The sequence below is a fragment of the Streptomyces sp. NPDC043870 genome, assembly GCF_056435785.1.
This window is the reverse complement of record NZ_JBWKDT010000010.1, coordinates 858-113,690: the sequence shown is the minus strand read 5'-3', so window position 1 is coordinate 113,690 and position 112,833 is coordinate 858. Positions and strand designations below refer to the sequence as shown.

The 112,833-nt window shown below is 70.4% G+C and carries 110 protein-coding genes, 5 tRNA genes and 1 pseudogene (1 of these 116 cut by a window edge); 43 read left to right on the top strand and 73 right to left on the bottom strand.

Going from position 1 to position 112,833, the window contains the following annotated elements; translation table 11 throughout:
* A protein-coding gene (locus AC0699_RS15690; protein WP_478660140.1) for an ABC transporter substrate-binding protein crosses the window boundary here: on the bottom strand, positions 1-575 show its 5' portion. The gene continues 673 nt to the left of window position 1, outside the view; 575 of the gene's 1,248 nt are visible here — the first part of the coding sequence; the start codon lies at positions 573-575; its stop codon lies beyond the left edge, outside the window.
* Between the two features lie 74 nt (positions 576-649).
* Positions 650-2,167, bottom strand: a complete 1,518-nt coding sequence (locus AC0699_RS15685) for a gamma-aminobutyraldehyde dehydrogenase (RefSeq protein ID WP_478660138.1) — start codon at positions 2,165-2,167, stop codon at positions 650-652.
* A gap of 176 nt (positions 2,168-2,343) precedes the next feature.
* Between AC0699_RS15685 and AC0699_RS15680 the strand changes: the two genes are divergently transcribed.
* The gene (locus tag AC0699_RS15680) at positions 2,344-2,919 is read left to right on the top strand and encodes an NADAR family protein (RefSeq protein ID WP_478660136.1); all 576 of its coding nucleotides are present in this window, start codon (positions 2,344-2,346) and stop codon (positions 2,917-2,919) included.
* 63 nt (positions 2,920-2,982) lie between these two features.
* Here AC0699_RS15680 and AC0699_RS15675 read toward each other — a convergent pair whose 3' ends face one another.
* Positions 2,983-3,714, bottom strand: coding sequence for a DUF4190 domain-containing protein (locus AC0699_RS15675; protein ID WP_478660134.1), 732 nt, complete (start codon positions 3,712-3,714; stop codon positions 2,983-2,985).
* Positions 3,715-3,779: 65 nt separating this feature from the next.
* Here AC0699_RS15675 and AC0699_RS15670 point away from each other — a divergent pair, with 65 nt between their 5' ends.
* From AC0699_RS15670 to AC0699_RS15645, 6 genes are all read left to right on the top strand, one after another.
* A complete protein-coding gene (locus AC0699_RS15670) occupies positions 3,780-4,847 on the top strand; it encodes an adenosine deaminase (RefSeq protein ID WP_478660132.1) in 1,068 nt (355 codons plus the stop codon).
* 10 nt (positions 4,848-4,857) lie between these two features.
* Complete coding sequence (locus AC0699_RS15665; protein WP_478660130.1) at positions 4,858-5,565, top strand: glycerophosphodiester phosphodiesterase; 708 nt, start codon at positions 4,858-4,860, stop codon at positions 5,563-5,565.
* Complete coding sequence (locus tag AC0699_RS15660; RefSeq protein ID WP_478660128.1) at positions 5,562-6,362, top strand: SAM-dependent methyltransferase; 801 nt, start codon at positions 5,562-5,564, stop codon at positions 6,360-6,362. The genes AC0699_RS15665 and AC0699_RS15660 overlap by 4 nt, the downstream gene beginning before the upstream one ends.
* Positions 6,362-7,549, top strand: a complete 1,188-nt coding sequence (locus tag AC0699_RS15655) for a sensor histidine kinase (protein WP_478660126.1) — start codon at positions 6,362-6,364, stop codon at positions 7,547-7,549. Before AC0699_RS15660 ends, AC0699_RS15655 begins: the two co-directional genes overlap by 1 nt.
* The gene (locus tag AC0699_RS15650; RefSeq protein WP_478660124.1) at positions 7,546-8,262 is read left to right on the top strand and encodes a response regulator transcription factor; all 717 of its coding nucleotides are present in this window, start codon (positions 7,546-7,548) and stop codon (positions 8,260-8,262) included. Before AC0699_RS15655 ends, AC0699_RS15650 begins: the two co-directional genes overlap by 4 nt.
* A gap of 96 nt (positions 8,263-8,358) precedes the next feature.
* Positions 8,359-9,639, top strand: a complete 1,281-nt coding sequence (locus tag AC0699_RS15645; RefSeq protein ID WP_478660122.1) for a serine hydrolase domain-containing protein — start codon at positions 8,359-8,361, stop codon at positions 9,637-9,639.
* On the opposite strand, the gene AC0699_RS15640 is transcribed toward AC0699_RS15645, so the two are convergent.
* From AC0699_RS15640 to AC0699_RS15630, 3 genes are read right to left on the bottom strand one after another with little or no spacing between them, the layout of a single operon-like run.
* Positions 9,640-10,188 (bottom strand): hypothetical protein, encoded by a 549-nt coding sequence (locus tag AC0699_RS15640; RefSeq protein ID WP_478660120.1) that lies wholly within the window; start codon positions 10,186-10,188, stop codon positions 9,640-9,642. It abuts the gene before it with no gap.
* A 30-nt stretch (positions 10,189-10,218) separates the two neighbouring features.
* On the bottom strand, positions 10,219-10,359 hold the full coding sequence (locus tag AC0699_RS15635) for a hypothetical protein (protein ID WP_478660118.1): 141 nt from the start codon (positions 10,357-10,359) through the stop codon (positions 10,219-10,221).
* A gap of 50 nt (positions 10,360-10,409) precedes the next feature.
* On the bottom strand, positions 10,410-11,582 hold the full coding sequence (locus tag AC0699_RS15630) for a polyamine ABC transporter substrate-binding protein (protein ID WP_478660307.1): 1,173 nt from the start codon (positions 11,580-11,582) through the stop codon (positions 10,410-10,412).
* 186 nt (positions 11,583-11,768) lie between these two features.
* On the opposite strand from AC0699_RS15630, the gene AC0699_RS15625 reads away from it, so the two are divergent.
* Together AC0699_RS15625 and AC0699_RS15620 are read left to right on the top strand one after the other, a co-directional pair.
* Positions 11,769-12,131: a DUF1304 domain-containing protein gene (locus AC0699_RS15625; RefSeq protein WP_478660116.1), complete on the top strand. Its 363-nt coding sequence runs from the start codon at positions 11,769-11,771 to the stop codon at positions 12,129-12,131.
* Positions 12,128-12,685, top strand: a complete 558-nt coding sequence (locus AC0699_RS15620) for a TetR/AcrR family transcriptional regulator (protein WP_478660114.1) — start codon at positions 12,128-12,130, stop codon at positions 12,683-12,685. The genes AC0699_RS15625 and AC0699_RS15620 overlap by 4 nt, the downstream gene beginning before the upstream one ends.
* Before the next feature lie 312 nt (positions 12,686-12,997).
* Here the strand turns inward: AC0699_RS15620 and AC0699_RS15615 are convergent, their stop codons facing one another.
* Entirely contained in the window at positions 12,998-14,437 is a 1,440-nt protein-coding gene (locus AC0699_RS15615) for a gamma-aminobutyraldehyde dehydrogenase (RefSeq protein ID WP_478660112.1), read from the bottom strand.
* Between the two features lie 192 nt (positions 14,438-14,629).
* On the opposite strand from AC0699_RS15615, the gene AC0699_RS15610 reads away from it, so the two are divergent.
* The 6 genes from AC0699_RS15610 (at position 14,630) to AC0699_RS15585 (ending at position 20,943) form a co-directional block, all read left to right on the top strand.
* Positions 14,630-15,121 carry an Lrp/AsnC family transcriptional regulator gene (locus AC0699_RS15610; protein ID WP_385412296.1) on the top strand — a complete coding sequence of 164 codons (492 nt, stop codon included), beginning with the start codon at positions 14,630-14,632 and terminating at the stop codon, positions 15,119-15,121.
* Positions 15,106-16,494 (top strand): aspartate aminotransferase family protein, encoded by a 1,389-nt coding sequence (locus tag AC0699_RS15605; protein ID WP_478660110.1) that lies wholly within the window; start codon positions 15,106-15,108, stop codon positions 16,492-16,494. The genes AC0699_RS15610 and AC0699_RS15605 overlap by 16 nt, the downstream gene beginning before the upstream one ends.
* Positions 16,495-16,730: 236 nt before the next feature.
* A complete protein-coding gene (locus AC0699_RS15600) occupies positions 16,731-17,459 on the top strand; it encodes an ABC transporter ATP-binding protein (protein WP_478660108.1) in 729 nt (242 codons plus the stop codon).
* A complete protein-coding gene (locus AC0699_RS15595; RefSeq protein WP_478660106.1) occupies positions 17,441-18,586 on the top strand; it encodes a hypothetical protein in 1,146 nt (381 codons plus the stop codon). Before AC0699_RS15600 ends, AC0699_RS15595 begins: the two co-directional genes overlap by 19 nt.
* A gap of 43 nt (positions 18,587-18,629) precedes the next feature.
* The gene (locus AC0699_RS15590) at positions 18,630-19,781 is read left to right on the top strand and encodes an LOG family protein (protein WP_478660104.1); all 1,152 of its coding nucleotides are present in this window, start codon (positions 18,630-18,632) and stop codon (positions 19,779-19,781) included.
* 229 nt (positions 19,782-20,010) lie between these two features.
* Positions 20,011-20,943 carry a DMT family protein gene (locus AC0699_RS15585; protein ID WP_478660102.1) on the top strand — a complete coding sequence of 311 codons (933 nt, stop codon included), beginning with the start codon at positions 20,011-20,013 and terminating at the stop codon, positions 20,941-20,943.
* Between the two features lie 113 nt (positions 20,944-21,056).
* Here AC0699_RS15585 and AC0699_RS15580 read toward each other — a convergent pair whose 3' ends face one another.
* The 4 genes from AC0699_RS15580 to rlmN all read right to left on the bottom strand — a co-directional run bounded on the left by AC0699_RS15580 (position 21,057) and on the right by rlmN (position 26,319).
* Complete coding sequence (locus AC0699_RS15580; RefSeq protein WP_478660100.1) at positions 21,057-22,094, bottom strand: ABC transporter ATP-binding protein; 1,038 nt, start codon at positions 22,092-22,094, stop codon at positions 21,057-21,059.
* Positions 22,094-23,710, bottom strand: a complete 1,617-nt coding sequence (locus tag AC0699_RS15575; RefSeq protein WP_478660098.1) for an ABC transporter permease — start codon at positions 23,708-23,710, stop codon at positions 22,094-22,096. The genes AC0699_RS15580 and AC0699_RS15575 overlap by 1 nt, the downstream gene beginning before the upstream one ends.
* 92 nt (positions 23,711-23,802) lie before the next feature.
* Positions 23,803-24,903 carry a thiamine ABC transporter substrate-binding protein gene (locus AC0699_RS15570; protein WP_478660096.1) on the bottom strand — a complete coding sequence of 367 codons (1,101 nt, stop codon included), beginning with the start codon at positions 24,901-24,903 and terminating at the stop codon, positions 23,803-23,805.
* 309 nt (positions 24,904-25,212) lie between these two features.
* Positions 25,213-26,319 carry a dual-specificity RNA methyltransferase RlmN gene (rlmN, locus tag AC0699_RS15565; protein WP_453659102.1) on the bottom strand — a complete coding sequence of 369 codons (1,107 nt, stop codon included), beginning with the start codon at positions 26,317-26,319 and terminating at the stop codon, positions 25,213-25,215.
* 130 nt (positions 26,320-26,449) lie between these two features.
* Between rlmN and AC0699_RS15560 the strand changes: the two genes are divergently transcribed.
* Together AC0699_RS15560 and AC0699_RS15555 are read left to right on the top strand one after the other, a co-directional pair.
* Positions 26,450-26,791, top strand: coding sequence for a DUF6233 domain-containing protein (locus tag AC0699_RS15560; RefSeq protein ID WP_478660094.1), 342 nt, complete (start codon positions 26,450-26,452; stop codon positions 26,789-26,791).
* Between the two features lie 26 nt (positions 26,792-26,817).
* Entirely contained in the window at positions 26,818-27,030 is a 213-nt protein-coding gene (locus tag AC0699_RS15555) for a hypothetical protein (RefSeq protein ID WP_478660092.1), read from the top strand.
* Positions 27,031-27,211: 181 nt separating this feature from the next.
* Here the strand turns inward: AC0699_RS15555 and AC0699_RS15550 are convergent, their stop codons facing one another.
* From AC0699_RS15550 to rpsB, 5 genes are all read right to left on the bottom strand, one after another.
* On the bottom strand, positions 27,212-28,318 hold the full coding sequence (locus AC0699_RS15550; RefSeq protein WP_478660090.1) for a phosphatidate cytidylyltransferase: 1,107 nt from the start codon (positions 28,316-28,318) through the stop codon (positions 27,212-27,214).
* Positions 28,318-28,875, bottom strand: coding sequence for a ribosome recycling factor (frr, locus tag AC0699_RS15545; RefSeq protein ID WP_478660088.1), 558 nt, complete (start codon positions 28,873-28,875; stop codon positions 28,318-28,320). Before frr ends, AC0699_RS15550 begins: the two co-directional genes overlap by 1 nt.
* A gap of 154 nt (positions 28,876-29,029) precedes the next feature.
* Positions 29,030-29,812, bottom strand: a complete 783-nt coding sequence (gene pyrH, locus AC0699_RS15540) for a UMP kinase (RefSeq protein WP_478660086.1) — start codon at positions 29,810-29,812, stop codon at positions 29,030-29,032.
* Between the two features lie 158 nt (positions 29,813-29,970).
* On the bottom strand, positions 29,971-30,807 hold the full coding sequence (gene tsf / locus AC0699_RS15535; RefSeq protein ID WP_469770368.1) for a translation elongation factor Ts: 837 nt from the start codon (positions 30,805-30,807) through the stop codon (positions 29,971-29,973).
* A 96-nt stretch (positions 30,808-30,903) separates the two neighbouring features.
* Positions 30,904-31,770, bottom strand: a complete 867-nt coding sequence (gene rpsB / locus AC0699_RS15530) for a 30S ribosomal protein S2 (protein WP_469770369.1) — start codon at positions 31,768-31,770, stop codon at positions 30,904-30,906.
* A 217-nt stretch (positions 31,771-31,987) separates the two neighbouring features.
* Here rpsB and AC0699_RS15525 point away from each other — a divergent pair.
* A pseudogene (locus AC0699_RS15525) lies at positions 31,988-32,416 on the top strand (peptidoglycan DD-metalloendopeptidase family protein); the annotation flags it as partial.
* Between the two features lie 463 nt (positions 32,417-32,879).
* Here the strand turns inward: AC0699_RS15525 and AC0699_RS15520 are convergent.
* The 18 genes from AC0699_RS15520 to proS form a co-directional block, all read right to left on the bottom strand.
* A complete protein-coding gene (locus tag AC0699_RS15520) occupies positions 32,880-33,440 on the bottom strand; it encodes a TetR/AcrR family transcriptional regulator (RefSeq protein ID WP_478660305.1) in 561 nt (186 codons plus the stop codon).
* 92 nt (positions 33,441-33,532) lie between these two features.
* Entirely contained in the window at positions 33,533-34,369 is an 837-nt protein-coding gene (gene whiG, locus AC0699_RS15515; protein WP_453659109.1) for an RNA polymerase sigma factor WhiG, read from the bottom strand.
* A 254-nt stretch (positions 34,370-34,623) separates the two neighbouring features.
* A complete protein-coding gene (gene dprA, locus AC0699_RS15510) occupies positions 34,624-35,790 on the bottom strand; it encodes a DNA-processing protein DprA (RefSeq protein WP_478660083.1) in 1,167 nt (388 codons plus the stop codon).
* A gap of 16 nt (positions 35,791-35,806) precedes the next feature.
* On the bottom strand, positions 35,807-37,429 hold the full coding sequence (locus tag AC0699_RS15505; RefSeq protein WP_478660081.1) for a YifB family Mg chelatase-like AAA ATPase: 1,623 nt from the start codon (positions 37,427-37,429) through the stop codon (positions 35,807-35,809).
* Positions 37,429-37,809, bottom strand: coding sequence for a YraN family protein (locus tag AC0699_RS15500; RefSeq protein ID WP_478660079.1), 381 nt, complete (start codon positions 37,807-37,809; stop codon positions 37,429-37,431). The genes AC0699_RS15505 and AC0699_RS15500 overlap by 1 nt, the downstream gene beginning before the upstream one ends.
* A gap of 193 nt (positions 37,810-38,002) precedes the next feature.
* Positions 38,003-38,311, bottom strand: coding sequence for a DUF2469 domain-containing protein (locus AC0699_RS15495; protein WP_003965949.1), 309 nt, complete (start codon positions 38,309-38,311; stop codon positions 38,003-38,005).
* A gap of 55 nt (positions 38,312-38,366) precedes the next feature.
* Entirely contained in the window at positions 38,367-38,858 is a 492-nt protein-coding gene (locus AC0699_RS15490; RefSeq protein ID WP_453659118.1) for an NUDIX hydrolase, read from the bottom strand.
* Positions 38,851-39,603 carry a signal peptidase I gene (gene lepB, locus AC0699_RS15485; protein ID WP_478660077.1) on the bottom strand — a complete coding sequence of 251 codons (753 nt, stop codon included), beginning with the start codon at positions 39,601-39,603 and terminating at the stop codon, positions 38,851-38,853. Before lepB (AC0699_RS15485) ends, AC0699_RS15490 begins: the two co-directional genes overlap by 8 nt.
* A 50-nt stretch (positions 39,604-39,653) precedes the next feature.
* On the bottom strand, positions 39,654-40,538 hold the full coding sequence (gene lepB / locus AC0699_RS15480; RefSeq protein ID WP_469770425.1) for a signal peptidase I: 885 nt from the start codon (positions 40,536-40,538) through the stop codon (positions 39,654-39,656).
* Positions 40,429-41,514, bottom strand: a complete 1,086-nt coding sequence (lepB, locus tag AC0699_RS15475) for a signal peptidase I (protein ID WP_478660075.1) — start codon at positions 41,512-41,514, stop codon at positions 40,429-40,431. Before lepB (AC0699_RS15475) ends, lepB (AC0699_RS15480) begins: the two co-directional genes overlap by 110 nt.
* Positions 41,507-42,274: a signal peptidase I gene (gene lepB / locus AC0699_RS15470; protein WP_478660073.1), complete on the bottom strand. Its 768-nt coding sequence runs from the start codon at positions 42,272-42,274 to the stop codon at positions 41,507-41,509. The genes lepB (AC0699_RS15475) and lepB (AC0699_RS15470) overlap by 8 nt, the downstream gene beginning before the upstream one ends.
* A gap of 72 nt (positions 42,275-42,346) precedes the next feature.
* Positions 42,347-42,697, bottom strand: coding sequence for a 50S ribosomal protein L19 (gene rplS, locus AC0699_RS15465; protein ID WP_453659122.1), 351 nt, complete (start codon positions 42,695-42,697; stop codon positions 42,347-42,349).
* Positions 42,698-42,826: 129 nt separating this feature from the next.
* On the bottom strand, positions 42,827-43,648 hold the full coding sequence (gene trmD / locus AC0699_RS15460; protein ID WP_453659123.1) for a tRNA (guanosine(37)-N1)-methyltransferase TrmD: 822 nt from the start codon (positions 43,646-43,648) through the stop codon (positions 42,827-42,829).
* Positions 43,648-44,196: a ribosome maturation factor RimM gene (rimM, locus tag AC0699_RS15455; RefSeq protein WP_469770377.1), complete on the bottom strand. Its 549-nt coding sequence runs from the start codon at positions 44,194-44,196 to the stop codon at positions 43,648-43,650. The genes trmD and rimM overlap by 1 nt, the downstream gene beginning before the upstream one ends.
* Positions 44,197-44,272: 76 nt before the next feature.
* Entirely contained in the window at positions 44,273-44,512 is a 240-nt protein-coding gene (locus AC0699_RS15450; RefSeq protein WP_453659125.1) for an RNA-binding protein, read from the bottom strand.
* Between the two features lie 2 nt (positions 44,513-44,514).
* Positions 44,515-44,964 carry a 30S ribosomal protein S16 gene (rpsP, locus tag AC0699_RS15445; protein WP_469770378.1) on the bottom strand — a complete coding sequence of 150 codons (450 nt, stop codon included), beginning with the start codon at positions 44,962-44,964 and terminating at the stop codon, positions 44,515-44,517.
* A gap of 214 nt (positions 44,965-45,178) precedes the next feature.
* A complete protein-coding gene (locus tag AC0699_RS15440; RefSeq protein WP_453659127.1) occupies positions 45,179-45,808 on the bottom strand; it encodes a hypothetical protein in 630 nt (209 codons plus the stop codon).
* 245 nt (positions 45,809-46,053) lie between these two features.
* Positions 46,054-47,469 (bottom strand): proline--tRNA ligase, encoded by a 1,416-nt coding sequence (proS, locus tag AC0699_RS15435; protein WP_478660070.1) that lies wholly within the window; start codon positions 47,467-47,469, stop codon positions 46,054-46,056.
* Between the two features lie 211 nt (positions 47,470-47,680).
* Here proS and AC0699_RS15430 point away from each other — a divergent pair, with 211 nt between their 5' ends.
* Positions 47,681-48,541 carry a methyltransferase domain-containing protein gene (locus AC0699_RS15430; protein ID WP_478660069.1) on the top strand — a complete coding sequence of 287 codons (861 nt, stop codon included), beginning with the start codon at positions 47,681-47,683 and terminating at the stop codon, positions 48,539-48,541.
* 192 nt (positions 48,542-48,733) lie between these two features.
* Here AC0699_RS15430 and ftsH read toward each other — a convergent pair whose 3' ends face one another.
* The 6 genes from ftsH to nsdA form a co-directional block, all read right to left on the bottom strand.
* Complete coding sequence (ftsH, locus tag AC0699_RS15425) at positions 48,734-50,650, bottom strand: ATP-dependent zinc metalloprotease FtsH (protein ID WP_478660067.1); 1,917 nt, start codon at positions 50,648-50,650, stop codon at positions 48,734-48,736.
* A gap of 156 nt (positions 50,651-50,806) precedes the next feature.
* A complete protein-coding gene (gene ffh / locus AC0699_RS15420; protein ID WP_478660065.1) occupies positions 50,807-52,357 on the bottom strand; it encodes a signal recognition particle protein in 1,551 nt (516 codons plus the stop codon).
* Between the two features lie 110 nt (positions 52,358-52,467).
* Complete coding sequence (locus AC0699_RS15415) at positions 52,468-54,921, bottom strand: [protein-PII] uridylyltransferase (protein WP_478660063.1); 2,454 nt, start codon at positions 54,919-54,921, stop codon at positions 52,468-52,470.
* Positions 54,922-54,935: 14 nt separating this feature from the next.
* Complete coding sequence (locus tag AC0699_RS15410) at positions 54,936-55,274, bottom strand: P-II family nitrogen regulator (RefSeq protein ID WP_242330074.1); 339 nt, start codon at positions 55,272-55,274, stop codon at positions 54,936-54,938.
* Complete coding sequence (locus tag AC0699_RS15405; protein WP_478660061.1) at positions 55,271-56,626, bottom strand: ammonium transporter; 1,356 nt, start codon at positions 56,624-56,626, stop codon at positions 55,271-55,273. The genes AC0699_RS15410 and AC0699_RS15405 overlap by 4 nt, the downstream gene beginning before the upstream one ends.
* A gap of 355 nt (positions 56,627-56,981) precedes the next feature.
* Positions 56,982-58,457 carry a transcriptional repressor NsdA gene (nsdA, locus tag AC0699_RS15400; protein ID WP_478660059.1) on the bottom strand — a complete coding sequence of 492 codons (1,476 nt, stop codon included), beginning with the start codon at positions 58,455-58,457 and terminating at the stop codon, positions 56,982-56,984.
* A 428-nt stretch (positions 58,458-58,885) separates the two neighbouring features.
* Between nsdA and AC0699_RS15395 the strand changes: the two genes are divergently transcribed.
* Positions 58,886-59,551: a bifunctional DNA primase/polymerase gene (locus tag AC0699_RS15395; protein ID WP_478660057.1), complete on the top strand. Its 666-nt coding sequence runs from the start codon at positions 58,886-58,888 to the stop codon at positions 59,549-59,551.
* Between the two features lie 223 nt (positions 59,552-59,774).
* Here AC0699_RS15395 and ftsY read toward each other — a convergent pair whose 3' ends face one another.
* Positions 59,775-60,998: a signal recognition particle-docking protein FtsY gene (gene ftsY, locus AC0699_RS15390; RefSeq protein ID WP_478660055.1), complete on the bottom strand. Its 1,224-nt coding sequence runs from the start codon at positions 60,996-60,998 to the stop codon at positions 59,775-59,777.
* A gap of 261 nt (positions 60,999-61,259) precedes the next feature.
* On the opposite strand from ftsY, the gene AC0699_RS15385 reads away from it, so the two are divergent.
* Positions 61,260-61,547 carry a hypothetical protein gene (locus tag AC0699_RS15385; protein WP_478660053.1) on the top strand — a complete coding sequence of 96 codons (288 nt, stop codon included), beginning with the start codon at positions 61,260-61,262 and terminating at the stop codon, positions 61,545-61,547.
* Between the two features lie 59 nt (positions 61,548-61,606).
* Complete coding sequence (locus AC0699_RS15380) at positions 61,607-62,578, top strand: LLM class flavin-dependent oxidoreductase (protein ID WP_478660051.1); 972 nt, start codon at positions 61,607-61,609, stop codon at positions 62,576-62,578.
* A 40-nt stretch (positions 62,579-62,618) separates the two neighbouring features.
* Here AC0699_RS15380 and AC0699_RS15375 read toward each other — a convergent pair whose 3' ends face one another.
* From AC0699_RS15375 to AC0699_RS15360, 4 genes are all read right to left on the bottom strand, one after another.
* Positions 62,619-64,043, bottom strand: a complete 1,425-nt coding sequence (locus AC0699_RS15375; RefSeq protein WP_478660049.1) for a sugar porter family MFS transporter — start codon at positions 64,041-64,043, stop codon at positions 62,619-62,621.
* Positions 64,044-64,313: 270 nt separating this feature from the next.
* Positions 64,314-67,973 (bottom strand): chromosome segregation protein SMC, encoded by a 3,660-nt coding sequence (gene smc / locus AC0699_RS15370; RefSeq protein ID WP_478660047.1) that lies wholly within the window; start codon positions 67,971-67,973, stop codon positions 64,314-64,316.
* Positions 67,974-68,147: 174 nt separating this feature from the next.
* A complete protein-coding gene (locus AC0699_RS15365; protein WP_453665914.1) occupies positions 68,148-68,366 on the bottom strand; it encodes a hypothetical protein in 219 nt (72 codons plus the stop codon).
* A gap of 379 nt (positions 68,367-68,745) precedes the next feature.
* On the bottom strand, positions 68,746-69,027 hold the full coding sequence (locus tag AC0699_RS15360) for an acylphosphatase (protein ID WP_453665913.1): 282 nt from the start codon (positions 69,025-69,027) through the stop codon (positions 68,746-68,748).
* A 142-nt stretch (positions 69,028-69,169) separates the two neighbouring features.
* Here AC0699_RS15360 and AC0699_RS15355 point away from each other — a divergent pair, with 142 nt between their 5' ends.
* Together AC0699_RS15355 and AC0699_RS15350 are read left to right on the top strand one after the other, a co-directional pair.
* Positions 69,170-70,012, top strand: coding sequence for a CAP domain-containing protein (locus AC0699_RS15355; protein ID WP_478660045.1), 843 nt, complete (start codon positions 69,170-69,172; stop codon positions 70,010-70,012).
* A gap of 98 nt (positions 70,013-70,110) precedes the next feature.
* Positions 70,111-70,509 carry a winged helix-turn-helix transcriptional regulator gene (locus AC0699_RS15350; RefSeq protein ID WP_478660043.1) on the top strand — a complete coding sequence of 133 codons (399 nt, stop codon included), beginning with the start codon at positions 70,111-70,113 and terminating at the stop codon, positions 70,507-70,509.
* On the opposite strand, the gene mutM is transcribed toward AC0699_RS15350, so the two are convergent.
* The 9 genes from mutM to AC0699_RS15305 all read right to left on the bottom strand — a co-directional run bounded on the left by mutM (position 70,461) and on the right by AC0699_RS15305 (position 79,936).
* The gene (mutM, locus tag AC0699_RS15345) at positions 70,461-71,342 is read right to left on the bottom strand and encodes a bifunctional DNA-formamidopyrimidine glycosylase/DNA-(apurinic or apyrimidinic site) lyase (RefSeq protein WP_478660041.1); all 882 of its coding nucleotides are present in this window, start codon (positions 71,340-71,342) and stop codon (positions 70,461-70,463) included. The genes AC0699_RS15350 and mutM overlap by 49 nt on opposite strands.
* A gap of 190 nt (positions 71,343-71,532) precedes the next feature.
* Positions 71,533-72,324 carry a ribonuclease III gene (gene rnc, locus AC0699_RS15340; RefSeq protein WP_478660039.1) on the bottom strand — a complete coding sequence of 264 codons (792 nt, stop codon included), beginning with the start codon at positions 72,322-72,324 and terminating at the stop codon, positions 71,533-71,535.
* A 19-nt stretch (positions 72,325-72,343) separates the two neighbouring features.
* The gene (gene rpmF, locus AC0699_RS15335) at positions 72,344-72,517 is read right to left on the bottom strand and encodes a 50S ribosomal protein L32 (protein WP_026165248.1); all 174 of its coding nucleotides are present in this window, start codon (positions 72,515-72,517) and stop codon (positions 72,344-72,346) included.
* Between the two features lie 2 nt (positions 72,518-72,519).
* The gene (locus AC0699_RS15330; protein WP_469770396.1) at positions 72,520-73,140 is read right to left on the bottom strand and encodes a YceD family protein; all 621 of its coding nucleotides are present in this window, start codon (positions 73,138-73,140) and stop codon (positions 72,520-72,522) included.
* A gap of 148 nt (positions 73,141-73,288) precedes the next feature.
* A complete protein-coding gene (locus AC0699_RS15325; RefSeq protein WP_478660302.1) occupies positions 73,289-74,443 on the bottom strand; it encodes an ATP synthase F0 subunit B in 1,155 nt (384 codons plus the stop codon).
* 166 nt (positions 74,444-74,609) lie between these two features.
* On the bottom strand, positions 74,610-75,089 hold the full coding sequence (gene coaD, locus AC0699_RS15320; protein WP_478660300.1) for a pantetheine-phosphate adenylyltransferase: 480 nt from the start codon (positions 75,087-75,089) through the stop codon (positions 74,610-74,612).
* Between the two features lie 26 nt (positions 75,090-75,115).
* Positions 75,116-75,700: a 16S rRNA (guanine(966)-N(2))-methyltransferase RsmD gene (rsmD, locus tag AC0699_RS15315; protein WP_478660037.1), complete on the bottom strand. Its 585-nt coding sequence runs from the start codon at positions 75,698-75,700 to the stop codon at positions 75,116-75,118.
* An 85-nt stretch (positions 75,701-75,785) separates the two neighbouring features.
* A complete protein-coding gene (recG, locus tag AC0699_RS15310; RefSeq protein WP_478660035.1) occupies positions 75,786-77,978 on the bottom strand; it encodes an ATP-dependent DNA helicase RecG in 2,193 nt (730 codons plus the stop codon).
* Between the two features lie 359 nt (positions 77,979-78,337).
* Complete coding sequence (locus AC0699_RS15305) at positions 78,338-79,936, bottom strand: DAK2 domain-containing protein (RefSeq protein WP_478660033.1); 1,599 nt, start codon at positions 79,934-79,936, stop codon at positions 78,338-78,340.
* A gap of 259 nt (positions 79,937-80,195) precedes the next feature.
* On the opposite strand from AC0699_RS15305, the gene rpmB reads away from it, so the two are divergent.
* Positions 80,196-80,381 (top strand): 50S ribosomal protein L28, encoded by a 186-nt coding sequence (gene rpmB / locus AC0699_RS15300; RefSeq protein WP_003957616.1) that lies wholly within the window; start codon positions 80,196-80,198, stop codon positions 80,379-80,381.
* Between the two features lie 222 nt (positions 80,382-80,603).
* Here rpmB and thiD read toward each other — a convergent pair whose 3' ends face one another.
* Both thiD and AC0699_RS15290 read right to left on the bottom strand, forming a co-directional pair.
* Positions 80,604-81,404, bottom strand: coding sequence for a bifunctional hydroxymethylpyrimidine kinase/phosphomethylpyrimidine kinase (thiD, locus tag AC0699_RS15295; protein WP_478660031.1), 801 nt, complete (start codon positions 81,402-81,404; stop codon positions 80,604-80,606).
* Positions 81,401-82,363 (bottom strand): thiamine-phosphate kinase, encoded by a 963-nt coding sequence (locus AC0699_RS15290; protein WP_453663561.1) that lies wholly within the window; start codon positions 82,361-82,363, stop codon positions 81,401-81,403. The genes thiD and AC0699_RS15290 overlap by 4 nt, the downstream gene beginning before the upstream one ends.
* A gap of 245 nt (positions 82,364-82,608) precedes the next feature.
* Here AC0699_RS15290 and AC0699_RS15285 point away from each other — a divergent pair, with 245 nt between their 5' ends.
* Together AC0699_RS15285 and AC0699_RS15280 are read left to right on the top strand one after the other, a co-directional pair.
* The gene (locus AC0699_RS15285; protein WP_017947604.1) at positions 82,609-82,842 is read left to right on the top strand and encodes an Lrp/AsnC family transcriptional regulator; all 234 of its coding nucleotides are present in this window, start codon (positions 82,609-82,611) and stop codon (positions 82,840-82,842) included.
* A gap of 23 nt (positions 82,843-82,865) precedes the next feature.
* The gene (locus AC0699_RS15280; RefSeq protein ID WP_478660298.1) at positions 82,866-83,366 is read left to right on the top strand and encodes a DUF3515 domain-containing protein; all 501 of its coding nucleotides are present in this window, start codon (positions 82,866-82,868) and stop codon (positions 83,364-83,366) included.
* A 47-nt stretch (positions 83,367-83,413) separates the two neighbouring features.
* Here the strand turns inward: AC0699_RS15280 and AC0699_RS15275 are convergent, their stop codons facing one another.
* The 3 genes from AC0699_RS15275 to AC0699_RS15265 form a co-directional block, all read right to left on the bottom strand.
* A complete protein-coding gene (locus tag AC0699_RS15275) occupies positions 83,414-84,586 on the bottom strand; it encodes a D-alanine--D-alanine ligase family protein (protein ID WP_478660029.1) in 1,173 nt (390 codons plus the stop codon).
* A gap of 220 nt (positions 84,587-84,806) precedes the next feature.
* Positions 84,807-85,817, bottom strand: a complete 1,011-nt coding sequence (locus AC0699_RS15270; protein ID WP_478660027.1) for an NAD(P)H-dependent glycerol-3-phosphate dehydrogenase — start codon at positions 85,815-85,817, stop codon at positions 84,807-84,809.
* On the bottom strand, positions 85,814-86,566 hold the full coding sequence (locus AC0699_RS15265) for a lysophospholipid acyltransferase family protein (protein ID WP_478660025.1): 753 nt from the start codon (positions 86,564-86,566) through the stop codon (positions 85,814-85,816). The genes AC0699_RS15270 and AC0699_RS15265 overlap by 4 nt, the downstream gene beginning before the upstream one ends.
* A 147-nt stretch (positions 86,567-86,713) precedes the next feature.
* Between AC0699_RS15265 and cofC the strand changes: the two genes are divergently transcribed.
* Positions 86,714-87,367 carry a 2-phospho-L-lactate guanylyltransferase gene (gene cofC / locus AC0699_RS15260; RefSeq protein WP_478660023.1) on the top strand — a complete coding sequence of 218 codons (654 nt, stop codon included), beginning with the start codon at positions 86,714-86,716 and terminating at the stop codon, positions 87,365-87,367.
* A 311-nt stretch (positions 87,368-87,678) separates the two neighbouring features.
* Positions 87,679-87,882, top strand: coding sequence for a hypothetical protein (locus AC0699_RS15255; RefSeq protein ID WP_351223464.1), 204 nt, complete (start codon positions 87,679-87,681; stop codon positions 87,880-87,882).
* Between the two features lie 155 nt (positions 87,883-88,037).
* Here the strand turns inward: AC0699_RS15255 and AC0699_RS15250 are convergent, their stop codons facing one another.
* From AC0699_RS15250 to leuC, 4 genes are all read right to left on the bottom strand, one after another.
* A complete protein-coding gene (locus AC0699_RS15250) occupies positions 88,038-88,670 on the bottom strand; it encodes an HU family DNA-binding protein (RefSeq protein ID WP_478660020.1) in 633 nt (210 codons plus the stop codon).
* Between the two features lie 171 nt (positions 88,671-88,841).
* Positions 88,842-89,069: an SCO5555 family protein gene (locus AC0699_RS15245; protein WP_478660018.1), complete on the bottom strand. Its 228-nt coding sequence runs from the start codon at positions 89,067-89,069 to the stop codon at positions 88,842-88,844.
* A 104-nt stretch (positions 89,070-89,173) separates the two neighbouring features.
* Positions 89,174-89,767: a 3-isopropylmalate dehydratase small subunit gene (gene leuD, locus AC0699_RS15240; protein ID WP_478660016.1), complete on the bottom strand. Its 594-nt coding sequence runs from the start codon at positions 89,765-89,767 to the stop codon at positions 89,174-89,176.
* A gap of 5 nt (positions 89,768-89,772) precedes the next feature.
* Positions 89,773-91,206, bottom strand: a complete 1,434-nt coding sequence (leuC, locus tag AC0699_RS15235; RefSeq protein ID WP_478660013.1) for a 3-isopropylmalate dehydratase large subunit — start codon at positions 91,204-91,206, stop codon at positions 89,773-89,775.
* Positions 91,207-91,393: 187 nt separating this feature from the next.
* Here leuC and ndgR point away from each other — a divergent pair, with 187 nt between their 5' ends.
* Complete coding sequence (gene ndgR / locus AC0699_RS15230; RefSeq protein ID WP_469770411.1) at positions 91,394-92,110, top strand: IclR family transcriptional regulator NdgR; 717 nt, start codon at positions 91,394-91,396, stop codon at positions 92,108-92,110.
* 188 nt (positions 92,111-92,298) lie between these two features.
* Here the strand turns inward: ndgR and AC0699_RS15225 are convergent, their stop codons facing one another.
* Positions 92,299-92,784 (bottom strand): DUF4188 domain-containing protein, encoded by a 486-nt coding sequence (locus AC0699_RS15225; RefSeq protein ID WP_478660010.1) that lies wholly within the window; start codon positions 92,782-92,784, stop codon positions 92,299-92,301.
* 85 nt (positions 92,785-92,869) lie between these two features.
* Between AC0699_RS15225 and AC0699_RS15220 the strand changes: the two genes are divergently transcribed.
* On the top strand, positions 92,870-93,508 hold the full coding sequence (locus tag AC0699_RS15220) for a MerR family transcriptional regulator (protein ID WP_478660008.1): 639 nt from the start codon (positions 92,870-92,872) through the stop codon (positions 93,506-93,508).
* 65 nt (positions 93,509-93,573) lie between these two features.
* On the opposite strand, the gene AC0699_RS15215 is transcribed toward AC0699_RS15220, so the two are convergent.
* The 9 genes from AC0699_RS15215 to AC0699_RS15175 form a co-directional block, all read right to left on the bottom strand.
* Positions 93,574-93,646, bottom strand: a tRNA-Glu gene (locus tag AC0699_RS15215).
* 27 nt (positions 93,647-93,673) lie between these two features.
* Positions 93,674-93,745, bottom strand: a tRNA-Gln gene (locus AC0699_RS15210).
* 16 nt (positions 93,746-93,761) lie between these two features.
* A tRNA-Glu gene (locus tag AC0699_RS15205) sits at positions 93,762-93,834 on the bottom strand.
* A gap of 61 nt (positions 93,835-93,895) precedes the next feature.
* A tRNA-Glu gene (locus tag AC0699_RS15200) sits at positions 93,896-93,968 on the bottom strand.
* Positions 93,969-93,989: 21 nt separating this feature from the next.
* Positions 93,990-94,061 (bottom strand) — tRNA-Gln (locus tag AC0699_RS15195).
* Between the two features lie 91 nt (positions 94,062-94,152).
* The gene (locus AC0699_RS15190; protein ID WP_478660006.1) at positions 94,153-94,875 is read right to left on the bottom strand and encodes an HAD family hydrolase; all 723 of its coding nucleotides are present in this window, start codon (positions 94,873-94,875) and stop codon (positions 94,153-94,155) included.
* A gap of 291 nt (positions 94,876-95,166) precedes the next feature.
* Positions 95,167-96,639, bottom strand: a complete 1,473-nt coding sequence (gene gltX, locus AC0699_RS15185; RefSeq protein ID WP_478660004.1) for a glutamate--tRNA ligase — start codon at positions 96,637-96,639, stop codon at positions 95,167-95,169.
* A complete protein-coding gene (locus tag AC0699_RS15180; protein WP_478660002.1) occupies positions 96,632-97,429 on the bottom strand; it encodes a fumarylacetoacetate hydrolase family protein in 798 nt (265 codons plus the stop codon). The genes gltX and AC0699_RS15180 overlap by 8 nt, the downstream gene beginning before the upstream one ends.
* Before the next feature lie 81 nt (positions 97,430-97,510).
* The gene (locus tag AC0699_RS15175) at positions 97,511-97,687 is read right to left on the bottom strand and encodes a hypothetical protein (RefSeq protein WP_478660000.1); all 177 of its coding nucleotides are present in this window, start codon (positions 97,685-97,687) and stop codon (positions 97,511-97,513) included.
* A gap of 539 nt (positions 97,688-98,226) precedes the next feature.
* Here AC0699_RS15175 and AC0699_RS15170 point away from each other — a divergent pair.
* The 12 genes from AC0699_RS15170 to AC0699_RS15115 all read left to right on the top strand — a co-directional run bounded on the left by AC0699_RS15170 (position 98,227) and on the right by AC0699_RS15115 (position 112,710).
* Positions 98,227-101,838, top strand: coding sequence for a sensor histidine kinase (locus AC0699_RS15170; RefSeq protein WP_478659998.1), 3,612 nt, complete (start codon positions 98,227-98,229; stop codon positions 101,836-101,838).
* 9 nt (positions 101,839-101,847) lie between these two features.
* The gene (locus AC0699_RS15165; protein WP_266384487.1) at positions 101,848-102,261 is read left to right on the top strand and encodes a roadblock/LC7 domain-containing protein; all 414 of its coding nucleotides are present in this window, start codon (positions 101,848-101,850) and stop codon (positions 102,259-102,261) included.
* Positions 102,262-102,419: 158 nt separating this feature from the next.
* Complete coding sequence (locus tag AC0699_RS15160) at positions 102,420-102,827, top strand: DUF742 domain-containing protein (protein WP_469770419.1); 408 nt, start codon at positions 102,420-102,422, stop codon at positions 102,825-102,827.
* The gene (locus tag AC0699_RS15155) at positions 102,808-103,389 is read left to right on the top strand and encodes a GTP-binding protein (protein WP_478659996.1); all 582 of its coding nucleotides are present in this window, start codon (positions 102,808-102,810) and stop codon (positions 103,387-103,389) included. Before AC0699_RS15160 ends, AC0699_RS15155 begins: the two co-directional genes overlap by 20 nt.
* Before the next feature lie 338 nt (positions 103,390-103,727).
* Positions 103,728-107,063 carry a sensor histidine kinase gene (locus AC0699_RS15150; protein ID WP_478659994.1) on the top strand — a complete coding sequence of 1,112 codons (3,336 nt, stop codon included), beginning with the start codon at positions 103,728-103,730 and terminating at the stop codon, positions 107,061-107,063.
* Positions 107,064-107,073: 10 nt separating this feature from the next.
* Complete coding sequence (locus tag AC0699_RS15145; RefSeq protein ID WP_026057603.1) at positions 107,074-107,487, top strand: roadblock/LC7 domain-containing protein; 414 nt, start codon at positions 107,074-107,076, stop codon at positions 107,485-107,487.
* 99 nt (positions 107,488-107,586) lie between these two features.
* Complete coding sequence (locus AC0699_RS15140; protein WP_478659992.1) at positions 107,587-108,156, top strand: DUF742 domain-containing protein; 570 nt, start codon at positions 107,587-107,589, stop codon at positions 108,154-108,156.
* Positions 108,137-108,718 (top strand): GTP-binding protein, encoded by a 582-nt coding sequence (locus AC0699_RS15135; protein WP_026165101.1) that lies wholly within the window; start codon positions 108,137-108,139, stop codon positions 108,716-108,718. The genes AC0699_RS15140 and AC0699_RS15135 overlap by 20 nt, the downstream gene beginning before the upstream one ends.
* A gap of 145 nt (positions 108,719-108,863) precedes the next feature.
* On the top strand, positions 108,864-109,430 hold the full coding sequence (locus AC0699_RS15130; RefSeq protein ID WP_478659989.1) for a TetR/AcrR family transcriptional regulator: 567 nt from the start codon (positions 108,864-108,866) through the stop codon (positions 109,428-109,430).
* A gap of 96 nt (positions 109,431-109,526) precedes the next feature.
* The gene (locus tag AC0699_RS15125) at positions 109,527-110,906 is read left to right on the top strand and encodes an MFS transporter (RefSeq protein ID WP_478659987.1); all 1,380 of its coding nucleotides are present in this window, start codon (positions 109,527-109,529) and stop codon (positions 110,904-110,906) included.
* Complete coding sequence (locus AC0699_RS15120) at positions 110,903-112,294, top strand: carotenoid oxygenase family protein (protein WP_478659985.1); 1,392 nt, start codon at positions 110,903-110,905, stop codon at positions 112,292-112,294. The genes AC0699_RS15125 and AC0699_RS15120 overlap by 4 nt, the downstream gene beginning before the upstream one ends.
* A complete protein-coding gene (locus AC0699_RS15115) occupies positions 112,291-112,710 on the top strand; it encodes an SRPBCC family protein (protein WP_478659983.1) in 420 nt (139 codons plus the stop codon). Before AC0699_RS15120 ends, AC0699_RS15115 begins: the two co-directional genes overlap by 4 nt.
* The last annotated feature ends 123 nt before the right edge of the window (positions 112,711-112,833 follow it).

Below are 112,833 nucleotides of genomic sequence, written 5' to 3'. Positions count from 1 at the left end.
CCGGTCCAGGGGTACGAGTAGGCCCGGCCCGGGTCCCAGTCGGGAGTGCGGAACTGCGGGGACAGGTTGGCGAACGCGTGCGGCAGGTTCGACGGGTCGAGCTTCTGCGCCCAGCCGAGCCGGATGATCCGGGCGGCCAGCCAGTCGGTGACGCAGATCAGGTCACGGCCGGTGTCCTGGCCGGCCGCGAGCTGCGGCTTGATCTTTCCGAAGAACTCGACGTTGTCGTTGATGTCCTCGGTGTACTTGACCGTGATCCCGGTGCGCTTGGTGAACGCCTCCAGAGTGGGACGGCTCTTCTCGTCCTCACTGATGTCCATGTACTCGGTCCAGTTGGAGAAGGCTATGCGCTTCTCCTTGGCCGAGTGGTCGTCGGAGGCCGCCGCGTCGCCCTGCCGCTTGGCGGGCGGGATGCCGCAGGCGCTCAGCATCCCGGCACCGCCGATGGTGAGTGCACCGATGCCTGACGCACGCAGCAGCGAGCGGCGGGAGAGGGCACCCCTGCCGTTCGTCATGCTGCGCTGCACGGCGGCCAGTTGGGCCGCGGAGAGGCGGTCGGACTGGTACTGCTCCATGCGCTGTTCCCTCTCGGGTGGGTCTGGCCGCTGGTCGGGCGGCTGCGTTGGCACGCGGCGGTGGCCGCTTGTGGTTACGGTCGGTCCCCGAAGATCGTGCGGTGCCAGTCCTTCCTGACCACCGCGGTGTTGTCGTACATCACATGCTTGACCTGCGTGTACTCCTCGAATGAATACGCCGACATGTCCTTTCCGAACCCGCTGGCCTGGTAGCCGCCGTGGGGCATCTCGCTGATGATCGGAATGTGGTCGTTGACCCAGACACAGCCCGCCTTGATCTCGCGGGTGGCACGGCCCGCGCGGTACACGTCACGGCTCCAGGCGGAGGCGGCGAGACCGTACGGGGTGTCGTTGGCCAGCGCGATGCCCTCGTCGTCGGAGTCGAAGGGCAGCACCACCAGGACGGGACCGAAGATCTCGGACTGGACGACCTCGCTGTCCTGGGCGGCTCCGGCGATCAGGGTCGGCAGGTAGTACGCGCCCTTCTCCAGGTCCCCGCCGGGGGCCTGGCCGCCGGTGACGACGGTGGCGTACGAACGGGCCCGGTCGACGAACCCGGCGACGCGGTCGCGCTGCGCGTGCGAGACGAGCGGGCCGAGGTCGGTGGACGGGTCGAACGGGTCGCCGAGCCGTACGGTCGCCATCAGGTCGGCGACCCCGGCGACGAAGGCGTCGTACAGCGGTCGCTGGACATAGGCGCGGGTGGCGGCGGTGCAGTCCTGGCCGCTGTTGATCAGGGCGCCGGCGACCGCGCCGTGCACGGCGGCTTCGAGATCGGCGTCGTCGAAGACGACGAAGGGCGCCTTGCCGCCGAGCTCCAGGTGGAGCCGCTTGACGGTGGAGGTGGCGATCTCGGCGACGCGCTTGCCGACCGGGGTGGAACCCGTGAAGGACGTCATGGCCACGTCCGGGTGCCCGACCAGGTGCTCGCCCGCGCCCTTGCCGGCGCCGGTGACGATGTTGACGACACCTTCGGGGATCCCGGCCTCGGCCGCTGCCTGGGCGAACATCAGGGAGGTCAGCGGGGTGATCTCGGCGGGCTTGAGGACGATGGTGTTGCCCGCGGCGATGGCCGGGAGGACCTTCCAGGCGGCCATCTGGAGCGGATAGTTCCAGGGCGCGATGGAGCCGACGACACCGATCGGCTCGCGGCGTACGTACGAGGTGTGGTCGCCGCTGTACTCGCCCGCGGACTGGCCCTGCAGATGGCGTGCGGCACCGGCGAAGAACGCGGTGTTGTCGATGGTGCCGGGCACGTCGAACTCGCGGGTCAGCTTGATCGGCTTGCCGCACTGCAGCGACTCGGCCCGCGCGAAGTCCTCGGCCTGTTCGGCGAGCACGGACGCGAAGCGGTTGAGGGCGTCGGAGCGCTCCCCGGGGGTGGCGCCCGCCCAGCCGGGGAACGCGTCGCGCGCGGCTGCGACGGCGGCGTCGACGTCGGCGGTTCCGGCCAGCTCGTAGTCGAGGACCTGCTCTCCGGTGGCGGGGTCCACGACTGTGTGGTTATGTCCCGATGTACCGGGCCGTAGCTGCCCGCCGATGTACTGCGCGCCGTCCTTGAAACGGTCCTGTGCCTGGAAGCGGTTGCCCATTGAAGCTCTCCGTTGTTCCAGCTCGAATTGAGTGCTGATCCTGACAGAATGAAGTTTGGCCAACAAGTGATTCCGTAGTTTCCTTTTGATTACGCGACGGAATCGGTCGACCATGTGTCGGGCCTGGGTGGTCATCCCCGTACGGAGTGTCAGTGGCGGGTGGGAAACTCGCGTGCATGGGGATGATCGACGCATCGGCCGAGGCCCTGATCGAGCAGGTCAGGAGCGGCAGGCAGGTCAAGTATCTGCACTTTTGGGGGCACACTCCGCGACGGGACGGCGGCGTGGGGGCCGGCTGTCTGAGCCAGTGGTGGCCTGCGCCGTTCACCGTCGACGGCATCGAGTACGCGACGGCCGAGCACTGGATGATGGCCGCGAAGGCGCGCCTCTTCGATGACGCGGAGGCGGAGCGCAAGGCCGTCGAGGCGCCGAATCCGGCGCTCGCGAAGAAGGCGGGCCGTCTGGTGCGCGGCTTCAGCGACGCGATATGGGAGCGCGAGCGGTTCTCGATCGTCGTCGAGGGCAGCGTGCACAAGTTCGCCCAGCATGCGGACCTGCGCGCGTTCCTGCTGGCCACGGGCGACCGGGTGCTGGTGGAGGCGAGCCCGGTGGACAGGATCTGGGGCATCGGCCTGGCCGCGGACGACGAGCGGGCCGACGACCCCTCGCGGTGGCGCGGGCTGAACCTGCTGGGGTTCGCGCTGATGCAGGCGCGCGAGCGGCTGCGGGAGCGGGGAGAGCGGGGGGATTGAGGGGACGCGGTGGCCGGGCGGGCGGCCGGGCGGCGCGGGGGGCCGCCCGGATGGCGCGTCCGGTCAGCGCGAAGCCGCGGCGACGACCAGCGTCGTCGCCCAGGGGTCCTCGTCGGACTCCAGGGAGGAAGAGTCGTTGGCGATCAGCCAGATCATCAGACCGAGGAACGCGGCACTGATCACGATGCCGACCCCGCCGAGGATGATGCCGGCCAGTGCCATTCCGCCGTTGGTCGCCTCACCTCGCTTGACGCGGCCACGGCCGATGAAGCCGAAGATCAGCGCGAGGATGCCGAGGACGACCCCGAGGCCGTACAGACAGAATCCGGCGACGGCGACGATGCCCAGCACCATCGCGGTGATGCCCATGCCGTTCGCCGGGCCCTGCACCCAGCCGCCCTGGCCGTAGCCGGGGTAGCCCGAATACCCGGGGTAGCCGGGGTAGCCGTACCCGGGCGCGCCGGGCTGTGCGACGCCCGGAGCGGCGGCGGCCGGGTAGCCGTACGGGCCGGGCGCGGTCTGCGCGGGTCCGCCGGGGGCTATCGGGGGCGGTGGTACGGCCCCGGTGCCCGCGTCACCTCCGGTGCCGGCACCGGCGTCGGGGACGGCGAACGGTCCCGCGGACGGCATCGATGTCACCGTCGGCTGGTCGTGGGCGGCCGGCCGCGGCGGCTGCGCGCCCCGCGTCGCCTTGCCGAGATCCACTTTGTCCTGCGGCGCCCCCCGGTGCTCCGGCGGAGCCCATGGGTCCCTCGGCTCGTACCCGCCCGGCGGCTGGTCGCTCTGGTCTGACATGGGCCTCCCCTTCGTGGACTCGTCATGGTACGGGCCCGCGTCGCGCGCGATCCGGCCCGCCTACGATGATCCCTGACCGGCAGGGCACAGGACACATGGAGGACCCGATGACCGATCTGCACCCCTTCATCGCGGGGCTGCCCAAGGCGGAGCTGCATGTCCACCATGTCGGATCCGCCTCCCCGCGCATCGTGTCCGAACTGGCCGCCCGGCACCCGGACTCCAAGGTCCCCACCGACCCCGACGCCCTCGCCGACTACTTCACCTTCACCGACTTCGCGCACTTCATCGAGGTCTATCTCTCGGTGGTGGACCTGGTCCGCACCCCCGAGGACGTCCGGCTGCTGACCTTCGAGGTCGCGCGGGACATGGCCCGGCAGAACATCCGGTACGCCGAGCTGACCATCACGCCGTTCAGCTCGACCCGCCGGGGCATCCCCGAGCGGGGCTTCATGGAGGCCATCGAGGACGCCCGCAAGGCGGCCGAGTCCGAGCTCGGCGTGATCCTGCGCTGGTGCTTCGACATCCCCGGTGAGGCCGGCCTCGACGCGGCCGAGGAGACGGCGCGACTCGCGGTCGATCTGCACCCGGAGGGCCTGGTCTCGTTCGGCCTCGGCGGCCCCGAGGTCGGCGTCCCCCGGCCGCAGTTCAAGCCGTACTTCGACCGGGCCATCGCCGCCGGGCTGCGGTCCGTGCCGCACGCCGGTGAGACCACCGGGCCCGGAACCATCTGGGACGCGCTGAACGACCTGCGGGCCGAGCGCATCGGCCACGGCACCAGCGCCCCGCAGGACCCGAAGCTGCTGGCGCACCTCGCCGAGCACCGCATCCCGCTGGAGGTCTGCCCCACCTCCAACATCGCCACCCGGGCCGTGGCGAACCTCGACGAGCACCCCGTCAAGGAGATGGTCGCCGCCGGCGTACTGGTGACCATCAACAGCGACGACCCGCCGATGTTCGGCACCGACCTCAACAACGAGTACGCGGTGGCCGCCCGGCTGCTGGAGCTCGACGAGCGGGGCGTCGCGGCACTCGCGAAGAACGCCGTGGAGGCGTCCTTCCTCGACCCGGCCGGAAAGGCGCGGATCGCCACGGAGATCGACACGTACACCGAGCAGTGGCTGGCGAAGTGAGGACGGCCTCGTGCGCACTGTCACCCTCGTAGGCCATCGCGGCGACCCGTACGTCGCCCGTGAGAACACGCTTCCGTCGCTGCACACGGCGATCGAGCGGGGCGCGGACGCCATCGAGGTGGATGTCCGGCTGACCCGCGACGGGGTTCCCGTACTGCTGCACGACGAGACGCTCAAGCGGCTCTGGGGCCACGACCGTCCGCTGGCCCGGCTCACCCATGAGCAGCTCACCGAGCTGACGTCCGGCGGCGTGCCGACACTGCGGGAGGCGCTGATCGCGGTGGGCGGCCACCGGCTGATGCTCGATCTGCCCGGCGCCGACGAGAAGGCGGTACGCGCGATCGTCGGCACGGTCCGTGAATGCGACGCGGGCGAGCGGGTCTACTACACCGGCGGTCCGGTCGGGATGTTCGCCGTCCGCGATGCCGACCCCGGCGCGGAGATCGCCCTGACCTGGACGACGCTCGCCCCGCCCCGCCCGGTGCTGCTCGGCGCGCTGCGGCCGCGCTGGCTCAACTACCGCTTCGGGCTGGTGAGCCAGGACCTCGCGGACCGCGTCCATGCGGACGGGTATCTGCTCTCTGTCTGGACCGCCGACACGCGTGGCACGATGCGCCGACTGGTGGGGCGCGGTGTCGACTCGATCACCACGAACCGCGTGGACGTCCTCGCCCGGGTACTCAGCAGATCCCGCACAGGGAAAGGACGCATGACGTGACCGACGCCGAGGACACCGGCCAGGACCGGATCCGCACCGACATCGCCCACAACGCCCGGGTGTGGAACTACTGGCTGGGCGGCAAGGACAACTACCTGGTGGACCGTCAGGTCGGCGACCAGGTGACCGGCATGTTCCCGAGCATCGGTCAGGTCGCCCGCGCCGACCGGGCGTTCCTGGGACGGGTCGTCACGCATCTCGCCGGTGAGGCGGGGATGCGCCAGTTCCTCGACATCGGTACCGGCCTGCCGACCGTCGACAACACGCATGAGGTCGCCCAGCGCATCGCCCCCGAGTCGCGGATCGTGTACGTCGACAACGACCCGATCGTGCTGTCGCACGCCCGCGCCCTGCTGACCAGCACCCCCGAGGGCCGCACCGCGTACATCGACGCGGACGCCCATCGTCCCGAGGACATCCTGCGCGCCGTCGAACCGACGCTCGACCTGACGCGTCCGGTGGCGGTGATGATGCTGGGGATCCTGAACTTCATCCTGGACACGGACAAGGCCACCTCGATCGTCCGCTGCATCATGGACGCCGTACCGTCCGGCAGCCATCTCGTGCTCACCCACCCCACGCTGGAACTGGGCGGTGAGGGCAACGCCGAGGCGATGGCGTTCTGGAACGAGAACGCGACACCGCCGATCACCGCCCGCAGCCGTGCCGAGGTCGCGGGCTTCCTCGACGGCCTGGATCTCCTGGAGCCGGGCATCGTGTCCTGTGCGCGCTGGCGCGACGGGGGCGCGACGACGGTGGAGGTGGCGCAGTTCGGCGCGGTGGGCCGCAAGCGCTGATGCGGATACGGGGGACCGGCCGGCTGGGACAGTTGCGGGACGTCAACCCGTGGTTCGTGGATCTCGGCGTCGCGCTGCTCGTGCAGGCGGCGATGACGATGCCGTTCGTGGTGCCGCGCCCCGCCGGTCAGGCGCCCGCGACCTGGGCGGCCTACGGACTCACCACCCTGACCGTGGTGCCGCTGGTCTGGCGGCGCCGTGCCCCGGTCACGGTGCTGCTCGCGATCCTCGTGGCCGGTGCGCTGTACGAGCTCGCGATCTGGGGGCCCGGCCAGCCCCTCCCGTACACCGGCCTGGTCATCGTCTACACGATCGCCGCGGTCTCACCACCCCGCACCCGGCTGGGTGTGCTCCTGCTGCTGCCGGCCGTCGTGTCGGTGTCCGTGTGGCTCAACACCGGCTCGGCCCGGGAGCTGTTCTTCTGCCTCTTCGTGCTCGGAGCGGCGTATGTCTTCGGGAGGCTCACCGACACCCGGCAGGCCTACACCGCGGCGGTCGAGGACCGTGCCGCGCAACTGGAGCGGGCGAACCGGATCGAGGCCGAGCAGGCAGCGGCCCGCGAACGGGCCCGGATCGCCCGGGAGATGCACGACATCTTGTCGCACGCGGTGAGCCTGATGATCGTCCAGGCGGAGGCGGGCCCGGTAGCGGTGCGCACGGCTCCGGAGCGTGCGGAGGCCGCCTTCGAGGCGATCTCCGAGACCGGCCGGGACGCGATGGCCCAGCTGCGCCGGATGCTCGGGGTGCTGCGCGAGGGCGATCTCGGTCCGGACGACTCCCCGCGCGAGCCGCAGCCCTCGCTGACGGCGCTGCCGGGCCTGGTCGAGCGCGTGCGGCACAGCGGCCTCGACGTCGCTTACGAGACGACGGGCGAGGTCCGCCCGCTGCCCGCCGACACCGAGGCCACGGCCCACCGTGTGGTGCAGGAGGCACTGACGAACGTGGTCAAGCACGCGGAGGCCACCTCGGTCCGTGTGCGGCTGGTCTACGGGAGGGACCTGCTGGCGATCACGGTCACCGACGACGGGCGGGGTCCCGGAACGTCCACCGGACACGGGCTCATCGGCATCCGCGAACGGGCGGCGGCCCATGGCGGCACGGCGCTCACCGGGCCGGGCCCCGACGGCCGGGGCTTCGAGGTCGGCGTCACACTCCCCGTAGGATCCCGGGCGGAGGTGGGGAGTTGACGATCCGCGTGGTGGTGGCCGATGACCAGGAGCTGGTCCGCAGCGGTTTCGCGATGATCCTGGACGTACAGCCGGACATCGAGGTCGTCGCCGAGGCAGGGGACGGGACGGCGGCCGTCGACGCGGTACGCCGCCTCTCCCCCGACGTGGCGCTGCTCGACATCCGGATGCCCGGCATGGACGGGATCGCGGCCTGCCGCACCATCAGCGCCGAGTCCGCGTGCCGCACGGTCATGCTGACGACCTTCGACTCCGACGAGTACGTGTACGAGGCGCTGCACGCGGGCGCGAGCGGCTTTCTGCTCAAGGACGTCAGACGGGACGATCTGGTGCACGCGGTACGGGTGGTGGCGCGGGGCGACTCGCTGCTCGCGCCGTCGGTGGCGCGCCGGCTGATCGAGGAGTACACGAAGCACACCACCCGGCGCACGGCCGCGCCGCCCGGCGGACGGCTGGACGTCCTCACCGCGCGGGAGCGCGAGACGCTGCTCCTGCTGGGGCGTGGCCGGTCGAACGCGGAGATCGCGGCGGCGCTCGTCGTCAGCGAGCACACCGTCAAGACGCATGTGGGCAATGTGCTGGCCAAGTTGGGGCTGCGCGACCGGATCCAGGCGGTCATCTGCGCGTACGAGACCGGGCTGATCTCCGCCGGGGATCCCCCGCCGGAGGGAGTGCCTGCGTCCGTCTCCTCCCCCGCGGCGGCGAGAGACTGACCGGCGAGGACCGCTCTCACCGGCGATCCGCTCGAAGAGCCTGGTCAACAGGATGGGAGCAGTCAAGAACGACGGCTCACACCACGGGAGTTGACCATGAACAGCCGTACCCGCACGCTGCTGGCCGCCGCACTCGTCCTCGGTGTCGCCGCGGGCCCGGCCGTCGTACCGGCCGCGGCCCAGTCCCCCGCGTCCATGAGCACGGACCCCGGCACAGACGCCGGCACGGGCCCCGGCACGGACGCCGGCACCCGCTCTGGCAGGGACTCCGGCACGGGCGACAGCGGAAAGCCCGACGAGGCCGCCCTCGAAGCCGCGGTCGCCGGGCTGCCGACCGCGGACGCGACCGCCGCGCTCGTACGGGTCGGGGGCACCGGCGGCAGTTGGCACGGCAGCTCCGGTGTCCACGACCTCAAGTCCGGCCGCCCGGCCGACCCGGACGCCCGTTTCCGGGCCGGCTCGGTGACGAAGGTCTTCACGGCCGCGGCGGTGCTGCGGCTCGCGGCGGAGGGCAGAGTGGACCTGGACCGGACGGCCCGCTCGTACCTCCCGGACCTGATCCCGGTGACGTACGGGAAGGTCACCGTCCGGCAGTTGCTCAACCACACGCACGGCATCCCCGCCCCGGACCTGCCCGGCACGACCGTCGAGGAGTGGTACGCGCACCGCTTCGACGTGCACGACCCGCGGGCGATGGTGCGCTCCGCGACCGGCAAGAAGCCGGAGTTCACACCGGGCACGAAGCAGCACTACCTGAACATCGGCTACACGGTCGCCGGGCTGCTGATCGAGCGCGTGACGGGCGAGCGGTACGAGGACGAGATCGCCCGCCACATCCTGAAGCCGCTCGGACTGCGCGGCACGTACTTCCCCGGCACCGACCCGCGCATCCGCGGCCCGCACAATCACGGCTACCAGACGATGAGGCTGGACGACGGCACGACCGGGCTGCGCGATGCGACGGTGTGGGGTGTGACGGACGGCTGGGCGGCCGGGGACATCATCTCCACGACCGTGGATCTGGAGCGGTTCACCAAGGCCCTGTTCCGGGGGCAGGTCGTGCGCGGTTTGCTGCTGGAGGAGATGTTCACGCTGCCCGGGAAGGATGTGGTCGACATCAGGACCGGTGCCCCCGCCGCGTACTCCGTCGGGCTGTCCATGACGAAGCTGGGCGGGCGTGAGGTGTGGGGCAAGTCGGGCGGCCGCTGGGGCTGCAACGCGGCCGTGGCGGCCACCCGTGATCTGTCACGCACACTCGTCTACAGCGTCAACTCCACGGACGCGAAGGGCCAGGACATGAACAGGGTGGCGCTGAATGTCGCCGTCGCCGCGTTCGGGATGCCCTCCGACCAGGGTCTGTCCGCCGGACACCCCTGACTAGGGAGACGCCACGGGCTCCGGGGCCGGCGAAGGCGAAGGCGACGGCGTGGTCAGCCCCTCCAGCCGCTTGATCATGCGGTGTACGACGAGGAGCGGGACGACTCCGAAGACGCCGAAGGACATGTCGATGGCCGTCCACCAGAGGGGGATGCCCCGGATCGGGCCGCAGATCAACGCGAGCGGGATGATCCCGGCGCAGGCGATCATGCCGAACTCGATGACCCAGATGTTGCGTACGGGATCGCGGTACGGGCCGTAGAAGGCGACGGCGATGACGAGGTGCGCGAAGGCCAGCCAGTCGGTGCCGTACAGGAGGAAGGGGTACCGCTCATCGGCGACGTCCGCGCCGGCCCGTACCCGCTCGATCCACTCCGGCAGGGCGGGGAAGGTGTCCGCGACCGGGGAGGCCCAGGACGTCAGCGCGTCGTGGACGAGGCGCAGCTCGGTGACGAGGGGGAAGGCCGTCAGTCCGCTCAGGACGAGGCAGACGATGAAGACGGCCAACCACACGCGTATGCGGCGCAAAAGCGCTCTTCGCTCGCTCATGCCCGCAGCGTACGCCCATCATGAACACGTTCAAAAACCCGGGGCGCCGGTGACCTTGCGGGCCACGGCGTGCGAGACGACGGTGGCGCCCGTGGCCGGCGCCAGGAAGAGCGCGGGCCGTCCGCCGGTGCGCTCGCCCGCGACGGCGGCGGTACCGACGATCGCGGCCATGGGCGGTCACCGGCTCGGTCCCGGTCGCGGTCTTCATGATCACGAATCTGCTACAGGCCGACGATTCCGTTCCACCGCTGGGCGAAGTCCCTGCGCTCCTCGGACGTGATGTCCCGCGCGATCGCCAGACGCCTGCGCATCGCGGCGTCGGGGAAGATCAGCGGATCCTCGGCGAGCGCGGCGAGTTCCTCGTCGTCGGAGCCGGCGAGGACGTCGCGCGCGGCGGGCACCGGGCAGACGTAGTTGACCCAGGCGGCGAGCTCGGCGGCGACCTCGGGCTCGTAGTAGTAGTCGATCAGCGCCTCGGCGTTGCGCTTGTGCTGGGCGAGGTTGGGGATCATCAGCGACTCGGCCCAGAGTTCGGCGCCCTCCTCCGGGACCACGAACTCGATGTCGGGGTTGTCCGCCTGGAGCTGGATGACGTCGCCCGAGTAGGCCTGGCAGGCGAGGACGTCCCCCGTGGAGAGGTCCTTGATGTAGTCGTTGCCGGTGAAGCGGCGGATGTGTTTCTGCCGCACCAGCCCCTCGACCTGGTCGCACACGGTGTGGAAGTCGTCGGCCGTCCAGCGGGTGATGTCCACGCCGTTGCCCTGCATGAGGAGGGCGAAGGACTCGTCGAGCCCGGAGAGGAGGGTGACCTTTCCCCGCAGGTCCGCGGCCCAGAGGTCCTCGATATGCCGGATTTCGCGACCGAGCTTCCTGCGGTTGTACGCGATGCCGGTGATCCCGGACTGCCAGGGCACGCTGTGCCGCCTGCCCTCGTCGAAGGCGGGTGAACGCAGCTGCGGGTCCAGGTACTTGGCGACGTTCGGCTGCCGGTCGCGGTCCATCTCCTGGACCCAGCCGAGGCGTACGAACCGGGCGGCCATCCAGTCGCTGACGACGATGAGATCCCGGCCGGTCTCCTGATGGTTCATCAGGGCAGGGCTCACCTTGCCGAAGAACTCGTCGTTGTCGTTGATCTCCTCGGTGTAGCGGACGGAGATCCCGGTGCGTTCGGCGAAGGCATCGAGGGTGGGCCGTCTGGAGGTGTCCTCGTCGTCGGTGTCGATATAGAGGGGCCAGTTGGCGAAGTCGACGGTCCTGTCGCGGCCCGAGAGGTCACGTGCCGCGCGGTCGCCGGGCTCGACATAGGCCGCGGGGACTCCGCAGCCGGCGAGCGCGAAGCCCGCGGCCCCGGCTCCGGCGGCGCCGAGGGCGCGCAGCGCCGAGCGGCGGGACATGTGGCGGGATGTGCGGGGCGTCGGGGCGTTCCTCGGCTTCGCTGACACGTCGGCAGGATGCCGGGCGGTCGGTACGAGGGGCAATGGACGGTGCGTCGAGCGGGAGGCCCGGGCCCTGACACCTTGTCGATCATGGACATCTGTCTATACTTCATGGACACCTGCCCATGAAATGATTGGTACCCCATGAACGCGACGGCGAACGTCCTGGTCGGCCTGGTGGCCGCGCTGCACGTCTACATCCTGGTGCTGGAGATGTTCCTCTGGGAGCGGGCTCCGGGGCGGGGACTGTCCGGGTTCGACGCCCAGATGGCTCGGGCGACGGCTCCGCTGGCCGCCAACCAGGGTCTGTACAACGGCTTTCTCGCGGCCGGCCTGATCTGGGGCCTGATCGCCGCGGACCCCACGGGCCACCAGGTCCAGGTCTTCTTCCTCGCCTGTGTGGTGATCGCCGGGCTGTACGGGGGCGCCACCGCGAACCGGCGCATCTTCGTGGCCCAGGCCCTGCCCGGTGCGCTGGCGCTGGCCGCGGTGCTGGTGGCGGGATGAGCGGCGATCCCCGGGCCGAGCGCACCCGGGACCGGCTGCGGCGCGCCCTGCTGGAGGAGTGCGCCGAGCGGCCGCTGGCCGAGGTCAGCGTGGCGGGCCTGGTCCGCCGGGCGGGCCTCGGCCGCGCCACGTTCTACCTGCACTACCCGGACCTGGACGCGCTCGCGGTGGACGCCTGCGCCGAGATCGTCCGGGACGCGGTGGAGGCGCTGCACGCGTGGCGCGGGGTGCCCGATCCGGCGGCCCCGCCGGCCGCTCTGACGTCCTTCTTCACCGGGATCGTCCCCCACGCCCCGCTCTACCGCACCCTGCTCCGGGAGGGTGGCGGCGGCCCGCTCGGGGACCTGCTCCACCGCGAACTCCGCGCCCGCAGCCACCGCGAACGCGAGCTGGCGGGCGCCCCGGCTCCCGATCTGATCGCCTCGGCGGTGGCGTCGACCTTCACGGGCGTGCTGGCCGACTGGCTCCACGACCGCATCCCCGCGCCTCCGGAGGCGATGGCGGCCCACGTCTGGCGCCTCCTGTTCGCGCTGCACATGACGCCGTTGCCGTAAACGCCGGCAGGGTGCCGGACCGTGGCGCCTGCGGCGGTCCTCTCCCCGCCCCTCCCCTCCCCGCCCCTTCACCGGGGGCTGCGCCCCCGAACCCCCCGTACGATCTGCGGCCGTGTCCCCGAACGCCGGACGGGCCGGAGTTCCGGGGCAGGGCCCCGAAGCCGCCTACCGGCGTGTGCGGCGCGGGGTTCGGGAGCGGCACCGCCGGAACGGGCCCGGCACGGAGCCCGGTTCGGCAACGCCGAAGGGCGGGCCCCAGGGCCCGCCCTTCAACTTCCGCTTCAACTTCCGCTTCCGCTTCCGCCGGAGGCGTTACGCGTCCAGGGACGTCATCACGTGCTTGATGCGCGTGTAGTCGTCGAAGCCGTACCCCGAAAGGTCCTTGCCGTAGCCCGACTTCTTGAAGCCGCCGTGCGGCATCTCCGCCACCAGCGGGATGTGGGTGTTGATCCACACACAGCCGAAGTCCAGCGACTTGGACATCCGCATCGCGCGCGCGTGGTCCTTCGTCCACACCGAGGACGCCAGCGCGTACTCCACGCCGTTCGCCCACTCGAGCGCCTGCGCCTCGTCGCGGAACGACTGGACCGTGATGACCGGGCCGAAGACCTCGTTCTGGATGATCTCGTCGTCCTGCTTGAGACCGGACACGACCGTCGGGGCGTAGAAGTAGCCCTTGTCACCGACCCGGTGACCGCCCGCCTCCACCTTCGCGTGCGCCGGCAGCCGGTCGATGAAGCCGGAAACCTGCTTCAGCTGGTTGGCGTTGTTCAGCGGGCCGTACAGGACGTCCTCGTCGTCCGGCCGGCCGGTCTTCGTGTCCGCCGCGGCCTTCGCCAGCGCGCTCACGAACTCGTCGTGGATGGACTCGTGCACGAGCACCCGCGTCGCCGCCGTACAGTCCTGGCCGGCGTTGAAGAAGCCCGCGACCGAGATGTCCTCGACGGCCTTCGCGATGTCGGTGTCCTCGAAGACGACGACCGGCGCCTTGCCGCCCAGCTCCAGGTGGACGCGCTTGACGTCCTTGGCCGCCGACTCGGCGACCTGGATGCCGGCCCGTACCGAACCGGTGATGGACGCCATCGCCGGGGTCGGGTGCTCGACCATCGCGCGGCCCGTGTCACGGTCACCGCAGAGGACGTTGAAGACGCCCTTGGGCACGATGGCACCGATGATCTCAGCCATCAGCACCGTGGACGCCGGGGTGGTGTCCGAAGGCTTCAGGACGACCGTGTTGCCCGCCGCCAGCGCCGGCGCGAACTTCCACACCGCCATCATCATCGGGTAGTTCCACGGCGCGACCTGCGCGCAGACGCCGACCGGCTCACGGCGGATGATGGAAGTCATGCCCTCCATGTACTCGCCGGCCGAACGGCCTTCGAGCATCCGGGCCGCACCCGCGAAGAAGCGGATCTGGTCGATCATGGGCGGGATCTCTTCGGTCCGGGTGAGCTCCAGCGGCTTGCCGGTGTTCTCCGACTCGGCCGCGATCAGCTCCTCCGCACGCTCCTCGAAGGCGTCCGCGATCTTAAGCAGCACCTTCTGGCGCTCCGCGGGCGTGGTGTCCCGCCAGGCCGGGAAGGCCGCCGCGGCGGCGGCCATGGCGGCGTCGACGTCGGCCTGACCGGAGAGCGGCGAGGTCGCGTACACCTCTCCCGTGGCCGGATTGACCACCTCGATGGTCCGCCCGTCCGCGGCGTCCCGGAACTCTCCGTCGATGTAATTGCGCAGACGACGCAGTTCGGTGGTCACAACCACCCCTCCTGTCAGATGTCCGATGGGTGAGACACCCCACCCTACGTCGCCCAGGCTAGCCCGACGAGTGACGCTTTCGACAGGTCCGACGCTCCTCAACTTCGAAATCGGTGAGATTCCGATCCCAGAACAACGAATTTCATCGCGGATGGGTTGCGGGATCGACGAGTCCGGTGCAGAGTGATGCTCGTGGCCAGTCGAAGCACAGACTCCAGGACCGGGAGCGGGTCGTCCCCGACGATCGATGCCGTCTCCCTGGCGATCATCGAGCAGTTGCAGGAGGACGGGCGCCGACCGTACGCCGCGATAGGCAAGGCCGTAGGCCTCTCCGAAGCGGCGGTCCGGCAGCGCGTCCAGAAACTGCTCGACCAAGGCGTGATGCAGATCGTCGCCGTCACCGACCCGCTCACCGTGGGCCTGCGACGCCAGGCGATGGTCGGGATCAACGTCGAGGGCGACCTGGACCCGGTGGCCGACGCGCTGACCGCCATGCCCGAGTGCGAGTACGTCGTCATGACGGCGGGCTCGTTCGACCTGATGGTGGAGATCGTCTGCGAGGACGACGACCACCTGCTTGAAGTGATCAACCGGCGCATCCGCACCCTTCCCGGCGTGCGCTCCACCGAGAGCTTCGTCTACCTCAAGCTCAAGAAGCAGACCTACATGTGGGGAACCCGATAGCCGTGAGTCAGGACCACAGCGACCTCTCAAAGTCCGCCTACGACCACCTGTGGATGCACTTCACCCGCATGTCGTCGTACGAGAACTCGCCCGTTCCCACCATCGTGCGTGGTGAGGGCACCTACATCTACGACGACAAGGGCAAGCGCTACCTCGACGGCCTCGCCGGCCTGTTCGTGGTCCAGGCGGGCCACGGCCGCAAGGAGCTGGCCGAGGTCGCCTCCAAGCAGGCGCAGGAGCTCGCGTTCTTCCCCGTATGGTCGTACGCCCACCCGAAGGCCGTCGAGCTGGCGGAGCGGCTCGCCAACGAAGCCCCTGGCGACCTGAACAAGGTCTTCTTCACCACCGGTGGCGGCGAGGCGGTCGAGACCGCCTGGAAGCTCGCCAAGCAGTACTTCAAGCTCGTGGGCAAGCCGACCAAGTACAAGGTCATCTCTCGTGCGGTCGCCTACCACGGCACCCCGCAGGGCGCCCTGTCCATCACCGGCCTGCCGGGCCTGAAGGCCCCGTTCGAGCCGCTGGTGCCCGGTGCGCACAAGGTGCCGAACACCAACATCTACCGCGCCCCGCTGCACGGCGACGACCCGGAGGCCTTCGGCCGCTGGGCCGCCGACCAGATCGAGCAGCAGATCCTCTTCGAGGGCCCCGACACCGTCGCCGCGGTCTTCCTGGAGCCCGTGCAGAACGCCGGCGGCTGCTTCCCGCCGCCGCCCGGGTACTTCCAGCGGGTCCGCGAGATCTGCGACCAGTACGACGTACTGCTCGTCTCCGACGAGGTCATCTGCGCCTTCGGCCGGCTCGGCACGACCTTCGCCTGCGACAAGTTCGGCTACGTGCCGGACATGATCACCTGCGCCAAGGGCATGACCTCGGGCTACTCCCCGATCGGCGCCTGCATCGTCTCCGACCGGCTCGCCGAGCCGTTCTACAAGGGCGACAACACCTTCCTGCACGGCTACACGTTCGGTGGCCACCCGGTCTCCGCGGCCGTCGGTCTCGCCAACCTCGACCTGTTCGAGCGCGAGAAGATCAACCAGCATGTGCTCGACAACGAGGGCGCGTTCCTGAGCACCCTTCAGAAGCTGCACGACCTGCCGATCGTCGGCGACGTCCGCGGCAACGGCTTCTTCTACGGCATCGAACTGGTGAAGGACAAGAACACCAAGGAGTCCTTCAACGAGGAGGAGACCGAGCGCGTCCTGTACGGCTTTCTCTCCAAGGCGCTGTTCGACGCCGGTCTGTACTGCCGTGCCGACGACCGTGGCGACCCGGTCGTCCAGCTGGCCCCGCCGCTGATCTCCGACCAGTCGACGTTCGACGAGATCGAGCAGATCCTGCGGTCGGTCCTCACGGAGGCCTGGGCGAAGCTCTAGGTCCTGTCCGGCCGGCGGACCGGACTCGGAGCTGTCGGATCAAGCTCCGAGCCATGAGGATCATCGGCTGTTCGCGGCCCGGATGCACCCCTTCGAGTGAGAAGGAGAGCGTCCGGGCCGCGTGCTGTCCGCACACCCGGTTCCGAGTCCTTACGGTGCCCTGTGACCGTTCGGCCCTGCCTTCGTTCCCCCGCAAGGGGGAACGGGAAGAACTGATCAGAACCGAGGTGTACGCCATGGTGGCCCCGCCGGACAACGACGTGCTCTGGGCACGCTCCCTGCACCACTCCCTGGGCGGCTCGCCCGCACTCAACGGAGTCTCCCTCGGCGTGTCCGAGGGCGAGATCCTCGCCGTGAACGGCCCGCGCGGCTGCGGAAAGACCACCCTGCTGCGCTGCCTGTCGGGTCAGCTCGTACCGCGGCAGGGCGAGGTGTGGTTCAACAGCAGCCCCGTCCACACCATGGGAGCGGTGGCCCGCGAGCGGCTGCGGCGTGACCGCTTCGGCTGGATCGGCCCCGAACCCCAGCTGCTCCCCGAGCTCACGGCGTGGGAGAACGCCGCCCTGCCGCTGCTGCTGCGCGGCTGCTCGCACCGCAAGGCCAAGACCGCCGCCATGGAGTGGCTGGAGCGGCTCGACATCGGCACCTCCGCGCGCAAACGCCCCCGCGCGCTGCTCCAGGCCCAGCGGCAGCGGATCGCCCTCGCCCGCGCACTCGTCACCTCGCCCGCCGTGATCTTCGCCGACGAGCCGACCGCGGCGCTGCACAGCGCAGACCGGGCCCAGGTGCTGCGTACGCTCACCACCGCGGCCCGCTCGCACCGCATCACGCTCGTCCTCGCCACCCACGACAGGGACGTCGCGACGCTCGCCGACCGCTCGGTGGCGCTGGCCGACGGGCGGCGCGTCAGCTCCGTCCACGACGCCGAGGCGGAAGGCCGGGCCGCGTGCTCGCTCTCCGTCTAGCCCGCGGCACCCACCCCCTGGTCCTGCTGCGCCGGCTGATGGTCGCCGCGGCGTCCGCGGGCGTCGGCTTCCTGCTGCTGTGCACGCTGTCCTACGCGGTCTCGGGCCCGAAGCCGTCCGAACCGCCCCTGCTCCGGCTGGCCTGGTGTCTCGTCCCGCTCGCCGCGACCGTGCATCTCGCGGTCGCCGTGGCCCGTACGGACCCCGGCGCACGGCCCCGGCAGGGGCTGGACGCGGTCGGGCTCGGACCGGTGGGGCTCACCGCGCTGGCCGCCGTCTCGACGGCGGTGTCCTGCACCCTCGGCAGCGCGGTGGCACTGCTGCTCTTCCTCCATCTGCGGGGGGACCTGACGGGGCTGCCGTTCGACGGCGACGCCGCCGAACTGCTCGCCGCCGGACAGCCGTTGCCGCTGGCCGCCGCGCTCACCCTCCTCGCGCTCGTACCGGTGGCGGGGGCGGGAGCGGCGGCCCTCGCGCTGCGTCCGCGCCGTACGAAGCCGGGCGAGGGCTCCGAGGACGAGCGCTCCGGGCGCCCCGCCGGGGCCACGCCCGGCGGACTGCCCTGGGGTGTCGCACTCGCCGCCGCGGGCGTCGCGGTCGAGACGTACGCACGCCAGGGCATGCCGCCCGGCGGCGCGAACCCGCCGGCCGGGATGCTCGGGGGCTGGGCCCTCACCGCGCTGGGTCTCGCCATGGCCGGCCCGGGCATCGTCCATCTGTGCGGACGGGTACTGCAGTCGGTACGTCCCGGGGCCGTCCGGCTCCTCGCCGGGCGCGCGCTGATGGACGACGCGAGCAGGATCGGCCGTCCGCTCGGCGTCGTCTGCGCGGTGGCGTCCGCGACGGTCGCGGCCTCGGCACTCGCCGGGCACCGTCCTCAGCCGTTCGGCGAGCTGACCGGACTCGGGGCGGCGCTCGTCGTGGCCTGTACGACGGCGACGCTGCTCACCTCCGCGCTGGAGGTCAAGCACGCCCGCGCGGCCGACCGGGCCGGCCTCGTCGGTCTGGGCGCCCCCGCCGCCTTCCTCCGCGCCTGCGTGGTGCTCCGGTCGGTGGTCCTGCTCGCGGTCTTCGCCCCGCTCACCCTGGTGGTGGCGGAACTGGCCGCGATGCCGCTGCGGTACTGACCCCGGCACCGGGGCGAAAACGCCGGGGCATATCGTGTGGCGCATGGTGCAGGGAGACAGGCCGAGGCTGGGGTCGTCCTACGACGACGACCGCGAGATCGAGACGATCGAGGAGTTCGACCAGGTCGTCGCGCGGCGCGGCAGCCTCGCGGGACACCGTGTCCAGGCCGTCGACCTGACCGCGCGCACCTTCGCGCTGCTCGCCGCGGACACCACCGGCACGATGTTCCTCGGCTGCCGTATGGAGCCCGACGCCGAAGCCAAGGTCCGCGCGGACGGAGCGCTGGTCTTCCCGCCCATACCGGATCTGCCGTTCGATCCGTACCGCGGACTCCTGTACTCGCCCGACGAGTTGTTCGAGGGTCTCGCCGAGGGGGGCTACGAGATCACCCGGGACGCGCTCACGTACGAGTGGTTCCAGGAGACCAAGGCCGACCGCGACATCTACGCCTCGATGCTCCGGTCCCTTCACGACGACGCCGTTTCGGACGCCCTGGACGAACTCCTCAACGGGGTACGCGTGGTCGGCGTGATGGGCGGCCACGCGATGAGCCGCGGCACGGACGCGTACGCCGGCGCCGCCCGGCTCGGCCGCGAACTGGCCCGTACCGGGCTGATCGTCGCCACGGGCGGCGGGCCTGGCGCCATGGAGGCGGCGAACCTCGGCGCGTACGCCGCGCCGCACGCCGACGAAATGCTCGACGAGGCTCTCGAACTCCTCGCCAAGGCCCCGTCGTTCACCCCGTCGGTCACCGACTGGGCCTCCGTGGCCTTCGAGGTCCGTTCGCGCTGGCCGCGCGGCGGCGACTCGGTCGGCATCCCGACCTGGTTCTACGGCCATGAGCCGCCGAACCCCTTCGCCGGCCACATCGCCAAGTACTTCGCCAACGCCACCCGCGAGGACGGTCTCCTCGCTCGCTGCAACGCGGGCGTCGTCTTCCTCCCCGGCGCGGCCGGCACGGTCCAGGAGATCTTCGACAACACGACTCCGAACTACTACGAGTCCCGTGGCGAACCCACCCCCATGGTCCTGGTGAACCAGTCCCACTGGACGGAGAAGCTCCCGGCCTGGCCGCTTCTGCAGTCGCTGGCCGCGGACCGGTCCATGGAGTCCCGGATCGCCCTGGTGGAGTCGGTGGACGAGGTGCCGGAGGCGCTGGCGCGCCTGACGGAGGCCGCACCGCCGGCTGTCTGAGCGGCCGCCGTCCGCGAGTCGTCCGCGAGGTCGTCCGCGAGGACATCCGCGATCCGCGAGGTCATCCACGTGGTCGTCCGCGATCCGCGAGGTCATCCACGTGGTCGTCCGAGAGGTTGTCCGCAAGATCGTCTGCGAGGGAAAAGCAACTTCCGCACCGAAACTCACGTCTGGCAGTCGGAACGAACGGGACCGACCCACACCGACCCATACGTGAACGGAGCTCTCGGTGCTCATAGGACTGCTGACCGCGGTGGCGGCGTCGATCTGTTACGGCACGGGCTCGGTCCTGCAGGCCGTGGGATCGCGCAAGTCCGCCCGCCGGGAGGCCATCGCCGGTGTCACACAGCACGGCGGGCCGAGTCTTTCCTCGACCGCCAAGGCGGCGATGACCTGGGAATTCATCGTCGGCACGATCCTCGACTTCGTCGGGTTCGGGCTGGGCGCGCTGGCGGCGCGGCTGCTGCCGCTGTTCCTGTCGCAGACCGTGATCAGCGCCAACCTGGTGATCACGGCAGTGCTGAGCGTCAAGCTGCTCGGGATCCGGCTCAACCGCGCCGAGTGGACGTCGATCGCCGTGGTCTGCTCCGCCCTGGTGCTGCTGGCGACGGCGGCGGGTCCCGAGGGCAGCGGGCACACGCCGATCGCCACGCACTGGTGGCTGCTGGCGATTTCGCTGCTGCTGATGGTGGGCGGCACCGTCGTCGTACGCCTCCTGGGGGCGCGCGCGGCGATCCTGGCCGGTCTGCTGTCCGGGCTCGGGTTCGGCGAGCTGGGGGTCGGGGTGCGCGTACTGAACGGCATCGATCCGTTCGATCCGGGCGCCCTGCTGTCCGACCCGGCGCTCTACGCGATCCTCGTCGCCGGTATCGGCGGGATGTATCTGCACACGGTCGCCCTGCAGATCGGCTCGGTCAACGGCGCCACGGCGGCGCTGGTGGTCGGCGAGACCGTGCTGCCGGGCATGATCGGTGTGCTGTGGCTGGGGGACGCCTCGCGTCCCGGGTTCGCGTGGGCGGCGATCGTCGGGTTCGTGCTCGCCGTGTCGGGCGCGGTGGCGGTGGCGTGGTTCGGCGAACCGGAGGGCCACGGCGCCGATGCGGTCCCGGAGCCTGCGGAGCCCCGGCGCTCGGAGCAACTCTCGAACCTGTCCGGCGTGTGAGACGGACGGACACCCCGGCTGACCCAGCAGCGGCGGCGGCCCGTCGAGCCCGTCCGGGGATCCCCCCCCACGCCGCAGGGCGTAGGGGGAGTTCGAGGACGGGACGCACGGGGTTACTCGGCGGCACCGTCGACCGGCTCGAGGACCACCACGTCCTCCGCGGCGAAGGCGACACCGACCGCCGCGCCCACCTCGGGCGCGTCCTTCAGGCCGCACTCCGCCTCCAGGGGCGGGCCATCGGAGGGCCGCAGCCGTACCGCCACGTGGTGCCCCCGGAAGGTGAGCGACTCGACCACGCAGGGCAGCCCGTCGTCCGCCGCTCCGAGCCGTACCGCGGCGGGACGGACCAGCAGCCGGCAGGCACCCTGCGCGGAGCCGGCGGGGACGGGGATCCTGCCCCACACCGTGTCGGCGGCCTCGCCGGCCACCGTCGCGGGCACCACGTTGTCGAAGCCGAGGAAGCGGGCGACGAACTCGGAGGCGGGTCGCTGCCACACCTCGCGCGGTGTGCCGCTCTGGGCGATGCGCCCGTCCCGCATGACGACGACCCGGTCGGCGAGCGCGAAGGCCTCGCCCTGGTCATGGGTGACGGCGAGCACGGTCGTACCCAGCTGGCCGAAGAGCCCGCGGAGTTCGACGACGAGCCGTTCCCGGAGGGTACGGTCGAGCTGGCCGAGCGGCTCGTCGAGCATCAGCAGCCTGGGCCGTGGCGCGAGTGCCCGGGCGAGGGCGACGCGCTGCTGCTCACCGCCGGACAGTGCGGCGACGGCACGTTCTCCGGCGCCCGGGAGCCCGACGAGTTCGAGCAACTCCGCCACGCGGCGCCGTTGTTCGTCCCTGGACACGCCGTGCATGCGCAGGCCGAACGCGACATTGCCGCCGACGTCGCGCTGCGGGAAGAGCTGATGGTCCTGGAACATCAGGCCGACTCCGCGCCGGTGCACCGGCACCCCGGCCTGGTCGGAGCCGCCGAGCAGGATGCGGCCGCCGTCCAGGGGCTGCAGTCCGGCGACGGCCCGCAGCAGGGTGGACTTGCCGCTGCCGCTGGGTCCCAGGACGCACACGATCTCGCGGTCGGCGACCTCCAGGTCCACCGCGTCGAGCACGGCCCGCCGCCCGAACCGTACGGTCGCCTCCTCGAGTGCCAGCATCAGAACTCCTCCGGGGAACGGTCGGGACGGAGCCGGTCGAGCAGCAGCAGCGCCGCCGCGCAGACCAGCATGAGGATGGTCGAAAGAGCCATCGCCTGCCCGTAGTTGAGTTCGCCCGGCCGGCCGAGGAGCCGGGCCACGGCGACCGGCAGCGTCGGGTTGTCGGGCCGGGCGATGAAGACCGTCGCGCCGAACTCGCCGAGCGAGACGGCGAAGGCGAAGCCCGCGGCGACGAGCAGAGCCCGGCGCACCATCGGCAGATCGACCTCGCGCCAGGCTCGCAGCGGCGAGGCGCCGAGGACGGCCGCCGCTTCACGCAGCCGCACGTCGACGGCCCGCAGCACCGGCAGCATGGTCCGCACCACGAACGGCACGCCCACCAGGGCCTGGGCCAGCGGTACCAGGATCCAGGTGGTGCGCAGGTCGAGCGGTGGCTCGTCGAGGGTGATCAGGAAGCCGAAGCCGACGGTGACGGCGGAGACCCCGAGGGGCAGCATCAGCAGCGCGTCGAAGCCCCGGACCAGCCGGCCCGCCTTCCGGGTGAGTGCCGCGGCCGCGAGACCGCCGATCAGCAGGGCGATGGCGGTGGCGGCGAGCGCGTACTGGAGGGAGTTCCACACGGCCTCCAGCGGCGGTACGAGGAAGGTGCCGCCGCTCGCCTCCGTGGACCGTAGTACCTGGTAGAAGTCGAAGCCGTGCCCGCCGGGCCCGTCGAACGAGCGCTCGATCAGCACGCCGAGCGGCGCGAGGATCAGCAGAGCGACCGTCATCAGGACTCCGGCGAGCAGCGCCCACTGACCGGCGCCGCGCGGCCGGTGCGCCGTGCGTGCCGGATCGACGAGCCGCAGCGCCGTCTCCCGCCGCCGTACCGTCCAGGCGTGCACGGCGAGGATCGCGCCGACCGCCGCGAACTGCACCAGGGTCAGCACGGCGGCCGTCGACAGGTCCAGGACCTGCGCCGTCTGCCGGTAGATCTCCACTTCCAGCGTGGCGTACGCCGGTCCGCCGAGGATCTGTACGACACCGAAGGAGGTGAAGGTGAAGAGGAAGACCATCAGCGCCGCGGCGGCCACGGCCGGGGTCAGCGCGGGGAGGGTGACGCGCCGCCAGGCCGCGAGGCGGCTTGCTCCGAGGACCCGTGCCGCCTCCTCCTGGCGCGGGTCGAGCTGTGACCACAGACCGCCCACGGTCCGTACGACGACGGCGTAGTTGAAGAAGACATGGGCGAGGAGGATCGCCCAGACGGTCGTGTCGAGGCGCACGCCCCACCGTTCGTCGAGCAGCCCGCCGCGGCCGAGCAGGGCCAGGAACGCGGTGCCGACGACGACGGTCGGCAGGACGAACGGCACGGTGACGATCGCGCGGAGCAGCTGCTTCCCGGGAAAGTCGAAGCGGGCGAAGACATACGCGCCGGGGATCGCGATCAGCAGCGTGAGCCCGGTGGAGGCGAGCGCCTGCCACGCGGTGAACCAGAGGACTTCCAGAATGTCCGGCCGGCCGAGCACATCGCCGATACGGCCGAACTGCCAGACGCCCTGCGCCTGGAGCCCGCGGCCGACGATCGCGGTCACGGGGTAGGCGAAGAAGACGGCGAAGAACGCGACGGGCACGGCCATCAGAGCGAGCCGCGTCGCGTTCCCGCGCAGTGACGCACTCCCGCGCGGGGATGCGTTCCCGCGCGGGGGTACCTTCCCGCTCGGTGGTTCGCCTACTTCAGGACGAGCGAGGACCACGACTGGATCCACTGGTCACGGTTGTCGGCGATCTTCTCCGGCGCCATGGTCTGCGGCTTGGCGATCACCTCACCGAACTCGGTGAACAGCGGCGGCAGCTTGGCGTCGTCGGTCACCGGGTTCACGAACATGTTGAGCGGCATGTCCTCCTGGAACTTCTTGCTGATGAGGAAGTCCAGCAGGGCCTTGCCCCCGGCCTCGTTCTTCGCGCCCTTGAGAAGGCCGGCGGCCTCGGTCTGGCGGAAGCAGGTGCCGGTGGAGACTCCGGTCGGCGCCTCCTTGGGCTGCGGCTTGGCGAAGAGCACCTCGACCGGCGGGCTGGAGGCGTACGAGACGACGAGCGGCCGGTCACCCTTGGCCGCCTTGCCGCCGGCGGAGCCGGAGAACTCCTGGTTGTAGGCGAGTTCCCAGCTGTCGACGACCTTCACGCCGTTCGCCTTCAGCTTCTTCCAGTAGTCCTGCCAGCCCTGGTCCCCGTACACGGCGGCGGTGCCGAGGAGGAAGCCGAGACCGGGCGAGGAGCGCTCGGCGTTCTCGACGACGAGGAGGTTCTTGTAGGCGGGCTTCGCCAGGTCGTCGAGGGTCTGCGGCGGCGCGAGCTTCTTGTCGGCGAAGTACTTCTTGTCGTAGTTGACGCAGATGTCGCCGGTGTCGATGGGAGTGACCCGGTGCTCGTCCCTGTCGAGCTGCACGGCCTCGGGGATCCGGTCCAGGCCCTTGGCCTCGTACGGCGTGAAGAGGTCGTTGTCGAGTGCCCGGGACAGCGTGGTGTTGTCGACGCCGAAGAACACGTCGCCCTGCGGAGAGCCCTTGGTGAGGATCTCCTTGTTGAGCGCCTCGACGGCGTCACCGCTCTTCAGCACCTTGACCGTGTAGCCGGTCTGCCGGGTGAACTCCTTGAGCACCGCGGGAGAAGCGGTGAAGGAGTCGTGGCTGACGAGCGTCACGGTCTTGGAGCCGCTGCGGGATCCCGGGCCGGCGGACGTGTCCTCGGACTCCCCTCCGCAGGCCGCGAGCGTGCTGACGCCCAGGGCCGCGGCCAGCGCGATGACCGTGGCCTTCTTGGTGGTGCTCACTGAGATTCCTCCTGGGTTTGACCAGGAAGAGACGCGGCCCTGCCCGGTCCTCTGATCCCTGGATCAGGAGCCGGGCAGGGCGCAACAGCTTGAGTCTCGTCCGAACTTCCTACCCGGAATGACCCGGGCGAGGTTCAGAGGGTCTGCGGTCTGACGGACACCGCACTCTCAGCGCTGTGGCGCTCCCCTGTCGGAATATGCAAATGTTCGAGCCCAGATTACATGGGCCCATTTCACGGGCCCTTCCGGATACCTGGGCGGTTCCGGCGACCTGGGGCCGTTCCGGATACGGCCCCTTCCGGACAGGCCTTAGCGCTCGGAGGCGGCGAGCTGCCCGCACGCCCCGTCGATCTCCTGGCCCCGGGTGTCACGGACGGTCACGGGCACCCCATGGGCGGCGATCGCCTCGACGAACGCCTTCTCGTCCTCGGGGCGGGAGGCCGTCCACTTCGACCCCGGCGTCGGGTTGAGCGGGATGAGATTGACATGCACCCGCTTGCCCTTGAGCAGCCTGCCGAGCAGGTCACCACGCCACGCCTGGTCGTTGATGTCACGGATCAGGGCGTACTCGATGGAGATGCGGCGACCGGACTTCTCCGCGTACTCCCAGGCGGCGTCCAGCACCTCCCGCACCTTCCAGCGCGTGTTGACCGGGACGAGGGTGTCGCGCAGCTCGTCGTCCGGCGCGTGCAGCGAGACGGCGAGTCGGCATTTGAAGCCCTCGTCGGCGAACCGCTGCATCGCCGGGACCAGGCCGACGGTGGAGACGGTGATCCCGCGCTGCGAGATGCCGAGGCCGTCCGGCTCGGGGTCGGTGAGGCGGCGGATGGCTCCGACGACCCGCTTGTAGTTGGCGAGCGGCTCGCCCATACCCATGAACACGATGTTGCTGAGGCGGGCCGGTCCTCCGGGCACCTCTCCGTCGCGCAGGGCCCGCATACCGTCGACGATCTGGTGCACGATCTCCGCGGTGGACAGATTGCGGTCGAGCCCGGCCTGGCCGGTGGCGCAGAACGGGCAGTTCATACCGCACCCGGCCTGCGAGGAGATGCACATCGTGACCCGGTCCGGGTAGCGCATCAGGACCGACTCGACGAGCGTCCCGTCATGCAGCCGCCACAGCGTCTTACGCGTCGTGTCGTCGTCACAGGAGATGTGCCGGACGACGGACATCAGATCGGGCAGCAGCTCCGAGGCGAGCCGCTCGCGCGCGGCGGCGGGGATGTCGGTCCACTGGGCGGGGTCGTGGGCGTACCTCGCAAAGTAGTGCTGCGACAGCTGCTTGGCGCGGAACGGCTTCTCGCCGATCGCGGCGACGGCTTCCTTGCGCTCGGCGGGTGTGAGGTCGGCGAGGTGCCGCGGGGGCTTCTTGGCTCCGCGCGGGGCGACGAAAGTGAGTTCTCCGGGCTTGGGCATGGTTCATCCAGTGTCGCAGACGGAATCCGGTGACCCGCTGCCGTTGATGTCAGGGGTGGGCATCACTGGTCCTCCCCCGTTCCGGCAGGGCGCTGTCTCCAGGACCCACCCTGGATCTAGAATCGAACTTGTGTCCGAGAAAGTGTCCCGCCTGGAGCGCCTGCGCAATGTCCGCGAGTGGCTGGTCTGGCAGCTGCGCCGCACTGACGAGACCATCGCGGATCTGGAGCGGCAGGAAGTAGCCGCTGCACGCGCGGCGCGGACGCTGCCGCCGCCTCAACCCGGGTGGAAACTCGCGAGGCGACGGTCAGGCGGCAAGCCCACCCCCGACGCCGTCCACACGAGCCACTGCGGCATGGCCGGAAACCACACGAAGCCACTGGCACGCGAGCAGGCCCTCCGCGCAATCACTGAGGACGGCATCGCAGCCTGCCCGTACTGCCGGCCCGACACCGACCTCGGTGTGCTGTGAACCGCGAACCGGCGCAGCCTGGAGCCATGGGCACCGCACCGATCGTCGTGCATCGCGCAGCGGGCACCGGCGGCCGCCGGGTGGAGATCCGCACCCAGGTCGCAGGCCTGGCCCGCAGCGACGCCGACCTGGTCGAGTTCCTGCGACGCGCAGGCCTGCCGGACGCCTGGGAGTTGCTGGACGATCCGCACTGGGTGGAATGGCAGGGCGGGCGATCGCACGAGTACGACGTGGGCTGATCGCGCCGCGGGACGTTCTTCCTGGGAGAAAGCCCGCCCGAAGCAGATCGCAGAGATGTCGCAGAGACAGAGATGTCGCAGAGATACGGAGAGGGGCTCGCGTCCTGTGGACAGCGAGCCCCTCGACCAGGAAAGCCCAGATCAGCCGGGTCCCGCATGGCCCAGCACGCAGGACGGCTCGTCAGCCGGTCCCGACGAACACGACGAACAGCAACCAGACCACCGGCGCGGTCGGCAGCAGCGAATCCAGCCGGTCCATGATGCCGCCGTGGCCCGGCAGCAGCGTGCCCATGTCCTTGATGCCGAGGTCCCGCTTGATCATCGACTCGCCCAGGTCACCCAGGGTGGCACTGGCCGCGACCGCGAGGCCGAGCAGCAGGCCCTGCCACCAGGTGCCGCCGTCGATGAGGAGCGGCATGCAGACCGCGCCCGCCGCCATGCCGAACGACACCGCTCCGATCAGGCCCTCACGGGTCTTCCCGGGACTGATGCGCGGCGCGAGCTTGTGCTTGCCGAAGCGCCAGCCGATCGCGTAGGCGCCGGTGTCGCTGACCACGGTCAGCAGCAGGAAGGTGAAGACCCGCTGCGGCCCGTCGCCGGCGGTGAGCATCATCGCGACGAACGTGGCGAGGAACGGCACGTAGAACGCGGCGAAAACACCCGCCGTGACGTCCTTGAGATAGCCCTCGGGAGGTTCGGTCATCCGCCAGACCAGTACGGCCAGTGCGGTGAGCGCCATGGCGACCCACGCACCCTCCGCGCCCCGCACATAGCCGGCCACGACCATCGCCGCTCCGCCCACCGCGAGCGGCACCAGAGGCGCCTTGATCCCCTTGCGCTCCTGGAGGCGGGAGGTGAGCTCCCACAGGCCGACGACGACGGCGACGGCGATCACCCCGACGAACACGGCCTTGACGATGAACAGCGACGCGATGATCACCGCGCCGAGCCCCACGCCGACCCCTATGGCAGCACGCAGATCGCGGCCGGCGCGCTTCTTCGGCGGCGGCTGCGAGGGCTGGGGAGCCGCAGGCGGCGGAGGGGTGGACATGGGCTCCTGCGGCATCTCGTCGCGGAACAGGGGGCCACTCGGCCGAGCAGCCCCCCGGTCCCGGTCATCGCGGTCTTCTGCGTCTCTACCTGCGTCGGGATCGCCGGGCACGATGGGCATGGGCCGAGTCTGCTGGGCGACATGCTCATCGTAAGCGGGACCCGCCGGGGCAGCCCCCTGGTCGGGCGGGCCCCAGTAGCCGGCGCGCGTCGGGGCCCCCCAGGAAGAGTCGTTCATCAGACCTCGAGCAGCTCGGCTTCCTTGTGCTTCAGCAGCTCGTCCACCTGCGCCACGTACTTCGCGGTGGTGTCGTCGAGCTCCTTCTCCGCACGGCGGCCCTCGTCCTCGCCGACCTCGCCGTCCTTGATCAGCTTGTCGATGGCTTCCTTGGCCTTGCGGCGCACGGAGCGGATCGAGATCTTGGCGTCCTCGGCCTTGCCCTTGGCGACCTTGATGTACTCCTTGCGACGCTCCTCGGTCAGCTCGGGGAACACCACCCGGATGATGTTGCCGTCGTTGCTCGGGTTGACGCCCAGGTCCGAGTCCCGGATCGCCTGCTCAATGTTGCGCAGCGCGCTCTTGTCGAACGGGGTCACCACGGCCATCCGCGGCTCGGGCACCGAGAACGAGGCCAGCTGGTTGATCGGCGTCAGCGCACCGTAGTAGTCGGCCACGATCTTGTTGAACATCGCCGGGTGCGCACGCCCGGTGCGGATCGCGGCGAAGTCCTCCTTGGCGACCACGACGGCCTTCTCCATCTTCTCCTCGGCCTCGAGGAGGGTCTCTTCGATCACCACTTGCTCCTGCGTGTCTTGAGTAGGCCCGGCGTGTACGCGTGACTTGTCCGCGTTACGAGTACGGCCGGCGAAACTTGGCGGCGCGTCTTCCCCTGCACGGTGTCCGACCGGCAGGGCTTTGTCCATCCCCTCACGGGGCGGTGCCCCCGGGTCAGCCCCGGGTGCCCTGGTCGCTCACGAGCGTGCCGATCTTCTCACCCCGGACCGCCCGCGCGATATTGCCCGGGGCAAGCAGTTCGAAGACGAGGATGGGCAGATCGTTGTCGCGGCAGAGGGTGATGGCGGTGGCGTCGGCGACCTTGAGGTTGCGGGTGAGCACCTCGCCGTACTCCAGCGCATCGAACTTCACGGCGTCCGGATTGGCCTTCGGGTCGGAGTCGTAGACCCCGTCGACACCGTTCTTGCCCATGAGCAGGGCCTCGGCGTCGATCTCCAGGGCGCGCTGGGCCGCGGTGGTGTCGGTGGAGAAGTAGGGCATGCCCATACCGGCACCGAAGATGACGACGCGGCCCTTCTCCAGATGGCGCACGGCACGCAGCGGAATGTACGGCTCCGCGACCTGGCCCATGGTGATGGCGGTCTGGACGCGGGAGTCGATGCCTTCCTTCTCCAGGAAGTCCTGGAGCGCGAGGCAGTTCATGACCGTGCCGAGCATGCCCATGTAGTCGGAGCGTGCCCGGTCCATGCCGCGCACCTGGAGCTCGGCGCCGCGGAAGAAGTTGCCACCGCCGATGACGATCGCGATCTCTGCGCCGTCACGGACGACCGCGGCGATCTCCCGTGCGATGGCGTGTACGACGTCGGGGTCGACGCCCAAGCCGGTGCCGCCGGAGAACGCTTCTCCGGACAGCTTCAGCATGAAGCGGCCGGCCTTCTTGCCGGTGTGGTCGCTATTGTCGTCGGCGCCCAGATTGGCGTCCGCGCCCTTGTTCATGGAGATCTCCTCGTGCACATACGAAGAAGGCCATTGCCGGTGGGTGCTGGTGTCCCTGCGGCAATGGCCTCCTCGTCAGATCTGCGGTCGTCCGGCGTCTACGCGGCCGACGACTGCTGAGAAACCCTAGCGGGCTCCCGTGTCGATCGCGTACCGGCTCAGATGCCGACCTTGATGCGCGAGAAGCGCTTCAGGCTGACACCGGCCTCGTCCAGGATCTGCTGGACGGACTTCTTGTTGTCGAGCGCGTACGGCTGACCGAGGAGGGTGGCCTCCTTGAAGAAGCCGTTGACGCGACCCTCGACGATCTTCGGGAGAGCGGCCTCGGGCTTGCCCTCGGCGCGCGTGGTCTCCTCGGCGACACGACGCTCGGACTCGACGACCTCGGCCGGGACGTCCTCGCGGGAGAGGTACTTCGGCGCGAAGGCGGCGATGTGCTGCGCGACGCCCTTGGCGATCTCCGCGACCGGCTTGTCGAGCTCGACGAGAACACCGATCTGCGGGGGCAGGTCGGGCATGGTGCGGTGCATGTACGCCGTGACGTAAGCGCCGGAGAACTGCGCGAAGCGGTCCAGGACGATCTTCTCGCCGAGGTTGGCGTTGGCCTCGTCGACGTACGCCTGGACGGACTTGCCGGGCTCGATCTCGGAGGCGAGCAGCGCCTCGATGTCGGCCGGGTTCGTCGCGGCGACGTGGGCCGCGAGCGCGTTGGCAACGGCCTGGAACTTCTCGCCCTTGGCGACGAAGTCCGTCTCGCACTTCAGCTCGAGGATGACACCGGAGGTGTTGTCGTCGGCGATCAGGGAGACGACGGCACCGTTCTCGGCGGAACGGCCCTCGCGCTTGGCGACGCCCTTCTGGCCCTTGATGCGCAGCGCCTCGACGGCCTTGTCGACGTTGCCGTCGGCCTCGTCGAGCGCCTTCTTGCAGTCCATCATGCCCGCGCCGGTGAGCTCGCGGAGCTTCTTAACGTCAGCGGCGGTGTAGTTCGCCATGTCTGTGAATCTCTCTGAAGTCGAAGAGTCGAACGATCTACGGGTCGACGGCGGGGGCTTCATGGGCCCCCGCCGTCAGCATCCGAACCTGTGGTGTCAGGCCTGCTCGGCGTCCGCGGCCGGGGCCTCGGCAGCGGCCTCGGCCGGCTTCTCGGCCTCGGCGGCCGGGGTCTCGTCGGCCTTCTTCTCGCCCTCGAGCAGGTCGCGCTCCCACTCGGCCAGCGGCTCGCCCGCGGCCTTGTCGCCCGGCTTCGAGTCACCGGTGGCGACGCCGGAACGGGCGATGAGGCCCTCGGCGACGGCGTCGGCGATCACACGGGTGAGCAGCGTGACGGAGCGGATCGCGTCGTCGTTGCCCGGGATCTTGTAGTCGACCTCGTCGGGGTCGCAGTTGGTGTCGAGGATCGCGACGACCGGGATGTGGAGCTTGCGCGCCTCACCGACGGCGATGTGCTCCTTCTTGGTGTCGACGATCCAGACGGCGCTCGGCACCTTCTGCATCTCGCGGATACCACCGAGGGTCTTCTCCAGCTTGGCCTTCTCGCGGGAGAGGACCAGGAGCTCCTTCTTGGTGAGGCCGGAGGCGGCCACGTCCTCGAAGTCGATCGCCTCGAGCTCCTTCAGACGCTGAAGGCGCTTGTAGACGGTGGAGAAGTTGGTGAGCATGCCGCCGAGCCAGCGCTGGTTGACGTAGGGCATGCCGACGCGGGTCGCCTGCTCGGCGATGGCCTCCTGCGCCTGCTTCTTGGTGCCGACGAACATGATGGAGCCGCCGTGCGCGACGGTCTCCTTGACGAACTCGTAGGCGCGGTCGATGTACGACAGCGACTGGAGCAGGTCGATGATGTAGATGCCGTTGCGCTCGGTGAAGATGAAGCGCTTCATCTTCGGGTTCCAGCGACGGGTCTGGTGACCGAAGTGGACGCCGCTCTCCAGCAGCTCCCGCATCGTGACGACGGCCATGGCCGTATCTCCTTGAGTTTCTCGGTTATGTCCTGACGCCCCGACGCGCCGTGCCACAAGGGACCGAGGAGCGCGGCCACCGACCGAGGATGAGGGTGGTGGCGGGGCGTGCGAAGTCGACCCGGTGACCCGGATCGCCAGAAGAAGTGTACGGGACCGGCGCGGTGCCGGGTGACGGCGCTGTCCACAACTGGCCGGTTGTCCACAGATCCGGACCATGATCAGCGCGGTCGGGGCGGGATGCGGGACGGTCTGTGCCATGAATCGCGTACGAGTCGTGACGATCGCGCTGGCGGCTTCGCTGCTGGTGTTGCTCCTTGGAGGGGTGGCATGGGCAGGGGTCTGGCCGGTGGGCCCGCCGCGCCCTGCGGTGGCGCGGGGCTGGGAGCCACCGGCCACTCCGTACGGGCGGGGCCACCGCGGGGTGGATCTGGTGGCGCCACCGGGTACGGAGATCCGGGCTGCGGCTCCGGGCCGGGTGTCTTTCGCGGGGCCGGTGGCGGGGCGCGGGGTCCTGTCGATCACGCTGACGGGCACCGGCGAGCCTCCCCTGCGCACCACGTACGAGCCGGTCCGGCCCGTGATCCGCCCGGGCACCGAGGTGACCGCCGGTCAAGTGGTCGCCGTCCTGACGGAAGGCCCCTCGCACTGCCCGCAGGGGTGTCTGCACTGGGGCCTGCGCCGCGGCGAGGAGTACCTGGACCCGCTGTCGCTGCTGCCCCCGTCGGCCCTGCGGCGCGGCCCGTCCCGGCTGCTCCCCGTCTTCGGCGTCCCGAGCCCGCCCTCGGAGCGGGCGTCACAGGCGTCGAAGCAGACCCCGGAACCACGGCCTGCGGTCGCGACAGCGGGCAGCACATCGCGGGAAGGTGCGGACTGTTTCCAGGCTCTGGCTCTGGCCGCAGCGGCGGTCTGGTCGTACAGCGCACTGCGGCGCAGGTGCCGACGGGACCGTCAGGATCCACAGCACCGACAGGATCGACAGGACCGGCGCCTGCGGGGCGACGCATACGGGGAGACGGGCGCGGGAGACTTCCCTTCCGGGCGCCGCGTCAGGGCGCGGTGCGGGCCTGCCCCGGGCCCCGGCGGCATGGGTCCGGCCACCGGTGAGCTCAGTCGCCGCGGACGCCCCGGAGTGCCATCGACACCGCGGCCTCGGCGATCACGGCCGGGGCCTCGGCGGCGCCGAGCTCGATGCGACGGACCGCCGCGTCCACGACTCCCTGGAGAAGCATCGCGGCCAGCCGGGGCTGCTGGTGGCCCAGCTCCCCGAGGGCCTCCACGATCATCGCGACGAGGCCGCCGTGCGCGGCGCGGATCTTCTCCCGGGCGCCGGCGTCCAGCTCGCTCGCGGAGATCGCGACCACGGCGCGGTGCCGTCGGTCACCGACCAGTTCGAGCTGCTGCCGTACATACGCCTCGACCTTGCCCTCGGGCGTCCCCGCCAGCTCCATGGCGGCTTCGACCTCGGCCGCCCAGACCGGGAAGTCGACGGCGCAGAGCTCCTCGACGACAGCGGCACGGGAGCGGAAGTACTCGTACACGGAGGACCGGGCGAGGCCCGTGCGCTCGGCGAGGGCGGGGAAGGTCAGCGCTTCCGTACCGCCTTCGGACAGCAGGGAACGCGCGGCATCCAGCAGGGCGCCGCGCTGCATGGTCCGGTGCTCGGCCACGGAGGCCGCTCGAATCCTGGGCACGGGTCCACTTTAAGGCCGTGGCCGTCGATGAGTACGGGGCAGGGACGATTCGGCCCGACCGCCACGTGTCACCTGCCGACGTCGGCCAGCTTTGCCCTGAGCTGCAGCACCGACTTGGTGTGGATCTGGCTGACTCTGCTCTCGGTGACGCCGAGGACGTTGCCGATCTCGGCGAGGGTGAGGCCCTCGTAGTAGTAGAGCGTGACGACCGTCTTCTCGCGGTCGGGGAGCGTGTTGATGGCGCGGGCGAGGAGGCGGCGCAGCTCACGGTCCTCGGCGACTTCGACGGGGTTGTCGGCGGCGGTGTCCTCCAGTGTGTCCATCAGGCTGAGCCGGTCGCCGCCCTCGCCGCCCACGTGCAGCAGCTCTTCCAGGGCCACGACGTTCGCCAGGGACAACTGGCTGAAAACGGAGTGGAGTTCCTCGAGCGAGATACCCATTTCCGAGGCGACCTCGCCCTCGGAGGGGGTGCGCCGCAGCTGGGCCTCCAGCGTGGCGTAGGCGCGCTCGACGGCGCGCGCCTTCTGGCGCACGGAGCGGGGGATCCAGTCCAGGGCCCGCAGTTCGTCGATCATGGCGCCCCGGATGCGGGTGATCGCATAGGTCTCGAACTTGATGGACCGCTCGATGTCGAACTTCTCGATGGCGTCGATGAGGCCGAAGACCCCGGAGGAGACGAAGTCCGCCTGCTCGACGTTGGACGGCAGACCGACGCTCACCCGGCCCGCGACGTACTTCACCAGTGGCGAGTAGTGCAGGATCAGCTGCTCCCGCAACCGTCCGTCACCCGTGGCCTTGTACGACCGCCACAACTCTTCGAGCGACGAGGGCGCGGGCGGCCGCACGGTGCCACGGGCAGCGGGTGGCACTGCCGCGCGGTCAGACCCGGAGGTGTGCTGGGGCATGCGTTGCCTTGAGCCGTTCTGCTGTGGGGTGTGAAGGGACGGGTGTCTCGTCGGATGGTTGGGTGGGGAACCTGGTGAGCGTAGCGTGACTGGAGTATTGCGGTGCGCGAACAGCGGCGTATCGCGCACATGCGGGTAGGTACCGTCGGCCACACCTTCGAACGCGGGCCGACGCCGTACACGCCGGTCCTCCCGGTGTCACCGAGTGAGCGGCGAGGGTCATCGGTGTCACCTTTTCACCCGATTGCGCCAGGTCAAGCACCGCCTCGCCGTGCGTTCGACCCCTGTATCGCAGGTGGCGCCAACTGCCAGCCGTCGCCGTGCCGTTCGACGAAGCCGAGTGAGTGCAGTTCGTACAGCCTGGCGAGCGCCTCGTCAGCAGTCGTCCCCGCCCTTCGGGCGATGTCCCCCTTGCCGAGCACGCCCTGGGCGGGGAGACACTCCAGGATCCGGGTGCACGCGGGCCCGAGGAGGTCCCTGGGAAGCACCGGGCCGTGGCGCGCCGGGGCGAGGTCGCCGATGTCACCCACGAGCTCGGCCACTTCGTCGGCGTCGGTGACCAGCACACCCTCTCCGCGCAGCAGTTCATGCACGCCGGCCGATAGTCCGCTGGTCACCGGCCCGGGAACGCCCATGGTGCAGCGGCCGAGACGGAGCGCACTGCGCGCGGTGACCAGGGAACCGCTCCGGTACTCGGCTTCGACGACGACGGTGCCGCGGGTGAGGGCCGCGATCACGCGGTTCCGCAGGACGAATCTGCTGCGCGTCGGATGAGCGCCGGGCGGCAACTCTCCGATCACCAGCCCCTGTTCCACAATGCGGCCGATCAACTCCGCGTGGGCACGGGGGTAGGCCACGTCGACTCCGCAGGCCAGCACCGCGACGGTCGCTCCACCGGCGGCCAGGGCCCCTCGGTGCGCGGCGCCGTCGACGCCGTGGGCCGCGCCGGAGACGACGACCCAACCGCGCTCGGCGAGGCCTGATCCAAGGCTCGCCGCCACATGTGCGCCGTAGGGTGTGCAGGCCCTGGCCCCCACCACGGCGACCGAGCGCAGCGCCCATTTCCGCAGGTCGGGAGTGCCACGCACCCAGAGCCCGACGGGCATGGCGTCCCCGAGGTCAGCGAGCTGACCCGGCCACTCCGGGTCACCCGGACAGAGGAAGCGCCCGCCGGCCTCCGCCACCGTTTCGAGGTCGTGCTGCGGGCGGGCCGCCGCGGCCCGTGTCCGATAGCCCTCGATCCGCTGCGCCCCTGCTCCGGTCAGGGCACCCTCCCCCGCTCGAGGCGCGCTGAGCCGCGCCATCAGCTCCACGGCGCCGTGCTGCCGCAGCAACCGCCCTCCCTGTTCATCACCCGGTTCGACGACCCGCGTCAACGCCGCCCGCGCCTTACGCTCCTCCTCACTCACCGCCGCCGGCATGCGCCCGCCCTCCCGCTCACCGCTCGGCTCCGATGCCCACAGGGACGCCCCTGGCGATGCCCGTGCGCAGTTGCAGCGCGAGATCCACGTCGTGGGCGGCGGGCCTCCCGCGCCCGGCGAGGTCGGCGACGGTCCATGCCACGCGGAGGACGCGGTCCATGCCCCGGGCGGTGAGCAGCCCCCGTTCCATGTCGCGCTCGGCAGCGGCGAGCGCGCCGGGCGCCACCTGCCAGCGGGTGCGCAGCTCATGACCGGGCACCTCGCTGTTGACGCTCCACGGGGTGCCGTCCAACCGGTCGGCGGCCCTGGCCCGGGCCTCCTGGACCCGGGCGGCGACGACCGCCGTCGGCTCCCCTCGCCCGCCCTGCCCCAGCAGGTCCGAACGGTTGACCGGCTCCGCCTCGACACGTAGGTCGACCCGGTCGAGCAGCGGCCCGGACAGCCGGGCCTGGTAGCGCCGGATCAGCGATGCGGGACATTCGCACCCGGCACCGTGCAGGGTGTGCCGGCCGCAGGGGCAGGGGTTGGCCGCCAGCACCATGAGGAAGCGGGCGGGAAGCCTCACCACCCCTGCGCTGCGCGCGACGACCACATGCCCGGACTCGAGTGGCTGACGGAGGGCGTCGAGCGCTTTGCCGGAGAACTCCGGCGCCTCGTCGAGGAACAGCACACCCCGGTGTGCCAGGGACACGGCTCCGGGCCTCGGCAGGCCCTGGCCACCGCCGACGAGGGACTGCATGGTTGCCGAGTGGTGCGGGGCGCAGTACGGCGGCGTGCGCACCAGGGGCTCGCCCGGCGGGAGAATGCCCGCGACGGAGTGGACGGCGGTGACCTCGAGGGACTCCTGCCGGGTCAGTGGCGGCAGCACTGCGGGCAGCCGCTCGGCGAGCATCGTCTTGCCCGCTCCCGGCGGCCCGTGGAGCAGCAGATGGTGGCCACCCGCCGCCGCGACCTCCAGGGCGGTGCGTGCGGCGTGCTGTCCGGCCACGTCGGCGAGGTCCGGCCAGTGGCCGTCGTCGCCCGGATCCGGGGCGAGCCCTGTGCCGACCCCGGCGCCCGGCACCATGAGTCCGGCGAGCATGGCGTCCGGCCGGCCCTCGCCGTCGCGCTCCTCCTGTGGCACCGGCTCGTCGTTGAGCACCGCGATGAGCTGGCGCAGGCTTCGCACCCCGAGCACGGATACGCCCGGCACCAGGGACGCCTCCCCGGCTGTCTGCTCGGGGACGACCACCTGCCGGTATCCCGCCTCGGCGGCGGCGAGGACCGCGGGCAGTACCCCGCGCACGGGCCGCACCCTGCCGTCGAGCCCCAGCTCCCCGACGAGCACCAGATCGGCGATCGCCCGCGGGTCGATGCGCTCCGCGGCGCCGAGGACCGCGCAGGCGACCGCCAGATCGAAGCCCGATCCGCTCTTGGGGACGGAGGCGGGACTGAGCCCCACCGTGAGCTTCTTCTGCGGCCACTCCGCGTCCGAGTTGACCACGGCCGCCCTGACCCTGTCGCGGCTCTCCACCAGGCTCTTGTCGGGCAGTCCGACCAGGGCGAAGGCCGCCACCCCGGGCTCCAGATCGGCCTGGACCTCGACCACGACGCCTTCGACGCCGACCAGCGCCACCGAGCACGTACGAGCGAATCCCATCAGGCCACCCCCCGCGCGTGCTCGACGCGGGGCGCGCCACGCCGGGGCAGCACCACGCCGACCAGGTCGATCCGCACCCCGCCCGGCGGGGGTGGTCCGTCGTGCCGCTCGAGCCAGCAGGCCGCCAGCCGTCTGAGCCGGGCCGCCTTGGCGGGCGTGATCGCAGCCATCGGGTGCTCGAACGGCCCCCGTCCCTCGGCCCCGCCCCTGCGGGTCTTGACCTCGCAGACGACCACCATGTCGCCGTCCCGGGCGACGATGTCGATCTCGCCGGCCCGTCCGCACCGCCAGTTCCGTGCCAGCACGGTCAATCCGGCATCGGCCAGGCGCCGGGCCGCCAGCTCCTCGCCGTACTGTCCGAGTGCCCCCGTCGCGTTCATCTCGGCACCACCTCCGGCACCGACTCTGACGCGTCACACCCCAGCTTGTGGATCTTGGTGGACAAGCCGTCCGTTGTGGATAACTCAGCCACCCGGCAGGGGGAACCACCCCTGCCACTCGGTCGCCCTGGCCCACAGGCACCGCCACAATCACCGCCAGAGCCCCCAATGCCGGCCCGGCCGCGGACCCGGATCAGCCTCCCGGAAGCTCCAGGTCGCTCTTGTTCAGCTCCTCGATGTTCACGTCCTTGAAAGTGAGCACGCGGACCTGCTTGACGAACCTGGCCGGCCGGTACATGTCCCAGACCCAGGCATCTGCCATCGAGACCTCGAAGAAGACCTCGCCCTGCACCGAGTGCACCTGCATCTCGTAATCGTTGGTGAGATAGAAACGACGCTCGGTCTCGATCACGTATTTGAACAGACCGACGACGTCGCGGTACTCCCGGTAGAGCTTCAGCTCCATCTCGGTCTCGTACTTTTCGAGGTCCTCGGCGCTCATGGCATGTTCCCCTTCAGCCGTGCGTCCCCCTATTGTGCGCCAGCCCCGCGCGTCCCTAGACGATTTCTGGGGCCAAGACCACCGGCGCACTCGGAGGACCCTCGTCGAGCAGCGTGCGCAGCAGCTCGGCGAGTCTGGTCGGATACACCGTCTCACGCGCCGCAGACAGTTCGGCGGAGGTCCACCACCTCAGCCCCGCGACGCTGCGCTGCTCCAGCCGCGTCAGGCCGTCGAGGCTGGTCGCGGTCTGCCCGGTGCGTGCCAGGTAGTACCACTCGTCCTGGTCCCAGCGCCGTCCGTCGAACGGGAACGAGCACACCCGCTGCCAGATCACCGGCCCCAGTTCGACGTCTGTGATCCCGGTCTCCTCGGCGAGTTCACGCAGTGCGGCCTGCTCACGGCTCTCGCCGCCCTCGATACCGCCGCCGGGCGTGAACCACCAGCTGTCCGCCGGATCGTCCGGCTCGAAGCCGTGCAACAGCAGGATGCGGTCCTGCGGGTCGAGCAGGATGACCCGTGCGACCTTCCGCAGCTGCTGCTCAGGCATCCGCCGTCACCCTGGTCCGTGCGCCGCCGGGTGTCTTCCGGCGGCCGAAGGCCCGCGCGACCGGCCCGTACGCCGCGCCCGCCAGGATCAGCACCGCACCCAGCGCCACCGACCCCACCACCAGCTTCACCGGCCCCGGCCGGGACACCCCGCCCGGCAGCGCGGCGAAGCTCTGCGGGCGCTCCACCAGCGCGCCCAGCGGCCATGCCACGGCGTCCAGCCGGGCGGTCACGGCCTCGCGAGGCACCGAGCCGTGCCCGGGGTCCTCGAGGTGCACACGGGAGTCCAGGGAGCCCATGCGGTCGTCACCGAGCAGGAAGAGCTGCCCCTGGGGCACTGTGGCGGTGAAGCCGGTCAGCGAGGCCCGTTCCTTGTTGCGCAGATAAGGTTCTTCGATCGCCTTGCCGTTGATGGTCATCCGGCCGTCGGCGTCACAGCACGCGATCTTGTCACCGCTCACCCCGACCACGCGCTTCACCATCGGCATGTCGCCCCACACCTCGTCGGTGAAGACGACGACATCGCCGCGCCGGACCTCGGAGCCCTCGATCCGCTGCGCCAGCACCCGGTCGCCGGCCTCGACCGTGGGGGACATGGATTCAGTCGGCACCGTGTACGGCCGGTACTGCACCGCTCCCCAGACGAACCCACCGAGGAAGAGCACACAGCCGACGGCCACGGCCAGCCCCGACAGCACCCTGCCGAGCCGACCGCGGCCGCCTTCTGTACGTCCTGTTCCGCTCATCCCAGCGCTCCCCACCTCGGAGATCGACGATCGCTGATCCGAGCGGCACCCTACCCGCCGGTCTGCTCCCGGGTCAGCATCCTTCGGCGCACCAGCACGATGGGCAACGCACCCGCCACACCCAGTGCGCCCGGCGCGACGGCGGCCGCGGCGCTCAGTCCGGGCTGGTCGAAGGTGGCGGGCACCGGAAGCGTGGACCAGCGGCTGAACGGCCAGGCCACCACGACGGCCCGTCCGACGACCTCGTCGTTCTTGACCGTGCCGTTGCCGGGGAGCTCCTGGTGGTAGCGGGAGTCCAGCGAGTTCTGCCGGTTGTCACCCATGACCCAGATGCTGCCCTCGGGCACCTTGACCGGCCCGAACGGCTTGTCGTCGCACGGCGTGCTGCCGGGGTGGATGTACGACGTCTCGTCCAGCGGCTTGCCGTTGACGTGGACCTTGCCGCCCTTCTTGCACTCGACGGTGTCCCCGCCCACCCCGATGACCCGCTTGATCAGGTCCTTCTCCTCGGCGGACGGCATCAGTCCGATGAAGCTGAGGAACTTCTGCATCGCGTTGGGCTCGGGGGCCTGGGCGTCGTCCAGCCAGCCGCCCGGGTCGTGGAAGACGACGACCTCGCCGCGCTCGGGCTCCGAGCCGAACCACGGCGTCAGCTTGTCGACCAGCACCCGGTCGCCACGCTGCAGCGTGTTCATCATCGAGTCGGAGGGGATCGAGAACGCCTGCACCAGGAATGTCTTGATCAGCAGCGCGAGGAGCAGCGCGATACCGATCAGCAGGGGCAGTTCCTTCCAGAACGACCGGTGCGTCCTCACTGGGTCACCGTCACCCTCCGGGGAACCACCGCCAGAGCCATCGCCGTCGGGGGAAGGCTCCGCCAACCGCTCCGGCCGCTCCTCGTGCTCGTCGTGTCCGGATCGTGCGTCGACCGCCAAATCCCCCACATCCACTCCTCACTCCGTGCAACCGCCGGCGCCGGAGGCGGCGCAGGCCCACCACTCCCATAACGAGCGGGAGTTCCGCAGGGCTCGGGAGCAGGACCATTCCGTTCAGATCCTGAGAGGACACACTATGCGACGGTCCGTGTGCCGTGGCGGTCCCGGCACGCGCATCGGGCACAGAGGCGTACGTTCCCCGCTCCTCCAGCTTGCTCCAGTGGTCGAACGGCCATGCGATGACGACCGCACGCCCGACGACTTCCTCCTCCGAGACCGTGCCGCGGTACTGCTCGTCGAGGTGGAAGCGCGAGTCGGCCGAGTTCGAGCGGTGGTCGCCCATGACGAAGAGCCGCCCGGCCGGGACCTGCACGTCGAACTTGAGTTTGGAGGGGACGTTTCCGGGGTGCAGATACGGCTCGTTCAGCGGTACGCCGTTGACCGTGACCCTGCCGCCCTGGTCGCAGCAGACCACGCGGTCGCCCCCGACCGCGACCACGCGCTTGATCAGATCCTGCTCGTCGTCGGACGGCAGCAGACCGATGAAGGTCAGCACCTGCTTGACCTGCTTGACGACGACAGGGTCGTCCTTCTTGGGGGTCTGCTCCTCCTGCAGCCATCCGCCGGGGTCCTTGAAGACCACGACGTCACCTCGCTCCGGCTTCGAGCCGAACCACGGCGTCAGCTTGTCCACCAGCACCCGGTCGTCGATCTTGATCGTCTGTTCCATCGAGCCGGAGGGGATCACGAAGGCCTGGACCAGGAAGGTCTTGAGGACCAGCGCGATCAGCAGCGCCACGGTTATGAGCAGGGGTATCTCCTTGACGGCGGACCGCTGCCGCCGTCGCTTCACCTTCTTCGCCAGCCTGCGCCGCTCCGCGCGCCCCGGGAGGGGCCGGACGCCGTTGGTGGGGCGCGTGCCGGTGGGCAGCCGGGTGTCGGCCCGGTGGCTCGCGCGCCGTCCGCGGTTACCCATGCGCACCGTCCGGTTCCCGTACGCCGTCGAAGGCGTCGGTGGGCTCCAGCGCGGACCAGCGGCCGACCGGCCAGCCGATCCAGCCCGCCCGTCCGATCACCTTGTCGAGGGGGACCACGCCGCCGCCCGGCTCCCCCAAGTGGTCGCGGGAGTCCCGGGACTTGCTGCGGTGGTCGCCCATGACCCACAAGGTGCCTCGCGGTACGACGATGTCGAAGGGCACCCGGGACGGGGCGTCGCCGAAGTACACGTAGCGCTCTTCGACCGGCACGCCGTTCACTTCGACTCTTCCCCCCTCGTCGCAGCAGACCACGCGGTCGCCCCCGACGCCCACCACGCGCTTCACGAAGTCGGTCTCGACGGGCTCGGCCAGGCCCACGGCGGCGGCTGCCCCGTGCACCAGCCCGGTCACCGGATTCTCCTCGGGCGTCTCCCGGACGAATGATCCGGTGCCGTCGAAGACGACCACGTCCCCACGCCGTGGCTCAGAACCGAAACGGTACGCCAACTTGTTGACCAGCACCCGGTCACCGACCTCCAGGGTCGGCTCCATGGAGGTGCTCGGGATCAGGAAGGGCTGCACCACGAAATGGCTGAGCAGCAGGACAAAGACCGCGCAGACGCCACCGAGCAGGCCGGCCCGCCGCCAGGAGAACTGCCGGGAAATGCGCGCGGAGCGCGACCCCTCTTCCGGCCGTGACTCATCGGTCTCCGGTGCGGAAGAGCGGTCGCGCTCCGTGTGCTGTGCTTCGGTGTCCATCGGGGCCAGATGCTATCCGGCCGCCATAAGAACCGTATGAGGCCGCAGCTGCGCGCGGGTGTGAGCCGTAGCTCAGTTCTCGCGCTTCTCCTTGATCTTCGCGGCCTTGCCGCGCAGCTCACGCAGGTAGTACAGCTTCGCGCGACGGACGTCACCGCGGGTGACGAGCTCGATCTTCTCGAAGATCGGGCTGTGCACCGGGAAGGTGCGCTCGACGCCGACGGAGAAGGAGACCTTGCGGACCGTGAAGGTCTCGCTGACGCCGGAGCCCTGGCGGCGGATGACGACACCCTTGAACTGCTGGATACGGGAGCGGTTGCCCTCGATGACGCGAACGTGGACGTTCACGGTGTCACCGGGACGGAACGCGGGGACGTCGGTCCGCAGCGAGGCGGTGTTGACGGCGTCGAGCAAGTGCGACATGTTCGTCTGCTTTCTTCGCCGATGCCACAGGTCATCAGCGGTACGTAGAGATGAGATGGGGGCCGCGGCGTCGGAGCGGGCGTCGTGTCCCCCTGTGGCAGGGGCGCACGCCGGACGTACGGCAGCGGCCTATTCTTCCACGGCCTCGGGCCTGCGCCAAAATCGGCCGTCGGGCGAGGGCGCCCAGCCGAGGATGGAGAGGATCTCGCGGTCCTTCTTGTCGAACGCCGACGGGTCGCAGCGCTCGATGAGGTCGGGCCGGTTCCGGGCCGTACGGCGGAACGCCTCGTCCCGGCGCCACCGCGCGATCTTCCCGTGGTGCCCGCTGAGCAGGACGTCCGGGACGTCGCGGCCGCGCCACACGGGCGGCTTGGTGTAGACGGGCCCCTCCAGCAGGTTTGCCATGGCGCCGGGCGCAAAGGAGTCGTCGCGGTGCGACTCGGCGTTGCCGAGGACGCCCGGCAGCAGCCGCGCCACGGCCTCCGTGATGACCAGAACGGCCGCCTCGCCGCCGGCCAGGACGTAGTCCCCGATGGAGACCTCGTAGACCGGTATCCGGGTGGCGTACTCGTCCATCACGCGGCGGTCGATGCCCTCGTACCGGGCGGGGGTGAAGATCAGCCAGGGCCGCTCGGAGAGCTCGACGGCGAGTTCCTGGGTGAACGGACGGCCGCTGGGGGTCGGCACGACCAGCGCCGGCCCGTGCGCGCCCGTCTCGTACCCGTCCGCGAGCGCGTCGTCCAGCGCGTCACCCCAGGGCTCGGTCTTCATGACCATGCCGGGGCCGCCGCCGTACGGGGTGTCGTCGACGGTGCTGTGCCGGTCGTACGTCCAGTTCCGCAGGTCGTGCACATGGACGTCGAGCTGCCCGCGTGCCCGCGCCTTGCCGACGAGCGAGACGTTCAGCGGCTCCAGGTACTCGGGAAAGATCGTGACGACGTCGAGCCGCATCAGGACGCGTCCTCGTCACGGCTGGAATCGATCACGGCCCGGTCGTCGATGAGTCCCGGCGGCGGGTCGATGACAGCCTTCTGCTCCGCCAGGTCGATCTCGGTGACGATCTCCTCGACGAAGGGGATCATCACCTCGCTTCCGTCGGGCCGCTCCACGATGAACAGGTCCTGCGAGGGCAGATGCGAGATCTCCGTGATCCGCCCGACCTCGGTCCCGTCGGTGAGCACCACGTCCAGGTCCATCAGCTGGTGGTCGTAGTACTCGTCGGGCTCGTCCGGCAGCTCGTCCGGATCGACCTCGGCGATCAGCAGGGTGTTGCGCAGGGCCTCGGCGCCGTTGCGGTCCCGCACGCCTTCGAAGCGCAGCAGCAGCCTGCCGCTGTGCACCCGGCCGGACTCGATGGTCAGCGGTCCGGCGGAGGCCGGCTCGGTGGCCAGTACGGCCCCGGGTGCGAGCCTCAGTTCCGGCTCGTCGGTACGTACCTCGACGGTGACTTCGCCCTTGATGCCATGGGCACGGCCGATCCGCGCGACTACCAACTGCACGCTCAATGCTCCTGTCATACGACTCGGGCCGGGATGGGCCGCAGCCCACCCCGGCCCGTGCCGGTGATTCAACTTCTCAGTGGACCTGGTCCACGTCGACGAGGTCGACACGGATGCCACGACCGCCGATGGCGCCCACGACGGTGCGCAGGGCGCGCGCGGTGCGGCCGTTGCGGCCGATCACCTTACCGAGATCGTCGGGGTGCACCCGGACCTCCAGCACACGCCCACGGCGCAGAGTGCGCGAGGCCACGTGCACATCGTCCGGGTTGTCGACGATGCCCTTCACGAGGTGCTCGAGAGCCTCCTCGAGCATGCTCAGGCCTCGGTCGACTCGGCGGGAGCAGCCGACTCAGCAGCCTCGTCCGCCTTCTTCTCGGTCTTCTTCGCCTTCGGGGTGATGGCCTCACCCTTGGCGTCGTCGCCCTCGAGGGTCTTGGCGAAGGCCTCGAAGGAAGCGCGCTTGTCTTCCTTCGTCTCCGGCTGGAGCAGCGGCTTCTCCGGGGCCGGCAGGCCCTTGTGCTTCTGCCAGTCGCCGGTGAGCTTCAGGATCGCGAGAACCGGCTCGGTCGGCTGGGCGCCGACGGACAGCCAGTACTGCGCACGCTCCGAGTCGACCTCGATGCGCGACGGGTTGTACGTCGGGTGGTACAGACCGATCTCCTCGATGGCCCGGCCGTCACGGCGGGTACGGGAGTCGGCGACGACGATGCGGTAGTGAGGCGAACGGATCTTGCCCAGACGCTTCAGCTTGATCTTGACTGCCACGGGAGTGGGTTCTCCTGGTTTTGACGTGGTTGGGCACAACGAGATGCCGCGTGGGGTTGCGGACCCGATGGCCCGATGGACGCGTCAGCCGGAGGAGAGAGGGGTCCTGTGCGACTGTCGAGTACAGCTAGCCATTGTGCCACACGGATCCGGACCGGCCGACCCGTGCCCCAGGTCGGCGCGAGGCCCCCACTCCCGTGCGCGGCCGGGCGGCTCAGCTCGCCGCGGCCACCGCTTCAGGGATGCGGAACGGCTTCCCGCAGCCGCCGCAGACGATCGGCGCCTGGGCGAGGACCGACGGCACGACCCGGACGTTGCGGCCGCACTCGCAGACGGCTTTCACCCGGACGCCGCCGCCGGACGAACCGTGCCGCGCGGCCGGACCCCGGAAGGTCCGCTTGGTGTCGGAGGCCGTCGCGACCGTGTGCGCGGCGAGGGCGCGCTGCAGCCGCTCGATCGTCGGGCGATACCGCCGCTTCGCCTCGGGGTTGAGCGTGACCAGCGAGAAACCACTGCTCGGGTGCGGCTCCTCCGGGTGGTCCAGGCCCATCTCCTCGGCGATCGCCAGGAACCGGCGGTTGTGGTAGCGGCCGGCGCGCGAGGTGTCACGGACCCCTCGGGCGGCGGCGATGCCGTGGACTGCCTCATGGAGCAGTCGCTCGAAGGAGAGCTCGTGGCCGCAGGCGGACGAGGACTCTCCGATCAGGGACTCTGGCGCGGCAAGGTCAGGCAGCTCGGGGTGGTGCCGCTGAATGTCGGCCCACGCCTGTGCCAGCTCTGCGGCGAGAACAGGTGGTGTCGTGCTCACGTCGTGATAACGAGCCGGGCGGCTCGCGGGTTCCATTCCGGGGCATCCCAAATATTTTGCACGTACCCGTCAGTTGGCATTGATGCGTCCTGACGAGGGCGGGTGCGCTGATCTGCGGAGAAGCCTCACAGCTCACACCAAGCCGGTACGTAGCGACCCGTCTACGCAGTAATGCCGAAGATGCACGCCCCCGGCGCGTACCCCGGGACCGCGCTCCGGGGCGCGGATGGCCCGAGGGGGCTCGTGGGTCCTCGGAGGCGCCCGCCCGGCCGCGACCGCCGTCAGTAGGCCCGCGCGACGATCGCGAGCGTACCCGGGGCGTCGTCGGCGTCCGGCACCGACCCGTCCGCCGCGACCAGACACCGCACCGACACGGCCTGATCGGCGAGCACCGCCTCGCCCTCCGGACCGAGTGCCGCCCAGGGGATACGCGCCCAGCCGCCCGCGACCGCGGCCTCGGCGGCCGCCTCGATCGTCGTCACATCGCTCGTACGGGCCTCTCGGCGTTCACGCGACTGGCGCAGCAGCAGCGCCTGGTCCTCCTCCAGCACCGTGGGCAGCAGACCGGCGAGCGACTCGATCGCGACGGGTTCCTTGCCTCCGGGGATGCGGCGGGCCAGCATCGCCGTGCCGCCCTCAAGATCGCGCGGGCCGACCTCGATGCGTACCGGCACGCCCTTGAGCTCCCAGTCGACGGCCCGGCGGCCGAAGGGGGTGTCGGTGCGGTCGTCGACCTGGACGCGGACGCCGGCGGCCCTGAGCCGGTCGCCGATCTCGCGGACCTTGGCCAGCACCGCCTCGTCGCCCTTGATGGCGAGGACGACGGCCTGCACGGGCGCCAGGCGCGGCGGGACGCGCAGGCCGTTGTCGTCGCCGTGCGACATGATCAGACCGCCGACCATCCGGGTGGAGGAGCCCCAGGAGGTCTGCCAGGCCAGCTCCTGCTTGCCGTCCTTCGACAGATAGGTGGTGTTGAAGGCCTTGGAGAAGTTGGTGCCGAGCTCATGGCTCGTGCCCATCTGGAGGGCCTTGCCGTCACCCATCATGCCTTCGAGCGTGAGGGTGTTGACGGCGCCCGCGAAGCGCTCCCTGGGCGTCTTGCGGCCCAGCACCACATCGATACCGAGGACGTTCACCATGAAGTCGGCGTAGACGTTCCGGTGGATGTGGGCGGCGTAGTCCCGGGCGTCCTCATAGGTGGCATGGGCGGTGTGGCCCTCCTGCCAGAGGAATTCGGTCGTGCGCAGGAAGACCCGGGGACGCATCTCCCAGCGGACCACGTTCGCCCACTGGTTGATCAGCAGCGGCAGATCGCGGTAGCTCTGGATCCACTTGGAGAAGTAGTCGTTGACGATCGTCTCGGAGGTGGGACGGACGACGACCGGCTCCTCCAGCTCCTTGCCCCCGCCGTGCGTGACGACCGCGAGCTCCGGGGCGAAGCCCTCGACGTGCTCGGCCTCCCTCGTCAGGTACGACTGCGGGATGAAGAGGGGGAAGTACGCGTTGGACGCCCCGGCTTCCTTGATGCGGGCGTCCATCTCCTGCTGCATCCGTTCCCAGAGCCCGTACCCGTAGGGGCGGATCACCATCGTGCCGCGCACCGGGCCGTTGTCGGCGAGCTCGGCCTTGTTGATCAGGTCCTGGTACCAGCGAGGGAAGTCCTCCGCCCGCGGCGTGAGAACGGGTGCCTTTGCCATGGCGGGAATCGTAAGGGGGCCGCACTCTGGATGGGGAATCGATCGGGGCGCGAGGGCGCACGGCCGGGGCACGCGAGGCATTGCGGCGCGACCTCTGGACGTACGGACGGATGCGGAGTTCCCTGGCATACGGGGGGAGCACGAGCGCACGTACACGGGGGGCTGTCAATCAGGGCACAGCTGACCTCTCGGCGGATTGGGGCGCTTTTCGATGACACCTACGCTCGTCCGGCACCACTCCCGTACGGCCTCCGCTCCCCCGGCGGATCCCGCCGCACGCGCCCGCGACTGGGTCGAGATCCAGGAGCGGATGCTGGTGCCCCTCTACGAGGCGGTGTACGAGCACCTGGAGGTCGGCAAGGGCTCCCGGCTGCTGGGGCTCGGCTGCGGCTCCGGTCTTGCCCTGCTGATGGCCGCGGCGCGCGGGGCGAGCGTCACCGGCGTCGACACGGACCGGTCCAGGATCGCACTGGCCCGCGAGCGGCTGCTCGCGCCGGAGCCCGACCTGGCTGCCTCGTCCGCCGCGGCGGGGGCGCGACTGGTGGAGGGCGGTCCCGAAGCGGCGGCAGATCCCGCGCTCCCCCGGTTCAGCGTGATCACGATTTTTCAGCCGATCGGGTGTACGGCGGGCGACTCCGAAGGACTCGTCCCCGCGTTGGAGGCGGCGGTTCCGCTGGCCGAGCGCGGCAGCCCGGTCGTCCTGGCGGGCTGGGGCCCGCCGGAACGGTGCGCCACGTCGGCGGTGCTGCGGGTCGCGAGCCGGCTCACCGAGCGGCTGCGCGCGGGCGGCGGCTGGCGCCCGGCACGGCGGGACGACCTGGAGGACGTGGCGACCAGGGCGGGTCTCAAGCCGGACGGCTCCGGGCGGGTGGCGTGCCCCTTCGGCTACGCGGACCTGGGGAGCGCGGTGCGCGGGCTGCTGTCGACCGGGCTGTTCGACGCTGCGGTGCGGGCGACGGACCAGGCGCAGGTCGAGAAGGAGGTCACGGAGGCGCTGCACGCGCATGTACGGGCCGACGGGACGGTGTGGATGCCGAACGTCTTCCGCTACTTGATCGCCCGCACGCGGTAGGGGCGACCTCTGTGTCGCGGGGCCAGAAGCATCGCAGGGCCCGAACCGAGGGCAGGCTCCCGGACCCCGTACGGCCTCCGGCCATGTCCTCGATCTCCCCCGGAGCTTCGCCTGGAGGACCACCCCCAGACGGGCTCCGGCGGAGCCCGGGGCACGGGGTCCGGGGGCAGCGCCCGGCCCGGCGGGTACGGGCTACTCCGACTCGTCCTTGGTGAGGCGTGGGATGCCCGCCGCGCGGTATGCCGCGGACTCCTCCAGGGTCTCGTTGGCGAGCAGGGCCTCCGCGAGAGCGTCCAGCCGGTCGCGGTTGTCGCGCAGTTGGCGGCAGGCGCTCTCGTAGCACTCGTCGGCGATCCGGCGCATCTCGTGGTCGACGGCGTCCAATGTCGCCGAGGCGGCCATGAGTCCGTACGGCTCCTGCGCGTCGCCGGGGATGGCGGTGAGCCGGCCCACGCGCTCGCTCATGCCCCAGCGGCCGACCATGCCCCGGACGAGGTGGGTGACCTGCTCCAGGTCGCTCTCCGAGCCGGTCGTGACGACCCCGAAGACGACGTGCTCGGCCGCCATGCCGCCGAGCGCGCCGATGATGCGGCCGCGCAGATACTCCTCGGTGTACGCGTATCTGTCGGCGTCCGGGGTGGAGAGGGTGACGCCCAGCGCACGGCCGCGCGGCACGATCGTGACCTTGCGGACGGGGTCGGCACCCGGCTGGAGCATGCCGAGCAGTGCATGGCCGCTCTCGTGGTACGCCGTCCTGCGCCGCTCCTCCTCGGGCATCACCAGCGGCCGCTCCGCACCGAGCTGCACCTTCTCCAGGGCGTCGGAGAGATCGCTCTGGGTGACCTCGCTCTGGCGGCGCTTCACCGCGAGCAGCGCGGCCTCGTTGGCGAGGTTGGCGAGTTCGGCGCCGGTCATTCCCGGTGTCGTACGGGCCACCTGGGCGAGGTCGACGGTCTTGGCCAGCGGGATCTCCCGGGTGTGGATCTCCAGGATGGCCTGGCGGCCTCCCCGGTCCGGCGGGCTGACCTGCACGATGCGGTCGAAGCGCCCCGGCCGGGTGAGCGCGGGGTCGAGGACGTCGGCTCGGTTGGTGGCGGCGAGCACCACGACGCCCTCGGAGCCGGTGAAGCCGTCCATCTCGGTCAGGATCTGGTTGAGGGTCTGCTCGCGCTCGTCGTGACCGCCGAGGCTCGCGCCGGCGCCGCGCACCCTGCCGATGGTGTCGATCTCGTCGATGAAGACGATGGCCGGGGCGACCTTGCGGGCCTCGGCGAAGAGTTCCCGTACCCGCGAGGCGCCCACGCCCACGATCATCTCGATGAACTCGGAGGCGGACGCGGAGAAGAACGCCACTCCCGCCTCGCCCGCCACGGCCCGCGCGAGCAGGGTCTTTCCGGTGCCGGGCGGGCCCGCGAGGAGGACACCGCCGGGCATCCGGGCGCCCATGCTCCGGTATGCCTCCGGGTTCTTGAGGAAGTCGACGACATCGCTGAGCTCGCCCTCGACCTCGTCGATACCGGCCACGTCGTCGAAGGTGGTGCGCCTGCCGACCGTCACCTCGACGGGTTTCGGCGGCGGCTTACGACCGAGCGGCCCACCGCCCATGCCCCCACCCATCCGCCGCGCGAGGAACACCCAGAGGAGCACGAGCAGCAGGAGCGGTGCGAGCGAGATCAGCAGGTTGACGAGAAAGCCGCGCTCGGCGACGACCGGTTCGGCCGTCACGGTGACACCCTTCTGGGTGAGCTGCTGCCACAGGTTGTCGTCGGCGAAGGCGGGCCGCTGGGTGGTGAACTTGGTGTAGTCGCCGCCGCCCGGAAGCGCCTGTTCGCTCTTCAGCTCGCCCTGGATCGCGTCGCCCTTGGCGTAGATCTTGGTGACGTTCCCCGCCGTGACCTGCTTGCTGAACTCGGTGTACGAGATCGTCGGCTCATCGCTCTCCCCGAAGTACGACAGCGCCAGAAAGGCGATGAGAAAGACGAGCAGCGCGGCGAGGACCAGCCCCACCCAGCCGCCGGGCATCTTCCTCTTCGGCGGTGGGGGCGGCGGCGCACCCTCGGAGCGCCAGGGCTGGTCGGTGCGGTCGCGCGGGGGTACGGAATTGGCCACGCTTGCCCTCCTGCCCTCCTGCTCCGGTGGTCTCGGGCCGGACTCTGCTGCCCATGACCGCACAGATCCCGGCTCCCCGCCACCCGGGGCGTCACATGGCGGAGGGCCCCGCGGTCCGGTGACCGCGGGGCCCTCTTCACGTGCTGTTCAGGCGCGTCAGCCCATGAACTTCTTGAACTCCTCCGGGAGCTCGAAGCCCTTGCCGCCGTCCGCTGCCGGAAGGCCGAACGCGCCACCCTGGGCGGCCTGTTCACGGCGGGCCGCGGCCGCCTGCTCCTCGGCCTTGCGCTTCATCGGGTTACCGCTCTTGCGCTTGCCCTTGGCCTGCTTCTGCTGCTTCTTCTGGCGTCCGGGGCCACCGCCCATGCCCGGGATCCCCGGCATTCCCGGCATTCCGCCGCCCTGCGCCATGCGCGACATCATCTTGCGTGCCTCGAAGAACCGCTCGACCAGGCTCTTCACGGCGCTGACGTCGACACCGGAGCCCTTGGCGATACGGGCGCGGCGCGAGCCGTTGATGATCGTCGGCTCCTGGCGCTCGGCCGGGGTCATCGACTTGATGATCGCGGCCGTGCGGTCGACGTCACGCTCGTCGATGTTGTTGATCTGGTCCTTGATCTGACCCATGCCGGGCAGCATGCCGAGCAGCTTGGAGATGGAGCCCATCTTCCTGACCTGCTCCATCTGCGCCAGGAAGTCGTCGAGCGTGAAGTCCTTGCCCTTGCTGCTCGCCAGCTTGGAGGCCATCTTGGCGGCCTCTTCCTGGCTGAAGGTCTGCTCGGCCTTCTCGATGAGCGAGAGCATGTCGCCCATGCCGAGGATGCGGGACGCCATGCGGTCCGGGTGGAACGCGTCGAAGTCGTCCAGCTTCTCGCCGTTGGAGGCGAACATGATCTGCTTGCCGGTGACGTGCGCGATGGAGAGCGCGGCACCACCGCGGGCGTCGCCGTCCAGCTTGGACAGCACCACACCGTCGAAGCCGACGCCGTCGCGGAAGGCCTCCGCCGTGTTGACGGCGTCCTGACCGATCATCGCGTCGACGACGAAGAGGACCTCGTCGGGGCTGACCGCGTCACGGATGTCCGCGGCCTGCTGCATCATCTCCTGGTCGATGCCGAGGCGGCCGGCGGTGTCGACGATGACGATGTCGTGGACCTTCGTCTTCGCGTACTCGATCGACTCCTTGGCGACCTGGACGGGGTCGCCCACGCCGTTGCCCGGCTGCGGGCCGAAGAAGGCGACGCCCGCGCGCTCGGCGACCACGCCGAGCTGGGTGACGGCGTTGGGGCGCTGGAGGTCACAGGCGACGAGCAGCGGGGAGTGGCCCTGGCCCTTGAGCCAGAGACCGAGCTTTCCGGCCAGGGTCGTCTTACCGGCACCCTGCAGACCCGCGAGCATGATCACGGTCGGCGGCTGCTTGGAGAAGCGCAGCCGGCGGGTCTCGCCGCCGAGGATGCCGATGAGCTCCTCGTTGACGATCTTGATGACCTGCTGGGCCGGGTTCAGCGCCTGGGACACCTCGGAGCCCAGCGCGCGCTCCTTGACCTGCTTGATGAAGGCACGCACGACGGGCAGCGCCACGTCCGCCTCGAGCAGCGCGATACGGATCTCGCGCGCCGTGGCGTCGATGTCCGCCTCGGACAGGCGGCCCTTGCCCCGGAGGTTCTTGAATGTCGCTGCAAGGCGGTCGGAGAGGGTGTCGAACACGGCGGTCGCGGATCCTCAGGTCTCGGGGGCGGGCGGACAGATGTCTCCCAAGGGTATCCGCACGTGTGGGATGGGGTCTGCCCCCTGTCCACCCGCCCGCTCGGGGCCCGTCACCCGCGCAGGGTCGCTTCGAGCGTGCGGGCCACGTCAGCGGCCTCCCCGGACGGCAGTGGAGCCCCTTCGGGGCCTGTGACGTAGAACGCATCCACGGCATTGGCACCGAGCGTGGACACATGTGCGCTGCGTACCCGGACCGCCGCGGATTCGAGGGCGTGACCGATGCGGTGCAGCAGCCCGGGAGCGTCCTGGGCGCGGACCTCGATCACGGTGGCGAGCCGGGAGGCGGCCGGGGCGACGGTGACCCGGGGCGGCGGTGCCTGGGCGCCTCTCCGGCGCGGATAGGCGGCTTCGCGCTCGGCCAGTCTGGCCGGGATGTCCAGCGAGCCGTCGAGGGCGCGCACGAGATCGACGCGGAGCCGGGCGGCCTGCGGCAGCGAGCCGTACGCGGCCGCGACCCGCCAGTTCAGTACGAGTACGGCCCCGGGCCCCACCTCGCCGGGCAGCTCGATGGCGCGCAGGTCGGCCGCGCGGACGGTGAGCCGGTGCAGGGCGAGGACGCCGGCGACGGCGGGCAGCACGCCCGGCTGGTCGGGCACGGCGATGAGCAGCTCCACGCCGACCGGTTCCGGTTCGCCCTCCGGCTGCGGGGTCTCGGCCTGCGCGTGCAGGGCGAGCACGGGTCCCCCCGTGCGCAGCGCCTCGATGGCGAGCCGCTCCTGCTCGGCGCTCGGGGCCGCGGGCTCCGGTTCGGCGGGGGCCTCGCCCGCGAGCACGCCGGCGACGCGTTTCACCAGGTCGGCGACGAGCGAACCGCGCCAGGACGACCACGCGGCGGGCCCAGTGGCGAGCGCGTCGGCCTCGGTGAGGGCGTGCAGCAGCTCCAGAGTGCTCAGCGATCCGACGACCGAGGCGACCGATCGCACGGTCGCGGGGTCGTCGAGATCGCGCCGGGTCGCGGTCTCGATAAGCAGCAGGTGATGGCGTACGAGGGTGGCGATGACGCCCACATCGTGTTTGTCGAAGCCGATCCGGGTGGCGACGTCGCGGGCGATGATCTCCCCGGCGACCGAGTGGTCGCCCGGCCAGCCCTTGCCGATGTCGTGGAGCAGGGCCGCGACGAGCAGCAGGTCGGGGCGGCCGACGCGGCGGGTGAGGGCGGAGGCACGGACGGCGGCCTCGACGAGGTGGCGGTCGACGGTCCAGGTGTGCACGGGGTTGCGCTGCGGACGGCACCGCACGCGCTCCCAGTCCGGCAGCAGCCGGGTGATCAGACCCTCGGCCTCCAGGGCCTCCCATACGGCGACGGTGGACTCGCCTGCGCCGAGGAGGGTGACGAGCTCCTCCCGCGCGTCGGCGGGCCAGGGCACGGGCATCGGCTTGGCGGCCGCGGCGAGGTGGCGTACGGCGTGCAGGGAGACCGGCAGGCCGGACTGGGCCGCGGCGGCAGCCGCGCGCAGGGGCAGCACCGGGTCGCGCTCCGGCCTGGCGGTGCGGGCGAGGACGACCTCGCCGTCCATCTCGACGACGCCCTCGGCGAGCGGGGTGCGCTCGGGCTCCGGACGCCGTCCGGCGCCGAGCATGGTGCGCAGGCGCGGCCGTACGGACCGGGCCTTGAGTACCCGGTTCACCTCGCGCCAGGTGACGTCGGAGGCGTACGAGACGGTCCGCGCGGCCTCGTACACCTGCCGCAGCAGTGCGTCGGCGTCCAGCAGGCCGAGTTCGCCGGCGACCTGTTCCTGTTCCTGGAGAGCGAGCCGGTCGGTGGCCCGGCCCGTCGTGAGGTGCAGCGCGTCGCGGGTGTCGAGGAGCACCCGGCGCGCCTCCGTGAGCCCTTCGCGGGGGGCGTCGGCGAGCCAGGACGCGGCGACGGCGCGCAGGGCGGTGGCGTCACGCAGCCCGCCGCGGGCCTCCTTGAGGTCCGGCTCCAGCAGGAACTGCAGCTCACCCTGCCGTTCGGCCCGCTCACGACAGAGCTCGTCGAGTTCCGGGAGGCGTTTGGGCGCCTGGTTGCGCCAGTCGGCGAGGACGGCGGTACGCAGTCCGGCGACCAGCCCGAGGTCGCCGGCGACGGCGCGGGCGTCGAGCAGCCCGAGCTGCACCTTGAGGTCCTCACCTGCGGTTCCGCGGGCCTCGGCGGGGGTGCGGACGGAGTGGTCGAGAGCGAGGCCGAGGTCCCAGACCGGGTACCAGATCCGGTCGGCCAGGGACGCGATCGCTCCGGCGTCGGCGCTGCCGTCGTGGAGCAGGAGCAGATCGAGATCGCTGCGCGGGGAGAGTTCCCCGCGTCCGAATCCGCCGACGGCGACGAGTGCGGCGCCGCGCACGCCGGTGCTCTCCGCCGCGGCGGAGAACAGCGCCGAGAGCCAGTCGTCGGTCAGCCGGGCCAGGGCGGCACGGCGCGGCGGCCCGGACTGCGCCTTCTCCTGGAGGAGGCGCAGCCGGGCCGCCGCATAGCCGCTGGGTCCCGAGTCTTCGGTTTCCGTGGTCACATCGAGGCTCGTCACCCAGCAACTCCTGTCTACAGCGCGTCCGGGCCGCGTTCGCCGGTCCGTACCCGGACCGCGGTCTCGACCGGCACGCTCCACACCTTGCCGTCTCCGATCTTGCCGGTCCTGGCGGCCTTCACCACCACGTCGATGAGCTGTTCGGCGTCATCGTCCTCGACCAGGACCTCGATACGGATCTTGGGGACGAGGTCGACGGTGTACTCGGCGCCGCGGTAGACCTCGGTGTGGCCGCGCTGCCGTCCGTAGCCGCTGGCCTCGGTGACCGTGAGCCCCTGGATCCCGAAGGCCTGCAAGGCCTCCTTGATCTCGTCCAGGCGGTGCGGCTTGACGACTGCGGTGATGAGCTTCATGCGTCCACCTTCTTGGTCTTCGGTGCTGCTGCCACGGTGTCGACGGGGGCGGGGGCTGCCTTGCGGGATCCGGCCCCGCCGCCCGCTCCGCTGAAGTCGTACGCGGTCTCGGCGTGCTCGACCTGGTCGATGCCGGAGATCTCGTCGTCCTCGGTGACCCGCATACCGATCGTCTTGTCGAGGACGAAGGCGAGGATCGCGGAGACGATCAGAGAGTAGGCGAGGACCGCGAAGACACCGACGGCCTGCTTGCCGAGCTGGTCGAATCCGCCACCGTAGAAGAGGCCCTTGGCGTCGGACTGGACGCCGCCGGTGGCGAAGAAGCCGACCAGGAGCGAGCCGACGACACCGCCGACGAGGTGGACGCCGACCACGTCGAGCGAGTCGTCGTAGCCGAACTTGTACTTGAGGCCGACGGCCATGGCGCACAGCAGACCGGCAATGGCGCCGATGCCGATCGCGCCGAGCGGGGAGCAGGAGCCGCCGGACGGGGTGATGGCGACGAGGCCCGCGACCGCACCGGAGGCGGCGCCGAGGGTGGTGAAGGAGCCGTGGCGGATCTTCTCGTAGACGAGCCAGGCGAGCATCGCGGCGGCGGTGGCGACCTGGGTGTTGACGAACATGACCGCGCCGACGCCGTCGTCGTTGCCGAGCCAGGAGCCGGCGTTGAAGCCGAACCAGCCGAACCACAGCAGACCCGCGCCGAGCATCACCAGCGGCAGGCTGTGCGGACGCATCGGGTCCTTCTTGAAGCCGACGCGCTTGCCGATCACGAGGATCACGCCGAGCGCCGCGGCACCTGCGTTGATGTGGACGGCGGTACCGCCGGCGAAGTCGATGACGCCCAGCTCGAAGAGCCAGCCGCCCGCGCCCCAGACCCAGTGCGCGACCGGGAAGTAGACGACGGTGACCCACAGCGTGATGAACAGGACCCAGGCGGTGAACTTCACCCGGTCCGCCAGCGCGCCGCTGATCAGCGCGGGCGTGATGATCGCGAACATCAGCTGGAAGACGGCGAAGACGTACACCGGGATGGTGTAGCCGTCCCAGAGCTGGGTGATCCCGATGCCGCTGAGTCCGACGTAGTCGGAGGACCAGCCGATGAGGGAGCCGGAGTCGGTGCCGAAGGCGAGGCTGAAGCCGAACAGCACCCACAGGATCGTGACGATCCCGAGGCTGATGAAGCTCATCATCAGCATGTTGAGGGTGCTCTTGACGCGGACCATGCCTCCGTAGAAGAAGGCCAGGCCCGGTGTCATGAGCATCACCAGCGCGGAGCAGATGAGCATGAACCCGGTGTTGGCGGCAGACAGCGTGGGTGCGTCTGCGGCAAGCGTGATGCCTGGGGGCATCGGCGTCTCCTCGTCGTCGTACGGCCTGTGCGGGGCGGGAGCCTGGGCGGCTGGGCAACCGGTTCGGCTGATCCGGTGCGGCTGCCTCTTGGAGTCGGCCGGTTATGCGCCATGAGGTTGGCGCGCCGCGGTTTCCGCCGATGCCGCACGATGTTTCGCCGCAGTGACGAAGAGGTCGGGCGTGTTACGCGCCGATGAACTGGAGGGTCACGGGAACATCACGCGCGTACCCTCTGCGGACAGCGCGGGCGAGTACGCCGGCCGGTCGCGACGGTCACCCGACTGACCTGGCGTGGGGGGCCGAGTCGGGCTGTTCGGGGTGACCGTCGCGCCGGGGTCCCGGGGGACGGCCGGATCAGACCGCTTCGGCGGTCTCCGGCAGCTGCGCGGTGAGCAGATCGGTGAGATGGGCGACCTCGGCGACGTCGCCGAAGTCCCTGGCCGCCGTGTCGACGGTCTTGCGCAGCCGGGTGTTGACCCGCTCGGAGCGGACCCGCTTGGCGATGTGCAGCGCCTGCTCGGCAAGGCGCGTGGACTGTTCGGGCTCCCTCTTCAGCAGATGCACCGTGGCCATGCCGATCAGGTTCAGTGCATACGAGCGCTGGTGCTCGTCGTCCTCGCCGAAGAGGTCGACGGCACGCTCCATGACGGGCTCGGCGAGCGAGGCGTACGTGGGGCTGCGGCCTGCGACATAGGCGAGGTCGCGGTACGAGTGGGCGTTCTCCCCGTTGAGCTCGGCCTCGGAGAAGAAGCGGATCCAGTCGGGCTCGGGCTCGTCGGCTTCGAGCGCGTCGGCGAAGGTGTCCTCGGCCATGCGGACGGCCCGCTTGGTCTTGCTGGGCTGGCCCATGTTCGCGTACGCGCGGGCCTCCATCGCATACAGCATCGACTGGGTGCGCGGGGTCGCGCAGTCGCGGCTGCCGTACTGCGCGAGGTGGATGAGCTCCAGGGCGTCGTCGGGCCGGCCGAGGTGGATCATCTGGCGGCTCATGGAGGAGAGGATGTACGAGCCGAGCGGCTTGTCCCCGGCCTCCTTGGCGGCGTGCAGCGCCAGGACGAAGTACTTCTGAGCGGTGGGCTGCAGGCCCACGTCGTAGCTCATCCAGCCGGCCAGCTCGGCCAGTTCGGCGGAGCACTTGTACAGCCGCTTGGCGGTGGCCTCGGGCTGTGACTCCTGAAGCAGGTCGGTCACTTCGTGGAGCTGTCCGACGACCGCTTTGCGGCGCAGTCCGCCGCCGCACTGGGCGTCCCACTGGCGGAACATCGCGGTGGTGGACTCCAGCAGGTCCAGCTCCGGCTTGGAGAGCCGGGAGGGGCGGCGGACGGCCGCGGCGGACTCCGGGGGGCCCGGGTCCGCGGGCGGGGCAGGCACCAGCCAGCGCTGCATCGGCTCGATGAGGGCGGGCCCGGCGGACAGCGCGAGCGAGGTCCCGAGGAAGCCGCGCCGGGCCAGCATCAGATCACTGCGCGAGAACTCGCTGAGCAGGGCGACGGTCTGCGGCCCCGCCCAGGGGAGATCGACTCCGGACACCGAGGGTGACTGGTGTGCCGTGCGCAGCCCGAGGTCCTCGATGGCGACGACGCTGCCGAAGCGCTCGGAGAACAGCTCGCTGAGGATGCGCGGGATCGGCTCGCGCGGCTGCTCGCCGTCGAGCCACCTGCGTACGCGCGAAGTGTCGGTGCTGATGTGGTGCGCGCCCATCTGGCGTGCCCTGCGGTTCACTTGCCGTGCGAGCTCGCCCTTCGACCAGCCGCTGCGCAGGAACCACGAGCCCAGCTGCTCGTTCGGGCGCTTGCCGGCGTTCGTACCGCCTGCGCCGCTGCCGTCCACTGGAACGCCCCCATCCACTGATGTTTCCGATGCGCGAACCCGTATCAGAATGCCGCGAGTTACGGCCCTGTGTCTGGATGTCGCGCCCATCGAACAAGAAACCGAGTTGCCTCAGGCATACCCACGGGCGCGAAGAATTCCCCGGGTTCGTGTACTGAAAGTAATCCTACGATCACTGGTGCTGCCATGGCGATTCCAGAAACGCCACCATTCGCCACCCCTGCGCATGAACCCGCCTCAGGCCAGGCGCGATTCACTTGACCTACGACGATCAGGAGTCGGGTGGAGCGTTGCGCGCCAGGGCGCGCGGACCCGGACGCACCACCCGGAACAACACTGTGCGCCGGCGAGGCGGAACGACGGCGACGGTGTGTCACCGGCAGACTCCAGGTCGTAACCACCGGCGAGCTTCACACGTTGGAGGGGGCATGGGCTTCACGATCGGCGGCAGCCGGGGGGTCCGGGAGATCCGGCCCGGCTCATGGCGTCGCGGCCGCGCGACAGAGTGCACAGCGGTGGCCGAGTACACAGGGCTGTGGGGCTGGGACGTCGTCCCGGGCGCGAGGGCGTCGGCCGGCCGGTGCTCCTGCGGTGACTCCTCGTGCACAGCTCCGGGGGCGCATCCGCTGGACTTCGCGTCCGAGGTGCCGGCGGGCGCCACGCTCGACGAGGTGACGAAGACGTGGGCGGAGGTGCCGGGAGCCTCGATCCTGCTGCCCGTGGGCCGCGGCTTCGAGATCCTGGACGTCGCCGAGCCGGCCGGACTGCGCGCCCTGGTCCGGCTGGAGCGGATGGGCCTCCCACTGGGCCCCGTGAGCGCGACGCCGACGGGCCGCGCCCAGTTCTTCGTGGCCCCCGGGGCAGCGTCCGAGCTCCCCGAGCTCCTGTACCGCATGGGCTGGGACGACGCGGACCTCGACCTGCACTGCCTGGGCCGCGGCGCGCACATCACGGCCCCGCCCTCCGACCACGCCGGCCTGGGCCCTGCCCGCTGGCTCCGCCCCCCGACCCTCGACACCGCGTGCGCCCCGCCCCAGGCCCGCCTTCTGCTGGGCACCCTGGCGTACATCTGCCACCGCTCGACAGCGGCGTGACCCTCCCACCCGTCCGCCCGTGAACGCGGGGGTGCGCGGCACCCCACGCCCCTCGACCGCGAGCCCTGCGGGCCGCGCAACGTCTCGGCCCCCGCCGCACCACGTGCGGCGGGGGCCGAGAGGTCAGGGGCCCGGGGGCAGAACCCCCAGGTCTCCCCGGTCGTTTCCCTAGGGCCTGTCCGTGGATCAGGCTGGAGCCCAGCAAGATCCACCCGGACAGGGCCTAGTCTCCGATCAGGGCGTCGACGAACGCTTCCGGTTCGAACGGCGCCAGGTCGTCCGGACCCTCGCCGAGGCCGACGAGCTTGACCGGAACGCCGAGTTCACGCTGGACGGCGACGACGATGCCGCCCTTGGCGGTGCCGTCGAGCTTGGTGAGGACGATGCCGGTGATGTCGACCACTTCGGCGAAGACGCGGGCCTGGACCAGGCCGTTCTGACCGGTCGTGGCGTCGAGGACGAGGAGGACCTCGTCCAGCGGGCCGTGCTTCTCGACGACGCGCTTGACCTTGCCGAGCTCGTCCATGAGGCCCGTCTTCGTGTGCAGCCGGCCCGCCGTGTCGATGAGGACGACGTCCGCGCCCTCCGCGATGCCCTCCTTGACCGCGTCGTACGCGACCGAGGCCGGGTCCCCGTTCTCCGGACCGCGGACCGTGCGCGCGCCGACCCGGTCGCCCCAGGTCTGCAGCTGATCCGTCGCGGCGGCGCGGAACGTGTCGGCCGCGCCGAGGACCACCGACTTGCCGTCGGCGACCAGCACCCGCGCCAGCTTGCCCGTCGTCGTGGTCTTGCCGGTGCCGTTGACGCCGACGACCATGACGATTCCCGGGGTGTCCAGATCGCTCTCCGTGTTCACGACCCGGTCGAAGTCGGTGCCGACGAGGTTCAGCAGCTCCTCGCGGAGCAGCCGCCGCAGCTCCTGCGGGGTACGCGTCCCCAGCACCTTCACGCGCTCACGCAGGTGCTCCACCAGCTCCTGCGTCGGAGCGACACCGACGTCCGCGGTGAGGAGCGTGTCCTCGATCTCCTCCCACGTCTCGTCGTCGAGATGCTCCCGCGACAACAGCGTGAGCAGACCCTTGCCCAGCGTGTTCTGCGAGCGGGCCAGCCGCGCGCGCAGCCGTACGAGACGGCCCGCGGTCGGCTCCGGGATCTCGATCGCGGGAGCCTCCGGCTCCGCGACGACCGGGTCCTCGACGGCGGCCGGGGTCTCGACGGCCTCCTCCGCCGTGGGGAGGTCGACCTCCTCGATGGTGCGGCGTGGTTCTTCCCGCGGTGTCTCCGCCTCCTCGCCGACATGCGGCTCGGCGGGCGGAGCTGTGATGGTCGGCGTACTGGACGGCGCCGAGGGCGGCAGCTGCTTCTTCTTGCGGCTGCTGACCACGAGCCCGCTGATCACGCCGACCGCGACCAGAGCGATGACTACGGCAAGGATGAGGAATTCCATAACGCAGACCAGTATGCGTGACCTCTGGTAGGACGGTTTCATTTCCCACAGCGAGGGCGCTTGTGCCCTGCGGGCCGGGCTGGTCCGTCGCCAGGCCCGCAGGGCGGCGAGAAGCCCTTCGGGGCGGAGTCACAACCCACCCGGTATCGGCGATTTTCTCGGGTGGCGTTCGGTGTGCGCAGCGCACCCGGGGTTGGATCAGCCCATGGCGTGGGCCGATCCAACCGCTGTCGATACGGGTGCTCACTTTTCAGGCTTTTCGTGTCAAACGTACGATGGCTGAGGTCCGGCCGCGCCACAAGCCCGGCCCCCACTACTCCCCCACCCTCGTACGGAGCCTTTTCTCCCCTGCTGCTCGGTCTGCTCCTCACCAAGGCCGACTGGTTCGCGGGCCCGCCGGCTTCGTCCTGGGTCGGCGTGAACGGCCTGGTCCGGGCGGCGACGATCGTCGCCGCGGCGGCGACGTATGCCGTGCTGCCGCAGTCGAAGGCCATGAAGCCCGCCACCGAGCCCGTGGAAGAGCACGAGCCCGCGACTGTTTCCATCTGACGCCACGTCAGCTAACGTCCCCCTCCGCTACCGGCACCCGGCGGAGGGGGACGTCTCGCATGGCCTTCACAGTCGTACGGTTCAACCTCGTCGACCCCGCGGCGACACCCGAGTCCCTGGCGGCCCGCTACCGGGCCGCCCTCGAGATGGCGGCGTACGCCGACGACCGCGGCGTCGACACGGTCCAGACCGAGGAGCACCACGGCGCCGCCAACAACTGGCTGCCGTCCCCCTTCGCCTTCGCGGGCGCGGTCTTCGGTGCGACCCGCCGGATCGCGGTCACCGTCTCCGCGGTCATCGGCCCGCTGCACGATCCGCTGCGGCTCGCCGAGGACATCGCCGTACTCGATCTGCTGAGCAAGGGACGGCTGGTCACGGTCGCGGGCATCGGCTACCGGCCCGAGGAGTACGCCGCGCACGGCGTCGACTGGAAGCGGCGCGGCGCGCTCCAGGACGAACTGCTGGACACCCTGCTCGCAGCGTGGACCGGCGAGGAGTTCGCCCATCAGGGGCGTACGGTCCGGGTCACCCCGCGTCCGTACACCCAGCCGCACCCGATGCTGCTGGTCGGAGGCTCCTCGAAACCGGCGGCCCGTCGCGCCGCCCGGCTCGGTCTGCCGTTCTTCCCGAGCGCGCACCTGCCCGAACTGGAGGCGTACTACCACCAGCTGCGCGAGGAGTACGGGACGGACGGCTTCTGCATGATGCCGGCGGCGAAGACACCCCTGCTGCACATCGCGGAGGACCCGGACCGGACATGGGCGCAGTACGGGGAGCACTTCCTGCACGAGGCGCGGACGTACGCCTCCTGGCAGTCCAGGGACATCCGTTCGGCCGTGAAATCGGCGGCGACGACCGTGGCGGAGCTCCGGGCGGAGGGCGTGTACCGGGTGGTGACACCGGACGAGTGCGTGTCCCTGGGCGCCGACAGTCTCGTACTGCATCCGCTGTGCGGCGGGATGCCGGTCGACGAGGGCTGGCGCAGCGTCCATCTCTTCTGCGAACAGGTACTGGCCCGGCTCCAGGACTGAGCCGGGGCAGTTCCGGGTGCGAGGAGAGGGGCAGCGGGGATTAGCCCATCTCCTCCAACGCCTTGCCCTTCGTCTCCGGCACCCACTTGAGGATGAACGGAATCGAGAGCACGGCGAAGCATGTGTAGATGACGTAGGCGCCCGACAGGTTCCAGTCCGAGAGGGACGGGAAGGTCACGGTGATCAGCCAGTTGGCGATCCACTGGGCCGAGGCGGCGACACCCAGCGCGGCGGCGCGGATCTTGCCGGGGAACATCTCGCCGAGCAGCACCCACACCACGACACCCCAGGACAGGGCGAAGAACAGCACGAAGAAGTTGGCGGCGAAGAGGGCGACCGTGCCCTGAAGGCTGGGCAGCGAGACCACGCCGCCGGTCTCGGTCTTGTACGAGAACGCCCAGGCGGCCAGGCCCAGCGAGATCGCCATGCCGGCGGAGCCGATGAGCGCGAGCGGCTTGCGGCCGATCCGGTCGACGAGGAGCATCGCGATCACCGTGCCGGCGATGTTCACGATGGACGTCTCGAAGGAGTAGAGGAACGAGCTCTCGGGGTTGATGCCGACCGACTGCCACAGCGAGGAGCTGTAGTAGAAGATCACGTTGATGCCGACCAGCTGCTGGAAGACGGAGAGGCCGATGCCGATCCAGACGATCGGCAGGAAGAGGAACTTGCCACCCAGCAGGTCCTTGAACGAGGGCTTCTGCTCGTGCCGCATGTTCTGCTCGATCTCGGCGACCCGGGTGTCCAGGTTGACCTGCTTGCCCTCGACGTCGCGGAGCACCTTGCGGGCCTGGTCGACTCGGCCGACGGAGATCAGATAGCGCGGCGACTCGGGGATGACGAAGGAGAGCAGTCCGTAGATCAGGGCCGGGACGACCATGACGCCGAGCATCCACTGCCAGGCCTCGAAGCCGCCGATCTTGCCGCGCTGGTCACCGCCCGCGAGGCTGAGGATGCCGAAGTTGACCAGCTGCGAGACGGCGATTCCGGTGACGATGGCGGCCTGCTGGAAGGAGGCGAGGCGGCCGCGGTACACGGGCGGGGAGACCTCGGCGATGTAGGCCGGGGCGATGACCGAGGCCATACCGATGGCGATGCCCCCGATGACACGCCACATGGCGAGGTCCCAGAGGGCGAACGGCATCGCGGAACCGAGCGCACTCGCGATGAACAGCACGGCGGCGATCTGCATGACGCGGATCCGGCCGATGCGGTCGGCGATCCGGCCGGCGGTCGCGGCGCCGATGGCGCAGCCGATCAGCGCGGCAGCGATGACCTGGGCCAGAGCCTCGGAACTGACCTCGAAGCGATCCCGGATCGCCACGACAGCTCCGTTGATCACCGCGCTGTCGTAGCCGAACAGGAAGCCGCCCATCGCGGCCGCGGCCGCGATGAAGATGACGTGGCTGAGGTGTTCCGGCCGGGCCTTACGGCCTTCCGGCGACACCTGCTCTGTGCTGGTCACGTGTACTCCTGGGGCCGCCCGGCAGCGGCGCCGGGCGTGGGGGGCGAGCCCTTCCAGTGGCGCACAACATACCGCCGCCCACCACTTGAAGGTAAAAGGAACGTTGCAGAGACTATGCCTTCAAGTTTCGAAGTCAAGATGCGGTGCTCGTGCGCGTGCAACGAAGGCGTCAGAGTATTGTGTACAACCTTTGAAGATCCAGGTGAGGGCTGAGCGGTGCGCTCCGGGCTCCGGGCTCCGGGCTCCGGGCTCCGGGCTCCGGGCTCCGGGTCAGCGAAGACGCTGGCTGATGACCTTGGACACACCATCACCCTGCATGGACACGCCGTACAGCGCGTCCGCGACCTCCATGGTCCGCTTCTGGTGCGTGATCACGATCAGCTGGGAGCTCTCCTGGAGCTCCTGCATGATCCGGATCAGCCGCTGGAGGTTCGTGTCGTCGAGCGCCGCCTCGACCTCGTCCATGACATAGAACGGGCTCGGCCGGGCCTTGAAGATCGAGACCAGCATCGCCACGGCGGTCAGCGAACGCTCGCCGCCGGACAGCAGCGAAAGGCGCTTGACCTTCTTGCCCGGCGGGCGGGCCTCGACGTCCACACCCGTGGTGAGCATGTTGTCGGGGTCGGTCAGAATGAGCCGGCCCTCGCCGCCTGGGAAGAGCCGCGAGAACACACCCTCGAACTCGCGTGCGGTGTCCCGGTACGCCTCCGTGAACACCTGCTCGACGCGCTCGTCGACCTCCTTGACGACCTGAAGGAGGTCGGCACGGGTCTTCTTCAGGTCTTCGAGCTGCTCGGAGAGGAACTTGTGCCGTTCCTCCAGCGCCGCGAACTCCTCGAGGGCGAGCGGATTCACCTTTCCGAGCTGCTGATACGCCCGTTCGGCGGATTTGAGCCGCTTCTCCTGCTCGGCGCGGACGAACGGCCGCGGCTGGTTGCGCGGATGCTCCGGGCCCTCCGGGAGCTCCTCGCCCTCGGCGGGCGGCGACGGCGGTACGAGCTGGTCCGGTCCGTACTCGGAGACCAGGCCCGCGGGCTCGACCCCCAGCTCCTCCAGGGCCTTCGTCTCCAACTGCTCGATGCGCAGCCGCTTCTCGGCGCCGAGGACCTCGCCGCGGTGGACGGAGTCGGTGAGCTTGTCGAGCTCGCTCTTGAGGTCCCGGCCCTCGCCGCGGGCCGACGTCAGCTCGCGTTCCCGCTCGGCCTTCGCGGCCTCTGCGGCGGCACGTTCCTGCTCGGCCCTGACGACGGACACCTCGACGTGCGCGAGGAGCTGGCGTGCGCCGCTGGCCACCGCTTCCGCGACGGCCGCCTCGTGGCGCAGCCGGGCGCGGCGCTGCTCGGCGCGTGCCCGTGCCTCACGCTCGGCGCGCGCGCCGCGGTCGAGGGAGTCGGCACGCCCCGCGAGTCCCTTCACACGCTCCTCGTGCGTACGGACCTGGAGGCGGGCCTCCATCTCGGTCTGGCGGGCGTTGGCACCATCGGCCGCGAGCCTGTCCCTCGCCGCGGTGTCCGGCTCCTCCTCCCCGTCCCCGAAAGGGGTGCTCTCCTCGGCGACCGCGAGCCGCTCGGCCAGCTCCTCGGCCTCGTACAGCGCCTTCTCCAGCGCCTCCTGGGCCCGGGCGGCAGCCGCGGCCGTCCGCTCGGCCTCCCCCGCGGCCCCGCGCGCCTGCCCGGCGAGCCGCCCCAACTGCTGGGCGACACCGGCCTTCTCCTTCTCGGCCGCCCGCCGCCGCTCCCCCAGCTCCTCGACGAGACCGGCGCATGCGGTGCGCCGCTCGGCAGCCTCGTGCTGCTGTACGGCCAGTTCCTCGCACCGTACGGCCAGCTCCGCCAGCTCGGCGGCCGCCTCGTCGACCGCTGCCTGCACCTCCAGCAGGCTGGGCGCCCCCGCGGACCCGCCGTGCGCGAAGTGCGCCCCCAGCACATCCCCTTCCGCGGTGACGGCGGTCAGCCCGGGCCGCGCCTGGACCAGGTCCTCGGCGTCCTCCAGGGTCCCGACGACCACCATGTCCCGTACGAGCCGCTCCACCGCGGGCATCAGCTCCGCGGGCCCGCGGACCAGGTCGACGACCCGGGCGGACTCCGTCACGACGGGACCGGTCGCCTGGCTTGGCACCGCTACGGACGCCGAGCCCGGTTCGGTCCCCTGCCCCACGGGAGCGGACGACGCAGCACCGGCAGTCCCGGCCTCGGGGCCCGCGCCCTGCGCCGGCACGGACAGCAGCAGGGACGCGCGGCCCGCGTCCTGCTTGCGCAGGAGGCGGATCGCTTCCGCGGCGGTGGCGGGGTCGCGTACCGCGACGGCGTCCGCGGCCGCGCCGAGAGCGGCCGCGACGGAGATCTCGTAGCCGGGGGTGGCCGTGAGGAGTTCGGCGGCGGGGCCGAGAAGGCCGGAGAGCGTGTCCCTGGCCGAGAGCAACGCGCCCGTGCCGTCCTTGCGGCGCAGGCCCTGGGCGAGGGCCTCGTGGCGGGCGGCCAGGGCAGCGCGTTTGCGTTCCGCGGCGGTGGCAGCCTCACGTGCGGCGGACAACGCCGCCTCCGCCTCGGCCAGTTCGTGCTTGGCGGCGTCGTGCCGGCCGGCCAGCGCGGAGTCGTCCGCGTCCAGCCCGTCGACCTCGGCCTTGAGCTGCTCGTACTCCTCCTGCGCCGCGACCGCGCGTTCCTGCGCCTCGTCGCGGGCCGCGGCCAGCCGACCGATCTCCGCCTGGGCCGACGCCGCGCGCGAACGGGCCGCGTTCACCTGACCGTTCAGCCTGGCGAGCCCCTCCCTGCGGTCGGCGATCGCCCGTGCGAGGTCCTTCAGCCGGCGCTCCTCGACCGCCAGCTCGCGCTCCAGTTCGGCACGGTGCGCGACGGTGTCCTCCAGCGCGCGCTCGGCCGCCTCCAGCGCGGCCTCCAGCTCCGCCTCCTGCTCGCGGATCCGGGCGGCCTCGCGCTCCATGTCCTCGGGGTCGCGGCCGCGCCGCTCCTCCGCCGGCGCGGACGTCGCGCTCTTCACCCGGGCCTCGGCCAGCGAGACCGTGCCGCGCACCCGCTCGGCCAGCTGGGACAGTTCGTACCAGGTCTGCTGCGCCCGCTGCAGCCGCGGCGCCAGCCGGCGTACCTCGTCCTCCAGCTCCGCCTCGCGCGTCTGGGCCGCCCGCAGCTCCGCCTCGGCTGCCTCCTTGCGCTGCTTCAGCGCGGCCTCGTCGGCGACCTCGGACCTGAGAGCCTCGCGCATCCGTACGAGATCGTCGGCGAGCAGCCGCAGCCTGGCGTCGCGCAGATCGGCCTGGATGACGGCGGCCCGCCGCGCCACCGCGGCCTGTCGTCCCAGCGGCTTGAGCTGACGCCGGAGCTCATCGGTCAGGTCCTGGACTCGCGCGAGATTGGCCTGCATCGCGTCCAGCTTCCGCAGCGCCTTCTCTTTCCGCTTGCGGTGCTTGAGAACGCCCGCGGCCTCCTCGATGAACGCCCGGCGCCCCATGGGGTCCGCGTGCAGGACCGAGTCGAGTTGCCCCTGCCCGACGATGACGTGCATCTCGCGCCCGATACCCGAGTCGGAGAGCAGTTCCTGAATGTCCAGCAGCCGGCATGTGTCGCCGTTGATCTGGTATTCGCTGCCACCGTTGCGGAACATGATCCGCGTGATGGTGACCTCGGCGTATTCGATCGGCAGCGCCCCGTCGGAGTTGTCGATCGTGAGGGACACCTCGGCGCGGCCGAGCGGCGGCCGCCCGGTCGTCCCCGCGAAGATGACGTCCTCCATCTTGCCGCCGCGCAGGGATTTCGCCCCTTGTTCACCCATGACCCAGGACAGCGCGTCCACGACATTGGACTTGCCGGAGCCGTTCGGTCCCACGACGCAGGTGATTCCGGGCTCGAAACGCAGCGTCGTGGCGGAGGCGAAGGATTTGAACCCGCGGAGGGTCAGGGCCTTGAGGTGCACGCCGCCGGACTCTACCCTTCGCTTTCGGTTTCACCCATGAATATGCAGGGCACATCAGACGGTAACGGAAGCCCTACAGCCAGGAAACAAAGAAAGAAGGGACGCCGAAGCGTCCCTTGCATGCATACCTGCCTTGCGAGAGTGTTTCTCACCTGACCCCACGGGGGGCTGTGATCAGGTGAGCGCCGGCTCGCCCTTGGGTACGTCGATGTCGATGCCTTGGAGCAGCGACTCGCCATGGTGCTGTGCGGCGGCAGCACTCAGCGCGTCGTTCTCGGACTGGATCCGTACGAGCTCGGATTCCAGGTCCTGGACGCGCTGCTGAAGCCGTCGCATCTCGGCGAGGAGTCGCGGGTCGGAACCGCCGACGTAACCGAGAAGCGCCTTTGCCATGATGGATGGTCCTCCACACTGAGTGACCGACCGATGCGGTGTGGGTCGTGAGGGATTCGCACCCGCGGTGCTCGGCAGCGCTTGTTCTGACTGCGGTTCGTACTGCCAAACAGCTAAGGTGCGCGGGGCTTCCAGCGTCTCACCAAAAAGTTTGACGGTCAACACGATCACGCCCCGTATCCACGGGCACCCTGGGGCGCGCGGCCGGAAACCCACGGCGGCGGCTCTCCAACAGGGCCCTGGGGGCGTGGAGATCATCCTTACTGCGGCAGCCTGGCACGGCAGGACCGTTATTGGCAACCACCAGGCCATTCCCACCGAACATGCGTGCTCGCGGCAGTCATCTGAACACATCGCGTGGCCGCCGATCCGCGCTCGATCAGCGGATCGCGAATCCCTCGTAGCCCCCGCGCGGATCGCCCCAGATCTCGGTGACGCCATCGACACTGCCGGGCGTGTCGGAAGAGCGGAGCCAGTCGAGCAGACGGTGGCAATTCTCACGTGGCCCCTCGGCCACAATCTGCACCCGGCCGTCGTCGAGATTGAGGGCGAAGCCGTTGAGGCAGCCGATCTCCAAAGCGTTTGCCCTGGTGAACCAGCGGAAGCCCACTCCCTGTACTCGGCCGCGCACCCAGGCGGTGAGCCGTGCATGTTCATTCATGCACGCAAGCTAACGGGCCAATTCCTTTCGCATCACATCGCCCTCCCTTGTTCTCGCGTACAGTCGCCACCCAATGAGCCTCACTCGTTCGGGTGAGATCACATGCTGTCGAGTTTGACGTCGAGGAAGAAAGGACGAGCGGATGGGACGCCACCGCCGGAAGAAGCGGGCCGCAGTGCCCGTGCGTACCGGACTGCTCGGAGCCTCCGCTGCCATGGCGGTGGGCGCCGTGGCCGTGGCATCCGGTCTGCTGCCGGGCGGCGACACCTTCACCGTGGGAGGCGAGAGCACCAGCGGCCAGCAGGTGCACGCCGAGCGCGCAGGCCGGCTGAACGCCCAGGGCGGCGCCTCCGCCACCCCGACCGACCGTCCTTCCGCCACGGTGAGCCGCGCCCCCGAGCGCGCGGCGGCCCCCTCGAAGGGCGCCTCCTCGACGTCCGGCAAGGCGTCCGCGACGCCGTCGAAGGAGACGCCGAGGTCGAAGGAGCCCGAGGCGAAGAAGCCGGTGGCCCGTGAGACGAAGGCGCCGGAGAAGCAGACCAGGACCCCGGAGCGCGAAGCCTCGCCGGCCCCTGCCAAGCCGTCCCGCATCAAGGCGCCGACCGGCGAGGCCGCGGTGGAGGCCCAGGTACTGGACCTCGTCAACGAGGAGCGCGCAAAGGTGGGCTGCCGCGCGGTGCGCGCGGACGCCTCACTCGGTGCGCTCGCCGGCTCGTTCAGCGAGGACATGGCGGGGCGCGGCTTCTTCGACCACACCGACCCGGACGGGGACACGCCGTGGGACCGGGCCGCGCAGGCCGGTGTCAGCGGGCTGGGCGCCGAGAACATCGCCCGTGGGCAGGCCGACGCCCGGACGGTCATGAACTCCTGGATGAACAGCGACGGCCACCGCGCGAACATACTCAACTGCGAGTACAGGACGCTCGGCGTGGGCGTGTCCTTCGCCGAGGGCGGCCCGTGGTGGACGCAGGACTTCGGCTTCTGAGCCGGGGGACCGTCCGGACGGCCGGGGGCGACGGGCTGACGGGCTCACCCGAGGAAAGCGCAACCCTGCGGTAAGCGCTGCGGCGTAGGGTGTGCCGCATGGACCACGACATCGCCTTCGACGTGTTCTCGCGGAAGTGCGAGTCGCGCGGCACGCTGGAGCATGTGACCGGCCGTTGGGGCGCCCTGACGCTCGGTGCCCTGCACGACGGGAGCTTCCGCTTCAACGAGCTCCGGCGGCGCGTCGACGGCGTGAGCGAGAAGATGCTCGCGCAGACGCTGCACGCGCTGGAGCGGGACGGGCTCGTCCTTCGCGAGGCGCAGCACACCAATCCGCCGCGGGTCGACTACGAACTGACGCCGCTGGGACGCGAGGTGGCCGAGCGGCTGCTCGCTCTGATCCAGCTGGTGGAGGGGCGGATGCCCGACGTACTGGCTGCGCGTGAGCGTTACGACGGGACGCGCGGCAACGAACGGGCCGGGCGCGGCGGTCGCTGACAGCGCGGGCAGAAGTAGCTGGACCGGTTCATCCAGGGGCGCCGTCGCATCGGTGTGCCGCAGCGGCGGCACGGCTCGTCCTCGCGCCCGTACGCGTCCAGTGACCGGTCGAAGTACCCGGACTCGCCGTTCACATTGACGTAGAGGCTGTCGAAGCTGGTGCCGCCGACGGCGAGGGCGGCTGTCATGACGTCCCGTACATGGCCGAGCAGCTCGGCGGAGCGCGGACGGGTCAGGCTCGCGGTCGGCCGGTCGTAGTGCAGCTTGGCGCGCCACAGGGCCTCGTCGGCGTAGATGTTGCCGACGCCGCTGATCAGGGACTGGTCGAGCAGCGCGCGCTTGACCGTCGTACGCCGCAGGCGCAGGGCGGTCTGGAAGGCGGCGTCGTCGAACCGGGGGTCGAGCGGGTCCCGGGCGATGTGCGCGATGGCGTCCGGCAGACCGTCGGGGGTGGTGTCGTGCAGCGAAAGCCCGCCGAAGGTGCGCTGGTCGACGAAACGGAGCTCGGTGCCCAGGTCGTCGGTGAAGCGGATCCGTATGCGCAGATGCTTCTCGTCCGAGGCGGCCTCCGGCTGGACCAGCAGCTGACCGCTCATCCCCAGGTGTCCGAGCACGGCGGCGCCGCTGTCCTCCAGGGGCAGCCAGAGGTACTTGCCGCGGCGCCGGGCGACCCCGATCCGCTGCCCCTTGAGCCGCGCGGCGAAGTCCTCGCCCCCGCCGAGGTGCCGGCGCACGGCTCGCGGGTGCAGCACCGCCACCTCGGCGACGGTCCGCCCGGCGACCCAGGTTTCGAGCCCACGCCGTACGACTTCGACCTCGGGCAGCTCGGGCACGGGTCTCCTCCGGAACTGTACGAATCAACGCCCGCAGCGTACCGCCCCCGAACCGGGGCGCTGCCCCAGCCCCGTAGACCCCGCGGGCAGGCTGCGAAGCGTGCCCGGTACCAGCCGTCCCGGGGATGCAGCGCAGAACAAAGGGCCCCCGGCGCGCAGAACGCGGCGGGGGCCCGGAAGCGGGGCGTCGTCAGGGCGCAGTCTGGGGCGAAGGGGTGTCGGCGGCCCCTTCGGTGTCCTGCTGCTCCGCGGCGGCCTTGTCCGCCGCCGCGCGCTCGTCCGCGGCGGCGCGGATCGCGCGCCACGCGGACTCCGCCGCCTGCTGTTCCGCTTCCTTCTTGCTGCGGCCGGTGCCGATGCCGTACGAGACACCACCGACGCGGGCGGCAGCAGTGAAGGTCTTCTCGTGGTCCGGACCGGTCTCGGTGACCAGATACTCGGGCACACCAAGGCCCTCGGCCGCGGTCAGCTCCTGGAGGCTGGTCTTCCAGTCCAGGCCGGCGCCGAGGTTCGAGGACTTCTCGATCAGCGGGTCGAAGAGCCGGTGAACCAGCTCGGACGCCGCGTCGAGGCCCTGGTCGAGATAGACCGCGCCGATCACCGCTTCAAGGGTGTCGGCGAGGATGGATGCCTTGTCCCGGCCGCCCGTGCCCTCTTCACCGCGGCCGAGCCGGATGAAGGAGCCCAGGTCGAGGCCGCGCCCGACCTCCGCAAGTGCACGCGAGTTGACCACCGCGGCCCGCAGCTTGGCCAGCTGGCCTTCGGGCAGATCGGGGTGGGTGCGGTAGAGCGTGTCCGTGACCACCAGACCGAGTACCGAGTCCCCGAGGAACTCGAGCCGCTCGTTGGTGGGCAGGCCGCCGTTCTCGTACGCGTACGACCGGTGGGTCAGCGCACGCACCAGAAGGGCGGACTCGAGCTGATACCCGAGCCGCCCTTCCAGAAGCGTGTGGGACGAGGCCGAACTGATGCTGTCGGACATCGTGCCTCTCACCAGCCGCTCAGACCTCGAGGACCTGGCGCTTGTTGTAGGTGCCGCAGCTCGGGCACGCGATGTGCTGCTGCTTCGGCTCCTGGCAACGCTCACACGAAACCAGGGTGGGGACCGCAGCCTTCCACTGCGACCGGCGGTGGCGCGTGTTGCTGCGCGACATCTTCCGCTTCGGAACAGCCACGGCTACTTCTCCTGCTTCTCGTCGACGCCCGCTTCGGCGCCGCTCATGTTGTCCTTCTCATCGGTTCCGAGTGAACCGGCGAGTCCCTGCAGTGCCGCCCAACGGATGTCGACGGCGTCGTGGTGGTGGTCCGGGTTGTCGTTCAGCCCGATCCCGCAGTCGGGACACAGGCCGGCACAGTCCTCCCGGCACACCGGCTGCATGGGCAGTGCGAGCACCACCGCATCACGCAGCACGGGCTCGAGGTCGAACATGCCGTCCTCGAGGGGGATCATGTCCTCGTCCTCGGCGTCGACTGAGTCTTCGGGGGCCGCCTTCTTGCTGCGGCCCCGATCGTCGGCGTCAGGGTACGAGAACATCTCCTGGAAGTCCGCCGCAACCTCATGGCGCAGCGGCTCCAGACACCTTACGCACTCCCCCTCGGCCACGGCACGGGCGGTGCCTGTGACGAGCACCCCTTCCATGACGGACTCGAGGCGGAGCTCAAGCTCCACGGGCGCACCCTCGGGCACACCGATGACCCCTTCGATACCGAAGACCGCCGGCGCGCCGGGCGCCGCGACCGAGCGGGAGATCCGCTGGAGCGCACCGGGCCGCCGGCCCAGCTCGTGTGTGTCGAACACGAGAGGGTTGCGGTGGTCGAGGCGGGCGTTCAGCGTTCTTCCTGCTTTCGGATCGTCCGGGAGGCCGCGATATCAGCGCAGCATCAACTCCACGCACGCGCGACCGAAGAGCCAGGATACTGGACCGTTCGCTCCAGGCCCAATCCGGTCAGCGTCCCTGCTCGTAGCGCCGCAGCTGTTCCAGGTCGATCATGCTCGTGTCGAAGAAGCTGGTCTCGTCGAGCGCGGCGGCCTGCGGCTGGTGCTGCTGAGGCTGGTGGGCCTGATGCTGCTCGTGCTGCTGTCCCCCATAGCCTCCGGCATGGGAGGTACCCCCGGCGTACGGGTCCTGCTGGCCGTAGCCCTGGGCGTACCCCTGCTCATAGCCCTGCTGCTGTCCCCCATAGCCTCCGGCGTGGGAGGTCCCCCCGGCGTACGGGTCCTGCTGGTAGGCGTACACGTCCTGGGGCTGGGCCTGGGGCTGGGCCTGGGACTGGTAGGCATACGGGTCGGCCTGGGCCGGGTACGGGTCGGGAGCCTGGGCGGCGACCTGGGGCTGCTGGATCTGCGGCTGCTGCCGGCCCCGCGGATCCGGGTCGGCGAGCTCCGCGAGCCCGGCGAGGTAGTCCGCGTCGGTCGTCGTGTGCTGCATCCCGGCCGCGTCCTGGGCGGCGACGTGCGCTCCGAGATCGTCGGTGGCGATACGGCCGTGCAGCTTCTGCCGGCCGCGGCCGACGGCCTCCAGGGTCTTGGAGAGCACGGCCTCGAAGGCGCCCAGCTTGGCGTCGACGTACTCGTCGGCGCGCTGGATCAGCGTCTGCGGGTCCGCGCTGTACTCCGGGGCGTCCTCATCGGCGTAACCCTGCTCGTCGAGACCCGGGCCACGGCCGAGCAGCTTCTCGCGGCCGCGGTCGACGGAGCCGATGGTCTTGTTGAGGACGACCTCGAAATTGGCGAGCTTGGAGTCGACGTAGTCGTCGGCCTCCGCCTTGATCTCCTCGGCCTCCCGGCGGGCCTCGGCGAGGATGCGGTCGGCCTCGTCCTGGGACTGCCGGGCGATGTGGGTGTCGGAGATCAGCGAGCCGCGCTCGGAGTGGGCGGCCTCGATGATGCGCTCGGCCTCCTGGCGGGCCTGTTCGACCATCTGCTCCCGGTCGCCGATCAGCTCCTGTGCCTGGGCGAGCGAACCGGGCAGGGCATGCCGTACTTCCTCGAGCATGGCGAGCAGCTCGGCTCGGTTGACCACGCAGGACGCCGACATGGGCATGGACCGGGCGTTGCCGACCGCGTCGACGATTTCGTCGAGCTTCTTCTGCACGTCCACCGTGTGCTCGCCACTCTCTTCAGTCACTACAGCCGATTTGGAGACGGACGGGACGACTTTACGGCCAGTCGGCTCCCTCCCCCTACGCCCAGGGGGAATTCGGGGGACCCCCGGACCGCGGAAAGCGTGGGGGACCCGGACACCGGGTGACCGGCCTGTCAGGAAGTCACTTCGGGGGGAGGCGGTCCGCCAGGGCCGCGAGTACCGCCGGGGGCACCAGGTGGGAGACGTCCCCGCCCCATGCCGCGACCTCCTTGACCAGGGAGGACGACAGGAAACTGTAGGTCGGGCTGGTCGGCACGAACAGCGTCTCCACGCCCGACAGCCCGTTGTTCATCTGGGCCATCTGCAGCTCGTAGTCGAAGTCGCTGACGGCACGCAGCCCCTTGACGATGGCGGGGATGTCCCGCTCCTTGCAGTAGTCGACGAGCAGGCCGTGGTAGGCCTCCACCTCGACGTTGCCGTACTCGGCGGTGACCTCGCGGATCAGCTCGATCCGCTCGTCGACGGTGAACAGTCCCTGCTTGGCCTGATTGATCATCACCACGACGTGTACGACGTCGTACAGCTTGGAGGCGCGGGCGATGATGTCGAGGTGTCCATTGGTGATGGGGTCGAACGACCCCGGACAGACGGCGCGGCGCAACTGAAGTCCCTCGCTCTCCGGTCCGGTCATGGTGCGTTTTCGCACGTAGAGGCGGCGCGACCGTACCAAAGCGTCCCTTCGCCGTAGCGACGGGCCCGCAGTGGCTCGATCCCCTCGGGCCAGGCGAATTCACCGCCTCTGGTGCTGCGCTCCACGGTGACGACGGCGTCGTCCGCGAGCCAGCCTCCCGAGCGGAGTGTGAGGAGAATCTCGCGAAGATCGTCGTCCGTGACGGCGTAGGGCGGGTCGAGGAACACCACGTCGTACGGGGCCGCCGGCGGCGGTCCTTGGACGACCTGCTCGGCCCGGCCGGTGCGGACCTCGGCGCCGGGCAGGGCGAGCGTCCTCACGTTCTCCCGGACCGTACGGGCGGCGCGGCCGTCGGCCTCGACGAGCAGGGCGTGCGACGCACCGCGCGACAGCGCCTCCAGGCCGACGGCGCCCGAGCCCGCGTACAGGTCGGCGACCCGGGTGCCCTGCAGCGTGCCGAGCAGCGACTCCCAGGTGGAGAACAAGCCCTCGCGCGCCCGGTCGGAGGTGGGGCGGGTGCCGTTGCCCGGCGGCACGGCCAGGCGACGTCCGCCGGCCGCACCGGCGATCACGCGGGTCATCTGAGTCCTTCACGAAGACGTTCGTCCGGTCCGGGTCGATCCGGACCGGTCACCTCCACGATATGGGCTGTCGGCAGCGGGGGCGTCAGCCCTTGTCCAGGTACTGCTCGCGATCCTTGTCCAGCAGCGCGTCCAGCGCCGTGCGCAGCTCCGGCAGACGCTCCAGCTCCGGGTCCGCGCCGACGACGGACACCGCCTCCTCCCGGGCCGCCGCGATGACCTCCTCGTCCTCGATGACGGCGAGGACGCGCAGCGACGAGCGGACACCGGACTGGGCCTGGCCCAGCACATCGCCCTCACGGCGCTGTTCGAGGTCGATCCGGGACAGCTCGAAACCGTCCAGCGTGGCGGCGACGGCGCCGAGCCGGGCCCGGGCGGGGCTCGCCTCCGGCATCTCGCTGACCAGCAGGCACAGCCCGGGAGCCGAGCCACGGCCGACACGGCCGCGCAGCTGGTGCAGCTGGGAGACGCCGAACCGGTCGGCGTCCATGATCACCATCGCCGTCGCGTTCGGCACGTTCACCCCCACCTCGATGACCGTGGTGGCGACCAGCACGTCCACCTCGCCCGCGGCGAAGCGGCGCATCACATCGTCCTTGTCGTCGGGCGCCATACGGCCGTGCAGCACCTCGACCCGCAGCCCCTTCAGCGGGCCTGCCGCGAGCTGCTCGGCGACCTCCAGGACGGCCAGCGGCGGCCGCTTCTCGGCTTCGTCCTCCGGCGACTTCTTCTTCTGCTCACCCGCCTCGTCGAGGGAGTCGCCGATACGCGGGCACACGACGTACGCCTGATGACCGCCCTCGACCTCCTCGCGGACCCGCTCCCACGCCCGGGCCAGGAAGTGCGGCTTGTCCGCGGCCGGAACCACATGGGTGGCGATGGGCGAGCGCCCCGCGGGCAGCTGGTCCAGTACGGAGGTCTCGAGGTCGCCGAAGACCGTCATCGCGACCGTGCGCGGAATGGGCGTCGCGGTCATGACCAGTAGATGCGGCGGTTGCTTGCCCTTGCCGCGCAGGGCGTCGCGCTGTTCCACGCCGAAGCGGTGCTGCTCGTCGACGACGACCAGCCCGAGGTCGTGGAACTGCACCTTGTCCTCGATCAGCGCGTGCGTGCCGATGACGATCCCGGCCTCGCCGGTGACCAGGTCGAGCAGCGCCTGGCGACGGGCGGCGGCACCCATGGAGCCGGTGAGCAGCACGACCTTCGTCGCCTGCTCCGCGCCGCCGAGCATGCCGCCCTCGGCGAGGTCGCCCATCATCTCGACGATCGAGCGGTGATGCTGCTGGGCGAGGACCTCGGTGGGGGCGAGCATCGCGGCCTGGCCGCCCGCGTCGACGACGGCGAGCATGGCGCGCAGCGCGACCATGGTCTTCCCGCTGCCGACCTCGCCCTGGAGCAGGCGGTGCATGGGGTGTTCGGTCGCCAGGTCGCCGAAGATCTCCGCGGACACCTTCTGCTGGCCGTCGGTGAGCGTGAACGGCAGCCGGGCGTCGAATGCGTCGAGCATGCCGTCGGGAACGGGCCTGCGGGCGACCGCGGGAAGCTGCGCGTCCGCGTAGCGCCGCCGGGCCAGGGCGACTTGGAGGACGAAGGCCTCGTCCCACTTGAGGCGCTGCCTGGCGTCCTCGATGTCGGCCTTGGTCTCCGGACGGTGGATCTTGAGCAATGCCTCGGGGAGTGCGACGAATCCACGGCCCTCACGGAGCGCGGACGGCAGCGGGTCGAGAGCTTCCCCCGCGTGCGGAAGGACCGCGTCGACGGCTTTGGCGATCTTCCAGGACTCCAGGCCCTTGCAGGCCGGATAGATCGGGATGAGCCTGCCCGCGAAGGCGCTCACCGCGCCCTCGCCGCTGTCCGCGTCCAGCCTCTCGTACGTGGGGTGGGCGAGTTGCAGCTTCCGGTTGAACATGGACACCTTGCCGGCGAACAGGGCGCGGCTGCCGGGCAGCAGGTCCTTGTGCGGCTTGTGGATGCCCCGGCCGAAGAAGACCAGCTGCAGCCGTCCGCTGCCGTCGGTGATGGTGACCTCCAGCCGTTGCCCGCGCCCGGCGTTGAACGTGAGCACGCGCGCGTCCGCGACCTGGGCGACGACCGTGACGTGCTCGTCCAGCGGCAGATCCGCGAGCCGGGTGAGCTGGCCCCGCTCCTCGTACCGACGCGGGTAGTGGTGGAGCAGATCACCGACGGTGTGCAGGTCGAGGTTCTCGGCCATGACCTTCGCGGTCGCGGGACCGAGGGTCCTCTTCAGTGGTTCATCGAGCGCGGACACGCGATCCATTGCACACCACGACACTGACAATCGTCGCGGCCCCCTGCATACCCGCTGGTCACAGCCGTGCCCCCGGCCCCGAGGACGGGGGCGGAGCGGGTGTCGGCGGACACGCACCCCGGTGCACCGGTCGTACGTCCCGCTCGCCTCCATGGAGAAGCGGCGGGGAGGGACGGAGCATCGCCACCGGCTTGCCCGACACTGCGAACGGGCCGTGCGGCAGGGCGAGTTCGGCCTCGCGGCGGGGCAGCCCCGTATTGCCGGTGTTGCCGGTGTTGCCGGTGTTGCCGGTATTGCCAGTGCAGCAGGTGCAGCAGGTGCAGCCCGTGCGACGGCGGCCCGCGACGCCCCGGCGCGGGGTGCCGGAACTACTCCACGCCGATCAGCAGCGGAGCGCCCTGGCCGCCGTGGTAGATCAGGGTGTCCACCGCCAGGTAGCCCTCCCTGACGTGGGTCTCGAGGCGGTCCGCCAAGTCCGGCGGGGCGTCGTTCGGGAGGACCAGCGTGACCAGTTCGCCGCCGGCCGAGAGCATGCGGTCCAGGACTGTCTCCGCCGTGGTCGCGAGATCCGCGCCGATCACGGCGACGTCGCCCTCGATCAGCCCCAGCACGTCCCCGGCCTGGCACACGCCCGCCGATGTGAAGGACTGCCGCTCGGCGACGGTGAGTTCGCCGTAGCGCGTCGCCCCGGCCGCCGAGGTCATCGCGACGACGTCCTCGTCGAAGCGGCGCTCGGGTTCGTGGACGGCGAGCGCGGCGATGCCCTGGACCGCGGAGCGGGTCGGGATGAGGGCGACCCGCACGCCCTCCGTGCGGGCCTGCTCCGCGGCCGCGGCCGCCGTGTGCCGCAGGTCGGCGTCGTTCGGGAGGAGGACCACCTCGCGGGCGTGGGCCCGCCGGATCGCCTCGACGAGTTCGCCGCTCGCGGGGGGCTCTCCGGGCCGCGCGAGCACCGTCGTCGCTCCGGCCTCCGCGCACAGGCCCGCCAGCCCCTCGCCCGGGACCACCGCGACGACGGCCCGCTGGACCCGTTCGCGCGGCTCGGGATGCTCGGCCGCGCCGAAGTGGGTGATCCGGATCCGGTACGGCCGTCCCGCCTCGACGCCGGCCTCCACCGCCGCTCCCGCGTCGTCGACATGCACGTGGACGTTCCACAGACCGTCGCCGCCGACGACGACGAGCGAGTCGCCGAGCCCGTCGAGCCTCGTCCGCAACCTCGTCACCGCGGCGTCGTCCGCCTCCAGCAGATAGATCACCTCGAAGGCGGGCCCGCCGTCGGCGCACGACTCGCCGGCGGCCACCACGGCCGGGTGGGCCCGTACGGAAGGCCGTGCCGCCGGCGCGTCCCCCGTCACCGCCTGGACCAGCGCGCCCAGCACCGCCAGCAGCCCTTGGCCGCCCGCGTCCACGACACCGGCGCGCCCGAGCACCTCCAGCTGGCCGGGGGTGTCCTCCAGCGCCTTGCAGGCGCGTGCGTACGCGGCTGCCACAGCGGTCGCGTCGTCGTCGGAGACCGCGGCGTCCGCCGCGGCCGAGGCCACGCTCAGGATCGTGCCCTCGACCGGATGCGCGACCGCCTCGCGTGCGGCTTCCGCGGCCCGTCGCAGCGCCTGCGCCACCCCTCCGCGGGCCGACCCGTCCCACTCACCCAGGACCTCGGCCATGCCCCGCAGCAGCTGCGCCAGGATGGTCCCCGAGTTGCCGCGCGCACCGATCAGCGCCCCGTGCGCCATGGCCCGCATCGCGTCGGCCGGCACAGGGGCCGCGGAGCCCGTCTCGTACGCCGCGAACACCGCTTCCACGGCCTGCGCCGCGGATTCGACCGTCAGATAGAGGTTGGTGCCGGTGTCTCCGTCCGCGACCGGATACACATTGATCGCGTCGATCTCCTCGCGCTCCCGGCCCAGCGCCTCCAGCGCGAGTGAGCACCAGGTGCGTACCGTGACGGCATCGAGGGTCTGCGGCACCTATGTCCTCCTTCGGTGTCCCCCGCACCCCCGGGCACAGGGGAGGCTGGGCATCACCGCAGGGTAGACCCGGGGCCGGCCGGGAACCGGGGCGGGGGCGGAGGAAGCCATGGTAGTTTCGTTCTACGGACGCAGCCGTTGTATGCTGCTCCGGTTGCCCGATGAAAGTCGGGCCATTCCCCCGGCAGGCCACTTCAGATCACTGATTCCGGCACGCCGGATTTCACTGTAAGTGCATCTGAAGTCTTTGGAGTGACCCGTGGCTGCCAACTGCGACGTCTGCGGCAAGGGGCCGGGCTTCGGCAACAACATTTCGCACTCGCACCGCCGTACGTCCCGTCGCTGGAACCCGAACATCCAGCGCGTGCGTGCCGTGGTCGGTCGGACGCCGAAGCGGCTCAACGTCTGCACCTCGTGCATCAAGGCCGGCAAGGTCTCGCGCTAAGTGATGCTCCCCGCGTTCGTGCGGGGATGATCCCGCCGACGTTTCGTCGTAGCGCAGCCCCTGCGGTTGCCTTGAAAGCCGGTCCACCTCGGTGGACCGGCTTTTCGCGTTTCTACGGACCGTTCTGCGGACGCTCTGCGGACCGTTCTGCGGCGGTTCTGCGGACCGTTCCACGGACAGGCCGATCCGCGTCCACGGACCGGCCTGTCCGCCCGGGCCCTGTCAGGCCTGGCGGAATCGCCAGCCGTGATCCACCGGGCCGATCCCACCGCCCAGCGCGAAGCCCACGGCGATCGCGCCCGTGACGTACTCCTTCGCGTCCCGGACGGCCTCGGGGACGGATCGCCCCTTCGCCAGCCCCGCCGCCACCGCCGAGGCGAGCGTGCAGCCCGTGCCGTGCGTGTGCCGGTTGTCGTGCCGCGGCGCGCGCAGCCAGTGCTCCTCGGCGCCGTCCGTCAGCAGGTCCACGGCGTCGCCTTCGAGATGGCCGCCCTTGATCAGCGCCCAGCGCGGCCCGTAGGCGAGCACCGCGTCGGCCGCTCGCCGCAGATCTGTCTCGGTCTCCACCTGTACGCCGGTGAGCTGGGCGACCTCGTCCAGGTTCGGCGTCGCCACGGTCGCGGCCGGCAGCAGCTTCGTACGTACGGAATTCAGCGCGGACGCCGCCAGCAGGGCGTCCCCGTGCTTGGAGACACCGACCGGATCGACGACGACCGGCGCATCGGTCCCGGCCAGCAGCTCGGCGACCGTCTCGACGAGCTCGGCCGACGCCAGCATCCCGGTCTTCACGGCCTGGACGCCGATGTCGTCGACGACACTGCGGTACTGGGCGCGTACCGCCTCGACCGGAAGCTCCCAGGCGCCCTGCACACCGAGCGAGTTCTGCGCGGTGACGGCCGTGATCACACTCATTCCGTGCACGCCGAGGGCGAGCATGGTCTTCAGGTCGGCCTGGATGCCGGCGCCGCCGCCGGAGTCGGACCCGGCGACGGTCAGCACCCGCGGCGGCGCCACGCGGGTCATGATCCTTCCCCGAAGTGGTCCCAGCCGCCCTTGTTCGTCCAGGGCGCCCCGTCCACGGTCACCTGCGGCAGGGCAGACGGGTTGAGCACCTCGCCGATCACCTTCCAGCGGGCGGGCAGTTTCACGTCCGCCGGGAAGGTCGCGACGATCGCGTGGTCCTCGCCGCCGCTGAGCACCCACTGGAGCGGGTCGACGCCCACGGCCTGGCCGATGTCGTTCATCTGCGAGGGGATGTCGATGAGTCCGGAACGCAGGTCGATACGGACCTTGCTGGCTTCGGCGATATGGCCGAGGTCGGCGACGAGCCCGTCGCTGACGTCGGTCATGGCGGTGGCGCCGAGTCCGGCGGCGGCCGGGCCCGCGTGGTACGGCGGTTCGGGGCGCCGGTGGGCCTCGACGAAGGCGCGGGGCGAGCGGAAGCCGCGCGAGAGGACCGCGTGCCCGGCGGCGGACCAGCCCAACCAGCCGGTATAGGCGACGACATCGCCGGGCTGGGCGCCGGCCCGGGTCACCGGGTCGTGGTTGCGCAGATCGCCGAGCGCGGTGATCGCCACGGTGATGGTGTCGCCGCGCACGACATCGCCGCCGACCACGGCCGCGCCCGCGACCTGGCATTCGTCGCGGATGCCGTCCATCAGCTCGGTGGCCCAGGTGACCGGGAGGTCGGCGGGGACGACGAGACCGAGCAGCAGCGCGGTCGGTACGGCGCCCATGGCCGCGATGTCGGCGAGGTTCTGCGCGGCCGCCTTGCGGCCCACGTCGTACGCGGTCGACCAGTCGCGGCGGAAGTGCCGTCCCTCCAGGAGGAGGTCGGTGCTGGCCACGACCCTGCGGTCGGGTGCCGCCACGACCGCGGCGTCGTCGCCGGGTCCGAGCCGTACCGCGGGGGTGGAGGTCAGCCGGGAGGTGAGCTCCTTGATGAGTCCGAACTCCCCCAGCTCGCCCACAGTGCCCTTCATCACGTCATGCCCTTCGTCGCCGCGGTGCCGCCGGATGCCCCGGCCGCCCACCTGTTCTTCGTGCGGTAGCGAGCCGTCACCGCTGTAGGTACCGTCGAGTAGGCCCTGTGGCCCATCAACTTCTGTGCCTTGTACGCCACGCTGCGAGCGCATCGGGGCGCGCAGGTCTCCCCGCGGCCCGCGGCGACGCGATACCGTGGCGTCTCTTCTCCCCACATGATCCTCGTGGCCGCCGTGGAGGTTCCGTGGTACAGGCGTACATCCTTATTCAGACCGAGGTGGGCAAGGCGTCGACGGTCGCCGACACCATCTCCAAGATCCCGGGGGTGATCCAGGCCGAGGACGTCACAGGTCCTTACGACGTGATCGTGCGTGCGCAGGCCGATACGGTCGATGAGCTGGGTCGCATGGTGGTCGCCAAGGTCCAGCAAGTGGACGGCATCACGCGAACGCTGACCTGCCCGGTCGTGCACCTGTAGCCCCCGTCTACGCTTGGCCGGTGATGTCTCCCCGCCGGCTTCTGTCTCTGCCCGCCGCCGCAGCGCTGCTGGCCGCTGCGGGCTGTTCCTCCACGGACGCTCCCGCGTCGATCACGGTTCCCGCTCCTCCCGCCGAGGAGAAGACTCTGTGCCGGGCGCTGCACAAGGCGCTGCCGGAGTCCGTGGCCGGCGAGGGCCGTCGGGACCCCGAGCCGCGTTCCGAGCTGACCGCCGGGTGGGGGGACGCCGCGATCGTACTGCGCTGCGGCGTCCCCCGGCCCGCGGGTCTGCTGAGCGAGAAGGCGGACGGGGTGGTGGTGAACGGCGTCGAATGGTTCGCCGAGGAACTGGCGGACGGTGCCCGGTTCACCACCACGTACCGCAAGACCTATGTCGAGGTGACGCTGTCGAAGCGGTTCACCGACGTGGGACCGCTGACCGAACTGGCGGGACCGGTCGAGAAGACGGTCCCGCCACGTTTCGAGGCAGCCCCCGGCGCACCCCGCGCCTCGGACGCCCCTTAGGTCCTGATCCGGTCCGGTCCTCATCGGTCCGGTCGACCCGACACTCCCTAGCGCAGGCCCGTCGAGCGCCGCAGCGCCGCCTGGATCAGCCGGTCGACGAGCTCCGCGTAGCCGACACCGGTCTCCTGCCACATCCGCGGGTACATGGAGATCGGGGTGAAGCCCGGCATGGTGTTGATCTCGTTGATCACGAACTCGCCGTCCTCGGTGAGGAAGAAGTCCGCGCGGACCAGTCCCTCGCAGGACGCGGCCTCGAACGCCTCGATCGCGAGCCGCCGCACCTCGGCGGTCTCCTCGTCGGTCAGCGGCGCGGGCACGAGTCCGGTCGCCGAGTCGATGTACTTGGCCTCGAAGTCGTAGAAGTCGTGCGAGGAGACGGGCGGGATCTCGGCGGGCACACTGGCGCGGGGCCCGTCCTCGAACTCCAGCACTCCGCATTCGATCTCTCGGCCGTGCAGCAGCGCCTCGACCAGGATCTTGGGGTCGTGGCGCTGGGCATCGGCGATGGCCTCGTCAAGACCGGAGAGGTCGTCGACCTTGGTGATGCCGATCGAGGAGCCGGCACGGGCGGGCTTCACGAAGAGCGGCCAGCCGTGCGCGCCGGCGAAGTCGACGATCTTCTTGCGGGCGGCGGAAGGATCCTGCGCCCATTCACGGGGCCGGATCACCTCGTACGGGCCGACGGGCAGACCGAAGGAGGTGAAGACCCGCTTCATGTACTCCTTGTCCTGGCCGACGGCCGAGGCGAGGACGCCCGCGCCGACGTACGGGATGCCGGAGAGTTCCAGCAGGCCCTGCAGGGTGCCGTCCTCGCCGTACGGGCCGTGCAGCATCGGGAAGACGACGTCGACCTCACCGAGCGCCTTGGGCACGGAACCCGGCTCGCTGTAGACCACCTCGCGGTTGGCCGGGTCGACGGAGAGGACGACGCCGCCCTCGGCCGATTCGGCGAGGTCGGAGACGGAGGGCAGCTTCCGGTCGGCGATGGCCATCCGGTCCGGCTCGTCGGCCGTCAGCGCCCAGCGGCCGTCCGTCGTGATGCCGATGGGCAGCACGTCGTACTTGGTGCGGTCGATGGCGCGCAGTACGGCGCCTGCCGTCACGACGGAGATCGCGTGCTCGGAGCTGCGGCCGCCGAAGACGACCGCGACGCGCGGCTTGCGGCGCGCCTCGCCTCCGGTGGAGGCGAGGTCGTGGCTGTGGGAGGGGTTCTCGCTCATATCGCGACGAGACTACCCTGCGCGTTCCGCCCGCCGAAGGGGCGCGCCCCGCCCCTTCCCGAACCGGGGCCCCGGCCCCGGACCCCTGCACGCTCCTCGGGCCTGCCGCAGGACGGGCCCGGAACGCACCGGTGCCGTCCGGGCGGCCCGGGTGTCCGACCCGGACAGGCCCTGAGAGGTGTCCGTCCCGGACAGCCCTGAGAGCGGGAGGGGACAGGCCCTAGTGCCGCTCGGGCTTCGCGCTGCGCGACATCAGTTCCTTCAGCGCGACGACCGGCGGCTTGCCCTCGTGGACGATGGACACGACGGTCTCGGTGATGGGCATGTCGACGCCGTGCCGCCGGCCCAGATCCAGTACGGACTCACAGGACTTGACGCCCTCGGCGGTCTGCTTGGTGGCGGCGATGGCCTCCTGGAGCGTCATGCCGCGGCCGAGGTTGGTGCCGAAGGTGTGGTTGCGGGAGAGCGGCGAGGAGCAGGTGGCGACGAGGTCGCCGAGTCCGGCGAGGCCGGAGAAGGTCAGCGGGTCGGCGCCCATGGCGAGGCCGAGGCGGGTCGTCTCGGCGAGTCCGCGCGTGATGAGGGTGGCCTTGGAGTTGTCGCCGAGGCCCATGCCGTCCGCGATGCCGACGGCGAGACCGATGACGTTCTTGATCGCACCGCCGAGTTCGCAGCCGACGACGTCGGTGTTGGTGTACGCGCGGAAGTACGGGGTCATGCAGGCGGACTGCAGCCGCTGGGCGACCGTTTCGTCGGCGCAGGCGACGACCGCGGCGGCGGGCTGGCGTTCGGCGATCTCCTTGGCGAGGTTGGGTCCGGTGAGGACGGCGACGCGCTCGGCCGGGGCCTTCGCGACCTCTTCGATGACCTCGCTCATCCGCTTTGCGGTGCCGAGTTCGACGCCCTTCATCAGGGAGACGAGGACGGTGTCGGGGGCCAGCTTGGGCGCCCATTCCGTGAGGTTGGCGCGCAGGGTCTGGGAGGGCACGACGAGGACGGTGAAGTCCGCGTCGCGGGCGGCCTCGGCGGGGTCGGTGGTGGCCCGTACCGCCTCGGGGAGCTGGAATCCCGGCAGATAGTCGGGGTTGGTGCGCGTGGTGTTGATGGCGTCGACGAGTTCTGCGCGGCGGCCCCACATGGTCACCTCGCAGCCGGCGTCGGCGAGCACCATGGAGAAGGCGGTGCCCCAGGAGCCGGTGCCGAACACGGCGGCCTTGACGGTGCGTGTCACTTGGTTCCCTCCCCGGCGGCCTTCCGCCGCTGTTCCGCGCGGGCCGTGCGGTGGTCGTACGGCTCGGCGGGTGCCTTCTCGCCTCGTACGTCCTCCAGCAGTGCGGTGATCGCGGCCATGATGACCTCGGTGGCCTCGCGCAGCACTTCGGGAGTCGGCTCCAGGCCGTGGAACCGGGAGAGGTCGACGGGCGGTCCCGCCTGCACGATCAGCGTCTTGCGCGGGAACAGCTGGAGCTTGTTCTCCTTGGCGTACGGCGGCATTGCCAGGTTGGCGCCCCACTGGGCGACCGGGATGACCGGTGCCTTGGTGAGCAGGGCGATGCGTGCGGCACCGGTCTTGCCCGCCATCGGCCACATGTCGGGGTCGCGGGTCAGCGTGCCTTCCGGGTAGAAGGCGACGCACTCGCCGCGCTCGATGGCGTCGACGGCGGCTCGGAACGCGTCCAGGGCGTTCGTCGTCTCGCGGTACACGGGAATCTGACCGGTGCCGCGGAGCATCGTGCCGACGAAGGAGCCCTTGAAGAGCGCGGCCTTCGCCAGGAAGCGCGGGACACGTCCGGTGTTGTACTGGAAGTGCGCGTAGGAGAGCGGGTCCAGATAGGAGTTGTGATTCACCGCCGTGATGAATCCTCCGTCGGCCGGAATGTGCTCCATTCCTCGCCAGTCCCGCTTGAACAGAACCACCAACGGCGGTTTCGCGATGACCGCCGCCAGGCGGTACCAGAAGCCGATTCTGCGGCGGGACACTCGGACACCTTCCTCTTTGGACCTGGCTGCTGCCTGGCTGCTGGGGGTCAAGTGTCGCCCCAGGCCCCTGGTCTGTCGAGAACACGGTACGCCCCGGCTTCGCGACCGGAGCCCCGGGCCGCCGTGCGGGCAGGCGACAATGGGCCCGTGCACTGGTCACTGGTCGTTCCGCTGAAGCCCCTCGCGCTGGCCAAGAGCAGGCTGGCACAGGCCATGGGCGGTGCGATGCGGCCGCAATTCGCACTTGCCTTCGCCCAGGACACGGTGGCGGCGGCGCTGGCCTGCGCCGCGGTACGGGATGTGGCGGTCGTCACGGACGATCCGGTGGCCGCTGCCGAGCTGGCCGCGCTGGGTGCGCGTGTCGTGCCGGACGCGCCCGGTGCGGGGCTCAACGCGGCGCTGGCGCATGGGGCCGAGGCAGTGCGCACGGTACGCCCGGGCGCGGCGGTGGCGGCGCTCAACGCGGATCTGCCGGCGCTGCGGCCTGCTGAATTGACACGGGTGCTCACGGTGGCCGCGCAATTTCCGCGGGCTTTTCTCGCGGACGCCGCAGGAATTGGCACGACATTCCTGTCGGCCACGCCCGGCACAAAATTGCACCCGGCTTTCGGCGGGAGTTCCCGGCACCGGCATTTGGCCTCCGGGGCTGTGGAAATCGAATTGGACGGCGTCGAGTCGATGCGCCGCGACGTGGACACCGGGGAGGATCTGCTGGCCGCGCTCACGCTGGGCGTGGGGCCGCGGACGGCCGCGCGGTGCGCGACGGCGCCGATGCCGGGCGCTCGCCACGAGGGCGTCTAGGGCCTGTCGTTTGGATCACGCCGGATCAGCGAGCGGGGTCTGGTCCCTAGGCCTGATCAGCCGGACTCGACCTGGACCCCGCCGCAGCGCCGGCACGCCCTGCACGTGGTTCCGGAGCGGCCCGGTACCCCCGGTGGGCCCGGAAGGTGTCCGTCCTCGATCGGCTCCGGTCTGCGCCCTCGGTCGCCGAACGGACTCCTCCGGAGCGGTTGGGCCCCCCGGGCGAAGCTCTGAGGGAGATCGAGGACCGCGCGGGCCCGCCACAGGCGCCCGAGGCCGGGGCGCCCATGCGTGCCCGTTACGCTCTGGGCATGCAGGCGACCGCGTACACGTACGACTCAGAGACCCGCAGCGGAAGTGTGCTGCTCGACGACGGCACGCCGGTGGAGTTCGACGCCGCCGCGTTCGACGCCGGCGGGCTGCGGCTGCTGCGGCCGGGACAGCGGGTGCGGATCGAGACCGAGGGCAAGGGCGATGCCCTGCGGATCACGCTGGTGACGCTGCAGACGCTCTAGGGCAGAGGCAGGCGCAACAGCAGACGCAGATGTAGATGTAGATGTAGATGTAGATGTAGATGTAGATGTAGGCATAGACCGTAGACGCGCCGCGGGCCGGGCTCCCCTCAAGGAGTCCGGCCCGTCGCGTGAGTGGCCCTGTGCTGTTGTGCCGCTTACTTCTTGCGGGCGGTGGCCTTCTTGGCGGTGGTCTTGCGCGCCGTGGCCTTCTTCGCGGGCGCCTTCTTGGCCACCGCCTTCTTGGCGGGGGCGGTCTTCTTGGCCGCGGCCGCCTTCTTGGCGGGTGCCGCCTTCTTCGCTGCGGCCGTGGTCTTCTTGGCGGGCGCCTTCTTGGCCACCGCCTTCTTGGCGGTCACCTTCTTGGCGGGAGCGGCCTTCTTGGCCGTGACCTTCTTCGCCGCGGCCTTCTTGGCGGTCGCCTTCTTCGCGGCGGCCTTCTTCGCGGCCGCGCCGACCTGGAGGCTGCCCTTGGGGGCCTTCTTGACGGCGACTTCGCCGCCCCTGGGGAGCTTCTTGGAGCCGCTCACCAGGTCCTTGAAGCCCTGGCCCGCGCGGAACCGCGGTACCGAGGTCTTCTTGACCCGCACGCGCTCACCCGTCTGCGGGTTGCGGGCGTAGCGGGCCGGGCGGTCGACCTTCTCGAACGAGCCGAAGCCGGTGACCGAAACCCGGTCGCCGCCGACAACCGCGCGGACGATCGCGTCGAGTACCGCGTCGACAGCATCGGCGGCCTGCTGGCGGCCACCCATCTTGTCGGCAATCGCTTCTACGAGCTGCGCCTTGTTCACGTCTTCCCCTTCGGAGACATTGCCGGAACGAAACTGTTCAAGCTTTTTCGCACGCTAGGCAGATATATACCGCAAATCAAACACGAAACGGGCTAATCACCCTAGTGCCGCAACGAAGTCGACCGTCGCGGCCACGCGGCGGAGCCGCATATCGGCCCAGTCACCGGGTGGTCAGTCGCCTTGGGGGAAACGACCTTCGTCGAGGTCGTTCATCAACCGGTCCAGACGCCTTGCGGCGTCTACGAGATCGTGCTTCGCCGCGGCCGTGATGACCAGCAGCTTCCGGGACAGCGCCATCCTTACGCCCTCCGGGACTTGCAGTGCGCGCACTCGTGTGTGCGCTTCCTTCAATCGGGCCGCGACTGCCTCGTAGAGCTCGAGTTGGCTGTCACGTTCCATGCACCGATTGTGCCATCTGGGGCGAGTTGTCGCCCGACAGGGTCTCAACAAGCGGCTGCGCCCTCCACCGGACGGTGGAGGGCGCAGTACGGGAAAAGCGCTGCTCAGACCTCAATTGTACGGGGCTTGAAGGCGGGCCTGGACGCCTCGTAGGCCGCGATGTCCGCTTCGTTCTGAAGGGTGAGGCTGATGTCGTCGAGTCCGTTCAACAGCCGCCAGCGAGCGTTCTCGTCCAGCTCGAAGTCGGCGGTGATGCCTGCCGCGCGGACCTGGCGCTCCTCCAAGTCCACGGTGATTTCCGCGCTCGGGTCGGCCTCGGTCAGCTCCCACAGCCGGTCCACCGTCTCCTGCGGCAGAACCACGGTCAGCAGCCCGTTCTTGAGCGAGTTGCCGCGGAAGATGTCGGCGTAGCGGGCGGAGATGACGGCCTTGAAGCCGTAGTTCTGGAGCGCCCAGACGGCGTGTTCGCGGGACGAGCCGGTGCCGAAGTCGGGACCGGCGACCAGCACCGTGGCGCCCTGCCGCTCGGGCTGGTTGAGGACGAAGTCGTCGTTCTTGCGCCAGGCCTCGAAGAGTCCGTCCTCGAAGCCGTCGCGGGTGACCTTCTTCAGCCAGTGGGCCGGGATGATCTGGTCGGTGTCGACGTTGCTGCGGCGCAGCGGGACGGCCCGGCCGGTGTGCGTGGTGAAAGCTTCCATGGTGTTCAGACTCCGGCGGGCGTACGGGTGGCAGACAGGTCGGTCAGATCGGCGGGCGAGGCCAGATGGCCGAGCACCGCGGTGGCGGCGGCGACCTGCGGCGAGACCAGATGGGTCCGGCCGCCCTTGCCCTGCCGGCCCTCGAAGTTGCGGTTGGAGGTGGAGGCGGAGCGCTCACCGGGGGCCAGCTGGTCGGGGTTCATGCCCAGACACATCGAGCAGCCCGCATGCCGCCATTCGGCGCCGGCCTCCTTGAAGACCTTGTCCAGGCCCTCCTCGACGGCCTGCAGCGCGACCCGTACGGAGCCGGGGACGACCAGCATCCGTACGCCGTCGGCGACTTTGCGGCCGTCCAGGACCGAGGCCGCGGAGCGCAGGTCCTCGATACGCCCGTTGGTGCAGGAGCCTACGAAGACGGTGTCGACGTTGATGTCGCGCAGCGCCTGTCCGGCGGTCAACCCCATGTACTCCAGGGCCTTTTCGGCGGCCAGCCGCTCCGAAGCGTCCTCGTACGAAGCCGGGTCGGGGACGTTCGCCGACAGGGGTGCGCCCTGGCCGGGGTTGGTGCCCCAGGTGACGAACGGGGAGAGCGAAGCGGCGTCGATGAAGACCTCGGCGTCGAATACGGCGTCGTCGTCGGTGCGCAGGGTCTTCCAGTACGCGACCGCCGCGTCCCAGTCCTCGCCCTTGGGGGCGTGGTCGCGCCCCTGCAGATAGTCGAACGTGGTCTGGTCCGGGGCGATCATGCCCGCCCGGGCGCCGGCCTCGATCGACATGTTGCAGATGGTCATGCGGGCCTCCATCGAGAGCTTCTCGATGGCGGAACCGCGGTACTCCAGGATGTAGCCCTGGCCGCCACCCGTACCGATCTTGGCGATGATCGCCAGGATCAGGTCCTTGGCGGTGACGCCGTCGGGCAGCTCGCCCTCGACGGTGATCGCCATGGTCTTGGGGCGGGCCATCGGCAGCGTCTGGGTGGCCAGCACGTGCTCGACCTGCGAGGTGCCGATACCGAACGCCAGAGCGCCGAAGGCGCCGTGCGTGGAGGTGTGCGAGTCGCCGCAGACCACGGTGGTGCCGGGCTGGGTCAGGCCCAGCTGCGGCCCCACGACGTGGACGACGCCCTGCTCGACATCGCCCAGCGGGTGCAGCCGGACGCCGAACTCGGCGCAGTTCTTGCGCAGGGTCTCCAACTGCGCGCGGGAGACGGGGTCGGCGATGGGCTTGTCGATGTCGAGGGTGGGGGTGTTGTGGTCCTCGGTCGCGATGGTGAGGTCCAGCCGCCGCACCCGGCGACCGTTCAGACGGAGACCGTCGAACGCCTGCGGGCTGGTCACCTCGTGCAGGAGGTGCAGATCGATGAAGAGCAGGTCGGGCTCGCCATCGGCGCGCCGGACGACATGGTCGTCCCAGACCTTCTCCGCGAGTGTCCTACCCATCGCTTTCCCTCCGGCCCGGCAGCGCCGCCGGGCCCAACTAGAGATCGATTGCGTCGCCGTCCGCACCTCGGACACGCCTTGGTGCCGGGCGGGGGACGCTGGCCCTTGTGCGGCCGTACATCCAGGTTCGCAACTTCTCGGAGAAATTGAACTTGCGTTTCACAGAGTGAGACGTGAATATCGTTGCATGGACAACTCTAGCGGCGTCGGCGTTCTCGACAAGGCAGCTCTGGTACTGAGCGCCCTGGAGTCCGGTCCGGCCACCCTCGCCGGGCTGGTCGCGGCGACAGGGCTTGCACGACCCACGGCACATCGCCTTGCCGTGGCTCTGGAACACCACCGGATGGTGGCGAGGGACATGCAGGGCCGGTTCATCCTGGGCCCGCGCCTGGCTGAGCTCGCCGCGGCGGCGGGCGAGGACCGGCTGCTGGCCACGGCGGGACCGGTGCTGACTCATCTGCGCGATGTGACCGGCGAGAGCGCGCAGCTCTATCGCCGGCAGGGAGACATGCGCATCTGCGTGGCGGCCGCCGAGCGGCTGTCCGGACTTCGGGACACGGTCCCCGTCGGCTCCACGCTCACGATGAAGGCCGGCTCCTCGGCCCAGATCCTGATGGCCTGGGAGGAGCCCGAGCGGCTGCACCGCGGCCTGCAGGGCGCCCGCTTCACGGCGACGGCCCTCTCGGGCGTGCGGCGCCGCGGCTGGGCCCAGTCGATCGGCGAGCGCGAGCCGGGCGTCGCCTCGGTCTCGGCGCCCGTCCGCGGCCCCTCCAACCGGGTCGTGGCCGCGGTCTCGGTCTCCGGCCCGATCGAGCGTCTGACCCGCCACCCTGGCCGTATGCATGCCCAGGCGGTCATCGACGCGGCCGGCCGCCTCTCGGACGCGCTGCGCCGCGCGGGCTGATCCCCGGGGGCACCGCCCCCGAGCTTCGTTTCGCCGTGCGGGCGGGGCTACGAAAGGGACGGGCACCCCGGTCGACCGGGGTGCCCGTCCTCCATCGCCCCCGGAGCGTCACCTGGGGCCACCAGGCCGCAGGGCGTAGGGGGAGATGGAGGCGCGGGGGTCCGCGGCGGAGCCCCCGACGCCATGGCTCAGGCCGCCTTGAGCCGGTCCGCCGCGTGGTCCCCGCGCCGGCCGACCGGGACGACACCGGTCGCCTCCCCCAGGCCGAACGCGGGCATGTTGACGTAGACGGACTCGTACGAGCCGGCCGGGACGATGTATGTCTCGTGCCAGAAGCCGACCTTGCCCCGCCCGTCGCGCATCCGCCGGTTGAAGGCCGCCCAGGCCGGGCGGTGCTCCTTGTCCTGCGCGGACGCGTAGGCGAGCAGCTTCTCGGCGGACTCCCAGTACTGCACGGTGTAGATCACCCTCGGCCCGCCCAGCAGCAGCCGGTAGCCCAGGAGTCCGCTGTCCTTGTCCTTCGACAGCTCCCTCAGCATGCGTGGCATGGCCGTGAACGTCGGCCACCAACTCCGCACCGCGCGGAAGCTGTTGATCCGCATCCCGATGAGGAAGACGGTCACTCCGTCCTGCGACTCCGCCGTCATGCGCCCCTGAATCGGCTGCTTGCTCATTGCGGTCCCCCTTGCAAGGATCATTGGATAGTGGAGCTATCTACTGATTGGATAGTGCCACTCTCCAACGAAAGGCGCAAGGGAAATGAGACTGGCAGAGCTCAGCGAGCGCAGCGGCGTCCCCACCGCCACGATCAAGTACTACCTGCGTGAGCGACTGCTGCCGCCCGGCCGGCGGGTCAGCGCCACCCAGGCCGAGTACGACGAGGAGCACCTGCGCAGGCTCCGGCTGGTCCGGGCGCTGATCTCGGTCGGCGGGATACCTGTGGCCACCGCCCGTGAGGTTCTCGCCGCCGTCGCCGACGACACTCTCGACCACCACATGCGGCTCGGCGCCGCCGTATGGGCCCTCCCTCACGGCCCCGAGCCGGACGAGGAGGACACCGCCACGAAGACGGCCCGCCGGACCGCCGACGCGCTCCTGGACCGGCTCGGCTGGAACTTCAGCAGTGAGGTGGGCGCCGGATCACCGCCGTATCGGATGCTGGTCTCCGCGATCGCCACGATGCTGCGACTCGGCTACCCCTGCGATGTGGAGCAGCTGCTCCCCTACGCCGACAGCGCCGGCCAACTGGCGGTCAGCGACCTGGACTTGGTGGAGCGGTACGAGGCCGAGGAGGAGCAGGTGGAGGCCGCGGTGGCGTTCACCGTGCTGTACGAGCCGGTGCTGCTGAGCCTGCGCCGACTGGCCCAGGCCGAGGAGTCGAACCGTCGCTTCGGCTGAGACATGGCCTCGGGCGAGACATACGAGAAAGGCCCTCCCCTGCTGGGGAGGGCCTTCTCTTCACGTACCCCCGACCGGATTCGAACCGGCGCTACCGCCTTGAGAGGGCGGCGTGCTAGGCCGCTACACAACGGGGGCAAGATCTTGATCCATGGACTGGATCCGCTGGGCTACCAGGACTCGAACCTAGACTAAATGAACCAGAATCACTCGTGCTGCCAATTACACCATAGCCCATGGTGGTATAGACCAGTACCCCCGACCGGATTCGAACCGGCGCTACCGCCTTGAGAGGGCGGCGTGCTAGGCCGCTACACAACGGGGGCCCTAGCGATCCTGCATCGGTGTCATCGGGAGCGACCCTGGTGACACCGCGGGAAGGATCTGTACCCCCGACCGGATTCGAACCGGCGCTACTGCCTTGAGAGGGCAGCGTGCTAGGCCGCTACACAACGGGGGCTTTGCAGATGAGCTCTGCGAGCTGGCCTACCAGGACTCGAACCTAGACTAACTGAACCAGAATCAGTCGTGCTGCCAATTACACCATAGGCCACCAAAACTCAACCCCCCTGCGGGGGTTTTGTTCGGGTTGTGCGCTTTCGGTTCCGGGCTTTCGACCCGCTCCCGTCGGCGCAGGAAGAACATTACCTGAAGGTGGACGGCGCTCCAAAACGGGTATCCGGCCGCAGCAGGCCGGGCAGCTCCTCCAGACCGGTGATCCGGATCAGCTCCGGCCGGCCCCCGAGCCCGCCGCGATCCAGCCAGATGCCGGTCAGACCCGCCGCGACGGCTCCTCCCGCGTCGATGTCCGGCTGGTCTCCGACATACGCGACGTCCTGCGGCGCCAGCCCGAGCGCGTCGCACGCGGCGTGGAAGGCGGCGGCCTCGGGCTTGGCGATTCCCAGCTCGGCCGCGCACACGACCGCCTCGAAGCGGTCGCGTACGCCGAGCACCGTCAGCTTGCGGTGCTGGTTGTGGATCGAGGAGTTCGACAGGACGCCGTGCCGGAAGTCGGCAGCCAGCAGCTCCAGTACGGGCAGGGCGTCGGGGAAGAGCTGCCAGGCGGCCTCGTAGTGCGCGAGGTAGCGGGCGAACCACTCGTCGGCCTCGGCATCGCTCATGCCGAGCACCCCGAGAAAGTCCCGCACCCGGTCCCGCCGCTGCTCCTCGAAATCGACACCACCGGCCTCGAAGCGCCGCCAGTGGATCCGGGTGAGCTCCTTCCAACGAGCGAGGGCCTGGTCGACGGAGCCGTACCCGTTGACCAGGCCCTCGGCCTGAAGATGCCGCTCCATGCCGGTGCGGTCGGCGCCGGCATAGTCGAAGATCGTGTCGTCGATGTCCCAGAGGACGGCTCGGATCGGCATGATCCGAGGCTAGCCCCGACCCGGCCCCGGCTGGGGGCTCGGGGGTCATCCCCCGAAGAATGCAGCGCCGATGCCCCACAGGACGGCTCGGATCGGCATGATCCGAGGCTACGCCGGTCCAGTGACCGCCCCCACGGGACGACGAAGAGGCCTTGGGGGTCTGCCCTGTCCGGTGGATCTTGCTGGGCGCCGGCCTGGGCCCACCGGACAGGCCCTGGCCGCGGCCTCCGACAACGCCGGAGGGGCGGCAGCCGCACCGGCTGCCGCCCCTGAAGGCCGTACGGGATCCGCTTACTCCGCCAGCTTCGCCAGCGCCGCGTCGATGCGGGCCAGCGTGCGCTCCTTGCCCAGGATCTCCAGGGACTCGAAGAGCGGGAGACCCACCGTGCGGCCGGTGACCGCGACGCGGACCGGGGCCTGGGCCTTGCCGAGCTTGAGGCCGTGTGCCTCGCCCGCGGCCAGGACCGCCTCCTTCAGCGACTCCGGGCTCGTCCAGTCCGCGGCATCCAGCTTCTCGCGGGCGGTGCGCAGCAGGGCGTCCGAGCCCTCCTTCATCGCCTTCTGCCAGGACGCCTCGTCCTCGACCGGCTCCTTCAGGAAGAGGAAGTCGACATTGGCGGTGATGTCGGAGAGGACCGTGAGGCGGGTCTGGGCGTACGGGGCGATCGCCTCCCAGGCGGCCCGGTCGAAGTCCTCGGGTGCCCAGTTGGCGTGCGGGGCCGTCAGCCAGGGCTCGCAGGCCTCGGTGAACGCCTTCACATCGAGCCGGCGGATGTGGTCCGCGTTGATCGCCTCGGCCTTCTTCAGGTCGAAGCGGGCAGGGTTGGCGTTGACGTCCGCGACGTCGAACTTCTCGATCAGCTCGGCGACCGTGAAGATGTCCTGGTCGGCCGAGAACGACCAGCCCAGCAGGGAGAGGTAGTTGAGCAGGCCCTCCGGGAGGAAGCCGCGTTCCCGGTAGAGGTTGAGCGAGGCCTGCGGGTCACGCTTGGAGAGCTTCTTGTTGCCCTCGCCCATCACGTACGGCAGGTGACCGAAGGCCGGGATCTCCTTGGCGACGCCGAGTTCGATCAGCGCCTTGTAGAGCGCGATCTGGCGCGGGGTGGAGGACAGCAGGTCCTCACCGCGCAGCACGTGCGTGATCTCCATCAGCGCGTCGTCGACGGGGTTGACGAGCGTGTAGAGGGGGGCTCCGCTGGCCCGGACGATGCCGTAGTCCGGCACATTCTCCGGGGTGAAGGTGAGCTCGCCGCGGACCAGGTCGGTGAAGGTGATCGGCTCGTCGGGCATCCGGAAGCGGACGATCGCCTCGCGGCCCTCGCGCACGTAGACGGCCTTCTGCTCCTCGGTCAGGTCGCGGCAGTGGCCGTCGTAGCCGGACGGCCTGCCGGCGGCGCGGGCGGCCTCGCGGCGCTGGTCCAGTTCGGTAACGCTGCAGTAGCAGTGGTACGCGTAGCCACCGGCGAGCAGCTTCTGCGCGATGTCCTTGTAGAGGTCCATGCGCTGCGACTGGCGGTACGGGGCGTGCGGGCCACCGATCTCGGGGCCCTCGTCCCAGTCGAGGCCGAGCCAGCGCATCGAGTCGAGCAGCTGGTTGTACGACTCCTCGGAGTCGCGGGCCGCGTCGGTGTCCTCGATACGGAAGACCATGGTGCCCTGGTGGTGCCGGGCGAACGCCCAGTTGAACAGGGCGGTGCGGACCAGGCCCACATGGGGGTTGCCGGTCGGCGAGGGACAGAAACGTACGCGGATCGCGTTAGCCACGCTTGATCACCTTGTTGGTGAGAGTGCCGATGCCTTCGATGGTGACGGCGACTTCGTCGCCGACGTTGAGGGGGCCGACCCCGGCGGGGGTGCCGGTGAGGATGACGTCCCCGGGAAGGAGCGTCATGGCCTCCGTGATGTGGACGACCAGGTCCTCGATGGAGCGGATCATGTCGCTCGTACGACCCAGCTGTCGCTGCTCGCCGTTGACCGTGCACTGGATGGCGAGGCCCTCGGCGATCGCGGCCGGGTCGAGGCCCGTCTCCACCCAGGGGCCGAGCGGGCACGAGGTGTCGAAGCCCTTGGCGCGGGCCCACTGCTTCTCGCGCTTCTGGGCGTCGCGCGCGGTCACGTCGTTGGCGCAGGTGTAGCCGAAGATGACGTCCTTCACGCGTTCGCGCGGGACCTCGCGGCACATGCGGCCGATCACGACGGCGAGCTCGGCCTCGTGGTGCAGCTCGTTGGAGAAGGAGGGGTACTCGATCGCGTCGCCGGAGCCGATCACCGAGGTGGTGGGCTTGAAGAAGGCGACCGGGACCTCGGGCACCTCGTTGCCGAGCTCCGCCGCGTGCTCCGCATAGTTGCGGCCGATGGCCACGACCTTGTTGGGGAGGACGGGCGGCAGCAGCCGGACCTTGCTCAGCGGGACCTTCGTGCCCGAGAGCTCGAAGTCCGTGTAGGGAATGCCCTTGATGATGTCGAGGACGAGACCGGACGGCTCGCCGGTTCCCTCCCCCTCGACCGCGCCGAAGGCGACATTGCCGTCGATGGAGAATCTGGCGATGCGCACGGGTGCCTCGCGCCCCTCTACTTCCGCTGGCTGGAGTCTGACGCTCCAGGCTAACGCGCGAGAGGGGCCCGACCTCCCGTATTACTGCGCCACCGGGGCGTCCATGAGGGTGGTACGGCGGGGGTTGGCGGTCCGGGCGGGGAGTTCGGCCGACTGTTCCGGCTGGACCTCTCGCTGCAGCTCGTCGGCGTCCTCGAGGTGCGCCAGCGTCGTGCGGCGGGGGTTGGCTATGTTGCGGAACATCATCGTCGTCTTCATCGCTCGCCTAGTCAGAGTGCCGTTGCTTGTAAAGCGTCAGGCTAAACATCCAATTGCCTGCGAAAGCATGGGGGACTCAACGATCTCCATGTGAGTTTGCTCACGGCTTGGCGGTTAATTCCGTCATTTCGGACAGCCAGAGACCCCACTAGAAACGGACATTGCATAACTGAATGAGTCATTCCGCTCCTGATCATGTCGACTGGGACACCCCCCACCCCTAAGCGACTCGTCCGTAAATGCCCGATTGATCCGCGATCACTTTCTACGGTTTGTGACACGTTGCTCACAACGTGTCACTCAGGTCACAGCCCGGTACACGGCTCTTGTTGGAGATCCGGCACTGTGCTGGAATTCCACGCACCGCCGCGGGTTTCAGGCCGGCGCGCAGGGGGCGCAACGCAGCGCCGAGTGGCGGCGGGAAGGGGGAGAAGCGCCGGTCACTCCACGACCACCATGGGGCGCCTCCACCGCCCCACGACGCCGACACCGTCCCGCCGTTCTGCGGAGGGACGCCTGGTCCAGAGGTTGCGACGCTAGTGCAGGGACGATTCAAGAGGGATGGCAGCGCTGCGGCTGAACAGGAGTCGCACGGCGGGACCGACCGCGGCTCCTCGCCCCAGCACACCCAGAACCAGGGCCCGGCGGGCGATGGCGGTGATCGCGGGCAGCGCTCCGGTGCGAGCGCTCCGGCCGCTCCCGAGCCCACGGACCGCCCCAAGTCCAAGTCCAAGTCCAAGAGCCCGTCCGACACAGGCTCGCGAATAGCCCTGCGCAACTGGCGCATCAGCACCCGACTGGTCTCCCTGCTCGCACTCCCCGTCGTCGCGGCGACCACGCTGGGCGGACTCCGTATCAACGAGTCCATGAGCGACATCGAGCAGCTCGACCACATGCAGCTGCTCACGAAGCTGACCAAGGAAGCGACCGCCCTCGCCGAGGCGCTCCAGAAGGAGCGCGACCACGCGGCCGGCCCGATGTCCCACCAGGGCGATGTGTCGCAGTTCGACGTCGCCCAGCCCCGCAAGGACACCGACCGCAAGCGGGCGTCGTTCCTCGCCGCGACCGTCAGCATCGGTGACACCTCGGGCGACGACGCGCTGGAGAGCATCCACTCCAACGTCAGCCAGATCGCCCAGCAGGTCAACACGATCAACGAGATCCGCAAGGACGCCTACGACAAGGGCGTCACGCACTCGCAGACAGTCACCCAGTACAGCCGTCTGATCGAGTCGCTGCTCAGCCTGTCCCAGGACATGGCCCAGGCGACCAACAACCCGGACATGATCAAGCGGACCCGTGCGCTGGCCGCGTTCTCCTCCGCCAAGGAGTACGCGTCGATCCAGCGGGCGATCATCGCCGCCGCGCTCCCCTCGACCGCCAACTCGGTCGGCAGCATGACGGAGAACGACCGCCTCACCGGTGAGGACGCCCGGACCAACGAGGGCACCGAACTGGACTCCTTCAAGCGGATCTACTCCGGACTCGGCGGTGACGTCGAGGAGCTGACGAAGCCGCTCGAGGACGGCAACACCGAGATCTCCGAGGCCAACGACTACGCGACCCGGGTACTGCGCACTCCGGGTGGTCTCGAGCGCGGGGAGCGCCGCACCTACAAGGACTGGACCGACCAGGCCGACACCAAGATCGACGCGATGAACACCATCGAGAAGACGCTTCTCGGTGAGATGGAGAGCAAGGCCCGCGAGCTCAAGCAGGAGTCGCAGCAGGACGCCATCATCAACGGTGCGCTGATCCTGGTCGTGCTCGGTGTGTCGCTCGTCGGCGCCTTCGTCGTGGCGCGCTCCATGATCCGCTCGCTGCGCCGGCTGCAGGACACGGCCACCAAGGTCGCCCAGGACCGCCTGCCCGAACTGGTCAAGCAGCTCTCCGAGTCCGACCCGCAGGACGTCGACACCACCGTCGAGTCCGTCGGTGTGCACTCCCGGGACGAGATCGGCAAGGTGGCCGCGGCCTTCGACGACGTGCACCGCGAGGCGGTCCGCCTAGCCGCCGAGCAGGCCCTGCTGCGGGGCAACGTCAACGCGATGTTCACCAACCTCTCGCGCCGCTCCCAGGGTCTTATCCAGCGTCAGCTGTCGCTGATCTCCGAGCTGGAGTCCCGCGAGGCCGACCCGGACCAGCTGTCCTCCCTCTTCAAGCTGGACCACCTCGCGACCCGTATGCGCCGTAACGGCGAAAACCTCCTCGTCCTCGCGGGCGAGGAGCCGGGCCGCCGCTGGACCCGGCCCGTCCCGCTCGTCGACGTGCTCCGTGCCGCCGCCTCCGAGGTGGAGCAGTACGAGCGCATCGAACTGGCCGCGGTCCCGGCGACCGAGGTCGCCGGCCGCGTCGTCAACGACCTCGTGCACCTCCTCGCCGAGCTGCTGGAGAACGCCACCTCGTTCTCCTCTCCGCAGACCAAGGTCCGGGTGACCGGTCACGCGCTGCCGGACGGCCGCGTCCTGGTCGAGATCCACGACACCGGTATCGGCCTCTCCCCCGAGGACCTGGCCGCGATCAACGAGCGGCTCGCGTCGCCGCCGACCGTGGACGTCTCGGTCTCCCGCCGCATGGGTCTGTTCGTGGTCGGCCGCCTGTCTCTGCGGCACGGCATCCGGATCCAGCTCCGTCCCTCCGACTCCGGTGGTACGACCGCGCTGGTCATGCTCCCTGTCGATGTGGCGCACGGTGGCAAGAAGCCCCAGGCCAAGCCCGGTGCCGGTGGCCAGGGCGCGGTACCGCAGGGGCCCGCGGGCGGCGGTCGCCTGACCGGCGGTCCGGGCTCGGCCGGTGGCGGCCGTGCCGGTCTCGGCAGCGGTCCTTCGGCCGGCTCCGGCGGGCTGCTGGGCGCCGGTGCGCCGCGCGGCCAGGTCGGCGCCGGATCGGCTCCGCGTGCGGCCCTTCCCGCGCGCGACGGTGCTCCCTTCCAGGGCGGCCCGGGACAGGACGCCTCGCACCAGGACTTCTCCCGTCAGAGCGGCGCTCCCGCGGGTGGGTTCGGCGCGGACAGCGGCCGCGGGCGGCAGGGTGCCACTTCGGCACCGGGCGCGCAGGACCGTAACGAATCACGTCAGTCCGGGCTGACCGGCCAGGGCGGCCGTGGCCGCAGCTCCGGCCGGCACACCGCCCAGGCGGGCGGCGACCGCGGCCGTCAGCTGCCGTCGTCCGGTGCCCCGCGCGCCGAGCTGCCCGGCAACGGCCCGCAGGCACCGCGCCCGCAGGCCACCAGCTGGGGCAACGAGCAGCCGTCGGCCCCGCAGCAGCGTCCGCCGCTCGACGCCCCGCGCGGCCACGAGGAGCCCGAGACCACCGGCCAGTTCGCCCGTCCGATGGGCGCGGCGGACCGGCAGGGCCCCGGCTCCACGGCCGAGTTCGCGCGGCCCGACTACAACGGCCCCCGCCCCGGTGGACAGGACCCGGCGGCCACGGAGCAGTTCGCGCGTCCGGACTTCGGGGGCGCCTCCCCCGCCGGAGGCTACGGCGGACAGCAGCGTCCCGCGGCGCCCGCGCCCGGTCAGCCGGGAGCCCCGCGCCAGCGCGGCCGGGACACCGCCGATTTCGGCGCCCCGCGTCCGCCCGCCGCGAGCCTGCCCCCGCAGCCGCAGCCGGAGGCACTGCCGCCGGCCGGCCCGGGGGACGGCCGTACGCCGCTGTACGACACGCTGGAGACGAACTGGTTCCACGGCGGCCCGGGCGGACAGGCCGGCGGGGGCGCGCAGCCCCCTGCCGCACCGCAGCAGCCGCCCGCCGGGCGTCCTGCCCAGGCGATGCCGCCGCGCCGTCCGGCCGGTGGTCCCGCGGGCCAGCAGGGCCAGGCCGGGCAGACCGGCCAGCACAACGCGAGCGGTGCCGCCTGGCGCACCTCGCCCAACGACGAGCTGGTGCGCCAGGCCGAGCGGGTCCGCAAGCCCGCGGCCGGCGGTATCACCACCTCGGGCCTGCCCAAGCGGGTGCCGCGCGCCAACCTGGTGCCCGGGACCGCTCAGGAGCAGAACCACCAGTCCGGTCCTCAGGTCTCCCGCGCTCCCGATGACGTTCGGGGCCGGCTGACCAATCTCCGTCGGGGAATCCAGCAAGGTCGTCAGGCGGGCGGCTCCGGCAACACCGGCAGCTTCAACGTCGGCCCCAATCACCAGCAGGAGCGTTAGTTGAGCCCGATGAGCCAGGCGGCGCAGAATCTGAACTGGTTGATCACCAACTTTGTGGACAACACCCCTGGGGTGTCCCACACCGTGGTGGTCTCCGCCGACGGACTCCTGCTGGCGATGTCCGAGGGGTTCCCCCGTGACCGAGCCGACCAGCTGGCGGCCGTCGCATCCGGTCTGACCTCGCTGACCGCGGGCGCGTCCCGCATCTTCGAGGGCGGGCCCGTCAACCAGACGGTGGTGGAGATGGAGCGCGGGTTCCTCTTCATCATGTCGGTCTCGGACGGCTCTTCGCTGGCCGTGCTCGCCCACCCCGACTGCGACATCGGTCTCGTGGGATACGAGATGGCCCTGCTGGTCGACCGTGCCGGAACTGTCCTCACCCCGGACCTGCGTGCCGAGCTCCAGGGAAGTCTGCTGCACTAGAACCCCCCTCAGGAAGCCTGCCGCACAATGGTGTGCGCCCCAGGTACAGCCCCGGTACCCCTCATACCGCCTACTCACCGTCAGGCCGCCCCATCCGGCCCCCCACCGGCCCAGTCAGACGGCACAGCCGACCACTTGCTGTCACGCCCGGAGGATTCATGACCCCGCCCCCCGCCTCTCACGATCCGTACGGTGTCTCCATGGACGCCGACTACGGACTTGAAGGCGACCAGCCGCTGGTTCGTCCATATGCGATGACCGGCGGCCGGACCCGGCCGCGCTACCAGCTCGCCATAGAGGCGCTGGTCAGCACCACGGCCGACCCCGCGCACCTCGCGACCCTGCTGCCGGAGCATCAGCGGATCTGCCACCTGTGCCGCGAGGTCAAGTCGGTGGCGGAGGTGTCGGCGCTGCTGTCGATGCCGCTCGGTGTGGCCCGGATCCTCGTGGCCGATCTCGCGGAGGCAGGGATGGTGGCGATCCACCAGCCGGGCAACGGAGAGGCCGGCGGCACGCCGGACGTGACACTGCTCGAAAGGGTGCTCAGTGGACTTCGCAAGATCTAGCGGCGGAGCTGCCCGCTCAACCACCAGCGCGAAGATCGTGGTGGCGGGCGGCTTCGGCGTGGGCAAGACCACGTTCGTCGGCGCCGTCTCGGAGATCAACCCGCTGCGTACCGAGGCCGTCATGACGTCCGCGTCGGCCGGCATCGACGACCTCACCCACACCGGAGACAAGACCACCACCACGGTGGCCATGGACTTCGGCCGCATCACCCTCGACCAGGACCTCATCCTCTACCTGTTCGGCACCCCCGGACAGGACCGGTTCTGGTTCATGTGGGACGACCTCGTCCGCGGCGCCATCGGCGCCGTCGTCCTCGTCGACACCCGCAGACTCGCCGACTGCTTCCCCGCAGTCGACTACTTCGAGAACAGCGGCCTGCCCTTCGTCGTGGCTCTCAACGGCTTCGAGGGACACCAGCCCTACACCCCCGACGAGGTCCGCGAAGCGCTCCAGATCGGCCCCGATACGCCGATCATCACCACCGACGCCCGCCACCGCGCCGACGCCAAGAGCGCCCTCATCACCCTCGTCGAACACGCACTCATGGCCCGCCTCAAGTAGTGTTGGTCGTACGGCAGTTGTCGTATACCCGGGTAAGGCGGACCGTGTTCCTTTGACACGGTCCGCCTCCGTGTTCATAACGTTTCGACAGAGAATTGACCGGGCTCGGACACCCGATGCATTCGGCTGGTATCACTGCGCTCACATAGGCCCCACAATTTGACTGGTCTCGCTCTTTATGCCCGTTTTATCTGCGGCTTGGAGCACTCGGAACGGCCGATTGCCGCTGTTTGGAACCGACCGGCCTGGCGTGCTGAAATCGACGAACTCGTGAGTAGTACGGCCCTGAACAATAAACGGCACAACGTAGGTGCCGACGCCGAGAGGTTGTTGGTCGAGTGAGGCGAAGCAAGACGAGCTCCGCAGAGCAGCAGGCGCGGGGCAACTTCACCCCGCCCCCGCGTGCAGCGGCATCGCCTGCGGATGTACAGCCCGTGGCGCAACCCACCACTGGCAGCTCCAGCAAGCTGTCCCCCCGCAACTGGCGCGTGCCCACCAGGCTGAACGCGATCCTCCTCATACCCGTGCTGGTCGGCCTCGTCATGGGCGGCTTCCAGGTCAAGGGATCGATCGACACCTGGAACGAGGCACAGGACGCCGAGAAGACGGCGCTCATCGTGCGCGCCGCCTCGGAGTACGGCCAGGCCCTGCTCAACGAGCGCGACCTCACCGCCCAGCCGCTGCTGGAGGGCAAGGGCGCGGACAACGAGGTCGTCAAGGCGGCCCGCGCGACGACCGACGCCGCGAAGCTGAAGTTCGACGCGGCCGTCAGGAACATGCCGGAGAAGCAGGGCCTCGAGCGCCGCCTCCAGCTCTTCCGCGCGGAGGAGCCGAAGCTCGACGGACTCCGCAAGCTCGCCTACACCCCCAAGCTGGAGACCGCGGAGAAGTCCAGGGGCAACCCCAACGACCCCGACGACGACAAGCCCGGACCGGTCGGCACGCAGGAGGGCTACACGCTCGTCCAGCACTCGCTGATGGAGTTCTCCAACGAGCTCGGGCTCGGCACCGGCAACGTCACGAGCTACGGCCGCATGGTGTACGCGATCCAGCTGGCCAAGGCCGCCGAATCGCTGCAGCGCTCCATCGGCATGGAGCTGCTGATCAAGCCGAACAGCAAGAAGTCCATCAAGGCCGGTCAGACGATCGCCTTCTCCTCGTACGCCTACCTGGAGGGCATCGCCCTCGCCGAGTACGTCTCCGGTGGTACTGCGGAGGACACCGAGAAGCTGCAGACCGTCATGCGCCGCAAGTCGGAGGAGGGCGCCAAGACGCTCGCCGCCGCCGCCCAGCAGGCCGCCGCCGCCAATGTGCCGTTCAAGGCCCCGCCGAACGCGAACGGATCCGTCTACGACGGTATGGTCGGCGCGATCAGCAAGGGCGGCGACCCCGAGGAGCTCGCCCAGGAAGGCGTGACGTCGAAGGTCTGGATGGCCGCCGCCACCGCCAAGTTCGACGGCTACAGCGAGGTCGAGAAGGACCTCGTCGACAAGTCCGTGGCCGAGGCCGCGCGGATCTCCGACGACGCCAAGACCGACGCCGTCGTCAACGGTCTGATCGTCATCATCGCCCTGCTCACCGCGTTCATCCTGGCCGGCATGGTGGCCCGCCAGATGAGCCGCTCGATGCGCCAGCTGCGCACCGCCGCCTTCGGCATCGCCGAGCAGCGCCTGCCGATGCTGGTCGACCAGCTGTCCCGTACCGAGCCGGGCCGTGTCGACACCCGCGTCCAGCCGATCCCGATCGACACCCAGGACGAGATCGGCGAGGTCGCCCGCGCCTTCGACCAGGTCCACCGCGAGGCCGTCCGGCTCGCGGCCGAGCAGGCCATGCTGCGGGGCAACGTCAACGCGATCTTCACCAACCTCTCGCGCCGCAACCAGTCGCTGATCGAGGGCCAGCTGACCCTGATCACCGACCTGGAGAACAACGAGGCCGACCCGGACCAGCTGGAGAACCTCTTCAAGCTGGACCACCTCGCGACCCGTATGCGCCGCAACGGTGAGAACCTCCTCGTCCTCGCCGGCGAGGAGCCCGGCCGCCGCTGGAACCAGCCGGTTCCGCTGGTGGACGTGCTGCGCGCCGCCTCGTCCGAGGTGGAGTCGTACGAGCGCATCGAGCTCACCGGTGTCCCGGAGTCCGAGATCCACGGCCAGGCCGTGACCGACCTCGTGCACCTCCTCGCCGAGCTGCTGGAGAACGCCACGACGTTCTCCTCACCGCAGACCAAGGTTCGCGTCACCGCAACGAGGCTCCCTGACGGTCGGGTCATGATCGAGATCCACGACAAGGGCATCGGCCTGACCGCGGAGGACTTCGCGGACATCAACCACAAGCTGGCCAACCCGCCGACGGTGGACGCTGCGGTCTCGCAGCGCATGGGCCTCTTCGTGGTCGGCCGCCTCGCCGACCGGCACGGCATCCGCGTCCAGCTGCGCCCCTCGGGCGAGCAGGCCGGTACGACGTCGCTGGTCATGCTTCCGGATGCGATCACCCACGGTGGTGGCGGCGAGGCGCTTCCTGAGGACGACTTCACCGTGTCCCAGATCATCCCGCAGCAGCAGGCCTTCCAGCCCGCCCCGATGCGTACCGCGGCGGAGCTCGGCTTCGACGACTCCCGCTACGAGCAGGCTCCGGGCGAGGACCGCCAGCTGGACCCGGTGAACCGCTCGCTGATGCGCGAGGAGCGCCGTGCGGCGCTGGAGTCGCAGGCCCAGGGCGGCGACCGCCCACTGTTCCGCGACGAGGCCCAGCAGGGCTACGGCGAGCAGGACGGCTACGCCGGGGAGCAGTACGAGCAGGGCTACGCGACGCAGGAGCCGCAGGCCGCGTACGAGCAGAACGGGTACGACCAGAACGGCTACGACCAGAACGGCTACGACCAGAACGGCTACGAGCAGAGCGGCTACGAGCGGGGCGGTTACGACCGTGACGGCTTCGAGGGCAACGGCTACGACCGCACTGGTGAGTTCCAGGTTTCCGGCGGTTACACCGAGCCTCGGGAGCAAGCCTATGCGGAGGCTGGTTACGACGCTCCGCAGGGCTCGCAGCCGCAGTACGACGACCAGTTCGCCCCCCAGTCCCACCAGGGAGAGTGGGCGGATCAGGGCGCGTACCAGGGTGCGTACGAACCGGAGTACCGAACGGATGCGGAATCTGCTCCCGGCGGTCCCGCGAACGCCTCCGAGCGCGTAGGCTTCGACCGTCCGGGTCCGGCCTCGAACACCAGCCATCTGACCGACGCCGGTCTGCCGCGCCGCGGCAGCAGCCAGCAGGGCCAGCAGGGCCAGCAGTCCCGGAGTACCAACACCGGACAGGCAGGACAGCCCAGGCAGGCCCCCCAGGCACCGCAGGGCGGGCAGGCGGAGGGGGACGGCTCCGGCGACTGGCGCTCGAAGAACGACGAGCGCTGGCAGCGGGCCGAGAAGCTCCGCGAGCCCAAGGCGGGCGGAGTCACCCCGTCCGGCCTTCCCCGGCGGGTTCCCAAGGCCAACCTGGTCGAGGGCACGGCGGAGCAGACCCCGCAGGGTGGCCCCCAGGTTTCCCGCGCCCCTGAGGACGTGCGTGGCAGGTTGAGCAACCTGCGACGCGGTGTCCAGAAGGGACGCAGCGCGGGAACGGACACGAACGGATCGGGCTTCGGCCCGGGCAGTACCTACAACCAGGAGCGTTAGTGTGAGCCCGATGAGCCAGGCGGCGCAGAATCTGAACTGGTTGATCACCAACTTCGTGGACAACACCCCTGGGGTGTCCCACACCGTGGTGGTCTCCGCCGACGGACTCCTGCTGGCGATGTCCGAGGGGTTCCCCCGCGACCGAGCCGACCAGCTGGCGGCCGTCGCATCCGGTCTGACCTCGCTGACCGCGGGCGCGTCCCGCATCTTCGAAGGCGGCGCGGTCAATCAGACCGTTGTGGAGATGGAGCGCGGCTTCCTCTTCATCATGTCCATCTCGGACGGCTCTTCGCTGGCCGTGCTCGCCCACCCCGAGGCCGACATCGGTCTCGTGGGCTACGAGATGGCCCTCCTGGTCGACCGTGCCGGTACTGTCCTCACCCCGGACCTGCGTGCCGAACTCCAGGGAAGTCTTCTCAACTAACAGACAGGCAGTGCGTTTCTCGCCACCGCACCATAGGGTGCGGTGGCGCGGCTCCACAGGGACTTGGACCGGCGTACGGCACTCGGAGGAGGAAGAACAGTGGCAACACCCCCAGGCGGACACCCATATGACGGTGCTCAGCAGTCTCCGGGTGAGCAGGGTCAGAACCGCTTCAACTTTCCCTCCGCACCGAGCAGAAGCGACGGCCCGCAGCCGTACCAGAGGCCGCAGCAGCCGTACGACCCGTCGTACAACCAGCCGCAGGCTCCCCGCATCCAGCCGGTGCAGCCTCGGCGGTCCCCCGAGCCGGCACCTGCCTCGGGCAGCCACAACCCGTTGGTCCGCCCGTACGCGATGACCGGCGGCCGGACCCGGCCGCGCTACCAGCTCGCCATCGAGGCACTGGTCAGCACCACGGCCGACCCCGCACGGCTGCAAGGGCAGTTGCCCGAGCACCAGCGGATCTGCCGGCTGTGCTTCGAGATCAAGTCGGTGGCTGAGATCTCGGCCCTTCTCTCCATTCCCCTCGGCGTTGCCCGGATCCTCGTAGCCGACCTGGCGGAGGCCGGACTTGTCGCCATCCACCAGCCCGGCGGCGACGAGGCCGCCGGCGGCCAGCCAGACGTGACACTGCTCGAAAGGGTGCTCAGTGGACTTCGCAAGCTCTAGCGGCGGTGCAGCCCGCTCAACCACCAGCGCGAAGATCGTGGTGGCGGGCGGCTTCGGCGTGGGCAAGACCACGTTCGTCGGCGCCGTCTCGGAGATCAACCCGCTGCGTACCGAGGCCGTCATGACGTCCGCGTCGGCCGGCATCGACGACCTCACCCACACCGGAGACAAGACCACCACCACGGTGGCCATGGACTTCGGCCGCATCACCCTCGACCAGGACCTCATCCTCTACCTGTTCGGCACCCCCGGACAGGACCGGTTCTGGTTCATGTGGGACGACCTCGTCCGCGGCGCCATCGGCGCCGTCGTCCTCGTCGACACCCGCAGACTCGCCGACTGCTTCCCCGCAGTCGACTACTTCGAGAACAGCGGCCTCCCCTTCGTCATCGCCCTCAACGGCTTCGACGGACACCAGCCCTACACCCCCGACGAGGTCCGCGAAGCGCTCCAGATCGGCCCCGACGCGCCGATCATCACCACCGACGCCCGCCACCGCGCCGACGCCAAGAGCGCCCTCATCACCCTCGTCGAACACGCACTCATGGCCCGCCTGCGGTAGGCCGTGTCCGGATCCCTGTCCGGCCGTAAGGAAAGGGCCTCGCACTCCTGCCGGAGTGCGGGGCCCTTTCGGATCGGTCCGGTCCGGTGCTCGACCGTCACCGGGGGAGTTGACAGCCCCAAAGTGTGAGTGGTTTATTACTCACATGGCAACGACAAGGACGCGACAGCTCTCCACGGCCGACGCGCGCCGCGGCGAGGTCCTGGCCACCGCGGCACGGGTCTTCGCGGCACGCGGGTACTACGGCACCTCCACGACCGAGGTGGCCAGGGGCGCCGGGATCTCCCAGGCGTATCTGTACCGGCTCTTCCCCGACAAGGAAGCACTGTTCGTGGCCGTCGTCGAGAACTGCTCCCGGCTGATCCGGGAGCGGCTGGCCGAGGCGGCCGCGGAGACCGCGAGTGTCGAGCCGGCTGCCGTGCTGGACGCGATGGGCGATGCGTACGCGCATCTGATCGCGGACCGGGACGACCTGCTCAGGGTTCTGATGCACGCGAACTGTGCGGCGAGCGAGCCGGCGATCCAGTCGGCTGTGCAGGCGCTGTACGCGCGACTGGTGGAGTACGTCCGGTCCGCGTCCGGCGCACCTGACGAGCTGGTCCAGGCTTTCTTCGCCAGGGGCTTTCTCTGCAATGTCGCCGTCTCCATCGGCGCGACGGAGCTGGACGCACCGTGGACGAGGACGCTGCTGGCGGGCCTCCACCACTACTGAAGCACCCCCGAGGAGCGGCCGCGGCGACGCGGCCTCTTCTTCGTCCCAAGTAGTGAGTGATTGACCACTCTTTTCTGAGGAGGAGGGATGACAGCGATGACGGCACGGCCATCGGAAGCAGAGGAAGCAGAGGAAGCAGAGAGCTCGGAGGAACCGGACGGAGCCCGGGGAGTACGGGCAGTACGCCGGGGCCCCGCTCTCGCGGCGCTCGCGACGGCTCAGTTCCTCGTCGTACTGAGCACCTCGATCGTGAATGTGGCCCTGCCGTCGATCCGCGACGGCCTGCAGATGTCCCCCACCGCGCTCTCCTGGGTGGTCAACGCCTACGTCCTGGCCTTCGGCGCGCTGCTGCTGCTCGGTGGACGGCTCTCCGATCTGCTGGGCCGCCGCCGGGTGTTCACCGCGGGCATGGCCGTGTTCGGGCTCGCCGCACTGGCATCGGCTCTCGCCCCCTCGGCGCCGGTCCTCATCGCGGCCCGTGCGGTCCAGGGCGCGGGTGCCGCGCTCCTCGCGCCCGCCGCGCTCGCCCTGCTCCTGACCGTGTTCCCGCCAGGACCCGGCAGGGGCAGGGCCCTCGGGGCGTGGGGCGCGGTCTCCGGGGCGGGCGGTGCTGCCGGGGTGCTGCTGAGCGGGGTGCTCACCGAACTGTACGGCTGGCCGGCGGTGTCCCTCGTCTCCGTGCCGGTCACGGCCGCATCCCTCGCCGCGACGCTCGTCCTGGTACCGGCCACCAGGCCCATCGGCGGCGAGGTCGACGTCCTCGGCGCGGTCACCTCGACCGCCGGGCTCACCGCACTCGCCTACGCCCTCACCGCGCAGCAACTCGTCGCGGGGGTGGCCGGAGTGAGCCTCCTTGCCCTCTTCGCCGTACGGCAGGTCAGGGCCCGCACACCCCTCGTACCGCCGCGGCTGCTGCGTACGGGCAGGGTCGCCGCAGCCAACATCGCCATGACACTGCTCGGCGCGGTCTGGGTGGGTCTGTTCTACTTCCTGCCGCTCTATCAGCAACGGATCCTCGGATACGGACCGTTGGACGCCGGGCTCACGCAACTCCCGCTCGCTCTCACGGTCGTCGCCGGTTCCGTGCTCGCGTCCCGGCTGCCCGCCCGTGCCGGAACTCCCGCCGCGCTCGCCGTTCTCACGCTCGGACTCGTGTGGTTGTCCCTGGCACCGGACGACGGCTCGTTCGCCGTCCATCTCCTCGGCCCCTCACTGCTCATCGGCGCGGGCCTCGGGGTCGCCTTCGTACGGCTCACCGCGCTGTCCACCGAAGGCGTGCCGGCGACCGACTCCGGAATCGCCGGCGGCCTGATCAACACCACCCGGCAGCTCGGCGGGGCACTGGGCCTCGCCCTGATGACCGCCATCGCCCCCGCGGCGGCCGACCACGGCGCCGCTTTCGCAACCGCCGCGGCACTCGCCGCGCTGGCCACCTGCACCACCACGTTCACGATCAACCGGAGGAAGCAGTCATGACCGTCGAGTCCACCACCAAGCCGTACGTCTCCGGGCACTACACCCCCGTCGTCGACGAGATCACCGCCCACGAGCTGACCGTCCACGGCACCATCCCGCCCGAGCTGAGCGGCCGCTACTTCCGCAACGGCCACAACCCCAAGCCCGGCTCCACGCCCACCCACTGGTTCAAGGGCAGCGGAATGATCCACGGTCTGCGCCTGCGGGAGGGCCGCGCCGAGTGGTACCGCAACCGCTGGGTCCGCACGCCCGCCCTCGACGGCGTCCCGTACATGGGCGCCGACGGTGTCCCCGACCTCACGGCCAGCGACGCCGCAACCCACGTCATCGAGCACGCGGGCCGCATCCTGGCGCTGCAGGAAGTGAACCTGCCGTACGAGCTGACGTCCGAGCTCGACACCGTCGGCGCGTTCGACTTCGGCGGCAGGCTGAAGACCGCGATGACCGCGCACCCGAAGACCGACCCGGTCACCGGTGAGCTGCACTTCTTCGGCTACGGACCCTTCCCTCCCCATCTGGCCTACTACGTGGCCGACGCCAAGGGCGAGATCGTGCGCGCCGAGGTCGTGGACGGGGCCGGGCCGTCCCTGATGCACGACTTCGGCATCACCCGCCACCACGTCATCTGGCTCGACCTGCCGGTCGTCTTCAACCCGGCCGAACAGTCCGGCATCCCGTACCGCTGGAGCGACTCCTACACCCCGCGCATCGGCGTCATGCCGCGGTCCGGGTCCGCGGTGGTGAAGTGGTTCGACGTCGAGCCGGGCGCGCTGCTGCACGTGGCGAACGCCTACGAGGACGAGCGCGGCCGGATCGTACTGACCGGCCCGCGCTACGACCGCGGCGCCTGGGAGCAGACCTGGAAGTGGTGGGTGGGCGCGCCCGGTTACGCCCCCGAGCCGATGGTCGGCGCCACGCCGCACCGCTGGATCCTCGACCCGGCGACGGGCAGGGCGACGGAGGAGCCGGTCGACGACCTCGTCACCGAGTTCCCGACCATCAACGAGGACATGACCGGTCTCCCCCACCGCTTCGACTACTCCGTCGCTTTCCCCGGCTCCGGTCTCGGTGAATACGCGATCGTCAAGCACGACCACGCCACCGGCATCCGGGAACTGGTACCGATGGGCCGTGGCAGGATGCCCGGCGAGGCGGTCTTCGTACCCGCCGAGGGTGCGAGCCGCGAGGACGACGGGTATCTGCTCACCGTCGTCAGCGATCTGGAACAGGACGCCTCGCAGCTGCTGATCCTCGACGCGTCGGTGCCGGCGGGAGCCCCGGTCGCCACGGTGGAGCTGCCCCGCCGCGTCCCGTCCGGTATCCACGGCTCGTGGATCGCCGATGCCGACCTCACCGCCGACGACGAGATCCAGGGTGGTGCCGCATGATCACCACCCGTCACGAGATCACCGTCGACGCACCGGTCGAGACGGTCTGGCGCCTGCACACCGACATCGCCGGCTGGCCCACCTGGAACTCCGGCATCGACAGGGCCGAGCTCTCCGGGGAGCTGAAGGCCGGAGCCTCGTTCCGCTGGCTCACCCACGGGCTGGACATCACGTCGACGGTCTCAACGCTGGAACCCTTCCGGCACATCGCCTGGGGCGGTCCCACCTCCGGCATCGACGGGGTCCACCACTGGACCCTGGAGCCCGCGGAGAACGGCGGCACGAGGGTCGTCACAGAGGAGTCCTGGTCGGGCGCGCCCGTCGACGCGGACCCGGAGGGCATGCGTGCGGCACTGGACCAGTCGCTGGTCGCCTGGCTGAGGGACCTCAAGCAGGCGGCGGAGGCGGCTGCGTAGCCCACGGCCCACAGCAAGGACGGCGGGGGGGGGGGGGGGGGGGGGGGGGGGGGGGGGGGCGTGGGGGGGGGGGGGGGGGGGGGGGGGGGGGGGGGGGGGGGGGGGGGGGGGAGGGGGGGGGGC

Excerpts from the sequence above, each read along its gene's own strand:
- AC0699_RS15685 (WP_478660138.1), bottom strand. The coding sequence starts at position 2,167 with ATGGGCAACCGCTTCCAGGCACAGGACCGTTTCAAGGACGGCGCGCAG.
- AC0699_RS15680 (WP_478660136.1), top strand. The coding sequence starts at position 2,344 with ATGGGGATGATCGACGCATCGGCCGAGGCCCTGATCGAGCAGGTCAGG.
- AC0699_RS15675 (WP_478660134.1), bottom strand. The coding sequence starts at position 3,714 with ATGTCAGACCAGAGCGACCAGCCGCCGGGCGGGTACGAGCCGAGGGAC.
- AC0699_RS15670 (WP_478660132.1), top strand. The coding sequence starts at position 3,780 with ATGATCCCTGACCGGCAGGGCACAGGACACATGGAGGACCCGATGACC.
- AC0699_RS15655 (WP_478660126.1), top strand. The coding sequence starts at position 6,362 with ATGCGGATACGGGGGACCGGCCGGCTGGGACAGTTGCGGGACGTCAAC.
- AC0699_RS15645 (WP_478660122.1), top strand. The coding sequence starts at position 8,359 with ATGAACAGCCGTACCCGCACGCTGCTGGCCGCCGCACTCGTCCTCGGT.
- AC0699_RS15640 (WP_478660120.1), bottom strand. The coding sequence starts at position 10,188 with ATGAGCGAGCGAAGAGCGCTTTTGCGCCGCATACGCGTGTGGTTGGCC.
- AC0699_RS15635 (WP_478660118.1), bottom strand. The coding sequence starts at position 10,359 with ATGGCCGCGATCGTCGGTACCGCCGCCGTCGCGGGCGAGCGCACCGGC.
- AC0699_RS15630 (WP_478660307.1), bottom strand. The coding sequence starts at position 11,582 with ATGTCCCGCCGCTCGGCGCTGCGCGCCCTCGGCGCCGCCGGAGCCGGG.
- AC0699_RS15625 (WP_478660116.1), top strand. The coding sequence starts at position 11,769 with ATGAACGCGACGGCGAACGTCCTGGTCGGCCTGGTGGCCGCGCTGCAC.
- AC0699_RS15620 (WP_478660114.1), top strand. The coding sequence starts at position 12,128 with ATGAGCGGCGATCCCCGGGCCGAGCGCACCCGGGACCGGCTGCGGCGC.
- AC0699_RS15600 (WP_478660108.1), top strand. The coding sequence starts at position 16,731 with ATGGTGGCCCCGCCGGACAACGACGTGCTCTGGGCACGCTCCCTGCAC.
- AC0699_RS15590 (WP_478660104.1), top strand. The coding sequence starts at position 18,630 with ATGGTGCAGGGAGACAGGCCGAGGCTGGGGTCGTCCTACGACGACGAC.
- AC0699_RS15580 (WP_478660100.1), bottom strand. The coding sequence starts at position 22,094 with ATGCTGGCACTCGAGGAGGCGACCGTACGGTTCGGGCGGCGGGCCGTG.
- AC0699_RS15575 (WP_478660098.1), bottom strand. The coding sequence starts at position 23,710 with ATGGCCGTGCCCGTCGCGTTCTTCGCCGTCTTCTTCGCCTACCCCGTG.
- rlmN (WP_453659102.1), bottom strand. The coding sequence starts at position 26,319 with ATGCCCAAGCCCGGAGAACTCACTTTCGTCGCCCCGCGCGGAGCCAAG.
- AC0699_RS15555 (WP_478660092.1), top strand. The coding sequence starts at position 26,818 with ATGGGCACCGCACCGATCGTCGTGCATCGCGCAGCGGGCACCGGCGGC.
- AC0699_RS15550 (WP_478660090.1), bottom strand. The coding sequence starts at position 28,318 with ATGAACGACTCTTCCTGGGGGGCCCCGACGCGCGCCGGCTACTGGGGC.
- pyrH (WP_478660086.1), bottom strand. The coding sequence starts at position 29,812 with ATGAACAAGGGCGCGGACGCCAATCTGGGCGCCGACGACAATAGCGAC.
- tsf (WP_469770368.1), bottom strand. The coding sequence starts at position 30,807 with ATGGCGAACTACACCGCCGCTGACGTTAAGAAGCTCCGCGAGCTCACC.
- rpsB (WP_469770369.1), bottom strand. The coding sequence starts at position 31,770 with ATGGCCGTCGTCACGATGCGGGAGCTGCTGGAGAGCGGCGTCCACTTC.
- whiG (WP_453659109.1), bottom strand. The coding sequence starts at position 34,369 with ATGCCCCAGCACACCTCCGGGTCTGACCGCGCGGCAGTGCCACCCGCT.
- dprA (WP_478660083.1), bottom strand. The coding sequence starts at position 35,790 with ATGCCGGCGGCGGTGAGTGAGGAGGAGCGTAAGGCGCGGGCGGCGTTG.
- AC0699_RS15505 (WP_478660081.1), bottom strand. The coding sequence starts at position 37,429 with ATGGGATTCGCTCGTACGTGCTCGGTGGCGCTGGTCGGCGTCGAAGGC.
- AC0699_RS15500 (WP_478660079.1), bottom strand. The coding sequence starts at position 37,809 with ATGAACGCGACGGGGGCACTCGGACAGTACGGCGAGGAGCTGGCGGCC.
- AC0699_RS15495 (WP_003965949.1), bottom strand. The coding sequence starts at position 38,311 with ATGAGCGCCGAGGACCTCGAAAAGTACGAGACCGAGATGGAGCTGAAG.
- AC0699_RS15490 (WP_453659118.1), bottom strand. The coding sequence starts at position 38,858 with ATGCCTGAGCAGCAGCTGCGGAAGGTCGCACGGGTCATCCTGCTCGAC.
- lepB (WP_478660077.1), bottom strand. The coding sequence starts at position 39,603 with ATGAGCGGAACAGGACGTACAGAAGGCGGCCGCGGTCGGCTCGGCAGG.
- lepB (WP_478660075.1), bottom strand. The coding sequence starts at position 41,514 with ATGGGTAACCGCGGACGGCGCGCGAGCCACCGGGCCGACACCCGGCTG.
- lepB (WP_478660073.1), bottom strand. The coding sequence starts at position 42,274 with ATGGACACCGAAGCACAGCACACGGAGCGCGACCGCTCTTCCGCACCG.
- rplS (WP_453659122.1), bottom strand. The coding sequence starts at position 42,697 with ATGTCGCACTTGCTCGACGCCGTCAACACCGCCTCGCTGCGGACCGAC.
- trmD (WP_453659123.1), bottom strand. The coding sequence starts at position 43,648 with ATGCGGCTCGACGTCGTCACGATCTTTCCCGAGTACCTGGAGCCGCTG.
- AC0699_RS15450 (WP_453659125.1), bottom strand. The coding sequence starts at position 44,512 with ATGCTCGAGGAGGCTCTCGAGCACCTCGTGAAGGGCATCGTCGACAAC.
- AC0699_RS15440 (WP_453659127.1), bottom strand. The coding sequence starts at position 45,808 with ATGGAACCCGCGAGCCGCCCGGCTCGTTATCACGACGTGAGCACGACA.
- proS (WP_478660070.1), bottom strand. The coding sequence starts at position 47,469 with ATGGCAAAGGCACCCGTTCTCACGCCGCGGGCGGAGGACTTCCCTCGC.
- AC0699_RS15430 (WP_478660069.1), top strand. The coding sequence starts at position 47,681 with ATGACACCTACGCTCGTCCGGCACCACTCCCGTACGGCCTCCGCTCCC.
- AC0699_RS15410 (WP_242330074.1), bottom strand. The coding sequence starts at position 55,274 with ATGAAGCTCATCACCGCAGTCGTCAAGCCGCACCGCCTGGACGAGATC.
- AC0699_RS15405 (WP_478660061.1), bottom strand. The coding sequence starts at position 56,626 with ATGCCCCCAGGCATCACGCTTGCCGCAGACGCACCCACGCTGTCTGCC.
- AC0699_RS15395 (WP_478660057.1), top strand. The coding sequence starts at position 58,886 with ATGGGCTTCACGATCGGCGGCAGCCGGGGGGTCCGGGAGATCCGGCCC.
- ftsY (WP_478660055.1), bottom strand. The coding sequence starts at position 60,998 with ATGGAATTCCTCATCCTTGCCGTAGTCATCGCTCTGGTCGCGGTCGGC.
- AC0699_RS15380 (WP_478660051.1), top strand. The coding sequence starts at position 61,607 with ATGGCCTTCACAGTCGTACGGTTCAACCTCGTCGACCCCGCGGCGACA.
- AC0699_RS15365 (WP_453665914.1), bottom strand. The coding sequence starts at position 68,366 with ATGGCAAAGGCGCTTCTCGGTTACGTCGGCGGTTCCGACCCGCGACTC.
- AC0699_RS15360 (WP_453665913.1), bottom strand. The coding sequence starts at position 69,027 with ATGAATGAACATGCACGGCTCACCGCCTGGGTGCGCGGCCGAGTACAG.
- AC0699_RS15355 (WP_478660045.1), top strand. The coding sequence starts at position 69,170 with ATGGGACGCCACCGCCGGAAGAAGCGGGCCGCAGTGCCCGTGCGTACC.
- AC0699_RS15350 (WP_478660043.1), top strand. The coding sequence starts at position 70,111 with ATGGACCACGACATCGCCTTCGACGTGTTCTCGCGGAAGTGCGAGTCG.
- rnc (WP_478660039.1), bottom strand. The coding sequence starts at position 72,324 with ATGTCCGACAGCATCAGTTCGGCCTCGTCCCACACGCTTCTGGAAGGG.
- rsmD (WP_478660037.1), bottom strand. The coding sequence starts at position 75,700 with ATGACCCGCGTGATCGCCGGTGCGGCCGGCGGACGTCGCCTGGCCGTG.
- recG (WP_478660035.1), bottom strand. The coding sequence starts at position 77,978 with ATGGATCGCGTGTCCGCGCTCGATGAACCACTGAAGAGGACCCTCGGT.
- thiD (WP_478660031.1), bottom strand. The coding sequence starts at position 81,404 with ATGACCCGCGTGGCGCCGCCGCGGGTGCTGACCGTCGCCGGGTCCGAC.
- AC0699_RS15290 (WP_453663561.1), bottom strand. The coding sequence starts at position 82,363 with ATGAAGGGCACTGTGGGCGAGCTGGGGGAGTTCGGACTCATCAAGGAG.
- AC0699_RS15280 (WP_478660298.1), top strand. The coding sequence starts at position 82,866 with ATGTCTCCCCGCCGGCTTCTGTCTCTGCCCGCCGCCGCAGCGCTGCTG.
- AC0699_RS15275 (WP_478660029.1), bottom strand. The coding sequence starts at position 84,586 with ATGAGCGAGAACCCCTCCCACAGCCACGACCTCGCCTCCACCGGAGGC.
- AC0699_RS15255 (WP_351223464.1), top strand. The coding sequence starts at position 87,679 with ATGCAGGCGACCGCGTACACGTACGACTCAGAGACCCGCAGCGGAAGT.
- AC0699_RS15245 (WP_478660018.1), bottom strand. The coding sequence starts at position 89,069 with ATGGAACGTGACAGCCAACTCGAGCTCTACGAGGCAGTCGCGGCCCGA.
- leuD (WP_478660016.1), bottom strand. The coding sequence starts at position 89,767 with ATGGAAGCTTTCACCACGCACACCGGCCGGGCCGTCCCGCTGCGCCGC.
- leuC (WP_478660013.1), bottom strand. The coding sequence starts at position 91,206 with ATGGGTAGGACACTCGCGGAGAAGGTCTGGGACGACCATGTCGTCCGG.
- ndgR (WP_469770411.1), top strand. The coding sequence starts at position 91,394 with ATGGACAACTCTAGCGGCGTCGGCGTTCTCGACAAGGCAGCTCTGGTA.
- AC0699_RS15225 (WP_478660010.1), bottom strand. The coding sequence starts at position 92,784 with ATGAGCAAGCAGCCGATTCAGGGGCGCATGACGGCGGAGTCGCAGGAC.
- AC0699_RS15220 (WP_478660008.1), top strand. The coding sequence starts at position 92,870 with ATGAGACTGGCAGAGCTCAGCGAGCGCAGCGGCGTCCCCACCGCCACG.
- AC0699_RS15190 (WP_478660006.1), bottom strand. The coding sequence starts at position 94,875 with ATGCCGATCCGAGCCGTCCTCTGGGACATCGACGACACGATCTTCGAC.
- AC0699_RS15175 (WP_478660000.1), bottom strand. The coding sequence starts at position 97,687 with ATGAAGACGACGATGATGTTCCGCAACATAGCCAACCCCCGCCGCACG.
- AC0699_RS15165 (WP_266384487.1), top strand. The coding sequence starts at position 101,848 with ATGAGCCAGGCGGCGCAGAATCTGAACTGGTTGATCACCAACTTTGTG.
- AC0699_RS15160 (WP_469770419.1), top strand. The coding sequence starts at position 102,420 with ATGACCCCGCCCCCCGCCTCTCACGATCCGTACGGTGTCTCCATGGAC.
- AC0699_RS15145 (WP_026057603.1), top strand. The coding sequence starts at position 107,074 with ATGAGCCAGGCGGCGCAGAATCTGAACTGGTTGATCACCAACTTCGTG.
- AC0699_RS15130 (WP_478659989.1), top strand. The coding sequence starts at position 108,864 with ATGGCAACGACAAGGACGCGACAGCTCTCCACGGCCGACGCGCGCCGC.
- AC0699_RS15125 (WP_478659987.1), top strand. The coding sequence starts at position 109,527 with ATGACGGCACGGCCATCGGAAGCAGAGGAAGCAGAGGAAGCAGAGAGC.
- AC0699_RS15120 (WP_478659985.1), top strand. The coding sequence starts at position 110,903 with ATGACCGTCGAGTCCACCACCAAGCCGTACGTCTCCGGGCACTACACC.
- AC0699_RS15115 (WP_478659983.1), top strand. The coding sequence starts at position 112,291 with ATGATCACCACCCGTCACGAGATCACCGTCGACGCACCGGTCGAGACG.